This window comes from Blautia parvula (assembly GCF_020215665.1).
GTDB classification, from domain to species: domain Bacteria; phylum Bacillota; class Clostridia; order Lachnospirales; family Lachnospiraceae; genus Blautia; species Blautia celeris.
Window position 1 is genome coordinate 4,245,001 of record NZ_CP084061.1, and the last position, 115,343, is coordinate 4,360,343.

General features: G+C 42.0%; 106 protein-coding genes, 1 tRNA gene and 1 pseudogene (2 of these 108 only partly in view). 50 read left to right on the forward strand and 58 right to left on the reverse strand.

Features of this window, described 5'->3' with window-relative positions; genetic code table 11:
* The 7 genes from LC508_RS19680 to dnaA all read right to left on the reverse strand — a co-directional run.
* Positions 1–81, reverse strand: partial view of an LptM family lipoprotein gene (locus tag LC508_RS19680; RefSeq protein ID WP_033143166.1) — the 5' portion only. The gene continues 507 nt to the left of window position 1, outside the view; 81 of the gene's 588 nt are visible here — the first part of the coding sequence; it begins with the start codon at positions 79–81; its stop codon lies off the left edge, out of view.
* A gap of 1 nt (position 82) precedes the next feature.
* On the reverse strand, positions 83–2,587 hold the full coding sequence (gyrA, locus tag LC508_RS19685; protein ID WP_033143167.1) for a DNA gyrase subunit A: 2,505 nt from the start codon (positions 2,585–2,587) through the stop codon (positions 83–85).
* An 89-nt stretch (positions 2,588–2,676) separates the two neighbouring features.
* Entirely contained in the window at positions 2,677–4,605 is a 1,929-nt protein-coding gene (gyrB, locus tag LC508_RS19690; protein ID WP_033143168.1) for a DNA topoisomerase (ATP-hydrolyzing) subunit B, read from the reverse strand.
* 50 nt (positions 4,606–4,655) lie between these two features.
* Entirely contained in the window at positions 4,656–5,735 is a 1,080-nt protein-coding gene (gene recF / locus LC508_RS19695; protein WP_033143169.1) for a DNA replication/repair protein RecF, read from the reverse strand.
* Positions 5,736–5,772: 37 nt separating this feature from the next.
* Positions 5,773–5,982: an RNA-binding S4 domain-containing protein gene (locus LC508_RS19700; protein ID WP_033143170.1), complete on the reverse strand. Its 210-nt coding sequence runs from the start codon at positions 5,980–5,982 to the stop codon at positions 5,773–5,775.
* Positions 5,983–6,014: 32 nt separating this feature from the next.
* Positions 6,015–7,127, reverse strand: coding sequence for a DNA polymerase III subunit beta (gene dnaN / locus LC508_RS19705; protein ID WP_033143171.1), 1,113 nt, complete (start codon positions 7,125–7,127; stop codon positions 6,015–6,017).
* A 286-nt stretch (positions 7,128–7,413) separates the two neighbouring features.
* Positions 7,414–8,769: a chromosomal replication initiator protein DnaA gene (gene dnaA, locus LC508_RS19710; RefSeq protein WP_033143172.1), complete on the reverse strand. Its 1,356-nt coding sequence runs from the start codon at positions 8,767–8,769 to the stop codon at positions 7,414–7,416.
* A 717-nt stretch (positions 8,770–9,486) separates the two neighbouring features.
* Between dnaA and rpmH the strand changes: the two genes are divergently transcribed.
* The 10 genes from rpmH to LC508_RS19760 all read left to right on the forward strand — a co-directional run bounded on the left by rpmH (position 9,487) and on the right by LC508_RS19760 (position 19,441).
* Positions 9,487–9,621: a 50S ribosomal protein L34 gene (gene rpmH, locus LC508_RS19715; RefSeq protein ID WP_033143174.1), complete on the forward strand. Its 135-nt coding sequence runs from the start codon at positions 9,487–9,489 to the stop codon at positions 9,619–9,621.
* Positions 9,622–9,672: 51 nt separating this feature from the next.
* Complete coding sequence (gene rnpA / locus LC508_RS19720) at positions 9,673–10,035, forward strand: ribonuclease P protein component (RefSeq protein WP_103733160.1); 363 nt, start codon at positions 9,673–9,675, stop codon at positions 10,033–10,035.
* Complete coding sequence (gene yidD, locus LC508_RS19725) at positions 10,016–10,225, forward strand: membrane protein insertion efficiency factor YidD (protein WP_081960513.1); 210 nt, start codon at positions 10,016–10,018, stop codon at positions 10,223–10,225. The genes rnpA and yidD overlap by 20 nt, the downstream gene beginning before the upstream one ends.
* A gap of 105 nt (positions 10,226–10,330) precedes the next feature.
* Entirely contained in the window at positions 10,331–11,602 is a 1,272-nt protein-coding gene (locus LC508_RS19730) for a YidC/Oxa1 family membrane protein insertase (protein ID WP_081960514.1), read from the forward strand.
* 18 nt (positions 11,603–11,620) lie between these two features.
* Positions 11,621–12,478: an RNA-binding cell elongation regulator Jag/EloR gene (gene jag, locus LC508_RS19735; protein WP_033143177.1), complete on the forward strand. Its 858-nt coding sequence runs from the start codon at positions 11,621–11,623 to the stop codon at positions 12,476–12,478.
* A gap of 147 nt (positions 12,479–12,625) precedes the next feature.
* A complete protein-coding gene (mnmE, locus tag LC508_RS19740; RefSeq protein WP_033143178.1) occupies positions 12,626–13,999 on the forward strand; it encodes a tRNA uridine-5-carboxymethylaminomethyl(34) synthesis GTPase MnmE in 1,374 nt (457 codons plus the stop codon).
* A 111-nt stretch (positions 14,000–14,110) separates the two neighbouring features.
* On the forward strand, positions 14,111–16,015 hold the full coding sequence (gene mnmG, locus LC508_RS19745) for a tRNA uridine-5-carboxymethylaminomethyl(34) synthesis enzyme MnmG (RefSeq protein ID WP_103732538.1): 1,905 nt from the start codon (positions 14,111–14,113) through the stop codon (positions 16,013–16,015).
* The gene (gene rsmG, locus LC508_RS19750) at positions 16,012–16,761 is read left to right on the forward strand and encodes a 16S rRNA (guanine(527)-N(7))-methyltransferase RsmG (protein ID WP_225305232.1); all 750 of its coding nucleotides are present in this window, start codon (positions 16,012–16,014) and stop codon (positions 16,759–16,761) included. The genes mnmG and rsmG overlap by 4 nt, the downstream gene beginning before the upstream one ends.
* A gap of 10 nt (positions 16,762–16,771) precedes the next feature.
* On the forward strand, positions 16,772–17,659 hold the full coding sequence (locus tag LC508_RS19755) for an AAA family ATPase (RefSeq protein WP_033143181.1): 888 nt from the start codon (positions 16,772–16,774) through the stop codon (positions 17,657–17,659).
* A gap of 27 nt (positions 17,660–17,686) precedes the next feature.
* Positions 17,687–19,441, forward strand: coding sequence for a cobaltochelatase CobT-related protein (locus tag LC508_RS19760; RefSeq protein ID WP_052099668.1), 1,755 nt, complete (start codon positions 17,687–17,689; stop codon positions 19,439–19,441).
* 136 nt (positions 19,442–19,577) lie between these two features.
* Here LC508_RS19760 and LC508_RS19765 read toward each other — a convergent pair whose 3' ends face one another.
* Together LC508_RS19765 and LC508_RS19770 are read right to left on the reverse strand one after the other, a co-directional pair.
* Complete coding sequence (locus LC508_RS19765; protein ID WP_225305233.1) at positions 19,578–20,126, reverse strand: hypothetical protein; 549 nt, start codon at positions 20,124–20,126, stop codon at positions 19,578–19,580.
* Positions 20,127–20,152: 26 nt separating this feature from the next.
* The gene (locus LC508_RS19770) at positions 20,153–20,509 is read right to left on the reverse strand and encodes an MGMT family protein (protein ID WP_103733326.1); all 357 of its coding nucleotides are present in this window, start codon (positions 20,507–20,509) and stop codon (positions 20,153–20,155) included.
* 259 nt (positions 20,510–20,768) lie between these two features.
* On the opposite strand from LC508_RS19770, the gene LC508_RS19775 reads away from it, so the two are divergent.
* The 4 genes from LC508_RS19775 to LC508_RS19790 are packed head-to-tail and all read left to right on the forward strand — an operon-like array spanning position 20,769 to position 25,671.
* Positions 20,769–21,731 (forward strand): ABC transporter ATP-binding protein, encoded by a 963-nt coding sequence (locus tag LC508_RS19775; protein WP_033143184.1) that lies wholly within the window; start codon positions 20,769–20,771, stop codon positions 21,729–21,731.
* The gene (locus tag LC508_RS19780) at positions 21,715–22,578 is read left to right on the forward strand and encodes an ABC transporter permease subunit (protein WP_033143185.1); all 864 of its coding nucleotides are present in this window, start codon (positions 21,715–21,717) and stop codon (positions 22,576–22,578) included. Before LC508_RS19775 ends, LC508_RS19780 begins: the two co-directional genes overlap by 17 nt.
* A gap of 33 nt (positions 22,579–22,611) precedes the next feature.
* Positions 22,612–24,111, forward strand: a complete 1,500-nt coding sequence (locus LC508_RS19785; protein ID WP_225305234.1) for a GldG family protein — start codon at positions 22,612–22,614, stop codon at positions 24,109–24,111.
* On the forward strand, positions 24,112–25,671 hold the full coding sequence (locus LC508_RS19790) for a DUF4340 domain-containing protein (RefSeq protein ID WP_118594144.1): 1,560 nt from the start codon (positions 24,112–24,114) through the stop codon (positions 25,669–25,671).
* A gap of 114 nt (positions 25,672–25,785) precedes the next feature.
* On the opposite strand, the gene LC508_RS19795 is transcribed toward LC508_RS19790, so the two are convergent.
* Entirely contained in the window at positions 25,786–26,742 is a 957-nt protein-coding gene (locus LC508_RS19795) for an alpha/beta fold hydrolase (RefSeq protein ID WP_054352636.1), read from the reverse strand.
* 1,036 nt (positions 26,743–27,778) lie between these two features.
* On the opposite strand from LC508_RS19795, the gene LC508_RS19800 reads away from it, so the two are divergent.
* From LC508_RS19800 to LC508_RS19865, 14 genes are all read left to right on the forward strand, one after another.
* Positions 27,779–28,555, forward strand: a complete 777-nt coding sequence (locus LC508_RS19800) for a ParA family protein (RefSeq protein ID WP_033143188.1) — start codon at positions 27,779–27,781, stop codon at positions 28,553–28,555.
* A complete protein-coding gene (locus tag LC508_RS19805) occupies positions 28,546–29,469 on the forward strand; it encodes a ParB/RepB/Spo0J family partition protein (RefSeq protein WP_033143189.1) in 924 nt (307 codons plus the stop codon). Before LC508_RS19800 ends, LC508_RS19805 begins: the two co-directional genes overlap by 10 nt.
* A 23-nt stretch (positions 29,470–29,492) precedes the next feature.
* Entirely contained in the window at positions 29,493–30,020 is a 528-nt protein-coding gene (locus tag LC508_RS19810) for a DUF4446 family protein (protein ID WP_033143190.1), read from the forward strand.
* A 94-nt stretch (positions 30,021–30,114) separates the two neighbouring features.
* Positions 30,115–31,392 (forward strand): serine--tRNA ligase, encoded by a 1,278-nt coding sequence (gene serS, locus LC508_RS19815; protein WP_033143191.1) that lies wholly within the window; start codon positions 30,115–30,117, stop codon positions 31,390–31,392.
* Between the two features lie 50 nt (positions 31,393–31,442).
* Positions 31,443–32,318, forward strand: a complete 876-nt coding sequence (locus tag LC508_RS19820; RefSeq protein ID WP_033143192.1) for a DUF3881 family protein — start codon at positions 31,443–31,445, stop codon at positions 32,316–32,318.
* A gap of 219 nt (positions 32,319–32,537) precedes the next feature.
* Positions 32,538–37,163 carry an EAL domain-containing protein gene (locus tag LC508_RS19825; protein WP_033143193.1) on the forward strand — a complete coding sequence of 1,542 codons (4,626 nt, stop codon included), beginning with the start codon at positions 32,538–32,540 and terminating at the stop codon, positions 37,161–37,163.
* A 79-nt stretch (positions 37,164–37,242) separates the two neighbouring features.
* On the forward strand, positions 37,243–39,012 hold the full coding sequence (locus LC508_RS19830) for a sensor histidine kinase (protein WP_033143194.1): 1,770 nt from the start codon (positions 37,243–37,245) through the stop codon (positions 39,010–39,012).
* Positions 38,984–39,703 carry a response regulator transcription factor gene (locus LC508_RS19835; RefSeq protein WP_158587360.1) on the forward strand — a complete coding sequence of 240 codons (720 nt, stop codon included), beginning with the start codon at positions 38,984–38,986 and terminating at the stop codon, positions 39,701–39,703. Before LC508_RS19830 ends, LC508_RS19835 begins: the two co-directional genes overlap by 29 nt.
* Before the next feature lie 103 nt (positions 39,704–39,806).
* The gene (locus tag LC508_RS19840; protein WP_033143195.1) at positions 39,807–41,129 is read left to right on the forward strand and encodes an ABC transporter substrate-binding protein; all 1,323 of its coding nucleotides are present in this window, start codon (positions 39,807–39,809) and stop codon (positions 41,127–41,129) included.
* 60 nt (positions 41,130–41,189) lie between these two features.
* Positions 41,190–42,095 carry a carbohydrate ABC transporter permease gene (locus LC508_RS19845; protein ID WP_033143196.1) on the forward strand — a complete coding sequence of 302 codons (906 nt, stop codon included), beginning with the start codon at positions 41,190–41,192 and terminating at the stop codon, positions 42,093–42,095.
* Positions 42,082–42,924, forward strand: a complete 843-nt coding sequence (locus LC508_RS19850; RefSeq protein WP_103731403.1) for a carbohydrate ABC transporter permease — start codon at positions 42,082–42,084, stop codon at positions 42,922–42,924. The genes LC508_RS19845 and LC508_RS19850 overlap by 14 nt, the downstream gene beginning before the upstream one ends.
* A gap of 4 nt (positions 42,925–42,928) precedes the next feature.
* Positions 42,929–43,582, forward strand: coding sequence for a GDSL-type esterase/lipase family protein (locus LC508_RS19855; protein WP_103731402.1), 654 nt, complete (start codon positions 42,929–42,931; stop codon positions 43,580–43,582).
* 31 nt (positions 43,583–43,613) lie between these two features.
* Positions 43,614–44,900 (forward strand): extracellular solute-binding protein, encoded by a 1,287-nt coding sequence (locus LC508_RS19860; protein ID WP_103731401.1) that lies wholly within the window; start codon positions 43,614–43,616, stop codon positions 44,898–44,900.
* A 478-nt stretch (positions 44,901–45,378) separates the two neighbouring features.
* Positions 45,379–46,665, forward strand: coding sequence for a helix-turn-helix domain-containing protein (locus LC508_RS19865; RefSeq protein WP_103731405.1), 1,287 nt, complete (start codon positions 45,379–45,381; stop codon positions 46,663–46,665).
* 652 nt (positions 46,666–47,317) lie between these two features.
* Here LC508_RS19865 and LC508_RS19870 read toward each other — a convergent pair.
* The 9 genes from LC508_RS19870 to LC508_RS19910 form a co-directional block, all read right to left on the reverse strand.
* Positions 47,318–47,758 (reverse strand): DUF4869 domain-containing protein, encoded by a 441-nt coding sequence (locus LC508_RS19870; RefSeq protein ID WP_009247014.1) that lies wholly within the window; start codon positions 47,756–47,758, stop codon positions 47,318–47,320.
* Positions 47,759–47,799: 41 nt separating this feature from the next.
* Positions 47,800–48,258: a Fis family transcriptional regulator gene (locus tag LC508_RS19875; protein ID WP_008977274.1), complete on the reverse strand. Its 459-nt coding sequence runs from the start codon at positions 48,256–48,258 to the stop codon at positions 47,800–47,802.
* 15 nt (positions 48,259–48,273) lie between these two features.
* A complete protein-coding gene (locus tag LC508_RS19880; protein ID WP_008977275.1) occupies positions 48,274–48,711 on the reverse strand; it encodes a DUF4869 domain-containing protein in 438 nt (145 codons plus the stop codon).
* A 123-nt stretch (positions 48,712–48,834) separates the two neighbouring features.
* Positions 48,835–50,085, reverse strand: a complete 1,251-nt coding sequence (locus LC508_RS19885) for a Fic family protein (protein WP_008977276.1) — start codon at positions 50,083–50,085, stop codon at positions 48,835–48,837.
* Positions 50,085–51,476, reverse strand: coding sequence for a site-specific integrase (locus LC508_RS19890; RefSeq protein WP_039925177.1), 1,392 nt, complete (start codon positions 51,474–51,476; stop codon positions 50,085–50,087). The genes LC508_RS19885 and LC508_RS19890 overlap by 1 nt, the downstream gene beginning before the upstream one ends.
* Position 51,477: 1 nt before the next feature.
* Positions 51,478–52,437, reverse strand: a complete 960-nt coding sequence (locus LC508_RS19895; protein WP_009247017.1) for a helix-turn-helix domain-containing protein — start codon at positions 52,435–52,437, stop codon at positions 51,478–51,480.
* 100 nt (positions 52,438–52,537) lie between these two features.
* Entirely contained in the window at positions 52,538–52,714 is a 177-nt protein-coding gene (locus LC508_RS19900) for a helix-turn-helix domain-containing protein (protein WP_009247018.1), read from the reverse strand.
* Positions 52,715–52,814: 100 nt separating this feature from the next.
* Positions 52,815–53,087 carry a hypothetical protein gene (locus LC508_RS19905; protein ID WP_009247019.1) on the reverse strand — a complete coding sequence of 91 codons (273 nt, stop codon included), beginning with the start codon at positions 53,085–53,087 and terminating at the stop codon, positions 52,815–52,817.
* Positions 53,088–53,117: 30 nt separating this feature from the next.
* Complete coding sequence (locus LC508_RS19910; RefSeq protein WP_009247020.1) at positions 53,118–53,528, reverse strand: peptide deformylase; 411 nt, start codon at positions 53,526–53,528, stop codon at positions 53,118–53,120.
* Positions 53,529–53,902: 374 nt separating this feature from the next.
* Here LC508_RS19910 and LC508_RS19915 point away from each other — a divergent pair, with 374 nt between their 5' ends.
* The 6 genes from LC508_RS19915 to LC508_RS19940 all read left to right on the forward strand — a co-directional run bounded on the left by LC508_RS19915 (position 53,903) and on the right by LC508_RS19940 (position 57,630).
* On the forward strand, positions 53,903–54,295 hold the full coding sequence (locus LC508_RS19915) for a plasmid mobilization protein (RefSeq protein ID WP_016439442.1): 393 nt from the start codon (positions 53,903–53,905) through the stop codon (positions 54,293–54,295).
* Positions 54,267–55,814, forward strand: coding sequence for a relaxase/mobilization nuclease domain-containing protein (locus LC508_RS19920; RefSeq protein WP_016439441.1), 1,548 nt, complete (start codon positions 54,267–54,269; stop codon positions 55,812–55,814). The genes LC508_RS19915 and LC508_RS19920 overlap by 29 nt, the downstream gene beginning before the upstream one ends.
* Before the next feature lie 27 nt (positions 55,815–55,841).
* Positions 55,842–56,168, forward strand: a complete 327-nt coding sequence (locus LC508_RS19925) for a hypothetical protein (protein ID WP_004606466.1) — start codon at positions 55,842–55,844, stop codon at positions 56,166–56,168.
* Positions 56,155–56,934: an FAD-dependent thymidylate synthase gene (locus tag LC508_RS19930; RefSeq protein ID WP_009247023.1), complete on the forward strand. Its 780-nt coding sequence runs from the start codon at positions 56,155–56,157 to the stop codon at positions 56,932–56,934. Before LC508_RS19925 ends, LC508_RS19930 begins: the two co-directional genes overlap by 14 nt.
* The gene (locus tag LC508_RS19935) at positions 56,924–57,337 is read left to right on the forward strand and encodes a dUTP diphosphatase (RefSeq protein ID WP_009247024.1); all 414 of its coding nucleotides are present in this window, start codon (positions 56,924–56,926) and stop codon (positions 57,335–57,337) included. Before LC508_RS19930 ends, LC508_RS19935 begins: the two co-directional genes overlap by 11 nt.
* An 83-nt stretch (positions 57,338–57,420) precedes the next feature.
* Positions 57,421–57,630 (forward strand): helix-turn-helix domain-containing protein, encoded by a 210-nt coding sequence (locus LC508_RS19940; RefSeq protein WP_009247025.1) that lies wholly within the window; start codon positions 57,421–57,423, stop codon positions 57,628–57,630.
* A 104-nt stretch (positions 57,631–57,734) separates the two neighbouring features.
* On the opposite strand, the gene LC508_RS19945 is transcribed toward LC508_RS19940, so the two are convergent.
* Complete coding sequence (locus LC508_RS19945) at positions 57,735–57,911, reverse strand: hypothetical protein (RefSeq protein WP_008976817.1); 177 nt, start codon at positions 57,909–57,911, stop codon at positions 57,735–57,737.
* A 182-nt stretch (positions 57,912–58,093) separates the two neighbouring features.
* Between LC508_RS19945 and LC508_RS19950 the strand changes: the two genes are divergently transcribed.
* The 4 genes from LC508_RS19950 to LC508_RS19965 all read left to right on the forward strand — a co-directional run bounded on the left by LC508_RS19950 (position 58,094) and on the right by LC508_RS19965 (position 63,232).
* Positions 58,094–58,444 carry a TnpV protein gene (locus LC508_RS19950; protein WP_039930742.1) on the forward strand — a complete coding sequence of 117 codons (351 nt, stop codon included), beginning with the start codon at positions 58,094–58,096 and terminating at the stop codon, positions 58,442–58,444.
* Positions 58,445–58,810: 366 nt separating this feature from the next.
* A complete protein-coding gene (tet(O), locus tag LC508_RS19955) occupies positions 58,811–60,730 on the forward strand; it encodes a tetracycline resistance ribosomal protection protein Tet(O) (protein WP_000691758.1) in 1,920 nt (639 codons plus the stop codon).
* 50 nt (positions 60,731–60,780) lie between these two features.
* Positions 60,781–62,001 (forward strand): tetracycline efflux MFS transporter Tet(40), encoded by a 1,221-nt coding sequence (gene tet(40) / locus LC508_RS19960; RefSeq protein WP_009247026.1) that lies wholly within the window; start codon positions 60,781–60,783, stop codon positions 61,999–62,001.
* Positions 62,002–62,659: 658 nt separating this feature from the next.
* Positions 62,660–63,232: a hypothetical protein gene (locus tag LC508_RS19965; protein ID WP_002801799.1), complete on the forward strand. Its 573-nt coding sequence runs from the start codon at positions 62,660–62,662 to the stop codon at positions 63,230–63,232.
* Between the two features lie 294 nt (positions 63,233–63,526).
* On the opposite strand, the gene LC508_RS19970 is transcribed toward LC508_RS19965, so the two are convergent.
* Together LC508_RS19970 and LC508_RS19975 are read right to left on the reverse strand one after the other, a co-directional pair.
* The gene (locus LC508_RS19970; RefSeq protein ID WP_225305402.1) at positions 63,527–64,678 is read right to left on the reverse strand and encodes an IS91 family transposase; all 1,152 of its coding nucleotides are present in this window, start codon (positions 64,676–64,678) and stop codon (positions 63,527–63,529) included.
* A complete protein-coding gene (locus tag LC508_RS19975; RefSeq protein WP_225305235.1) occupies positions 64,671–65,522 on the reverse strand; it encodes a tyrosine-type recombinase/integrase in 852 nt (283 codons plus the stop codon). The genes LC508_RS19970 and LC508_RS19975 overlap by 8 nt, the downstream gene beginning before the upstream one ends.
* A 287-nt stretch (positions 65,523–65,809) precedes the next feature.
* On the opposite strand from LC508_RS19975, the gene LC508_RS19980 reads away from it, so the two are divergent.
* A complete protein-coding gene (locus LC508_RS19980) occupies positions 65,810–66,232 on the forward strand; it encodes a hypothetical protein (protein WP_002801797.1) in 423 nt (140 codons plus the stop codon).
* Positions 66,233–66,264: 32 nt separating this feature from the next.
* On the opposite strand, the gene LC508_RS19985 is transcribed toward LC508_RS19980, so the two are convergent.
* The 4 genes from LC508_RS19985 to LC508_RS20000 form a co-directional block, all read right to left on the reverse strand.
* Entirely contained in the window at positions 66,265–66,498 is a 234-nt protein-coding gene (locus tag LC508_RS19985) for a PF20097 family protein (protein WP_009247027.1), read from the reverse strand.
* Positions 66,499–66,526: 28 nt separating this feature from the next.
* Entirely contained in the window at positions 66,527–66,769 is a 243-nt protein-coding gene (locus LC508_RS28635; protein ID WP_009247028.1) for a hypothetical protein, read from the reverse strand.
* Positions 66,770–66,790: 21 nt separating this feature from the next.
* On the reverse strand, positions 66,791–67,162 hold the full coding sequence (locus LC508_RS19995; RefSeq protein ID WP_009247029.1) for a DUF2500 domain-containing protein: 372 nt from the start codon (positions 67,160–67,162) through the stop codon (positions 66,791–66,793).
* Positions 67,163–67,366: 204 nt separating this feature from the next.
* A complete protein-coding gene (locus tag LC508_RS20000; RefSeq protein ID WP_009247030.1) occupies positions 67,367–68,020 on the reverse strand; it encodes a Spy0128 family protein in 654 nt (217 codons plus the stop codon).
* Positions 68,021–69,226: 1,206 nt separating this feature from the next.
* On the opposite strand from LC508_RS20000, the gene LC508_RS20005 reads away from it, so the two are divergent.
* Entirely contained in the window at positions 69,227–70,447 is a 1,221-nt protein-coding gene (locus LC508_RS20005) for an MFS transporter (RefSeq protein WP_002584949.1), read from the forward strand.
* Positions 70,448–70,527: 80 nt separating this feature from the next.
* Here LC508_RS20005 and LC508_RS20010 read toward each other — a convergent pair.
* Positions 70,528–70,863, reverse strand: a pseudogene (locus LC508_RS20010) (helix-turn-helix domain-containing protein); the annotation flags it as partial.
* Between the two features lie 61 nt (positions 70,864–70,924).
* On the opposite strand from LC508_RS20010, the gene LC508_RS20015 reads away from it, so the two are divergent.
* From LC508_RS20015 to LC508_RS20030, 4 genes are all read left to right on the forward strand, one after another.
* Positions 70,925–71,869 carry a M protein trans-acting positive regulator PRD domain-containing protein gene (locus LC508_RS20015; protein ID WP_009247031.1) on the forward strand — a complete coding sequence of 315 codons (945 nt, stop codon included), beginning with the start codon at positions 70,925–70,927 and terminating at the stop codon, positions 71,867–71,869.
* A 76-nt stretch (positions 71,870–71,945) separates the two neighbouring features.
* Entirely contained in the window at positions 71,946–72,164 is a 219-nt protein-coding gene (locus LC508_RS20020) for a hypothetical protein (RefSeq protein ID WP_009247032.1), read from the forward strand.
* 32 nt (positions 72,165–72,196) lie between these two features.
* Positions 72,197–72,430 carry a hypothetical protein gene (locus LC508_RS20025; protein ID WP_009247033.1) on the forward strand — a complete coding sequence of 78 codons (234 nt, stop codon included), beginning with the start codon at positions 72,197–72,199 and terminating at the stop codon, positions 72,428–72,430.
* 87 nt (positions 72,431–72,517) lie between these two features.
* Entirely contained in the window at positions 72,518–72,835 is a 318-nt protein-coding gene (locus LC508_RS20030; RefSeq protein ID WP_009247034.1) for a hypothetical protein, read from the forward strand.
* Positions 72,836–73,092: 257 nt separating this feature from the next.
* Here LC508_RS20030 and LC508_RS20035 read toward each other — a convergent pair whose 3' ends face one another.
* From LC508_RS20035 to LC508_RS20135, 21 genes are all read right to left on the reverse strand, one after another.
* Complete coding sequence (locus tag LC508_RS20035) at positions 73,093–73,383, reverse strand: hypothetical protein (RefSeq protein WP_009263222.1); 291 nt, start codon at positions 73,381–73,383, stop codon at positions 73,093–73,095.
* A gap of 5 nt (positions 73,384–73,388) precedes the next feature.
* Positions 73,389–74,264, reverse strand: coding sequence for a DUF4316 domain-containing protein (locus tag LC508_RS20040; protein WP_009263223.1), 876 nt, complete (start codon positions 74,262–74,264; stop codon positions 73,389–73,391).
* Positions 74,254–74,514, reverse strand: coding sequence for a transposon-transfer assisting family protein (locus LC508_RS20045; protein ID WP_009263224.1), 261 nt, complete (start codon positions 74,512–74,514; stop codon positions 74,254–74,256). The genes LC508_RS20040 and LC508_RS20045 overlap by 11 nt, the downstream gene beginning before the upstream one ends.
* On the reverse strand, positions 74,511–76,460 hold the full coding sequence (locus tag LC508_RS20050; RefSeq protein WP_009263225.1) for a YodL domain-containing protein: 1,950 nt from the start codon (positions 76,458–76,460) through the stop codon (positions 74,511–74,513). The genes LC508_RS20045 and LC508_RS20050 overlap by 4 nt, the downstream gene beginning before the upstream one ends.
* 89 nt (positions 76,461–76,549) lie before the next feature.
* Positions 76,550–77,605: a DUF5688 family protein gene (locus LC508_RS20055; RefSeq protein WP_009263226.1), complete on the reverse strand. Its 1,056-nt coding sequence runs from the start codon at positions 77,603–77,605 to the stop codon at positions 76,550–76,552.
* 12 nt (positions 77,606–77,617) lie between these two features.
* Positions 77,618–79,729: a DNA topoisomerase 3 gene (locus tag LC508_RS20060; RefSeq protein ID WP_118393224.1), complete on the reverse strand. Its 2,112-nt coding sequence runs from the start codon at positions 79,727–79,729 to the stop codon at positions 77,618–77,620.
* A gap of 75 nt (positions 79,730–79,804) precedes the next feature.
* Positions 79,805–80,524, reverse strand: coding sequence for a DUF4366 domain-containing protein (locus LC508_RS20065; protein ID WP_016439434.1), 720 nt, complete (start codon positions 80,522–80,524; stop codon positions 79,805–79,807).
* A complete protein-coding gene (locus LC508_RS20070; RefSeq protein ID WP_016439433.1) occupies positions 80,499–80,807 on the reverse strand; it encodes a DUF4315 family protein in 309 nt (102 codons plus the stop codon). Before LC508_RS20070 ends, LC508_RS20065 begins: the two co-directional genes overlap by 26 nt.
* 19 nt (positions 80,808–80,826) lie before the next feature.
* Positions 80,827–83,094, reverse strand: a complete 2,268-nt coding sequence (locus LC508_RS20075) for a C40 family peptidase (RefSeq protein ID WP_035102951.1) — start codon at positions 83,092–83,094, stop codon at positions 80,827–80,829.
* 1 nt (position 83,095) lies between these two features.
* Positions 83,096–85,513: a VirB4-like conjugal transfer ATPase, CD1110 family gene (locus LC508_RS20080; RefSeq protein WP_118393225.1), complete on the reverse strand. Its 2,418-nt coding sequence runs from the start codon at positions 85,511–85,513 to the stop codon at positions 83,096–83,098.
* The gene (locus tag LC508_RS20085) at positions 85,482–85,886 is read right to left on the reverse strand and encodes a PrgI family protein (protein ID WP_016439430.1); all 405 of its coding nucleotides are present in this window, start codon (positions 85,884–85,886) and stop codon (positions 85,482–85,484) included. The genes LC508_RS20080 and LC508_RS20085 overlap by 32 nt, the downstream gene beginning before the upstream one ends.
* Positions 85,887–85,907: 21 nt before the next feature.
* Positions 85,908–86,780 carry a VirB6/TrbL-like conjugal transfer protein, CD1112 family gene (locus LC508_RS20090; RefSeq protein WP_009268902.1) on the reverse strand — a complete coding sequence of 291 codons (873 nt, stop codon included), beginning with the start codon at positions 86,778–86,780 and terminating at the stop codon, positions 85,908–85,910.
* A 19-nt stretch (positions 86,781–86,799) separates the two neighbouring features.
* Complete coding sequence (locus LC508_RS20095) at positions 86,800–87,015, reverse strand: Maff2 family mobile element protein (RefSeq protein ID WP_009268903.1); 216 nt, start codon at positions 87,013–87,015, stop codon at positions 86,800–86,802.
* Positions 87,016–87,260: 245 nt separating this feature from the next.
* A complete protein-coding gene (locus LC508_RS20100) occupies positions 87,261–89,078 on the reverse strand; it encodes a VirD4-like conjugal transfer protein, CD1115 family (protein WP_016439429.1) in 1,818 nt (605 codons plus the stop codon).
* Positions 89,075–89,638 carry a PcfB family protein gene (locus LC508_RS20105; protein ID WP_009268907.1) on the reverse strand — a complete coding sequence of 188 codons (564 nt, stop codon included), beginning with the start codon at positions 89,636–89,638 and terminating at the stop codon, positions 89,075–89,077. The genes LC508_RS20100 and LC508_RS20105 overlap by 4 nt, the downstream gene beginning before the upstream one ends.
* Positions 89,639–89,830 (reverse strand): hypothetical protein, encoded by a 192-nt coding sequence (locus tag LC508_RS20110; protein WP_009268908.1) that lies wholly within the window; start codon positions 89,828–89,830, stop codon positions 89,639–89,641.
* A gap of 69 nt (positions 89,831–89,899) precedes the next feature.
* The gene (locus LC508_RS20115) at positions 89,900–95,125 is read right to left on the reverse strand and encodes a SpaA isopeptide-forming pilin-related protein (protein WP_225305236.1); all 5,226 of its coding nucleotides are present in this window, start codon (positions 95,123–95,125) and stop codon (positions 89,900–89,902) included.
* 459 nt (positions 95,126–95,584) lie between these two features.
* The gene (locus LC508_RS20120) at positions 95,585–96,205 is read right to left on the reverse strand and encodes a sigma-70 family RNA polymerase sigma factor (RefSeq protein ID WP_016439427.1); all 621 of its coding nucleotides are present in this window, start codon (positions 96,203–96,205) and stop codon (positions 95,585–95,587) included.
* A gap of 444 nt (positions 96,206–96,649) precedes the next feature.
* Complete coding sequence (locus LC508_RS20125) at positions 96,650–96,886, reverse strand: hypothetical protein (protein ID WP_009268912.1); 237 nt, start codon at positions 96,884–96,886, stop codon at positions 96,650–96,652.
* A 229-nt stretch (positions 96,887–97,115) separates the two neighbouring features.
* Complete coding sequence (locus tag LC508_RS20130) at positions 97,116–97,469, reverse strand: hypothetical protein (protein ID WP_225305237.1); 354 nt, start codon at positions 97,467–97,469, stop codon at positions 97,116–97,118.
* Positions 97,470–97,543: 74 nt separating this feature from the next.
* On the reverse strand, positions 97,544–98,815 hold the full coding sequence (locus tag LC508_RS20135) for a Y-family DNA polymerase (RefSeq protein WP_009268914.1): 1,272 nt from the start codon (positions 98,813–98,815) through the stop codon (positions 97,544–97,546).
* A 305-nt stretch (positions 98,816–99,120) separates the two neighbouring features.
* Here LC508_RS20135 and LC508_RS20140 point away from each other — a divergent pair, with 305 nt between their 5' ends.
* Positions 99,121–99,531 (forward strand): helix-turn-helix domain-containing protein, encoded by a 411-nt coding sequence (locus LC508_RS20140; protein WP_009268915.1) that lies wholly within the window; start codon positions 99,121–99,123, stop codon positions 99,529–99,531.
* Positions 99,532–99,613: 82 nt separating this feature from the next.
* Positions 99,614–100,138 (forward strand): ImmA/IrrE family metallo-endopeptidase, encoded by a 525-nt coding sequence (locus LC508_RS20145; RefSeq protein ID WP_225305238.1) that lies wholly within the window; start codon positions 99,614–99,616, stop codon positions 100,136–100,138.
* Positions 100,139–100,197: 59 nt separating this feature from the next.
* Here LC508_RS20145 and LC508_RS20150 read toward each other — a convergent pair whose 3' ends face one another.
* Positions 100,198–100,359 carry an Arc family DNA-binding protein gene (locus tag LC508_RS20150; protein WP_009263236.1) on the reverse strand — a complete coding sequence of 54 codons (162 nt, stop codon included), beginning with the start codon at positions 100,357–100,359 and terminating at the stop codon, positions 100,198–100,200.
* A gap of 132 nt (positions 100,360–100,491) precedes the next feature.
* Between LC508_RS20150 and LC508_RS20155 the strand changes: the two genes are divergently transcribed.
* Together LC508_RS20155 and LC508_RS20160 are read left to right on the forward strand one after the other, a co-directional pair.
* Complete coding sequence (locus LC508_RS20155) at positions 100,492–101,208, forward strand: hypothetical protein (RefSeq protein WP_016439425.1); 717 nt, start codon at positions 100,492–100,494, stop codon at positions 101,206–101,208.
* 53 nt (positions 101,209–101,261) lie between these two features.
* Entirely contained in the window at positions 101,262–101,789 is a 528-nt protein-coding gene (locus LC508_RS20160; RefSeq protein WP_009268917.1) for a DUF3592 domain-containing protein, read from the forward strand.
* Positions 101,790–101,916: 127 nt separating this feature from the next.
* Here LC508_RS20160 and LC508_RS20165 read toward each other — a convergent pair whose 3' ends face one another.
* The 6 genes from LC508_RS20165 to LC508_RS20190 all read right to left on the reverse strand — a co-directional run bounded on the left by LC508_RS20165 (position 101,917) and on the right by LC508_RS20190 (position 106,366).
* Positions 101,917–102,213: a hypothetical protein gene (locus LC508_RS20165; protein WP_009268918.1), complete on the reverse strand. Its 297-nt coding sequence runs from the start codon at positions 102,211–102,213 to the stop codon at positions 101,917–101,919.
* Between the two features lie 14 nt (positions 102,214–102,227).
* Positions 102,228–103,226, reverse strand: coding sequence for a DUF6017 domain-containing protein (locus LC508_RS20170; RefSeq protein WP_016439424.1), 999 nt, complete (start codon positions 103,224–103,226; stop codon positions 102,228–102,230).
* A gap of 90 nt (positions 103,227–103,316) precedes the next feature.
* The gene (locus LC508_RS20175; protein WP_009268921.1) at positions 103,317–104,222 is read right to left on the reverse strand and encodes a ParB/RepB/Spo0J family partition protein; all 906 of its coding nucleotides are present in this window, start codon (positions 104,220–104,222) and stop codon (positions 103,317–103,319) included.
* Positions 104,212–104,997, reverse strand: coding sequence for a ParA family protein (locus LC508_RS20180; RefSeq protein ID WP_009268922.1), 786 nt, complete (start codon positions 104,995–104,997; stop codon positions 104,212–104,214). Before LC508_RS20180 ends, LC508_RS20175 begins: the two co-directional genes overlap by 11 nt.
* Before the next feature lie 15 nt (positions 104,998–105,012).
* Entirely contained in the window at positions 105,013–105,888 is an 876-nt protein-coding gene (locus LC508_RS20185) for a ParB/RepB/Spo0J family partition protein (RefSeq protein WP_009268923.1), read from the reverse strand.
* Between the two features lie 406 nt (positions 105,889–106,294).
* A tRNA-Arg gene (locus LC508_RS20190) sits at positions 106,295–106,366 on the reverse strand.
* A gap of 531 nt (positions 106,367–106,897) precedes the next feature.
* Here LC508_RS20190 and LC508_RS20195 point away from each other — a divergent pair.
* Positions 106,898–109,240 carry an InlB B-repeat-containing protein gene (locus tag LC508_RS20195; protein ID WP_103731561.1) on the forward strand — a complete coding sequence of 781 codons (2,343 nt, stop codon included), beginning with the start codon at positions 106,898–106,900 and terminating at the stop codon, positions 109,238–109,240.
* A gap of 70 nt (positions 109,241–109,310) precedes the next feature.
* Here LC508_RS20195 and LC508_RS20200 read toward each other — a convergent pair whose 3' ends face one another.
* The 3 genes from LC508_RS20200 to LC508_RS20210 all read right to left on the reverse strand — a co-directional run bounded on the left by LC508_RS20200 (position 109,311) and on the right by LC508_RS20210 (position 114,804).
* On the reverse strand, positions 109,311–111,062 hold the full coding sequence (locus LC508_RS20200) for an ammonium transporter (RefSeq protein WP_033143937.1): 1,752 nt from the start codon (positions 111,060–111,062) through the stop codon (positions 109,311–109,313).
* 214 nt (positions 111,063–111,276) lie between these two features.
* Positions 111,277–112,692 carry an amidophosphoribosyltransferase gene (gene purF / locus LC508_RS20205; protein WP_033143936.1) on the reverse strand — a complete coding sequence of 472 codons (1,416 nt, stop codon included), beginning with the start codon at positions 112,690–112,692 and terminating at the stop codon, positions 111,277–111,279.
* Positions 112,693–112,704: 12 nt separating this feature from the next.
* Positions 112,705–114,804 carry a glutamine synthetase III family protein gene (locus LC508_RS20210; protein WP_103731562.1) on the reverse strand — a complete coding sequence of 700 codons (2,100 nt, stop codon included), beginning with the start codon at positions 114,802–114,804 and terminating at the stop codon, positions 112,705–112,707.
* 500 nt (positions 114,805–115,304) lie between these two features.
* Between LC508_RS20210 and LC508_RS20215 the strand changes: the two genes are divergently transcribed.
* Positions 115,305–115,343, forward strand: partial view of an Rpn family recombination-promoting nuclease/putative transposase gene (locus LC508_RS20215; RefSeq protein WP_225305239.1) — the 5' end (the start) only. 963 nt of this gene lie beyond the right edge of the window; 39 of the gene's 1,002 nt are visible here — the first part of the coding sequence; it begins with the start codon at positions 115,305–115,307; the stop codon falls past the right edge of the window.

The window sequence follows — 115,343 nt, forward strand, 5'->3', positions numbered from 1 at the left end:
TACCTTAACGCCGCATCCGCTCAAAGAAAACATAAGCACAATCACCAGAATGCAACATAGAAGCCCTTTTAATCTACGCATTTTACTCTCCTTGGTTCTCTTCTGTCTGGGAATCTGCCTCTGCGGACTCCACGCTTTCACTTTCTTCCTTTTCTCTCACCTTTGCAATGCTGGCAACCGTCACTCCCTCGTTCAGGTCCATAAGCTTCACTCCGGATGTAATTCGTCCCAGAATAGAAATTGTACTGCACTCCAGACGGATCACAATTCCCTCTGTGGTTATCAAAAGAATATCATTTTCCTCATTGACTGCTTTTACTCCGATCACATTACCTGTCTTCTCTGTGATCTTATAGCATTTTACACCTTTTCCGCCTCTGTTCTGGCAGGTAAATTCGCCTACAGAGGTTCTCTTGCCCATACCATGCTCAGAGACGATCAGCAGATAATCCCCCTGACAGTTGAGCTGCATGCCAATGACCTCATCCTCCTCAAGCAGATTGATACCGCGCACACCCATGGATACACGTCCGGTACTTCTTACATCTGTCTCGTGGAAACGGATACACTGGCCGAATTTTGTTATAAGGATAATATCCTTCTTGTTGTCCGTAAATTTTACTTCAATCAGCTCATCGTCCTCGCGGAGGGCAATAGCCGCAAGACCTGTCTTACGCACATTACTGTAATCTTCAATCGGCGTTTTCTTTACAAGGCCGTTTTTCGTTGCCATAAACAGATAATTTCCCTGTTTAAATTCATTGATGGGGATTACCGCTGAAATCTTTTCCTCCGGCTGCAGAGAAAGCAGGTTGATAATGGCAGTACCCCTGGCTGTCCTGCTGGCTTCCGGAATCTCATATGCTTTCATACGGTAAACACGCCCCATGTTGGTAAAGAACATGAGGAAATGGTGGGTAGTGGTCATCAAAAGCTCCTCAATGTAGTCGTCATCAATGGTGCTCATGCCCTTGATTCCCTTACCGCCTCTGTTCTGGCTGCGGAAATTATCAACAGTCATTCGCTTGATATATCCTAATTTTGTCATGGCAATAACTGTGTTTTCCTTTGGAATCAGGTCTTCCATGGAAATATCAAATTCATCGTATCCGATCGAGGTCCTTCTGTCATCCCCGTATTTATCAGATATGCCCAGAATCTCCTCACGGATCACACGAAGCAGAAGGTTTCTGTCCGCAAGAATAGCCTTTAACTCCCGGATTTTTTTAACCAGCTCATTATACTCGCCCTGAAGACGGTCTCTTTCCAGACCTGTCAGTGCACGCAGCCTCATGTCTACAATCGCCTGGGCCTGGGCATCTGAGAAGCCGAATGCCTCCATAAGGGAATCCTTTGCCTCCTGTGTGGTCTTCGATGCACGGATGATACGGATAACCTCGTCAATATGTTCCAGGGCTTTTAACAGACCCTCCAAGATATGTGCACGTTCCTGTGCTTTGTTCAGGTCATACTGTGTCCTTCTGGTCACAACCTCTTCCTGGTGGCGCAGATAATGCTTAAGCATTTCCAGAAGGTTCATGACCTTAGGCTCATTGTTCACCAGTGCCAGCATGATAACGCCGAATGTATCCTGAAGCTGTGTGTGCTTGTAAAGCTGGTTCAGGATAACATTGGCATTGGCATCCCTTCTCAGCTCAATACAGATACGCATGCCTTCCCTGTTGGAATGGTCGTTAATGGCCGTAATTCCGTCTATTTTCTTATCCCTTACAAGTTCTGCCATCTTCTCAATCAAACGCGCTTTATTGACCATATAGGGCAGTTCTGTGACAATGATCTGGCTCTTGCCGTTGGGCAGTGTCTCAATATCTGTGATAGCCCGCACTTTGACCTTTCCGCGGCCTGTGCGGTAAGCCTCCTCGATTCCCCTTGTACCCAGGATCATGGCTCCGGTTGGAAAATCAGGCCCTTTTATAATGGACAGGATTTCCTCCAGCTCGGTTTCCCTGTCTTCTTCAATAATATTGTCAATGATTCTTACAACAGCAGAAATAACCTCCCTCAGATTGTGGGGCGGTATATTGGTAGCCATACCAACAGCAATACCTGATGTACCGTTCACCAGAAGATTGGGGTATCTGGACGGCAGAACCAGGGGCTCTTTCTCTGTCTCGTCAAAGTTCGGAGCAAAATCAACTGTGTTTTTATTGATGTCCGCCAGCATTTCCATGGAAATCTTGCTCAGGCGGGCCTCTGTATACCTCATGGCAGCGGCACCGTCACCATCCACAGAACCAAAGTTTCCGTGGCCGTCTACCAGAGGATATCTGGTGGACCAGTCCTGTGCCATGTTAACCAGTGCCCCGTAAATGGAGCTGTCACCGTGGGGATGGTATTTACCCATAGTATCACCCACGATACGGGCACATTTTCTGTGTGGTTTGTCCGGACCGTTGTTCAATTCTATCATGGAGTACAGAATTCTTCTCTGTACCGGCTTCAGACCGTCCCTTACATCAGGCAGTGCCCTGGATGCAATAACACTCATGGCATACTCAATGTAGGACTCCTCCATCTTTTTCTGTAAGTCCACTTCCTGGACTTTATCAAAAATATTATCTTCCATTTAGCTTCTCCTTAACTCCGCTTCCGTCGTCCGTTCCCTCATTCTGCAGCAAAACAGATCATCGCTGTCTGCCCGGCTGACTCATGGGATCAAATATCGAGATTCTTAACATATTTTGCATTCTCTTCTATGAATTCACGCCTGGGCTCAACTTTGTCTCCCATAAGTGTGGTGAATGTCAGATCTATTTCAGATGACGCCTCATCGTCCATGGTGACTCTTAAAAGAATCCTGCGTTCCGGATCCATGGTGGTCTCCCAGAGCTGTTCTGCGTCCATCTCTCCCAGACCTTTGTAACGCTGGATCCTGTTGTTGCCGTCACGTCCGATCTCATTCAGTATCTCATCCTGTTCCTTCTCGGAATAGGCATAGAAAACTTTTTTATTCTTCTCAATTTTAAACAGCGGCGGTTTTGCCAGGTATACATGTCCCTGTTTTATAAGCTCCGGCATAAAACGGTATAAAAACGTTAAGAGAAGGGTGGCAATATGGGCACCATCCACATCGGCATCGGTCATAATGATGATCTTATTGTAACGAAGCTTACTGATATCAAAATCTTCGTGAATGCCGGTTCCGAAGGCAGTGATCATGGCTTTAATCTCGGCATTCGCGTATATTTTATCAAGTCTTGCCTTCTCCACATTCAGAATTTTACCTCTCAGCGGAAGAATGGCCTGTGTTGCACGGCTTCTGGCAGTCTTGGCGGAACCACCGGCGGAATCTCCCTCTACGATGTATATCTCACATTTGGAAGGATCTTTGTCCATACAGTCAGCCAGTTTGCCCGGAAGGGACATTCCCTCCAGCGCAGACTTTCTCCTTGTCAGTTCTCTGGCTTTTCTGGCAGCATCTCTTGCACGCTGGGAAAGCACGGATTTCTCAATGATCGTCTTTGCAACAGCCGGATTCTGCTCCAGGAAAATTTCAAGCTGGCCGCTCACAACATTGTCCACTGCTCCCCTGGCCTCACTGTTTCCCAGTTTCTGTTTTGTCTGCCCCTCAAACTGCGGGTCCTCTATCTTAACACTGATAATGGCTGTCAGTCCTTCACGGATATCCTCTCCTGAAAGATTTGACTCACTCTCTTTTAAGATTTTATTCTTTCTTGCATATTCATTAAAGGTCTTGGTGAGGGCATTTCTAAATCCCACAATATGGGTTCCACCCTCAGGCGTTGTGATATTATTTACGAAACCATAAGTATTTTCTGTATAGGAATCGTTGTGCTGCATGGCAACTTCCACCACCACGCCGTCCTTTGTCCCCTCAAAGTAAAGAATATCTTCATAGAGTGCGGAATTACTTCTGTTCAGGTACTGCACGAACTCCTTGATACCGCCCTCATAGTGGAAAATGACTTCCTTTGGTTCCTCATCTCTCTTGTCCACAGCAATGATCTTCAGTCCTTTTGTCAGGAAGGCCATTTCACGGAACCGGTGTTTGAGCGTACTGAAGTCAAACACAGTCTCTTCAAATATTTGGGGGTCAGGAAGGAAGGTCACCATGGTTCCCCTCTTATCCGGATCACAGTCACCGATCACTTTTAATTTATAAATAGTTTTTCCACGCTCATAGCGCTGACGGTATACTTTTCCTTCATGAAAAATGGTGACCTCCAGCCATGTGGAGAGGGCATTCACAACAGATGCGCCAACACCGTGAAGACCGCCGGATACCTTATATCCCCCGCCGCCGAATTTACCGCCGGCATGCAGAATCGTAAAAACAACCTCAACCGCCGGAATGCCGGCTTTGTGGTTAATTCCTACCGGAATACCGCGGCCATTGTCTATAACCGTGATAGAATTATCCTCGTTTATAGATACTTCTATGGTATCGCAATAACCGGCCAGCGCTTCATCTACCGCATTATCTACAATCTCATACACCAGATGGTGCAGACCTCTGGCGGAGGTACTGCCGATATACATACCAGGCCTTTTTCTTACAGCCTCCAGTCCCTCAAGTATCTGAATCTGATCTGCTCCATACTCTGTTTTAATCTCTGTGCTCATGCATTTCCTCCTGTTTACCGGCAATGCTCACCGGTTTTCCACTGGTCGTCTCAGGGGGCAACTGTCCCCTCCACCACTTTAAACAATTTATTGATTTCAAATCTTTTATTGACAAAATCATCCAAACCTGTACAGGTTATCATAGTCTGCACATTCCGGATACTGTCCAGCAGGTAATTCTGCCTGCCTGCATCCAGTTCTGACAGAACATCATCCAGAAGAAGGATCGGAACATCCTTTATTTTCTTCTCCACCAGATAAATCTCTGATAATTTCAGGGATAGGGCGGCTGTGCGCTGCTGTCCCTGTGAACCAAACTTACGGATATCAATGTCATTTATTCTAACACATAAATCATCCCTGTGTGGTCCGGATGAAGTATTTCTGAATTTAAAATCTTTTTCCCGGTTTTTCCCCAGCTGTTCGTAGAACTCACCGCTCTTTACATTCGGCTCATAAACCAGTTCAATCTTTTCTTTTCCGCCTGTTATGCTGCTATGTATCCCTCCGATAATATCGTTTATATCACGGATAAATTCATGACGGCTTTCAATGATGGATCTTCCGTAACGTACCAGCTGTTCATCCCACACATCCAGAGTGGCCGCCAGACCGCTTTGAAATCCAATGTCCTTCAGCAGCTTGTTCCTCTGATTCAGAACATGGTTATAACTGGATAAATCAGATAAATACACCTTATTAAGTTGACATAACTCGGAATCAATAAATCTTCTTCTCTCACCGGGACCGTTCTTGATAATATTCAGATCCTCGGGTGAGAAAAATACAATGTTGACAATTCCGAACAGCTCACTGGCCCTTCGGATGGGAATACCGTCAATGGCTATGCCTTTGGCTTTATTCTTTTTCAGATGCATATCTATTTTATGGGATATGCCGTCCTTGTTCACAAACATTCTGATATGGGATTCATCCTGTTCAAACCGGATCATCTCCCTGTCTTTGCTGCCTCGGTGTGATTTCGTGGTACCGCACAGGTATACAGCTTCCAGAATATTCGTCTTGCCCTGGGCGTTGTCTCCATAGAGAATATTCGTTCCCTTGTCAAACTGCAGGGACAAAAGATTGTAATTCCTGTAATTTTTCAGTTCTATAGACTCAATATACATGTAAACACCTGTTGTTGGGATTATAGGATTAGTAAAATTATTTTACTATCTTGATTTCCTGTCCGTCATAAGTTACCAGATCCCCGTCGTAAAGTTTACGTCCTCTTCTGGTATCGGTCTCACCATTGACTTTTACGAGACCGTCCTGAATGACATATTTGGCTTCAACCCCGTCTTCCACAAGATTTGCGGCTTTCAGGGCCTGGCCTAACTTAATAAATTCATCTTTTAATTTGATTATTTCCATTTTTTCTCTCCTAACGGCTTTCAAACCCGTTTTTATCTGCTGACAGCGTTAAAGTTTACAGGAAGGATCAGATAAATATACTGCTCCTCGTCATCCCTGATAAAGCAGGGTGCCTTCGGATTCATGAGATAAATGCTGACTTCCTCGTCATCAATGACTTTCAGTGCATCTATCAAAAACTTGGGATTGAAACCGATGAGAATATCTTTTCCCTCTTTTTCAATATCAATGTCCTCTTTCATGGAACCGATCTGGGAATCAATGCGCAGCTCCATGGAGCCATCCTCAATGTGGATGATAATTGGTTTTTTATCTCCCTCTTTCACAAGAAGGGTTGCCCTGTCGATACAATCCAGAAATTCTCTTTTATTAATTTTAACTTTTGTCTCATAATCACTGGACAGCATCTGGTCAATCTTAAAGTAATCTCCCTCGATGAGACGGGATACTACCTTGGTATTATCAAATTCAAACAAGATATGGTTCTCTGCGAGATAGATATCCACCATATCTTCCATTTCACCGGATAAAATCTTACTGATCTCATTCAGTGTCTTACCGGGAACCACTACTTTTTTATCTGCGCACTCCTCCTTCAAGGCAATTTTTCTGATGGAGATCCGGTGTCCGTCAAGAGAAACAACTCTCAGCATATTGTTTTCAATCTGGAAAAGTTCACCTGTCATCAGTTTATTGTTCTCGTTGGCTGCAATGGAGAAAATAGTCTGTCTGATAATTTCTTTTAAAGTAAACTGTGAAATCCGTACACAGTCATTTTTTTCAATAAACGGAAGATAAGAAAAATCTTCTCCTGATTTTCCCGGAATATTGAACTTGGCTTTTTCACAAGTAATCAGTGTGTTCAGTTTTTCATCTGTTGTAATGGTAACATTATTATCCGGGAGCTTTCTGACAATCTCGGAAAATATCTTGGCATCCAGTGCGATGATGCCTTTTTCTTCTATAGTACCGTCGACGATTGTTTCGATTCCCAGTTCCATATCATTGGATGTGAATTTTATCTCGTTTGCAGATGCGTCAATGAGAATACATTCCAGAATGGGCATGGTTGTTTTTCCCGGTACGGCTTTCATGGCAATATTTACACTTTTTAATAGTTCTGATTTTGGACAAATTAATTTCATGATGTGTATAACTTCCTTTCTGTGCAAAAGTGGCTTTATCTATAAAATATTTAAAAGAAATCCGCAGTCGTAGCCTTAGGGGATGTGAATTTGTGAATAACCCTCGAAACCCGCATAAACTGCGGCTTTCACCGTATGGATAACTTTGTGGGTTAACGTTGAAGTTCAAGTGAATAAGCTGTTGATAAATGAGGCGCCCAAAACCGGGGTTCACGTTATCAACACTTATCCACATGAAAGTCACTGCTTATTCACCTAAGGTTGTGGATAGTGTATACCTTAAAGATTACTTGGCGGGATTTATCTTTTTCTTCAATATATCTATGATTTCTCTGGTGGCGTCGTTTTCCTCCACTTCCCGCTCTATTTTATTTATGCCGCTCATGATGGTCGTATGGTCACGTCCGCCCAGGCTGTCACCGATGATCTTCAGCGTAGTCTCTGTCATGTGGCGGCACAGGTACATGACAATCTGTCTTGGATATGCTATTTTTGAACTCCTTTTGTTTCCGGTCAGGTCTGAAGGAGTGAGATCAAAGTGTTCTGCTACTATATTAATAATGAGTTCCGGTGTTATAGTTCTCTTCTGGTTTGGGGATATGATATCTTTCAATACTTTTTCTGCCAGAGCCAGATTGATCTCCCGGTTCTCCAGGTTTGCATATGCCATGATCTTGTTCAGAGAACCTTCAAGTTCACGGATATTTGACTTTACATTCTGTGCGATATACTCGATGACCTGGTCGTCAATCTGGTATCCGTCCAGCTCCTCCTTCTTTCGGAGGATAGCCATTCGGGTTTCAAAATCAGGTGAGGAGATATCCACGATCAATCCCCACTCAAACCTGGAACGAAGCCGGTCCTCCAGGATTTCCATATCTTTCGGAGGCTTATCTGAGGAGATAATAATTTGCTTTTTAGCTCCGTGCAGGGCGTTGAAAGTGTGGAAAAATTCTTCCTGGGTGGATTCCTTTCCTATAATAAACTGTATATCATCGATCAGCAGTACATCTATGTTCCGGTATTTTTCCCGAAACTTGGACATAGTTGAATTATTGCCGTTACGGATGGATTCAATCAGTTCATTGGTAAAATATTCACTGGTCACATACAAAACCTTGGACTGCGGTCTCTTCTGCAGCACAAAATGTGCGATGGAGTGCATCAGATGGGTCTTTCCAAGACCAACACCTCCATATATAAAGAGGGGATTATACACTTCTCCCGGGGATTCTGCAACGGCGACGGAAGCTGCGTGTGCCAGTTTGTTATTGCTTCCGACTACAAACGTGTCAAAAGTGTATTTTGGATTTAAGTTGGCTTTTTCAATACTTTCATTTACTGCAGCGGAAGATACGGGGGTATCCGCCGTTTCCGGCGGCACGTCATCCGGTAAGATCAAAGCAATTTCATAGTCTTCTCCCACGGTCTCTGTAATTGCCACTTTTAATGGAAGAAGATATTTGTTGGCAATATAGTTAATACCGATCTGCCCTGTGGGGACAATGATGGTTACGGTGTCCCCCTCCACTTTGTGGACTGTCAGGGATTTCAGCCAGGTATTAAAAGAGACATCAGATAACTGATGCTCCGTTTTTATCATATTTAATATGTCTGTCCATTTTTCCTGTATTAAATGCATTTTGAATTCTCCCGATATGAAATAATTATTTCAATCCACATTTTGAGTTAAAAAGTCAACTCAAAATGAAATCTTCCTCTTTGTACAAGCACACAACAATAGAAAGTACGCGTCTGCGGACTTTCTATTGCAAAAAAACGTATTATTATCTATATATTATAATAAAATAGAATTTTTAGCAATGAAAAAATATTTCTAAACAGAAATCCACAAGGTTATGTTAATAATGTGGATAAAACCGTGTGGAAAATGAGGATTGTAAAGTTAAAAACATTGTGGAAAAAGAGAGATGTGAGAAATGTGTATAACTTTATTTACATCTTCCACATGGCGAAAATATGGATAAATCAAGGCTTTTTTGTCGAAAAGGGCAAAAAAGCGTGGGGAAAACGAAAAAGTTATCCACAAGTTATCCACAATTTGTGGATAACGTTACGTAAACCAGAAATGTGTGAATAACTGTGGGGATAATCATTTCAGGGATATGGTCCAGGGAATACTTTCCACAGGTCAGTATTTTGGAATGTGGAAAACGTGTGAATACACGGATTTCAGCCTATTTTCGTGATAAATATATTTAAATAAAAAAATAAAATATATCTTGACGAATCAGGGGTTTACGAATATAATTGAAATGATGTTTTCTATCATGCATAATCATAGGAATACTATCTGAAACAATAGATAGATATTTGGTTTAAAGGAGGTGCCTGGAATATGAAAATGACATTTCAGCCAAAAAAGAGAAGCAGATCCAAAGTTCATGGATTCAGAGCAAGAATGAGCAGTAAGGCCGGAAGAAAAGTTTTAGCTGCAAGAAGATTAAAAGGAAGAAAAAGATTATCAGCTTAAGACCGCAGATATGTGGTCTTTTCTTCTCTTCTTTTCATTAAAGGATGGTTTATGAAGTATTCGGAATCGTTAAAGAAAAACAGAGATTTTCAACTGGTTTATAAAAAGGGAACATCATTTGCAAATCGTTACTTAGTTATGTATGTGTTAAAAAACCAGTTGGACAGAAACAGAATTGGTATATCCGTAAGTAAAAAGGTAGGCAACAGTGTTGTGAGACATCATTTGACCAGGCTTCTCAGAGAAAGCTACCGATTAAACGAAGAAAAATTCAGGTGCGGATATGATATTGTTGTAGTAGTCAGGGTAAATGGAAAGGATCAGGGATTCAATTCCATGGAGAGTGCGCTTTTGCACTTAGGTAAGTTAACAAAGACCATAAGAAGTGAAGAGAATGAAGACAGTATTGATTAAGATGATTCGGCTTTATCAGAAATATTTATCCCCGTTAAAGAGAACCCGTTGTCCCTATATACCCACGTGTTCTCAGTATGGATTAGAAGCAATTGAGAAGTATGGTGCAGTAAAAGGTAGTTTATTGGCTTGCTGGAGAATATTAAGGTGTAATCCATTTTCAAAAGGCGGATACGATCCGGTACCATAATTGTTGTTTTATCTTGTTAGGAGATAATTATGCACCGCCGTTTTCTTAAAAGGCGGAATGCTTGAGAGATGAAGGTGACAAACCGGCTATAAGGAGGAAAATATTTTGGTTGCGTTGCTAACAAAGAGTACAATGCCGATTGTAAAATGGGTCGCTGAAGTAATGGGCTGGCTGATGAACGGCATTTACAGTATCGGGGTCACAAACCTGGGCCTCTGCATTATTTTATTTACGATTATTATTTATATGTTCATGACGCCTCTGCAGATCAAACAGCAGAAGTTCTCTAAGATGAATGCAGTCATGTCCCCGGAATTACAGAAAATAAACAAGAAATATAAAGGCAAAAAAGACCAGAACTCACAGATGAAGATGCAGGAAGAGACCATGGCCGTATATGAAAAGTACGGTGTATCTCCTACAGGAAGCTGTCTGCAGATGGTTATTCAGATGCCTATCTTCTTCGCTCTGTACCAGGTTATCATCAAGATGCCGGGATACATCGGAGGAATTAAGCACATGTTCGATTCCGCAGTTGTTAAAATCACAAATGTTGACGGATATGTGGGAATCATCACGGAATTTATTAAAGAGCATGGTATCAGAAGTTATAGCTGGCCCACAAATGGCAAGGGTGTAAATGATAACCATGTCATTGACTTTTTATACAGTCTGTCCCCCTCCCAGTGGGCAGATCTTGGCGATGTGGACAAGTTCAGCGGTTTTGCGCAGACCTTGAGTGACACTGCGGGTAAAATCCATCCCATGCAGAATTTCCTGGGTCTGAACATAGCGGACACACCGCTTTCCCTGATCAAGACAGGATGGAGTGAGCACACGTATCTTCTGATCGTTGCTGCGATCATGATTCCGCTGTTGTCCTGGCTGACTCAGATGCTGAACTTAAAATTAATGCCCACAGCAGCAACAGATGACACAAACAGCCAGATGAATGCCACAATGAAGGGTATGAACACTTTCATGCCTCTGTTTTCCGCTTTTATCTGTTTCTCATTCCCTGTAGGTATTGGTATCTACTGGATCGCCGGTTCTGTGATCCGCTGTGTACAGCAGCTTGTCATCAACAGACATCTGGACAATATGAATATGGATGATTTCATTAAAAAGAACCAGGAAAAGATGGCTAAGAAGCGTGCAAAAGCAGGACTTCCGCCGCAGAAGATCACGCAGCAGGCCAAGATGAATGTAAGAAACATTGAGGAGCCGAAGAAGACAACAGCTGAGGACAGAAATGCTGCAGTTCAGAAATCTACCGAATATTACAAGAATGTGCAGAATGCAAAACCGGGAAGTTTAGCTTCAAAGGCAAACATGGTTGCTCAATTTGATCAGAAAAACAAATCTAAGAAGAAGTAGGGGTAAGGGGGAAGAAGCATGGAATTCAAAGAATTTTCTGCAAAAACTGTAGACGAAGCGATCACAAAAGCTTGTCTGGATTTTGAGACCTCCAGTGAAAATCTGGAGATTCAGGTTTTATTTGAAGGTAGTTCAGGATTTTTAGGATTCGGAGCCAAACCGGCCAGGATCAATGTTCGCAGAAAAGAAGTATCCTTACCAGAAGAACCAGTAATTGAAGAGGCTGTTCCGGTAAAAGAAGAGAGAAAAGAAGCACCAAAGGAAGAAAGAAAAGAAGCGAAAAAAGAGTTCAAGAGCGAGCCGAGAAGAGAGCCTAAGAGGGAGCCGAAAAAAGATGCCAGAAAGGCAGAGGCTTTCAAAGAGGATGTAAAACCGCAGCATGAAGAGCGGAAGGTCGTTGAGAGAACAGAAGAAGAGATCACAGCTGTCAAAGCAGACGCGGAGAAGTTCTTAAGCGGCGTGTTTAAAGCCATGGAGCTTGAAGTTGAGATCAAGATGGAATATAAGAGCGCGGAAGGCAACCTGGAAATTGAATTTTTAGGTGAGGACATGGGCATTCTTATAGGCAAGAGAGGACAGACTCTGGATTCTCTGCAGTATCTCACAAGCCTTGTTGTCAACAAGGGAAGACAGGGATATATCCGTGTGAAGCTGGATACTGAGGATTACAGAAACAGGAGAAAAGAGACTCTGGAAAATCTGGCAAAGAGCATTGCCTACAAAGTCAGAAAGACCAGAAAACCGGTTTCCCTGGAGCCGATGAATCCCTATGAGAGAAGAATCATCCACTCTGCATTACAGGGCAACCGCTACGTGGAGACTTACAGTGAGGGAAATGAACCTTACCGCCACGTGGTTGTAAAGCTGAAAAAATAATATATATTAAGTATGATTATTCTAGGTGAAAGCGTGAATAATGGAGAATAAATTTCTCTGCGCTTTCGCCTGGAATTTTTTTAATTTTGACTATAAATTTACGTTACCTGTGTTAATGTTGAAATAGAATCAGAGGAGTTGAAGAAAATGGCAGATACCATTGCAGCAATCGCCACAGCTATGACGGCATCGGGAATCGGAATCATCCGTATGAGCGGTCCCGAAAGCCGCGGGATAGTCCGGAAGGTTTACCGTTCCAAAGGCGGCAGAAAGCAGATTGACAAGGAACCGTCACACACCATTCACTATGGGTTTATCTATGACGGGGAGGAAGAGATTGATGAGGTGCTGGTCATGCTCATGGACGGCCCCAGAAGCTATACCGGTGAGGATACGGTGGAGATTGACTGCCACGGCGGTGTTCTGGCCATGAAACGGGTGCTGGAGACCGTGATAAAATACGGCGCCCGCCCTGCAGAGCCGGGGGAATTTACAAAAAGGGCGTTCCTAAACGGAAGGATAGACCTGTCCCAGGCTGAAGCAGTGATTGATGTGATCAATGCCAAAAATGAATATGCGCTGAAAAGTTCCCTGAACCAGTTAAAGGGGTCTGTGCAGAAGGTGATCCGGGAAATCAGGGAGAGGATTATCTATCACATTGCCTATATTGAGTCAGCCCTGGATGACCCGGAGCATATCAGTATAGACGGATACGGGGAGACCCTGGAAAGAGAAGTGGCTGTACAGAAATCCAGAATCGAGAGACTGCTGGAAACTGCCGGGGAAGGCAAGATGATGAAGGAGGGTATCAAGACCGTCATTGTGGGCAAACCAAATGCGGGAAAATCTTCACTTATGAACCTTCTTGTGGGAGAGGAGAGAGCCATTGTAACGGATATTGCGGGAACTACCAGGGATATTCTGGAGGAGACCATTGTCCTGCACGGCATTTCCCTCCGTATGATAGACACAGCCGGTATCAGGGATACAGAGGACCGTGTGGAACAGATCGGTGTGGGAAGAGCAAAAGAGTACGCAAAGGACGCGGACCTGATTCTCTACGTGGTGGATTCCTCTATCCCCCTGGATGAGAACGATGAGGAGATCATCTCCATGCTGGAAGATAAGAAGGCAGTCATTCTGCTGAATAAGACGGATCTGGATACAGTGGTCTCAGAGGAAAGCCTGAGGCTGAGGATGAACCATCCGGTGATACCTGTATCCGCCAAGGAGGAGCAGGGGATCGATGTGCTGGAGCAGCAGATCAAAGATATGTTCTTTGAAGGCGAGCTGTCCTTTAATGATGAGGTATATATTACAAATATCCGCCATAAGACGGCTTTGGAGGACGCTGTGAAAAGCCTGGAGCTTGTGGAAAACAGCATTGCCATGCAGATGCCTGAGGATTTCTTCTCCATTGACCTGATGAACGCATACGAGAGTCTGGGAACCATTATCGGGGAGTCTGTGGGGGAAGACCTGGTAAATGAGATATTTGCGAAGTTCTGCACAGGAAAATAAAAATACGGTAGTGTTATCCACAAAAATCATCATATTTTATCGAAAATGTGGATAACAGAGTTCAAATAGAAAAATCATGTGAATAGTTATTTCAGAAAGGAAGCCATTAGAATGAACAATCTGGTTGAGAATTACGATATTGCCATTGTGGGCGCGGGTCATGCCGGCTGTGAGGCTGCGCTTGCCTGTGCACGTCTGGGCCTTGAGACCATCATGTTCACAGTGAGCGTGGACAGTATTGCGCTGATGCCCTGCAATCCCAACATAGGCGGGAGTTCCAAGGGCCATCTGGTGAGAGAGATTGATGCCCTTGGCGGTGAGATGGGAAAAAATATTGACAAGACCTTTATCCAGTCAAAAATGCTCAATGTATCGAAGGGACCTGCCGTCCATTCCCTGCGCGCCCAGGCGGACAAGCAGGAGTATACCAGGAGTATGAGAAGGGTACTGGAGAACACGGAACATCTCACCATCAAACAGGCCGAGGTGACAGAAATCCTGGCGCAGGAGCATAAGGCAGCAGGTGTAAAGACGTATTCAGGAGCCGTGTATCAGACAAAGGCTGTGGTGCTCTGTACCGGAACGTATCTGAAAGCCCGTTGCATCTACGGTGATGTAAGCAGTTATACAGGCCCGAACGGTCTGCAGGCTGCTAATTACCTGACGGAATCCCTGAAGAATCTGGGTGTGGAGATGTACCGGTTTAAGACGGGAACACCTGCCAGGATTGATAAGAGAAGTATTGACTTCTCCAAAATGGAAGAACAGTTCGGGGATGAGAGGGTGGTTCCCTTCTCCTTTTCCACGGATCCGGAGGATGTACAGATAGATCAGGCATCCTGCTGGCTTACTTATACCAATGAAAAGACGCATGAGATCATCAGGAACAACCTGGACCGCTCCCCTCTGTATTCCGGCATGATCGAGGGAACAGGGCCGAGATACTGCCCGTCTATTGAGGATAAAGTGGTAAAATTCGCGGATAAGAACAGACATCAGGTATTCCTGGAGCCGGAAGGGCTGTATACCAATGAAATGTATGTGGGCGGCATGTCCAGCTCCCTGCCGGAGGATGTGCAGTATGAGATGTATCACTCCGTACCCGGACTTGAGAATGCAAAGATTGTAAGGAATGCCTATGCCATAGAATACGACTGTATCAATGCAAGACAGCTTTATCCAACGCTTGAGTTCAAGGAGATAAAAGGGCTTTTCTCAGGCGGACAGTTTAACGGAAGTTCCGGTTATGAGGAGGCAGCAGCCCAGGGGCTTGTGGCAGGGATCAATGCGGCCATGGAGGTGCTGGGACGGGAAATGCTCATACTGGACCGGTCCGAATCCTACATCGGCGTTCTGATCGATGACCTGGTGACTAAGGAAAACCATGAACCTTACAGAATGATGACAAGCCGAGCGGAATACCGCCTGCTCCTCAGACAGGACAACGCGGACCTGCGCCTCAGGGAAAAAGGGTATCAGGTGGGTCTGGTGAGTGAGGAAGAGTATCAGTATGTACTCTGGAAGAAACAGAAGATAGAGGAGGAGGCAGCTCGTGTGGAGAATACCTTTGTGGGTGCTTCAAAGGAAGTGCAGGAACTTCTGGAATCTTACGGAAGTACACTGCTGAAAAACGGTTCCTCTCTGGCAGAGCTGATCAGGCGTCCGGAACTTTCCTACAAAATTCTGGCGCCGCTGGATAAAAAAAGGCCGAAACTTCCTGAGGATGTGGCAGAACAGGTAAACATTAACATCAAGTATGACGGTTATATCCGCAGGCAGTTAAAACAGGTGGAACAGTTTAAGAAACTGGAGACAAAACGTCTGCCTGAGGACCTGGATTATGAGGAAATAAGCGGATTGAGGATAGAGGCAAAGCAGAAGTTAAAGGAATACAGGCCGGTATCTATGGGACAGGCGTCCAGGATCGCGGGTGTATCCCCGGCGGATATATCGGTACTGCTTGTATATATGGAATCTTACAGAAGAAACGGAATTCATAAGGAGGCGGATGCATGAGTGAAGTGACAAATCAGGAACAGAAGGCATACTGCCTGGATATACTGGAGAATGGCTGCGGGGAATTGGGGCTGACCTTAACAGAGGAACAGAAGCAGCAGTTTGTGCGCTACTACGAGATGCTGGTGGAATGGAACAAGGTCATGAATCTGACGGGAATTACGGAGTTCGAGGAAGTTTTGACAAAACATTTTGTGGACAGTCTCTCTATTGTAAAAGCCCTGGATATGGAGAATATAAAATCCTGCATTGATGTGGGAACCGGAGCGGGATTCCCGGGGATTCCCCTTAAAATTGTATTTCCCCACCTTCAGGTGACACTTCTGGATTCCCTGAATAAACGTCTTAAATTTTTGGATGCCGTCATAGAAGACCTGGGGCTTGAGAGCATCTACACCGTGCACGGACGTGCAGAGGACGGGGCCAGAAGGCCGGAGCTCAGGGAACAGTATGATCTCAGTGTTACCAGGGCAGTGGCAAGGCTATGTACCATCAGTGAGTATTGCATGCCTTATGTAAAGGAAGGCGGCTTCTTTGTAGCTTATAAGTCAGGCAGAGTGAAAGAGGAACTTATGGAGGGGAAGAAAGCAGTATCCGTACTGGGAGGAAAGCTGGAGAAGACAGAAGAATTTCTCCTTCCGGGAACAGATATGGAGCGTTCCCTTGTAGTGATTCAGAAGGCAAAGCCTACACCGAAGAAATATCCGCGCAAAGCGGGAACTCCGGCGAAGGAGCCTATTTTGTGAGGTGAGCAGAATGGAATTGAAAGAAAGCCTGAAAAAGAGAGTAGAACTGTTTAAGAAAGAAAATCCTGTTGCTGACAAGGTAAAGGACAGGATCACTGCACCTTCCATGCCGTTTTTCGGGGAGGAAATTTTAGAGAAAGCAGTGACAGCCATTCTGGAGGGGGAGAATATCCTTCTCTGCGGAGACAAGGCCACGGGAAAGAATGTACTTGCCGAGAATCTGGCATGGATTTTCGGAAGGCCGCTTTACAATGTATCTTTCCATGTGAATACGGACAGCAGCACTTTGATCGGCACAGATACCTTTGTGGGCAATGAGGTAAAGCTTCGGAAAGGGCCTATTTACCAGTGCGCCAGATACGGGGGATTCGGAATCCTGGATGAGATCAATATGGCAAAGAATGATGCAGTGTCCGTCCTTCATGCAACGCTTGACTACAGGCGGGTCATTGATGTACCGGGATATGACAAGATAGATCTGGACCCGGCTACGCGGTTTATTGCTACCATGAATTATGGGTATGCGGGGACTAAGGAGTTAAATGAGGCCCTGGTCTCCAGGTTCATGGTGATCAATATGCCGTCCATGACGGAAGACAGGCTCATGGGAATCTTAAAGAGCGCGTTTCCTGATGTGAAGGACGGGGCACTTGAACAGTTCTCAGGACTTTTCCTGGATCTGCAGCTCAAGGCAAAAAACGGAGAGATTTCAACCAAAGCGGTGGATATGCGTGGACTGATTGGGGCATTGAAGCTGATAAAAGGCGGTTTAAACCCGGTTGATGCCATTGATATGGGAATCACGGATAAATGTTTCGACGCGTTTGAGAGAGAGCTGATTGCTGATATCGTCATGACCCGGATACCTGAGGAGTGGACCAGCAGCGATGTATTTTAAACAGACGCATATGGGGAGATGTATTGTATGGAAAACGAAGATAGATGGGAAGCAGAGGCAAACCGTCTGGATATCCAGAACAGGATCAGGAATCTCATGTGGACGGTCAGCCAGGATTATGAACTGGACATTGAGGTGGATCCGGAGGCCTGGCAGAAGTCAAAATACATTGCCTTTTATGATGCTGTCCGGCATGGAGGATTTGCCAGGTATTTCAGCGTTGAAGAGTATGAGTCTTACATAACGAAAAAGGTCTATGCCGGATGGGAACCGTCTGTGCTCCTTGCACTGGGAAGATTGTGTATTGACTGCGCTGTGTATAAAAAGCTGGAAAAGGAGCGGCGCGGCGTGGCGTCCATACGGCGCAGAGCCATGCGGGATACGCTGGAAAAGGACAGCATGAGGCTTACGCATACGGATTGGGGTAATATAGAAGCATGCTATCTGCGGTATATGCTGGATAAAACGGAGGCGGATGAGAGAAACCAGAGACTGATAGAGCTTATCTGTACGCTGGAAGACGCAGAGGATACTTCACAGATTGTAAATTGTCTCGGTGCTGTATATGAGGGGGCATATGCCAAGGGATTTACGAAGAAGTTCAAGGGCCTCAGCGAGGAACTCAGGGATTCTGAGGAGAACAGTAAAGAGTATACGGATAAAGAGAATCTGGAGGAGGAATCCGAGGAGAGTGAGGATGAGCATAAGGTAAATCTTTTTACCGATGAACTGATGGAGGAGGAAGATCTGCTGAACCGGCACAAGGCAAATGTGATCGTGCTGGACGAGGAATCTTCCGCCCGCCTGGATGAGTATGTAGAGCTTAATTATGGAAGGAGCTATCTGTCTGTCCAGGAACAGAAGCATCAGAACAGCCAGGTCTGCAGGGGCAGCCATGAGGGCTGTCGTCTGCATTTTACAGACGGGCTGCTGCACGGGGATCTGGAGGAGAGCGCCAAGGCTGAGTATGTAAAAAAGGTCAGAGATGATAATCTCAGGGTGCTGAATCTGAACCAGATGGTGACCAGACAGAATGTGCAGATGCTGGCAAATACACTGAAGCGGGCACTTCTTACCAGAAATGAGAGGGAAGTGGTGTCCAGTGAGTATGGGAGTATCTGTGCAAGAAAGTTGTGGAATCTGGGGAGGACAGACAACAGAAGGCTGTTTGAGCGCGAAATTATACGGGATAACACGGATTTCGCTGTGGAGATATTGATTGATGCAAGCGGCTCCCAACAGGGCAGACAGGCCCTTGTAGCGCTTCAGGGATATATTATCAGTGAGGCCCTGAGCATTGTGAGGATTCCGCAGAGGGTTATGGGATTCTGTACTTTTGGAGATTTTACTATTATGCAGAGATTCCGGGATTATGAGGATGACAGGGCCGCAAATGAGAGGATCTTTGAATTCTACGGTTCTGCCAATAACCGTGACGGGCTGGCTGTGAGAGCGGCGGCGGAAAGCCTGGAGAAACGGAAGGAAGAGAATAAGATTCTGATCGTACTCAGCGACGGAAGGCCAAATGATGTGATCGCAGGAAGCCTGAGGGGGAGTAAGAAGGAGGCTTATTGTACGGAATTTGCGGTGAAGGATACGGCTACAGAAGTGCGGAAGCTTAGGAATAAGAGGATTGCAGTGCTTGGAGTGTTTGCGGGGGAGGAGGAGGACCTGCAGGCAGAGAAGAAGATATTCGGGAGAGATTTTGCTTATATCCGGGATATTGGGAATTTTGCTAATGTTGTGGGACGGTATTTGAAGAGACAGCTTCTGGATGTTTAAAAGCGGCTGGCGGGGAATAGGGTTTGTTTCGTGCCCTGTCCTCCTGCCGAGCCTTCTTAAATCCGCGGAGGGGGATGTGGCAGCGGGAGGATAGAGCGCGGAGCGGAATGCGGCAGCAGGAGGCCGGTATTAGTGGTCAGAGAGTTGGTAAGGGGTGTTTTTTCAGGAAAGCCTGGGTGTTGGTAATGCCTTCCGTGAGGACGGACTGGTAGACATCCATGCTGGTGTATTTGTCATAGCGATAGAGACCTTGGGAGAGAAGGTCTTTTTTTATTGTTGTGATGGCTGTTTTCAGGGATGGAGTCTGGCGGCAGAGCGTGGTTATGTTGTCGCAGTAAGCTTCGGCTTTGGTAATGGTTTCCCGGTCAAAAAACCAAAGATCAAAGTTCCAGAGTTCATCCATGAATAGGGCGTGAAAGCCGTGGAACCAGACCGTTTTGCCCTCATCGTTGATTTCCTCGCGGGCTTCGTACCAGGTGGGGCGGAAGGTTGTCAGGATATAGAGTGTAAGTGAATGAAGTTTTTCAAGGGTCATGGAATCGTTTCGGATGTCAATGTCCAAATCGTTGTAAACCATCATATCCATACGGTAGCTGCCGATGGGGTGAGGTTCACCGTATTTTTTCAGTTCTTGGCAGAGCCCGGTTTCGTGGAGGAGTTTATCTGCTTTTTCTTTTATTGTCATAATTTTTCCTTTCATTTTTTCAGAATTCAAATGTTGTGGGCGGTGAAGTAGGCACGGAAGCGCATGGCGTCGTCCAGGGTGTGATGCCAGCCGTATTTTTTCAGATCAATGGTGTGCTCCGGTGTTACGGGGACGCCTTCTTTTTTCAGGAGGGATTCCTGAGTGTGGGGAAATGTAAAGGAGGCGGAACCTGAAAGATATCCTCTGTGGTTAACAACGCGGTGCGCAGGGATATCCGGGGAACTCAGTCTTTTGTTCAGGGCGTAGCCAACCTGGCGGGAATGGGTGGGCATGCCGCATAACAGGGCAATTTGGCCGTAGGTGGCAGCCCTGCCGCAGGGAATCTGCCTGCATACATATTCTACTCTTTTGTAAAAATCCATCTTGGTTCCTCTTCTGCAGTAAGTGTTTGTTTTCTTGAGCATACGATAATTTTTTTGAAAAGTCAATGCAGGCAGATGTGTGACAGATCTGTCGAATGATTGAGAAATTGTGCGAATGTTTGAAATTTAGAGTTTTGGATGAAAAAGGTCTGGTAATATTTCACAGAAAAATCACAGTCTTACCTAATTTTTATCACAATTAAAAAATAAAATTAGAAAGGTCAGATTATGGAAGCACAAGATTAAAGGAGGGAACATTTTGATTGAAGTAAGGAATCTTGTAAAAAAGTACGGAAATCATGTGGCAGTGGACCATCTGAACTTTACTGTGGAAAAAGGTAAAATTTACGGGTTTCTGGGACCAAATGGCGCCGGAAAGTCCACTACTATGAACATGATCACAGGATATATTGCGTCCACAGAGGGAGATATTCTGATTGACGGACATAATATCCTGGAGGAGCCTGAGAAGGCTAAAAAATGTATCGGCTATCTGCCCGAGCTGCCGCCTTTGTATCAGGATATGACAGTGATGGAATATTTGAAATTTGTGGCAGAGCTGAAATCCATTCCAAAGGCAGAAATAGAAAAGAACATATCCGAAGTTATGTCAACTACTAAACTGGAAGAAATGAAATACAGGCTGATCAAAAACCTGTCCAAAGGGTACAAGCAGAGAGTTGGCCTGGCACAGGCACTTTTGGGATATCCCGAAATTATCATTCTGGATGAACCCACAGTGGGGCTTGACCCAAAACAGATCATTGAGATTAGGGATTTGATCAAGAGTTTAGGTGAAAAACATACAGTTATCCTCAGTTCACATATCCTATCAGAGGTTAGTGCTGTATGTGATCATGTGCTCATTATTGATCGTGGCAGACTGGTTGCCAGCGATTCACCTGAAAATCTGAGTAAGGTTATGACAGGTGCAAATTCCCTTGAACTTACAGTAAAAGGACCGGAAGAGGAGATCAGAAAAGCGCTTGATATGGTGGACAATATAGAAGAACTTATCTATCATGAGTCCATGGTAAAAGACGCCTGTGATTTTACGGTCAAGATAGCCGGGGACCAGGACGTAAGGGAGAATATATTCTTTGCCCTGGCGGAAGCGAAATATCCTATCTTAAAGATGCAGTCAACGAATATGACATTAGAAGAAGTGTTCTTAAAGCTGACAGATAGCGGGGAGGAAAAAGAAGATGCTGGCGATATATAAGAAAGAAGTGAAGAGTTACCTTACATCCATGGTAGGTTATGTGTTTATGGCATTTATATTACTAATATTAGGTATTTATTTTACTGCATATAACCTGAACTATGCAACACCGGATTTCGGAGCAACTTTGAGTTCGGTTACATTTATATTTTTGATCATAACACCGGTACTGACAATGAGGATACTGGCAGAGGAGAAGAAAAATAAGACAGACCAGTTACTCTTTACTTCACCGGTGGCAGTTTGGAAAATTGTGCTGGGAAAATATCTGGGGATGGTCACGATCTATGTGATCCCTGTTATCATTGCTGCCTGCTATCCCCTTATTATGGGGAAATACGGTACGGTATCTTATCCTATGGCCTATACGGCTGTGATCGGCTTTTTCTTCCTGGGATGCGCCAACATAGCAGTGGGATTATTTTTATCCTCTGTCACAGAGAGTCAGGTTATTGCAGCTGTCCTTACATTCGGCGTTCTTTTCTGCAGTTATGTGATGAACGGAATTGAGTCCTTCTTCTCCCAGACAGCAGTGAGCTCTATGCTGGCTTTTGTGGTGATTGGGATTATAATTGCGTTCATTGTTTATCAGATGACAAGAGATGCGATCCTTACAGGCGTTGTGGGAGTTATATTGGTGGGAGTTACTGTGGTTCTGTATTTTGTAAAGTCTTCTCTTTTTGAAGGCGCCATACAAAAAGTATTGGATTTACTGGCGATCGCAAATCATTTTGATAACTTTGTTGGCGGTATACTGGATGTGACAGGAATCGTATATATGCTTTCCGTAATATGCATTTTTGTATTTCTGACAATTCAATCCATACAAAAACGGCGTTGGAGCTGATTTTGGAGGTCGAAGAAAGGAGAAAATGCAGACATGAAAGAAATAAAAAGTAATATTAATAAGAAAAAAATTAATATTAAAGATATTATTAGTAATAATAAAGAAAACAGACGAAAAAACAGGAAAAATCTGAAGCATGGAACATATAGTATGGGAGTAGTCGCGGTATTCGTGGCAATTCTGGTAGTAGTAAATCTGCTTATCCAGGAGCTTCCGTCAAAATACAGAGAAATAGACTTAAGTACACAAAAGATGTACAGTATCGGAGATCAGACAAAAAAACTGCTGAAGAATCTGGATAAAGATGTTACCTTATATTTTATAGCACAGAAAGGTTCTGAAAGCAGTGATATAGAAAAACTGCTGGAACGGTATGAGGAAAGCAGTGACCATGTAAAGGTAGAGCAGAAAGATCCTGCTGTTAATCCAAAGTTTACCTCACAGTATACAACAGAAGGAGTAAACAACAATAGTGTTATTGTAGTTTCCGGTGATAAAAGTAAAGTGGTTGATTATAACTCCATGTATGAGACCTCTGTGAATTACCAGACATATGCAAGCGAAGTGACCGGGTTTGACGGAGAGGGACAGCTTACTAGTGCGATCAACTATGTGACATCAGATAATATGCCTGTAATGTATACACTGGAAGGTCACGATGAGTCTTCTATGAGCGATTCACTGAAAGATATGATACAGAAGGCAAATATTGATATCCAATCTCTAAATCTTCTTACAATGGACGCTGTTCCGGAAGATGCGGACTGTTTGTTTATTTTTGCACCATCAAAGGATATTTCGGAGGATGAGGCAAAGAAGATTATTACTTACCTGGAAGACGGAGGAAAAGCACTGATTGTATCCAATTATACAGGGGAAGACATGCCTAATTTTGCCTCTGTTTTGGAAAATTACGGCGTGAAAACCGTTGACGGCATTATTCTTGAAGCAGATACAAACCATTATATTTCTCAGAACCCGTCATACCTGCTTCCTAATATAGAAAGCAATGATATTACCTCAAATCTCTCCTCCCAAAGCCGTTATATCCTTATGCCTTTGGCTCAGGGAATTGAGACAACAGATAATTATAGGGATACTTTGACAATTCAGAATATACTAACCACATCCGACAGTTCTTATTCCAAAGTAAATGTGGAAAATATGCAGACAATGGAGAAAGAAAGTGGAGACATTGACGGTCCATTCCATGTAGGTGTGGCAATCAGTGAAGATCTGGAGGATGATAAACAGACGCAGATTGTATATTATTCATCTGAGACACTGTTTAATGACAATATGAATACAATGGTATCCGGTGCAAACTTTGAATTGATTTCCGCATCTGTCAACTGGATGTGCTCAAACGAAGATGGCAGTACAATATCAATATCCAGTAAAAGTCTGGATACGTCGACCTTGACAATACCAGCAGCAGACGCCAGCTTCTGGAGTATATTTGTTATGGCTGTAGTACCGGCATTTTTGGTGATTTTAGGTGGTGGAATCTGGATGAAGAGGAGAAAACAGTAAATGAAGAAAAAAAATACAGCACTTATTGCAGGCATTATCATATTAGCTTTGCTGCTGGTATTTTATCTTGTTCTTCATAACAGCAGCAAAGAGGACAGTCAGGATACTGAGAAAACATCAGAAACGGCATTCGAGACAACTGTAGAAGATATCAGTGAAGCGGTATTCAAATCAGGTGAAAATGAATATAAATTTACAAAAAGTGATGACATATGGAAATACAACGGAGAAGAAAACTTTCCGCTGGATCAATCAGCATTTGAAGAAATTATCAGTAAATTTGAAAAAATAGCTGCTGACAGAGTGTTAGAAAAACCGGATAATATTTCGGAATATGGTTTGGATAATCCAACTGTTACTGTAAGTTTAAAAGATAAAGATGGAAAGGAACAGACGCTGCAATTTGGAGATACAAATTCAGTTACAAGCAGCAGCTATATGACGCTGAACAAAGATAATGAAAAAGTTTATATGGTTTCCTCCACAATTGTCACTTCGCTGCAGTTTGATATCAATGATCTGGCAGAAAAAGAAACATTTCCAAGTATTACAGACATAACAGGCGTCATAATGGAAAGAAATGGACAGACATTTTCAGTTTTCAAAGACAGCAGTTCCAGTACAGGCTGGACTGTAACGGGATGGGATGGTACAAAGAAAGATGCGGGCAGTTCACAGGTATCTGAATTTACTAACCCCATAACAAGTTTATCCTGGAGCAGTTTTATCAGTCAAAATACAGAAGATTTGAGTCAGTATGGACTTGATAACCCGACAATAATTACGATAAATTATCAGGTTACTGAAACAAAATCTACTGATAAAACGAAAGATGACAGTGCAGATACTGCGGATGGCAGCAATACTACAGACAATAAAAGTAAGGATGCTGAAGCTGAGAGTGATACCACAGAAGATACAGAGGAAAAAGTGACTGTCGATAAACAGGAAGTTTTATTAATAGGTAATAAAACAGAAGATAACAGTTATTATGCTAAGCTTCAGAGTCAGTCAGGGGTTTATACTTTAAGCAGTTCTACTGTTGACAATCTCCTGAATGCAGAAGTAAATCAATTCCTCAGTACTTATGTATCAGATTATATTTTTGCCGATCTGGATAAAGTCACTATTGAAAAAGATGGAAATACCTATGAATTTACTAAGAAAACTGAGGAAAAACAGGTAGAGAGTGACAGTGATAAAGAAAATACAGAGGATACAGATACAGAAGAAGAGGAAACAACAACGGTTACTACCTATTATATGAATGGCAAAGAAATAGAACTGTCTGATTTCTCTGAGTTTTACAGTCTTATAAGCGGTATGGAATGCCAGGAACGGTTAGACACGGTTCCTGATATGGAAAATCCACCTGAAATGACAGTACATTTCTACAAGGAAAATGGTGTGGATGTGACTACTGAGTATTATGCGTATGATTCCAGCTTTTATCTGGTAAAAGACAGCAAAGGAAATGCATCATTAGTAAACAAAATGAAAGTAAAAGAACTGACAGAGGCTTTTAATGCCTTTTTAGAAAAACAGAATAAGGAATCATAAAAACAAAAGTATACTTTACAATTGAGTTTATCACATATGAGTAAATAACCTAAAAAGAGTCCTGCAGCCGGAAATGCTGCAGAACTCTTTTTGTAAATGTTTCACGTGAAACATTTAATCAAGAAATATATTTAACTGTTCCATTAATTTATCGGGTGTCTCCATTTGCGGTAAGTGTTTGGCTCCTTTCAAACTAATTGCCTCAACAGCAGGATTACATTCTGTATACTGAGATATAATATCTTTGCTGTCCCTCTCTGCCTCACCTTCAATAATAAAAATACTCTGATCAATTGCCTTTAAAGCATGATTAATATTATTGTTTGTATACCGTCCTATTATGCTGGAAAGCAGATACCTTGAACTGCTCATCCCCTTATGGGCCGCTTCATAATAAGTATCCAGCCATTCTGCAGTCATATTAAAAGGATTATACAAATACTGCTCCGTAAACAGCAGTTGAATATTACTCTGACATGTAATCATATTATAAACCAAAGTTCCAAAAACAGGTATTTCCAAAAGGAACTTATACAGTTTACTCTTTTTATCAGGTATCTTATTCAAAGCATTAAGCGCTGGCGGATTGATCATGACGATCTTACCAAACAAATCTGTTTCATTATGGCAGGCCATCAAAGCAAAGGAGCCTGAATAACCGCTGGTGATAACATCCGTTCTCTCATGAATCACATTTTTAATAAAATCTGAAATAATCTGCACATATAAGTAGTTTGTATATGTGATTCTCTGCTTATCGGACCGTCCGCACCCCAGCAGATCAATGGTATAAACCGTATGGTTTTCAGCCAGCTTATCCACAATCTTATTCCACTCATAAGCTGAGCTATAAACCGTCAAATCATGCACCAACAAAACCGGCGTCCCAGTCCCAATCTTCTTATAATATATCTTCCCAAATCGCCAATTATAATAATTGTTAGCTGTGGACTTCAACATTTCCTTCAACACAGCAGTCCCAAATATAAGCCGATTAATCACATAAATAATACCCGTTGCAATGGAAAAAAGTATACTTGCCGTAATTATTTTATGCCTGGATTTCTTCATAAAACCGTCCACCTCCTGAAAAAGAATATACTAATATTATAAGACATTAAAGTGAATTATACAAGTTAAAATAATTTACAGTCCATAATCAAATAGATAGTCATACGACATAAAGATATATCTTATATTCACATATAGTGCACGTATTGCAGCATATAATAAACATTGTTATTATTAAAGCATACAAAAGGTATTTTAACTTTATTATCACAATCTGCATGATCTACTTTGCAGCATATCTTTCCCCAATTTGTTTAATACAGCCCACTCCACAAATCTTATCTGACAAAAATCTCCTACAAACCATAGTAGATAACTTATCGAAAGCAATTTTTAAACACAATTTCCTAACACATTCTATTTTATGAACGCGATTATTGCACAGACTGTCATATAAAGACTATGCGACATAAAACCTTGTATATTGTTTTAGATTAATTATTTAAAGTTAAATAATATATCTGATTTTTAAAAGAAACAAAAGCAATAGAAACAATAAATTAATAAATCCATAAAATCAGTTGCTGATTTTATGGATTTAATATAGTACAAAACCTTCATTATACATAGTTTAACAAAGCCACACTAAACAAGCCACAAATGCTTCTATAAATGTTTCACGTGAAACATTACAAGTATAATATCGATACAGAGAAAACCAGGATGGGAAGCAGGGGGAGGGCAGGTGTATGGGGAAAACGATGTCTAGTGGAGCGTTCGGGAGATCCACCTGCCCCAGACACTTAATGAGGAGGCCGTTGTCGACGAATTTAGTGACTGGGAGCAGGTTAGCTTCCGGACAAGCGAAACGCTTCGTTTTCCCCATACACCTGCCCTCCCCCTGCTTCCCATCCGTCCGCCTTCTACTCTATTTCCCCATATACAATATAACCAATAAAATACCAATAAAAAAATGTTTCACGTGAAACATTCTTATGGAAATACTCCACAATTAATGCTATAATAAACACGTATATCATAATCCAAAAAACACATCAAAAAACTTTTCCACACAGATGAAAAGAGGAGAGTATAATTGGGAAGAATTATAGCTATAGCAAACCAAAAAGGCGGCGTAGGCAAATCAACCACAGCCATTAATCTTTCCGCCTGCCTGGCAGAAATGAGCCAAAAAGTCCTCATTATAGATATCGACCCCCAGGGAAACACCACAAGCGGCGTAGGCGTAGAAAAAGAAAACTTAGACGCCACACTGTATGAACTGCTTCTCGGAGACTGCGATTTATCTGACTGCCTGATTGAAAACGTATTTGAAAACCTATCCATTATCCCGTCTAACGTCAACCTGGCCGGAGCCGAGATCGAACTGGTAGGAGTAGAAGACAGAGAATTTTTATTAAAGAATCATATTGACACCATAAAAGACAAATATGATTTCATCATTATGGATTGCCCTCCATCACTAAATATTTTGACAATCAATGCAATGACAACAGCAGATTCCGTTCTTGTACCCATTCAATGTGAATACTACGCATTGGAAGGACTGACACAGCTCATTCATACCATAGAATTAGTACAGGAACGTTTAAATCCTTCACTTGTTATTGAAGGTGTAGTGTTTACCATGTATGACGCCAGGACAAACCTTTCCCTGCAGGTTGTAGAGAACGTAAAGAGCAATCTGAATCAATCCATCTACAAAACTATTATACCGAGAAATGTCCGTCTTGCAGAGGCGCCCAGTTATGGTCTGCCCATTACACTATATGATAAAAAATCTGTGGGAGCAGAGAGTTACAAACTCCTGGCAGAGGAAGTATTACATAAGGGGGATGAAGAATGGCAGTAAGAAAAGGTGGTCTTGGAAAAGGACTGGATTCCATGATTCCGGATACCAGTGCTAAGGTAAAAAAGAAAATCCCTGGCCCAACACCTGCTGAGAATACAAAAGAAGTTGACATAAAAAATGAAAAATCCGTACAGATGATTAAAATGTCAATGATAGAACCAAACAGGGAGCAGCCCAGAAAACAGTTTGGGGAGGACGCACTGCTGGAACTTGCAGAGTCCATTAAACAGTTTGGCATACTGCAGCCGCTTCTGGTTCAGAAAAAGGGTGATTATTACGAAATCATCGCAGGTGAGCGGAGGTGGAGAGCCTCCAAACTGGCAGGTATCAAAGAAATTCCGGTTATCATAAAAGAATTCTCTGATCAGGAAGCAGTAGAAATTTCACTTATTGAGAATATTCAGAGAGAGGATCTGAACCCTATTGAGGAGGCTGTGGCATATAAACGGCTTATGGAAGAATTTCATTTGAAACAGGATGCCATTGCTGAGAGAGTGTCTAAAAGTCGTACTGCCGTAACTAATTCCATGCGTCTTTTAAAGCTGGATGACCGTGTACAGCAGATGCTTATTGATGAGATGATCACAACAGGTCATGCCAGGGCGCTTCTGGCAATAGAAGACTCTGAAATTCAGGTTATGGCAGCAACAAAGGTATTCGATGAAAAATTAAGTGTGAGGGAAACAGAAAAACTGGTAAAAGAGATCCTGAATCCCGCACCTGAGAAACAGGAAAAGCCGGTGGATGAAGCACAGAATCTGGTCTATCAGCAGTTGGAGGAAAAAATTAAACAGATTATTGGCTCTAAGGTGGCAATACACCGAAAGAACAATGATAAGGGGAAAATAGAAATTGAATATTACTCCAAGGATGAGCTGGAACGTATTATAGAACTACTGGAAACGATTAGATAAAATAAGGGAGTTGTGAACAACAGATGAGTAGTTTATTAGAAAGTCTTCAGTCTCACTCCGGAATATTGATGGTTTTACTGCTGGTCGTAGTGGTCATACTGCTGATCTGCGTATTTAACCTTTCATTGGGACTGAACCGGCTAAACAGGAAGTATACGCTGTTCATGAAGGGAAAAGATGGACAATCTCTTGAACGGCTTTTTAAAAGAAAATTCGATTTGATAGAAAAACTGGTGCGCTCCACAGATGACAATGGAGAAGAAATTGAGAAAATATGGAAAGTCATGGATAAATCCCTGAACAAATACGGTATTGTAAAATATGACGCCTTTGAAGACATGGGAGGCAAACTGAGTTTTGTGCTGGCCATGCTTGACAAAAATAATACCGGCTTTCTGCTCAATGCTATACACAGCAGAGAAAATTGCTTTCTCTATATTAAAGAGATCGTAAATGGGGAATCCTATGTAGTATTGAGTGAAGAAGAAGTGGAAGCTCTGAGACAGGCTGTGAATTTCGGTATTTTACAGGAGACAGAGTTAGATGACTGACCGTGGTCTGATAATTTGGCAGATTGAATTGTTGCCACAAATTATGTAAATAATCTTATGTAAACAAACTTGTGAAAACAAAAGGAGAACAGAGATGTTAGACATTAAATTTTTAAGAGAAAACCCGGAAATTGTAAAGCAGAATATTAAAAATAAATTTCAGGACAGCAAATTGCCGCTTGTAGATGAAGTGATCGAGCTGGACAAGAGAAACCGTGACATCAAGAAGGAAGTTGAGGCATTAAGGGCTGAAAGAAACAAAATCTCCAAGATGATAGGAGGGCTTATGAAGGAAGGCAGGAAAGAGGAGGCAGAGGAGGTAAAGAAAAAAGTTACAGCCAATGCTGAGACGGTAGAACGCCTGTCTGCAGAGGAAAGAGAAGTAGAGGAAAAGATCAGAACGATCATGATGACAATACCAAACATCATTGATCCGTCAGTGCCCATCGGAAAGGACGACACGGAGAATGTAGAGGTCCAGAAGTATGGCGAACCGGTGGTTCCTGAGTTTGAGATTCCCTATCACGCAGAAATTATGGAAAGCTTCAATGGACTTGATCTGGACAGCGCCAGAAAGGTAGCCGGAAACGGATTCTATTATCTTATGGGTGATATTGCAAGACTTCACTCTGCTGTTATTTCCTACGCAAGGGATTTTATGATAAACAGAGGATTTACCTACTGTGTACCTCCTTTCATGATCCGCAGCGATGTGGTGACAGGCGTTATGAGCTTTGCTGAGATGGATGCCATGATGTACAAGATCGAGGGTGAAGACCTGTATCTCATCGGAACCAGCGAGCATTCCATGATCGGTAAATTCATTGACACGATCATCCCCGAGGAGGAGCTGCCCAAGACTCTTACAAGCTATTCCCCGTGCTTCAGGAAAGAAAAGGGAGCACACGGGCTGGAAGAGCGCGGTGTATACCGTATCCATCAGTTTGAGAAGCAGGAAATGATCGTTGTCTGCAAACCGGAGGAAAGTAAAGAGTGGTTTGACAAATTGTGGCAGAACACCGTAGATTTATTCCGCTCCCTGGATATTCCGGTGCGTACACTGGAATGCTGCTCCGGAGACCTGGCGGATTTGAAGGTGAAATCCGTGGATGTGGAAGCGTGGTCACCGAGACAGAAAAAATATTTTGAGGTGGGAAGCTGTTCAAACCTGGGTGATGCACAGGCCAGAAGATTAAAAATCCGTATAAATGGGAAAGATGGCAAGTATCTGGCGCATACCTTGAACAATACAGTTGTTGCCCCGCCGAGAATGCTGATCGCATTTCTGGAAAATAACCTGCAGGCAGATGGCTCTGTAAGGATTCCGGAGGCTTTAAGACCTTATATGGGCGGTATGACAGAAATAAAGTAAATATTATGTAAACAAAGTTATGTAAACCTTAACCAGACGGAGGTACGTATTTGCACAGTTATTTGAAATCCATTGGTTTTTCCGGTATAAACGGAAAAAAAGAGGTGGACCGGATTCTTAAAGATGTAATCTTACATTATGATGAGAAGACAGTGATTGAAGACAGAAAAAATCATATGTTCGCGGAAATCTCTAAAACCTTTGGCTGTGATTTTGGAATAACGGTATGCGGAGAATATGATGAGAATAATGAGTTCCAGATGGAATATTATTTTCCGTATTTCCGCGGTACCGGGATTACTACCCAGGAGGACGTGGTAATCGAAAAGCATGCAGGAAAGGAATCTTACGCAGGCGCCTGTGATGACGTGAGAATTGGAGTGACCATTATATTTTATCTGCAGAATGCAGGGGAATATCTAACAGAGAGAAGCCATGGAAATTATTCCAGAGGCTCCTATGCCATAACCCTTGCGGCCCTGGCTAAGGAGGGAAAGATTCTTCTTCCTGTCACAAAGGATGAGAAACAGGAAAAAGAAGAGAAGGAAAATACCATCAACCGCAACCGTATGATCGCGGCTGCACGTAATGGCGATGAGGATGCCATGGAGAATCTGACCATGGAGGATATTGATATCTATTCCATGATCTCCGGCAGAATACCCAATGAAGATGTGTACTCTATTGTAGATACATATTTTATGCCGTACGGAATGGAATGTGACCTGTATAATGTCATGGGAGAAATACTTGACTGCTCCAGAGTCAGAAATGTCATGACAAACGAGGAAGTCTACGAACTCAGAATCTCATGCAATGACCTGGAAATTGATGTGTGTATCAACACAAATGATCTGATGGGAGAGCCTGAGGTGGGACGGCGCTTTAAAGGCGTTATCTGGCTTCAGGGGAGTATTCACTTCTGATTATATTTTTGCATATGTCGTGTTTTGTTGAGATACAGGGCAGAAAAGGGAATAAAGATTTAAGAAAAAGGTATCGGACGCTGTATTCCGGTATCTTTTTTTGTCTGTTAGATTTATTTTGGTTGAATTGCATAAAGGAGAGGCAAAAACATTGACGTTTATGTGAATTCAGCACTATAATGGATATATTGATGGTATTGTATGTGTGTTGGAGGGGCTATGGAAAAGCTATCGGTTAATAATAAAAGCAAAATATATATTATAGACAGTGATTACAGGATCGTCAGCTGCAATGATGCGCTGAAGGAGACTTTTCCCGAATTGGAGTGCGGGCAGATCTGTTATCAGATTCTGTGTAATGAGGATAAGCCCTGCGGGGAGTGTCCTCTTGCCCGGAAGGACGGGGATAATGCCATTTTCTATAATAAAAAGGTTAAGAAATGGGTGGAGGTTAATTCCGGAGCCATTGACTGGCCCGGCTCCGGTATCTGCAGCATGGTTCTGGCAAAGGAGATACATGAGGGCAATAAAAGCCTGTTTTTTAATCTTACCAACCTCACCGCATATGATGAATTGTACGAGCTGAATATTACACAAAATACATACAAAAAACTGTACCAAATGCAGGAAAAATATCCCCCTGTCCCCTCATCTGGCAGTCTTACACAGATGCTTCAGGATACAGGAGAGCGCCTGATCCATCCGGATGACAGGGAAGAATATTTCAGGTTCTGGAACCTGGATGATATTCTGACAAGGATGGCAAAGGATACAGCGGAAAATGCCGTGAGAAGCCAGTGCAGAAAAAAGATGCAGAATGGTGATTTCTGCTGGATTCTTCAGCTTGTTGTGCCGCTTAGGCATAGCGGGGACGGAGATCAGATCCTTATGTGCTTTATCCAGGATATCAATACCCAGAAGACAAAGCAGATGAAACAGGAGCACCAAAATCAACTGCAGGACAACGCTTATGACAGTCTGACCGGGCTTTACAGGAAGAATATCTTTTTCTCAAAAGCCGATGAATTTCTGAAGGCAGGCGGGGATCAGAGATACTGTCTGATGGCTGTTGATATAGAACACTTTAAGATTTTCAATGAATGGTATGGACAGGAGGCCGGTGACAGATTTCTTAAAATAGCAGGAGGATTTTTTAAAAGGACCCAGGAAAGCAACAAGGGAATCGCCGGTTATATGGGAGATGATGATTTTGTTATCATACTGCCTGATGACAGGGAAACGATTAAAAGTATACAGGATGAGATCTTGAACTACGTAAAGCAGTACGGAGGAAATGCCGGATTCCTTCCTGTATTCGGTATGTATGAGATAACAGATAAAAGCCTGCCTGTAAGCACCATGTATGACCGGGCATCCATTGCGCTGGCATCCGTAAAGGGAAATTATGCAAAACGTGTTTCCTGGTATGATGCGGCAATGATGCAGAAAATTGAGGAAAACCACTTACTTTTATCAGAAGTGCAGAGAGCACTGACAAACGGCGAGTTTGTATTTTATGGGCAGCCAAAATGTAATATGATGACAGGGAGGATCATAGGCCTGGAATCACTTGTCAGGTGGATTCATCCCGAGCGGGGCCTGGTTCCCCCGGATGAATTTATTCCGGTGCTGGAGAACAGCGGATTTATCGCAAAACTGGATATGTATGTCTGGGATATGGTATGCAGCAGCGTGAGAGGGTGGCTGGACAGGGGATACCGGGTGGTTCCCATATCTGTCAATGTGTCCAGAGTAGATATTTATACGGTTGATGTGGCGGAGTGTTTCTGCGGGCTGATAAAGAAGTACAGGCTGGACCCATCGCTGATAGAGATAGAGATTACGGAGAGTGCTTACGCGGAAAATTATAATATTATCAGAGCGGCTGTGGAGAACCTGCGGAAGTCAGGGTTTACGGTTCTCATGGATGACTTCGGAAGCGGATACTCCTCCCTCAATATGTTAAAGGATGTCAATGTGGACATTCTTAAAATAGACATGAAGTTCCTGGATATGAATGAGGAGAGCGCAGACAGAGGAATGGGTATACTGGAAGCCATAACGAGTATGGCACGGCTGATGGGAATCCGCGTGATCGCAGAAGGGGTTGAGACAAAGGAACAGGTGGATTTTCTCCTGGATATGGGATGTATCTATGCACAGGGGTATTATTTTTACAAACCAATGCCGGTAGAAGCCTTTGAAAAGCTTCTTGCAGATGAAAACAAAGTGGATTTCAGGGGAATCAAGGCCAGGGAGATTGAGAGGTTCCGTATAAAGGATATGTTCAGAGATAATGTGTTCAGTGAGACCATGATGAACAATATCCTGGGCGGAATAGCATTTTATGATGTTTACCGGAACGATGTAGAGCTTATACGCGTCAATGAACAATATTACAGGATCATGGAGACAGACCCTGTAGAGCTTGAGGAAAATAAAGTAAGGATCATCCAATACGTCTATGAGGATGACAGGCGGGAAATGCTGAGCATTTTCCAGAAAGCTTATGAAAAGTCAATAACAGGAGCGGAAGGCGAAGTCAGGCGTCTGAAAGGGAACGGTAAGACAATCTGGATGCATATTCATGTGTTTTTCCTGAAGGAACAGGATGGGCACAGATTTTATTACGGATCTGTCAGTGATGTCACCATGCAGAAGGAGAGGGAGGCCATGCTGGAATCTTCCCAGAGAGCACTTGCCGCTGTTCTCAATGTATCGGAAAACGATGCATCCTTTATGAAGCTGACAGAGGAGAACAGAAAGACAGCCGCCACTATATTTGCCCAGATGTCCCCGGGCGGCATGATCGGGGGATACTGCGAGGAGGGATTTCCTCTTTATTTTGCCAATTATGAGATGATCCGTCTGATGGGTTATGAAAGTTATGAGGAACTTAACGCGGCCATTAAAGGACAGGTGATCAATACCATTCATCCGGATGACAGGGAGCGGGTGGGCCATGATATTGGCGCGTATTATCCGGGTGCGGAGTACACTACAACATACCGTATGCCGAAAAAGGATGGTTCCTGGTTCTGGACCCTGGATAAGGGGAAAATAATCAGGGCGGAAGATGGAAGAATGGCTATTGTCAGTGCGTGTACGGATATCTCTGAGACCATGATGGTACAGCAGCAGCTTGCGGAGCGCAACGCCATGCTGCTGAGCCAGAACCAGGAGCTCAAGTTTCTGAATTATGACATGCCCGGCGGATATCACAGATGCGCGGACACACCGGAGTATGATTTCCTCTATATCAGTGACAAATTCCTGGAAATGCTGGGCTATACAAGGGCTGAGATACAGGAGCTGTTTCAGAACAAATTTATGCGGATGGTGCACCCGGATGACCGGCGCCTGGCTGAGGAAGGCGCTGAGTTACTGAGGCGTAATACCGTATCACATAATCTGGAATACAGGATCTTGGGAAAGCATGGGTATATATGGGTCATTGACCAGAGTAAATATATGAATTTTCACGGAACGTCATTTTTCCAGGGAGTTGTTGTGGATGTGACGGAGACCATGGAACTGAAAAATAAGATGCGGATGTTCATGGAGAATTTCTCAGATAATGTTGTACTTGTACATTATAAGAATGGGATATTCAGGTATGAGATACTGGGAGACGGACTTTTCCGGGAACTGGGATATACAAAGGAAGAGTATGAAAAACCATGGAAAACAGGACAGGAGCTGCAGTCTGTCAGGAGAGAACTGGAGGATGCCATCAAGTCAGGAAGGAACTACCAGGATACCATTGAGATCAAAATGCCGGATAACCTGAAGATATGGCTCAGTATGGACGGCAGGTTTATCAGCGGGGATGAGGAGGGCAGCGTCTATCTCTGCATTTACAGGGATGTGACCTCCATTAAGAAAAAGGAACATGAGCTGTGGCTGGTGAGAAAGGAAATTGAGAGTATCCTCCGTCTGGCGGATATCAACGGATGGGAGTGGGATTTCAGAAGAAATATGCTCACTCTGTCTGATATCCAGCATCTGAAGTCAGGGAAAAAGAAGGATACCTCCCGGCTGATAGGAAATTTTCCGCTTTGTTTTCTGGAAAAAGAACGGATGCCTGAAGCGTACAGGGAATCCTTCATAGACATATTAAAGAAATTATACAAAAATTATTTTGGGGCCGGTGTGGAATGTACATTTCCGCTGATAAAGGCAGATGGAAAGGCTGTATGGGTCAAGGCGGCAGGGGAGACTATCTGTGATAAGAACGGTATTCCCGTAAAAGCAGTGGGATATTATCTGGATGTCACAGAGCAGAAAAACCAGGAACTGCGTCTCACTAAAATTGCCGAGGCGGATGCCCTGACAGGATTGTTTAACCGTCAGACAGCAATACCCAGAATCAAAAGTTATCTGGCGGATATGGAGGGCGGGGAGGAAACCGCTGCGATCATCATGTTTGACCTGGATAACTTTAAACTGGCTAATGACGTATTCGGCCATGCATACGGCGATGAGATGATCTGCAAAAATGCCGGGAAGCTGAAAGGATTTTTCAGAAGCGATGACATACTCTGCCGGATCGGCGGAGATGAATTTCTTATATTCTGCAGGCGGATCAGGGACACGGATGTGCATGCAAAGCTTGAAAAAGTGATGGAGAGTATGGTCACTGTCCGCAGCGACGGGAAGCATGAGATCGTCTTCTCCGTATCCGCCGGCTATGTCATGATACCTGAACAGGGCATGGAGTTTGACGTGCTTTACAGGAAGGCTGATGTTGCGCTTTTCAATGCTAAGATGAACGGAAAGGGTTCCTTCAGAAAGTATGAAAGTGATATGAAGGAAATCAGATATGAACTGGCAAAGGATAAGTAGCTTTTGGTGAATGACAGGTATCGTGATGGTACCTGTCATTTTGGGCTGTGGAAGAGGATAGAGGGGATTGGAGGATTTTATGGGAAGAGGAAAGGGAAAGATCCTTGGGAAGGCGAGGATTTCTGTAAAACTGGCGTTTCTGTACATGTCGCTGCTTCTGGTATCCTGGAGTATTATTTTATTGATCTTTTACCGGGTCAGTGACAAAAATGCCACAGAGTCAGCGCAGGCACTCTCAGCCCAGACGCTGAACACGGTCAGTAAAAATATATCAACGCTGATAGACAATACGGCTTACTATTCCAGGATCATTTTGTCCAGCAGTGATATCACAGAGGCATTGGAGCTGAAGGATGGGAAGATGCAGAAGGAGAGTCTGCATCAGTTTACATCGCTTGTGGATACGGAGACCCATATTAACGGTATTTATATGTGGGATATGGAAAGTCATGGATGCAGTATAGATAAGAATCATGTCAGAACTCTCCGCACGGAAGATATCAGGGAGACAAACTGGTATGAGGAGGTCAGAGAACTGGCAGGTTCTTACTGTTTAAAGCTAAATGCTGACCGTGTTCTGACTCAAAGCAGCGCTGAGACTACGGTGTCTCTCATCCGGGTGATCAACAACCCCACGGATTACCATCCTGTTGGAATATTGATGATAAATATGGACCTGAATGCATTTGCAGACAGTTACGGGGGATTGGACAGCAAGAGTATACCGGTAATATATGTTCTGGATGATACAGGTAAGATCGTCACTTCCCAGTCGGATATGTCCCTGCCCAGTGTAAAGGAAGCATTGAAAAGTAAGAAAAACAATGACAGTCTTCTTCTTGCGCAGCAGGATATCGAAGGCAATAACTGGAAGGTACTGGCAGGTGTAAGGATTGAAAACGGATTGAAGCAGTCAGGGATCGGCGGGATCATTTTTGCCATGGCAATGATATTTTTGGCCCTGTTCTGCGGGATCGGATATTTTATCATGAAACGGTATGTGGCTGACCCGCTGGAACAGATGGCAGGTTCTATGAACCGCATGAGCGGAAGAAAGTTTGAGAAGATTAGGATGTGGGGAAACAGGTATAACACATTCGGGGAAATGGAGATTCTGGAGACTACATATAACAAGATGGTGGATGAGATAGATGCTTTGATCGAGAGAGTATATGAAGAGGAAAAAATAAAGAGAAGGGCAGAACTGAACGCGCTGCAGGAACAGATGAAGCCGCATTTTCTATATAATACAATTGACGCGATGGGATATCTTGCACTGAGCGGAAAGAATGAGGAGGTATATGATGCTCTGGAGGCTTTCGGCAGCTATTACAGGATACTGCTGAGCAAGGGAAGGGAAATGATCTCGGTCAGGGAAGAGGCAGAGATGGTGAAAGATTATCTGGAACTGCAGAAATTACGGTATGGTGATTCCCTGCACTATGTTCTCAATGTGGACCCGGAGATACAGGGGACTTTTATCTTAAAAATGGTGCTGCAGCCTCTTGTGGAGAATTCAGTAAATCATGGAATCCGTCCAAAAGAAACACCAGGTGTGGTGTATGTGGAGGGGACAGCGGAGGATGGATATCTGAAGTTCACCATAGAGGACGACGGTGTGGGAATGGATGAGGATAAGATCAAAGAGCTGAACAGAGAGAATATAAGCAGCAATGAGAAGAGTTTCGGGCTTCGGGGAACCATAGAGAGAATGAGAATATTCTATGAGTCAGATATAGATTATACAATTCAGAGCACAAAAGGAAAAGGGACAACTATTGTACTGAGGGTGCCTGTCTGTTATGAAGGAGATGAAGGTCATGATGAAAGTATTGCTTGTGGAGGATGAAGTGGGGACCAGAAACCTTCTCAGAATTATTGTGAACTGGGAAGAGTTTCATATGAAGATCATAGGGGAAGCCCAGAACGGCAGGGAGGCACTGTTCCGTATACAGGAGGAAATACCGGATTTGGTGGTTACGGATATTAAAATGCCCATTATGGACGGTATTGCGCTGGCGGAAGAGATCATGAAGAAATATCCGCAGGTTAAGGTGATCATTGTTACTGCCTATGATGATTTTAAGTACGCGCAGAAAGCACTCCGGGCCGGAGCTGTGGATTTTATCTTAAAGCCCTTAAAGCGGCAGGAGGTAAAGGAAGCCCTTGCAAGAGTGGGCAGGCAGATCGAGACAGTGGAGGAAGGGACAAAGGAGGTTATGGAACAGATAAGGGATTATCTGGAGGAGAATTATGCCCAGAGCAGTCTTTCCCTTTCCACAACGGCTGAGAGATTTTACCTGAACCCCAGTTATTTAAGCCGTACATTCAGAAAGAAGACAGGCATCCCATTCGTGGAATATCTCAATAAAGTGAGGATTGAACACGCATGTGATTATCTGAAATCAGGAAACTGGAAGGTGTATGAGATTGCAGAGAAAGTCGGCATTCCGAATCCTGACTACTTTGGCCGTTGCTTTCGGAAATATGTGGGGATGTCGGTTAATGATTATAAAAAAAGTAAAATATGTGCGGAATAGGGTAAAAATACTGGGTTCAGAGTGGCGGGGATTTTTTCTATACTGTAACCGTAGCAAGTGATAAGGCATGAAAAGCTATAGTATGTATCAGGAGGAAAAGAGAATGAGAAGGAAAATAGCAATGCTTTTATGCGCAAGTATGGCAATCGGCCTGCTGGCAGGCTGCGGCGGCAGTTCAGAGGAGAGTAAGGCCTCAGAGAGTAAAGAGGAAAAAGGCGCGGACACATCGGATAAGGATTCAGGGGAAAAGGTAAAGCTTACATTCTGGAAATCACCGCATTCGGACCGTGAGGATGACATATGGGCCGGTATGATCGAGGACTTCAACAAGGAAAATCCGGATATTGAAGTGGAATTTCTCAATGTTGCATGGGATTCTGTTGTGGAGAAGGAGACAGCGGCTTTCTCTGCAGGCAGCGGTCCGGACATCAGTTTCCAGACAGAGCAGTTCCCGCTGTATGCCAAGAATGGATATCTTCTGTCACTTGATGACTATGCGGACGAGAAAAAGTTATCAGGTTATCCGGAGTCGGCTTTGGAATACTGTTCTCATGACGGGAAACTTATGGGAATACCATTTGTTGCACTGAATTCGGTTATGTTCTACAACAAGGATATGTTTGAGGAAGCAGGAGTTACAAAGGTGCCGGAAACATGGGAAGAACTGAGAGAAGCAGCGAAAAAGCTTACCCAGGATAAAGATGGTGACGGCGAGACTGACCAATGGGGCATGATGTATGAGATGGATGACTACTGGCAGCCACTGTCCTACATTATCCAGGCCGGAGCTGATATGTGGAATAAAAACCTTACCAATATTGGATTTAATAATGAACAGGGTGTAGAGGGACTGACTTTCTTTGACCAGTTGTATCATGAGGATCAGGTAGTTCTTCCACTGGAAAAATATACGAATAAGGATGAGGAGCGGTCATATTTCTATAACGGACAGGTTGCCATGTTCCCACAGCAGATTCATTATACAAATATTATTAAAGAGGCTTCAGATATTAATCTGGGAGCATTTGCCCTTCCGGCAGGACCGGCCAGTGACGAGGAACATGCCAAATGGAATTTTGCCAACATTGGTATGCTGTCCATCTCCAGCCAGACAAAATATCCCGATGAAGCGTGGAAATTCGTTGAGTATATCACCAGACCGGAAGTTGAAAAGATATATCTGTCAGAAGTGGGATTTTTCTCCCCGCAGCTGGCTACCAATGACATGATGTATGAGGGAGACGAAATAATGGCTGTTGCCGCGGAAGGAATCAAGAAGCTCCAGGTCAGCCCTGCTTCTGATTACGCCAATGCAATGCTTCAGAATCTGAAGATCATGTATGAAAATGTTGCAAGAGGTGAGAAATCACCGGCGGATTCCATCCAGGCTATGTATGATTCTATGAAAGCAATCAGCGGAGAATAAGTTTTGGGACTGAGAGGGGCTTTTACAGGCCCCTTTGCTGTTTAGGAGAATGGTGTATTTATGAATAAGAGAAGAATTAAGGAATATGCTGTGTCCTATAGTTTTTTACTGCCATTTGCAGTTTTCTTTATCACATTTACAATTATACCTATAGGATACGTTTTTTATCTCAGCCTGCATGACGGTAACTTTCTGCAGGCACAATTTGACTGGGTGGGACTGAAGAACTTTAAGGATGTGCTGCAGACACCGGATTTCCAAAACGCTTTTAAGAACACGTTCATCTATATGCTGATCGAAGTGCCGGTGAGCCAGTTCCTGGGGATCTTTTTTGCCCTTTTGATCAAGAAAAAAACACGGTTTGGACATGTGTGCGAGGTCATCTATTTTCTTCCCATGCTGATCTCCATGGTTGTGGCCAGTGTTCTGATCTCCTATATTTTATCGAACAACGGACCTTTGAATATGTTATTCCAGGTGCTGGGCATGAAGCCCATAAGCTGGCTGAACGGGAGATTCAGTGCAAAGATGGCAGTTATGATACTGGAACTCTGGAAGGGCGGAACCTTCTTTGTCTTTGTGTATATGTCGGCAATGCGTTCTCTTCCCGCAGATTGCCTGGAGTCCTCCAGAATAGACGGGGCTAATGTAGTGCAGGAGACAATCTATGTGGTGCTGCCACTTATCAGAAATGCGATCATTCTGTGTGTGACCATGAATACGATCTGGCAGTTCCAGATATTTGAATCTGTGTATATGCTCACGAACGGAGGGCCTCTCGGTGCGACACAGACCGTGATATATGAGATTTACCAGTACAGTTTTAAATATTACAGAGTGGGATTCGGGGCAGCAGCTTCACTTGTATTTCTGCTTGTGATCCTGTTGATCTATGGTCTGGAGAATCTGTTATTGAGAGAAAAGGATAAAACCAGAAGAAGGGGGAAAAAGAATGAACAGATATAGGGTAAAGAAGAAAGTTTTTTCCTTTTTGAAGACATTTATGCTGTTTTTACTGGTGGTCATCATTGCATTTCCTTTCTGGCAGCTTATTGTATCCTCCATGCTGGATACCAATGCAATCATCAGTTATCCGCCGAAATTCTGGCCCAGCGGAGGCTCACTGGATAATTATACAGAAGTTTTGAAAATGCAGGGCGGGGCATATCTGCGCTGGATGCTGAACAGTGTATTTGTTGCAGGCAGCAATACGGTGCTGGTGGTACTGGTGGCATCCATGGCAGGATACGCATTTGCAAAAAGAAGGTTTCCCGGTTCCAAGGTACTGTTTAATGTGGTGGTCGCGACGCAGATCATTCCCAGTGTTACCACATTGATTCCTCTTTTTCTGATCGTTTCCAAGCTGGGATGGGTGAATACTTATAAATCTCTGGTATTTCCGGGGGTGGCAAGTGCTTTTGGAGTCTATATGATGACACAGTTTATGAAAGATATACCGGATTCATTAATAGAGGCAGCTAAGATAGATGGGTGCAGCAATTATGGGACATTTTTCAAGATTGTACTGCCTATAACAGTGCCGCAGTTAAGTCTTCTGGCAATCTTTAACTTTACGCAGCAGTGGGGAAGTCTGACATGGCCCCTTATCACTGTAAATGAAACTATGATGAAAACCCTTCCCCTGGGCATTGCGTCCATGAAGGATTTAAATGGTACACTGACAGGAACTATAATGGCAGCATCCATGATAAGTTTTATACCTCTGCTTATTGCATTTATTTTTGCAAGTGATAAATTTATAGAGGGAATGACATTAGGAGCTGTGAAAGGATAAGAAAATGAAACGTATATTGTGTTATGGTGATTCCAATACATGGGGACATAATCCTGAGCCTGACGGTGAAGATTTCAGGTATGGGGATGATGTGAGATGGACCGGGATTCTGCAGAAATGTCTGGAAGGCAGGGCGAAAATAATTGAGGAGGGCCTATGCGGACGTTCCATTATGTTTGATGACCCTACATCACCTGACAGGAATGGCAGAAAGTTTCTGGGCTGCAGCCTGCAGAGCCATCAGCCTTTGGATCTGGTGGTGTTCATGCTGGGGACAAATGATATCCGTCATATATTTACGCCCAGTGTTAAGGAGATAGCAGCAGGTATGGTGAATCTTGTTAAAATGGCCCGAAATCCGGATACATACTGGGTAGGAGAAAGACCGGAGGTCCTGGTGATCGTCCCGGCACCGGTGCGGGATGAGATTGCGTCATCTGATTTTTATGGTATGTACGATGAGGAATCTGTGAGTAAAAGTAAGGCTTTGTATGCCGCTTATGAGGCTGCTTTAAAGGGAATGGAGGGTGTCTGGCTGCTGGATGCCGGGAAGGTTGCGGAGATTTCCGTGAAGGATTGTATCCATCTGAGCAGAGAAGGACACAGAAATCTGGGAAGAGCCGCGGCAGAGTGCATTGAGGAGATATTAAAAATCTGAGTTTTATGAAGGACAGCATGGGTGATAGCAGATGGAAAAACGGCAGAGAATTATTTTATTGGGGTTTTTATTTCTTTTGGCAGCGATAACATTGCTCTGTTTTCGCGTTCTTCCAAAGTCCGAGGAGAAGAAAAGCGGTGAGGAAGAAGAAAGGATAGATCTGTGTCTGTGGTATCCATGGGAAAATGAGGGGGAGGCATATAAGAAATCCTTTCTGGAAGCTGTGGAGGAATTCAACAAAGCGCATGATACCGTACAGGTATTGGCGGAAGGTACGGAGATGGAGCTTTACAGAGAAAAGCTGCCGTCTGCCATTGCTTCCAATGATACACCGGATATTTACTTCTGCTTTGGAGACAGTTATCTGAAGGGGGCGGTCAGTTCGGGAAAACTGCTGAAGATGAATGAATATTTGTCTGAAGATATTAACAGCAGGATAGACGAGGAAGCGATGGAAGGTATGAATTATGAGGGCGGTATATATGGTCTGGGATTTTCTGAAAGTGTGGCTGTCCTTTTTGTCAACCGGGAGATGTTTGATGCATGCGGACTGCAGATTCCTTCGGATTGGGGCGAACTGGAGGAGGTATGCAGGGAGTTTATTGCCCGGGATATCACGCCTTTTGCCTGTTCGGGGGACACGGATACCGGTTTCAGGCTTTATCTGGAAAGTATATGTGTAAGTGAGGCCGGGAGTGATGTCTGTAAAAGGGTGCTGAGACAGGAAGGGACAAAGGAGGACATTTCCGCTTTCCTGAACGGTGTTGATAAGTTCTGTCTGCTCAGGGATATGGGGGCTTTTGGAAGTCCTTTATTTACAAGGAGCACGCAGGATGTGGAAAATGATTTCTATCTGAGCAGGATTCCCATGTATCTGGCAAAAAGTGATTTCGCCGGAAATGTCATGCAGGAAAACAGTCCACTGCATGGAAAATTATCCGCAGTTCCCTTTCCGGGTGTGTATACCGGCAGAGAAAGCCTTGGGGGGGTCAGTGATGCTTTTGTTGTGAATAAGGCTGCGGAGCATCCCGAGGTGACAGTTTGGGCACTGGAAGAAATACTGGAGAATTTTGCCGTGAAATTGTATGAGAGAGGAGCAGGGATTCCGGTATGGGATACAGGTAATGCATGTAAGCCGGAGGATGATGTCTGCCGGCAGATTGAAAATATGGCCGGATCAGCAGACAAAAGAATGCAGTATTGGGAATTTTATCTGGACAGACGCAGAGCAGAGGTTTTTATGAGAGGTTCAGAGGAGCTGGGCAGCGGAAACATATCCCCGGAACAGTTTGTCAGGGAACTGTGTGAGAAAGAGTGACGGTAATGATTTCATTGATCAGTAAAAAGGAGTGAGTATATGCACCTGCTGTCAAGGTCAGCGGTACGGACGGATGATGCAGGACAGATTTTACTCAGATACTTAGGTTCCTAATGTTTGCCGGGAGGATATTTTAGCTGCAGGAGAAAACAGAAGGCCGGTCGGGCGAGTATAGGACATTTATGCGGGATGTATTTGTTTTTCTTTCCATAAGAAGGTGTGTTTGTTATAATAGGTGTAAAAGCAGTCAACTAATGGTTGAATTTTGAAAAAATCTTAAAAATCAACCTACGGTTGCTTGTAAATGCACTCAAATTCCGGATATGCTGTTAGTATCTTAAAAACACGACGCGCCGTTTTATCAGATAATCTTCGTGTACAGATAACAGGCTGTGCACTGCAGCAGGAATTTACTTATAACTTGTAAACGCTGAACAGGAAAGTTGAATGGGTAAAAAATATGGATGAGAATACAAATATGAAAACAGCAAATATCCGTCTTCCGGAAGCATTTGGAGACAGGATTTCATTTTTAAGAAAACTTAAAGGACTTACACAGGCACAGCTTGCTGAGAAGCTGGGAATCTCCGCTCAGGCAGTAAGTAAATGGGAGAGCGGTCTCTCCTGCCCTGATATTATGATGCTGGTTCCCCTGGCAGATATATTTGGCGTCAGTACGGATATGCTGCTGGGCGGCGGTCAGCTTGCCGGAGGTGAAATGCCTTCGGGAGGGGAGCCAGAGGCAGAAAACTCGTTCCGGGGACAGAGCGTTGAGGAGGAGAAAAAATCTTCCGGTGAGGAACAGAATCAGATTCGACTGGAATGGCAGGCTGAGATGGAGTGGCAGATAGATCAGGCGACAGGTGATACGACGGAAGAGGAAGACGCAGCGCAGAGCCGGGTTAAGACAGAACATATAAACGAAGAGGGGGCAGGCCAGCCGCAGAGCCGGTCCGGACAGGGAAGTAAGACTGGAGCATCCGGTACGGATGGGTTCGGAACTCAGGAGAATGTAAAACCGGAGGCTGACCGGACCCAGGATAACGGGCCGCAGCAGGATAAGGCTGACAGAAGAAAATGGGAGGAGGACTGGAAGAACGGCACACTGGAAATCAGAAAAGTTTTCCGTGAGAATAATGTGATGATCCATTCTCTGAACATTGATATCGGAATGGCGGACGCTATCATTAAGGAGGGTGATGAGTTTGCCCTCGACCTGTCATGTTATCCAAACGGGGACTGCAGAGAAGAGGTAAGGGATGGAGTCTGGAAGATAAAAGACAGAGGGTATAGGGATCTGTTCCTGCTGAGTAACATTACCAATATTTTCTCGGAGCGGAAAATCATTATCATTATACCTAGAGGATATCATTTTAAAGATGTGAAGATAAAACTGGGTGCAGGAAAACTGGTGGGAAGAGGAATCCTGGCAGATGCCAGTACCCTGGATCTGGGGGCCGGTGAGATTGTGCTGGCAGATTATTACAGCGGTGCTGCCAAGATCAAATGCGGTATGGGTAAAATCATGCTGGAAGGCCAGATGCGGGGCAGATGTAAACTGGACTGCGGCATGGGAGAGATTGCGGCAAGCCTTGTGGCACCTTCGGAATACGGATACAGGGTGAAGGTAGGAATGGGAGATGTCAGAGTGGGTGATAATCAGTTTGGAGGCATGGGCGGTACTTATAAGGTAAATACCGGTGCTGAGAACTTCTTTGATATCAACTGCGGCATGGGAGCAGTAAAAGTTTTGTTTGAGGAATGAGGATTGAAAAGGGGCTTGTCTTGAGATATTCAAGATAAGCCCCTTTTGTACGTTCCTGAGGTGATTCGAACACCCGACCTACCGCTTAGGAGAGCGAATAGGTAGTGTCAATTCCAGACAAGAACTATCATTATAAGCCCTTTAAAGTCACGGCTTTTTTCTACTTCCGAGTCAAATCAAGTCAATTCCTGTACCCCACATATATGCCTTAGATAAGACCTGTTTATTAGCAGAATATTTGCATCAGCTAATACTTGGGGAATACCTTCGTGTCACCACCATTATGAAAAATATGGCTACCATCGTTCAAGCATTCGAGAATGATAAACAATATGAAATTGAATTGATTTCTACATATATAATACCGTACTTTAGACTGGTTGTCTACGGTGTTTTGACTACTGATAATGTAAATTTTTTATGCCAACATTTTTCCTTCTAAATAGGAACATCGCAAGTAATCCGGATTCGTATAATATACATTAGAATTAAAATCAGAAATTTCATCCGTAATAAATGATGAAAAAATATCATCTTTCTGTTTGTCCGTCATGAATAGATTCACGCTTTTCAAATGTAACTCCCATGATATATTACTTGTAGTGACATCCAAAACATTAGTAAAGTTATATTTTTCAGGCATTTACCTGATCTAAACATACTCTCCTGCAATATCAACATATTCCAACATATTATGAACAATATCACCTGTATTGAGAATTTCTATTTCAAAATCTTCTTCTCCAAAATCCATAATATGTCTTAAATTTATTGTCAAGTCTTTTGATTTACCTATAGAAAGAATCCATTTTGCACAATCATCTCCACATACAGACGCATTAAACACTTTTCCAGATTGGTCAAATGCCATCAGCATCAATGTCTTTACAGAACCTGACAGTTCTTTTGTGGAAATCGTTCCTAATACTGGACTTTGTATCAGATGAGAACTTATCACTTCTGACTTATCTACAGCTTTAATTATTCTGATTGATAATTCGTTTGTAATCCATTCATCCTCATATCGATTATCGAAATAAGTCGGAGGATGATAAATCGCATTCTCCATATTTCCTAAATATATTTTTAACATAGTGATCTCCTGCTACTTATAGTCCATGCATATTCTCCAAGCTACTCATTTGTCCCATATATCCGATATAATTCATGGTAACTTTGCTTCAATGTTCCATACTTCCCGGATGTCCGGATCCCATAAATTTCTTCCACACTATATGGTAAAGCTGGCAAGGATTCTCTCGTTACAATCACATAATAATTATCTGTTTTCTGAATTTCTCTAGCAAACTCCTCAGTCTTGATAAAATCATTTCCCTCATCAATAAATACGATACTGTCCGTAATCTCCGCCAGTTGTCCTTTCCACAAAGCACCTTCCAGCACATAACATTTCTTATCGCATGTCAAATCTACCGGACTTCCTGTTGGATTGTTCACATATTCCTGAATTATATCTACAAGAGTAGTTTTTCCCGTAGCGCTGTCCCCGCGAATGATCGTTAAATTTTTCCGAATTTCAAAATCATATTTTAAGCGTTTTGTTGATACAATAACTCTATGTTTCCCTCTCATCGTACCACCCCTCCATTAGACAAATTCTCCTGCAATCGGTACCAGTTCTTTCATAGAATGAACAATTTCATTAGTATTCAAAATACGAATTTCAAAAGGTTCCTTACCGAAATCCATCAGATGCCTCAGATTTACAGTCCTGTCTTCCGATTCTGCAATTTTAAGCAGCCATTTCGCACAGTTATCTCCACAGGTTGATACGTTGAAAATTTTATCTTTATTAAACTTAAAAAGGATTAACGTTTTTACTCCTCCGGATAACCCGGTTGGCGGAATCTTTCCTAAAACCGGACTATCTATTACTCCACTATCCAAAACTGTTGACTTATCTACATCTTGAATCATTTCTTTCACAAAAGGATCTACAATCCAACTATCTTCATAATCATATTTAAAATAAGCCGATGTATTATATACAGCTTCTTTCATATCACCATAATAAATATTCAGCATTAAAATCCCTTCCTTTTTTTCGTATATTGTGATTTTCATTAAGACTTTTCGGGCATTTACCTGATTTAAACATACTCTCCAGCAATATCAACATATTCCAACATATTATGAATAATATCACCTCTATTGGGGAAGGTTCTCATTTTCCATAGCATCTTTCCGTACATAGAACGTTCCCCTCCCTGAACCGCACTTTACAATTATCTCTTCTTTTGTAAGCTTATTCAATGCATTTAAAACAGCTGATCGACTACCAATCGGGCATGCTGCGATAACCTCCGCACCAGTAAATTTACCTATTTTTTCAGTTACATAATTTTTAACAACATCATATACCGTACTTCTATTTTTTTCTGACATCAATCCAACTCGCTCTTCAAATTCTTTGTAACAAGCGAGAATTACCTGAAGCATATACTTAATAAAAGGAGTTGGATCATTCTCTTCCTCGTGCCATCCATAATCAATTCGTTCCAATACATCGTAATACGCATCTTTGGTTTTTTCAATCTGCTTCTCTATACTGATATACTTTCCAACTTCATATCCATTTTGATACAGAAGCAATAAAGTCAGTAATCTGCTCATTCTTCCGTTTCCATCATTGAATGGATGGATACAAAGGAAGTCAGAAATAAATGTTGGAATTAAAATCAACGGATCAACCGTTTCCATTGCCAATGTTCTTCTATAACTTTCACAAATTGCCTCTATTGCCTGTTCCGTTTCATACGGTGACAACGGAATAAATCTTGTTACTACTGTTCCATCAGCCTTTGTCTCATTGATATAATTCTGTGTATTCTTAAATTGACCTCCATAGGAAAGACCTGCATGTTTTAACAAATCACGATGTAATTGTAAAATATATGCTGTTCTAATTGGTATGAAATCATGACTCTCATGAATGGTATTAAGTACATCACGATATCCAACAATTTCACTTTCATCTCGTGATTTAGGTGTTGTTTTCTCATTCATAAGCTGTTTAATACGTGTACTTGTTGTAACAATACCTTCTATTTTATTTGATGCCTCTGTACTCTGTACACGTGCAATTTCTATCAAACGCTCCAGTTCAACCGGCTTCTGCCTTGTAAATAATTCCTGACGCCCTTTACATTCATGAATTTTTGCAATATATGACACGACTTCTCCATCCCACAATCTATCTGCTAATTTCATATAATCAAACTTTCTCACCTCTACACCTACCTTCCTTAGGTTTATCATCCATTCCTTTGTTCTTTCGTCCATATTATACCCCATTTTGGATGAAACTTTCAATAGTTGGATAAAAACTGCTGTTTTATATTTTAACTTGCTGAAAATTCTGCACATCGAATTTTCCACTAAAATTTCACTATTTTTCATTACTTCATCGCCTTTGCCAACGAAGCCAATAGTGCTTTCATTTCCGGATTTGCCAATACTTTTGCAAGCAGCTCTGCATCCACATCATCCGGCACATCTACTGTCTGAGTTGTGGTTTCCTCTCGCATCTTTGGATCCAGGTTTTTCTTCTCATAGAACGCTTCCTCGAATAATTCTGCATTTCGTCTTCGATCCTCATCAATAATATGGGAATACACATCTGTTACCATATCCACTTGTGAATGCCCGGAATCCCCTTGAACCGCTTTGATATCTCCGCCATTCAGTTTTAATTTATATGTCACGCTGCTATGTCTCAAACTATGAAAGACAACCGGCGGAAGATTATATTCTTCGATCAGTTTATTTAATTGTCCCCGGATTGCTCCGGTACCAATGGGATTTCCAAATGTCGTTGCCATCACCAAATTATAATCTATATATTCCTCACCTAAGACTTCTTTTACTTCGTCCTGCTCCGCTTTCCACTCAACCAACATATTAGCAACGCTTTTGGGAAGAAATACCTTACGGATACTGCTTTCTGTTTTTGGTGTTTTTAAAATCTGAACAGTTTTGTTGGTTTTATGTTGCGAAGGAAATACCAGCAACACATCTTTCCCTTCCAGATTTTTCAGAGTTTCCTTTGTTACCCGTTGTGTTTCTTTATTGATATAAACGTATGCACGATTCTCTTCGATTGCTTCCGGAGAAATATCTACACAATCCCAGGTCAAACCAAGCACTTCCCCTAATCGTAGGGAACAGGAAAATGACAGATTGATTGCCAGCTTCAGCCGTTCGTCTTCACAGACATCCATTGCATACATCAAGGTTTCTGCTGTCCAGATTTCCCGTTTCTGTGATTTATGTTTCGGCACCGTTGCATAGGTGCACGGATTTTTTTCTATCATCTCCCATTTGATTGCCTGCTCAAAACAATTACGGAGCAGCTTGTGGATTTCTCTGACAGTACTCGCAGAAACAAATTCATTTTTCTTATTCCCCTTCACCGGATTTCCGACTGCTTTTGTCTGTAGCAATCCCTGATAATATTTTTCCATAAAGCGGGTGTTAATCTCCGAAAGTTTCACAGAGCCAACCATAGGCTCAATATAATTTCTGATCAGCCCTACATTCCCTTCATAAGTGGATAATGCCCATTTTTCTTTTCCATACAAAGAAACGTATTCCGTGAGCAGATCCGACAATGTATTGCACTTTCTCACAACAAGTGCGCCCATTTCCTGTTTATATTCGATTTCTCTTTTTCGCTTCTTTGCTTCTGCTTTTGTATCATATGTTTCCCACTTCTGTCTCCGTTTACCGGAATCATCCTTATAGTTATAGATCACATTAAATTTTCCGTTTCGTTCTCTGATCGATGCCATGCTAATTCCCTTTCCTTTCTTCCAACCAAGCTTCAAATTCATCTCTTTTTACTCTGGATATGTTTCCAATCTTCACTGCTGAAAATTTCCCATCATCCATCCATTTGTAAATCATCCCTCTACTGACCTTTGCAAGAAACGCTGCCTCATCAAATGTCAGATAACTCAGATTTCCATTCTTACTACGATCTCCGGTTTTGGCTAATTTCTTTCGCCTGTAATTTGCCAAACTAAAATTTTGTTCCATTGACAACTCTTCATAATCGTTGGCCGGATCCAATTTATAATGATCTTGTCCATCTAAAAATTTCTGAAAGCTCTCTTTTGTAATTCTTTTCTTCTCTGCAATTTCAATCGTTTCAAAAAAATGGCTGTATTTAGAATTCTTCAAAATCTCATATACCTGACGTCTTGGAATTCCCAGAAGCCTTGCCATTTCTGGCATGGTAATTGTTGCTCCTTCCAGCTCCTTGTCCTTTTCCCTGTCTTTCTGTGTGCGATATTTCGATTGCTTCTCATACCATTCCTGAAAAGATTTTTTCGGAATCCTGATCCAGTAATCAACAGTAACTGTTTTTATACCGTCACGTCTAATCAGATCATAAACCGTAGTTTCACTAATCCCCAACATCTTGGCAACTTCTGATATGGAATAAGACCATTTTTTTAGGTTTTTCCCCGGTTCTTCCCCGTTCACTTTATGATACTTCACCTGGTTTGCATACCATTTCTCAAAGCTCGCAATATTCACTCGCATCTGTCCTGCGATTTCTCTGCATTCAAAATAATTTTTCTGAACCAGCCAGTATCTGCCTGTCTTCTTTAGTCCCAAAAGATTTCCAATCTCTGGAACTGTCATCCAGGTTTTTTCCTTTGGAGGAAGTCGTTTGTATTTACTGTTCTCCTCTATTTCTGAAAGCACTTCTTCAAACGAAGTTTCTTCTATAACAACTTGATTCATCTGATCAACTCTCCTTTCTTTTCTGCATCATACATCATTTTCAAATAAAAAATTAGGATGTCGATTGCGACTTTTTCTCTCAACCAACATCCCAGATTTTTTACTCCGGCTGTTTATCAAGCCAGTCATCAAAACTCTTTTTTGAAATTCTATACTTTCCTCCATCCAACTGGATCCATCGGAACTCTTTTTTCTTTAATAATGCATAGACTGTCGGGCGGCTTACATCTAAAATTTCCTGAATCTCTTTTACGGTATAACATCTTTTTTCTGACATATAAAAAACCCTCTTTCTTCTTTCATACATATAGGAAGGAAAAAGATCCTTCTATATAACGAAAGGAAAAAGAGGATTTTTACAGGGTGACTAAAAAAATTTATAATCCATTTCTATAAATCTCATTTATAACAGCCTGCGACTGCTCCATTTCTTTTTTCTTTATGATTTCTTCCCGGTCACTTAGGATTGCAATCATTTCATCTATCACATCTTCCAATCTGGGCTCTGTGTAACGATACAAGTATCCCAACATCCTGGTCGCTGTATAATCTGTATTCAGATTCTTATAGGCTATTTCTGCACAAAGTTCTTTCGGATATCCTTTGGTAAGTAAAACCTTATATAATTCATCTGTTCTTTCCGTTCCCATAAAGTATCACTCCTGTAAATTTCTCTCGGCTTAAATCAGTATGCCCTCCAAATGATCCAGCTCATGCTGACAAATCTGTGCAGTCCAACCATCAAGTTTCAATTTCTGTTTCTTCCAATTCATATCCAGATATTCAACTTCTATCATCTGATATCTCGTTGTCTTACGCACTCCTGTAAGAGATAAGCATCCTTCTTCAGTTTCATAAGGTGATTCTTTTCTTACCAATACAGGATTAAACATTACCACATCTACGAATCCCATATTTACAATAATGACACTTTTTTTCACACCGATCATATTCGCTGCCATTCCAACACATCCCTCACGGTTCGCAGCTAACGTATCCATTAAATCTTTTCCAACTTGAAGATCGGCTTTTGTTGCCGGTTCAGATTTTTGTCCCAGAAAAAATATATCTTTCATAATTGGTTTTACCATTTTCTTCATACCTCTATTCTCAAAATCGTTTTTTTTGCTTTGTTCTGAATTGTAGTATAGCAGTTTTTTTACTTTTTTTCTATCTCACCCTGTATTTTCTGCCCTGAGCCTTTCGTTATATGAGAGGGTTAATCTTTCAAGAGCAAGATCCACCCGGGTAATACCGTATCCTCATTTTATGAGAACGGTCTTATCCCCGGGTTAGGTATCTTGATGGGGATTACGTTTCCCCATACCCTCGCTTTTGCATCAAAGATGCAGTCAGTATCCACAAAAATGGATACTGCACTAATTCTCTATCGGAAGGGACAGCCGATAAAAATTAGTGAACTGTAACACTATTCGATGTCACAGTTTAGAAAGGAAGGAGGAGTATGCCACCAAAAGAAAAATCAAAGGAATTGAAGCATCGAAACATAATCTGTCTGAAACTTACAGACATTGAATTGGAAATATTAAATCAGGCCGCAAGCTCTGTGGGAATCTCTCGTTCAGAATATCTACGAAGATTGTTCCTAAATAGACCAATTCAAATTCATTATGAAGTTGTCGCAGACATCAAAGTACTTCGGGAGCTGGTCGGGCAATACGGTAAAATCGGTTCCAATCTGAACCAGATCGCCAAGTATTTTAATACCGGTGGAACTCATTCCCAGGCTATGGAAAATGAAATCCATCAATGTATCTCCGACCTCTTCCTCTTGCGAAAAAAAGTGTTAGAAATGGCAGGTGATTTTCATGGCAATACTAAAACACATCAAAAGTAGAAATGCCAACTATTCAAATGCCATTGATTATCTGCTTTTCCAACATGATGAGAGCACTGGAAAAAAGATAAAAGATGAAATGGGGCGAAGTCTTTTAAGAGATGAGTTCTACATGGATGGTCTCAACTGTGATCCGATGTCTTTTGACAAGGAGTGTAGTCTGACAAATGCGAAATTTCATAAAAACAAAAAATCATCTGAAATCAAAAGTCATCACTATATCATCAGTTATGATCCTGCTGATGCTATTGAATGTGATCTGACGGGAGAAAAAGCACAGGCTCTATCTTTAGACCTTGCCAAAAAAATATTTCCGGGATATCAGGCTCTTATCGTGACACATACCGATGGTCACAATGGTTCCGGCAATATCCATACGCATATTGTGATCAACAGCGTCCGTAAGGAAGCTGTCAGAAGGCAACGTTACATGGATAAGCCCCATGAAGAAATTGCCGGATACAAACACCGATCCACAAATAAATTCCTGAATTATTTCAAAAAGGAAATTATGGATATGTGCATCCAGGAGGGACTTCATCAGGTTGATCTTCTCTCTCCGGCTGAAACAAAGATCACACAGGCTGAATATATGGCCCAAAAATCCGGGCAGAAAAAATTAGAAGAGACCAACAAAAAAATCATTGCAGATGGATTGAAACCAAATGCCACAATGTTTCAGACGCAGAAGCAGGAACTCCGAAATGCCATCGAAGAATGCAGCTCGCATTCTAAAAGCTTTCAAGAATTTCAATCTCTTCTTTTTGAAAAATATCAGATTTCCGTCATTGAAGAAAGAGGAAGATATCGTTATCTCCATCCGGATCGGAACAAACGGATTACAGAGAAGGCTTTGGGAACTCAATACGGCAAAGAACATTTAGAACAGCTCTTCTTACGAAAAGATCCGATAACCATTCTTTATGTCAGATCGCATTTACGGTTGGTAGTAGATCTTCAGAAAAATGTGAAAGCAATGCAAAGTCCCGGATATGCTCATCGGGTAAAAATATCCAATCTTCAAGAAATGGCAAATACCATTATCTATGTGCAAGAACATGGATACAATACCCAAATCGAATTAAAAAATGCCTTTTCCGAATCTCAAAAACAGTTAGATCAGGCAACAGATCAGCTAATGAAAATGAATGCAGATTTGAAAAACATCAACCGTCAGATCCATTACACCGGACAATATTTTTCACAGAAAGCAATCTATACCGAATTTTTAAAGGCGAAAAACAAAGGCAGATTCCGAAAGGAACACACCGCTGAAATTCAGGCATATGAAGAAGCCCGTGACTGGCTGAAATCTTTTTATCCCGATGGAAAGATGCTTCCTATCAAAACATTGAAGGAACAAAAAAACAGCTTGCAGGAACAGATCGACCAGCAAAAATCATCCATCCGATCTCTAAAGGATCTGACACAAGATTTAAGAACCGTAGACAAAAATGTGGAAGCAATTCTCCACAACCAGGTTCCGAAAAAGCAAAAGACACAGGAACCCGAATTATAAATCATTTTACGAAGGAGGAATTACAATATGACACAAAATGAATTTAATGTTGTCCTTGAACAACAATATCGAAAATGTGCCGATGTCCTGGCACACAAGAAGAAAGAATACACCGGAGACCGCATTGACCGCCTGAGTGCGTTTAAAATCGCTGCCTCATTACAGGGATGCACACCTAAGGCTGCTCTGGCCGGAATGATGTCGAAGCATGTCGTATCTCTCTATGACATGTGTTACTCTTCGCTGCTCCAATTTGACTTAGAACAATGGGATGAGAAGATCACAGACTGCATCAACTATCTCATTCTACTGAAAGCATTGATAAAGGAGGAACAAGCCTATGGATCACATTGAGACAAAGATTTTAAATAGTTATACCATTCAAGAAGCAGCTCAGAACATGGTATTCGCAGCAAGGCTTACCCAACAGGGGCATTCCATTCAAAACATGGATGATCTTATGGCTCTTTATCAGAAATCTTTTACAGATAAAACCGTAGATCGGATTGCCAGTCTTCCTCATCCAACCGTACAGAAATTTACGGTGATCACTGTTGCGATTGTGGGGGCAAGCAGACGTTTTCTTGCACAGATTACTCGTCATCAAAACGAAGTAAAATTCATGAGTGCATCTCTGCAATATAGCAACTATTCAGAAAAAGCTGCATTTACGATCCCATATGAAATCCTTTTTTCCGAACAGAGATACATTGATCTCTATCTGAAAAGCTGCTTATCGGATCTCAGATGTTATCAGGAATTGTGCTCTGTGGGATTTCATCATGATTCTGCAGGATATGCCCTCCCTCATGCTTTAAGAAATATTCTGATTATCTGCGCTACACCTTATGAGTGGAAACATATGATCAGTCAGCGAATCTGCAGGAGAAATACCGACGAAACAAGAATTGTAATGTTGGACATCTGGCAGAAATTATATGAATTTGATCCGGTGTTATTTTCACCGAAGCTGACCGGTCCTTTCTGCCAGAGGGGATGTTGTGAAGAAGGTGCTATGTCCTGTGGAATTCCTATCCCAAAAGAATGGTCTCCATTAGAAATAATGAGAGCAGATTATCCTCTGCTCGTAGAAGGGAGGGAAACTGTTTATGAAAATTAAATTGATCGACTTTGGGTTAGAGAAAGATCATTATCCTTTCCGACCTCATGAAAACGATGCCGGGGCCGATGTATATATGCCTTATGACTACACATTAAAACCAGGAGAGATTGCAAGAATCCCATTAGGATTTGGTCTCATGATTCCAGATGGATATGCCGGTTATGTTTTTCCAAGAAGCAGCATGGCAGCAAAAGGGTTGGTCTGCGAACTTCCGCCTATTGATTCCGGATATCGAGGAGAAATTCATGCCATCATCAGTAATGTTAGTTCAGAATCCCAAATACTCCGCAAAGATACCCGTGTAGGGCAACTGGTTATCACTCCGGTTCTAATCGCCGACTTTGTTCTGGATCTCGGAGAAGCAAGAGATATCGGGGCTTTTGGAAGTACCGGGGAATAAAGATCATAAAACCAGAGGTGCCGAATAATTTATGATTCGACACCTCACACACTCAAAATAACTTGCAGAAAGGAATAACTACTATGATTACATTTGGAAGAAAATTAAATCATTTGAGACAGAAAAATCATCTCACACAAAAAGAACTTGGTATCGCACTTGGCTTCCCCGAAGATTCTACTGATATCAGAATTACACAATATGAAGCAACTACAAGAAAGCCTCTCGATGAAATCCTTGTTAAATTGGATAAAATACTTGGAGTATTATCACTTTACGACAAAATTAACTAACCTTAACATTTGTTCCACTACCACTATAAATTTCTAATAATCCTAAGGTTAACTGCTTTGTGTGTAGATATAAAATTGTCAAACTGGAATTTTATTTTCGCTTACTACTCTATATCATCATCATGTTTATTAGTAAAAAGACTCCCAACAAACATTCCCACTCCCAGTCCTATAGCTAATCCTAATATAGTATGATTGAATACCACGCCTAATGCAGTTCCTACACCTACACCGATGCACATCCCATATATCATTCCATTATATTTATTAGTTTTTTTCATAACTGGTCTCCTTTGCAAATTCAAGATTTATTATTCTTTCCCATTCAATAGTTTATTTACTCTTTCAACCGGAAATCGGTCTTCAATGTCAATTATTTCAAAAAAATTTAGGGGCAATTCTTTTTCTCCAATCAGAGTAAGATATTCATTAACAGCTCTGCGATCAATCATTATTTGAGGAACTGGGCGGCAAATACGAAAGGCAAGGGGATTATTTGATACCGTGCTTAACTGTACCCGCCGAAGAAGAACAGGCAATAGGCATCTGGGGGCAACGGCATTTAGATTATCTAAAACAGTACCGTAAAGTTACATACACCAATCTTCTTACAAGCGGCAGGCTAAACGCCTACCTTGCCGACATCAACAGACAGGCACAGGAACGCTTTGAAAGGCTCATAGAGGGTATGAAACAGGCACAGGGCATAACGGAACAGCTACAGGCAGAAAACGCCTTAGAATGGACAGGATGCCTCAATAACATAAGGGCTTGTGCGAGGGAGATTGTGGAAAAGGAAATTATTTTTGCATAAACAGATGATTAGTGGCAGGGGGAAATCCTGCCGCTTTTTCTGCTTTAGTTTGTCAGCTTGACAAATAAAGGGTTAAGGAATATAATTAGATTCAGTATTATACAAGGAGTTAATAAATATGCGGCAAGGTATTCTTAAATAAACTGTCAATTTGATAGTGGGAACAAAAAGTAGCAGTCCCGTTTCACTTTTAATATGGGGCTTAGTTTTTTGTACCCAGTTTAAGAATACTTTTATCATGTAATTTTATATGCCCGAAAACATATAAGTGTTTTGGGGCTATTGGAGTTATTTACCCAGTGATAGGAGTATTTATCACTGGGTATTTTTATGCCCTTTTTTGGGTGTTGATAGGAGGAAAATCACATGAAAATAATTAACTTAGGCATTCTGGCTCACGTTGACGCAGGAAAGACAACATTAACGGAAAGTTTATTGTATACCAGTGGTGCAATTGCAGAACTAGGGAGCGTAGATGAAGGCACAACAAGGACAGATACAATGAATTTGGAGCGTCAAAGGGGAATCACTATCCAGACAGCAGTGACATCTTTTCAGTGGGAGGATGTAAAAGTCAACATTATAGATACGCCAGGCCATATGGATTTTTTGGCGGAAGTATACCGTTCTTTATCCGTATTAGACGGAGCAGTATTATTAGTTTCTGCAAAGGATGGCATACAGGCACAGACCCGTATACTGTTTCATGCACTACAGATAATGAAGATTCCGACAATTTTTTTCATCAATAAAATTGACCAAGAGGGGATTGATTTGCCAATGGTATATCGGGAAATGAAAGCAAAGCTTTCTTCGGAAATTATAGTGAAGCAAAAGGTTGGGCAGCATCCCCATATAAATGTAACGGACAATGACGATATGGAACAGTGGGATGCGGTAATTATGGGAAACGATGAACTATTAGAGAAATATATGTCAGGGAAACCGTTTAAAATGTCAGAACTGGAACAGGAAGAAAACAGGAGATTCCAAAACGGAACGTTATTTCCCGTTTATCACGGAAGCGCTAAAAACAATCTGGGGATTCGGCAGCTTATAGAAGTAATTGCCAGTAAATTTTATTCATCAACGCCTGAAGGTCAATCTGAACTATGCGGGCAGGTTTTTAAGATTGAATATTCAGAGAAAAGGCGGCGTTTTGTTTATGTGCGTATATATAGCGGAACATTGCATTTGAGGGATGTTATTAGAATATCTGAAAAAGAGAAAATAAAAATCACAGAGATGTGTGTTCCGACAAACGGTGAATTATATTCATCCGATACAGCCTGCTCTGGTGATATTGTAATTTTACCAAATGATGTTTTGCAGCTAAACAGTATTTTGGGGAACGAAATACTGTTGCCGCAGAGAAAATTTATTGAAAATCCTCTCCCTATGCTCCAAACAACGATTGCAGTAAAGAAATCTGAACAGCGGGAAATATTGCTTGGGGCACTTACAGAAATTTCAGATGGCGACCCTCTTTTAAAATATTATGTGGATACTACAACGCATGAGATTATACTTTCTTTTTTGGGGAATGTGCAGATGGAAGTCATTTGTGCCATCCTTGAGGAAAAATATCATGTGGAGGCAGAAATAAAAGAGCCTACTGTTATATATATGGAAAGACCGCTTAGAAAAGCAGAATATACCATCCACATAGAAGTCCCGCCAAATCCTTTCTGGGCTTCTGTCGGGTTGTCCATAGAGCCGCTCCCTATTGGAAGCGGAGTGCAGTATGAAAGCAGAGTTTCACTTGGATATTTAAATCAATCGTTCCAAAATGCGGTTATGGAGGGGGTTCTTTATGGCTGCGAGCAGGGGCTGTATGGATGGAAAGTGACAGACTGTAAAATCTGTTTTGAATATGGATTGTATTATAGTCCTGTAAGTACCCCCGCAGACTTTCGGCTGCTTTCCCCTATCGTATTGGAGCAGGCTTTAAAAAAAGCAGGGACAGAACTATTAGAGCCATATCTCCACTTTGAAATTTATGCACCGCAGGAATATCTCTCACGGGCGTATCATGATGCTCCAAGGTATTGTGCAGATATTGTAAGTACTCAGATAAAGAATGACGAGGTCATTCTGAAAGGAGAAATCCCTGCTAGATGTATTCAAGAATACAGGAACGATTTAACTTATTTCACAAATGGGCAGGGAGTCTGCTTGACAGAGTTAAAAGGATACCAGCCAGCTATTGGTAAATTTATTTGCCAACCCCGCCGCCCGAATAGCCGTATAGATAAGGTTCGGCATATGTTCCACAAGTTAGCTTAACAGCTTGCAAAAGTCATATAAAATGAGATTTGAAAGGAGAATGTAACTTCATGTTTGCTAAAAATTCAAAGGCATATTCTGTCTACCTGCTGTTCCGATTTGTCTGTTCCCTGGCGGTTTCTATGTCCACAGTGCTTTCCATCGTGTACCACCTGGAGGTGGTGCAGCTGGATGCTTTCCAGCTTGTCCTGGTAGGGACGGTTCTGGAGACCTCCTGCTTTCTGTTCGAGATACCCACCGGTGTGGTGGCGGATTTGTATAGCCGTCGGCGCTCGGTGCTGATTGGAATGTTCCTCTACGGCCTGGGCTTTCTGATGGAGGGTGCGCTACCGTGGTTCGCGCCGGTTCTGCTGGCCCAGGTTGTCTGGGGTTGCGGTGATACCTTCATCACCGGCGCTCTGGAGGCGTGGATTGCCTCGGAGGAAGAGGACAAACCCATAGACAAGGTGTTCCTGCGGGGCAGTCAAATGGGGCAAATCGGCGGCGTTCTGGGCGTGGTGCTGGGCACACTGCTGGGAAACATAAACCTGCAAATGCCTGTCATCTTGGGGGGCAGTTTGTGCTTGTTGTTGGGGCTGGTGTTGGTTCGCATCATGCCAGAAACCAACTTCTCCCCTGCTATTGAGGAACGGCAGGGCTTGCTTAAAGACTTTGTCTGCCTGTTCAAGCTCAACCTGGGCTTTGTGAAAGGCGCACCTGTGTTGCTGGCGCTCTTAGCAATCACACTATGCGGGGGACTTGCCAGTGAAGGCTTTGACCGGCTCTCCACCGCTCATTTTCTGGATGACACGGTAATACCCGTTATCGGGCCGCTGAACAGCGTCACTTGGTTCGGTGTTATCAGTCTTATCGGCAGCGGCTTAGGTATTCTGGCTTCTCAGTTGCTCATCGCCCGCATGGAGAAAAAAGGGACTGTCAGCCGAACCAGTGTGGTCATGTCCACCAGCGCCGGGTATATCCTGTGCCTGGTTCTCTTCGCGGTGGGGCGGAGCTTTTGGTTCATGTTGTTGGTGTTCCTGCTGGCGGGGCTTATGCGCACCATCAAGGAGCCTGTGCTGGCCGCCTGGATGAACGACCATGTGGATGAGAAAATGCGCGCCACAGTCTTTTCCACCAGCGGACAGCTGGACTCTTTCGGGCAGATCATCGGCGGGCCTATTGTGGGGCTGGTAGCCCAGCAGGTGTCCATACCCTGGGGGCTGGTCTGTACCGCTTTCCTGCTGTTGCCCGCGCTGTTCTTAGTGCCGGTGGCGGGAAAGAAGCGGGATTGATATGGCATAGTTAAGTTTACTGACGAGCGGGAGATTACTTCCGCTCGTCTTCATTTAGTAGCGCAAAATTTGAGGACTCTTTATTTCCTTATTCGGTATAGCGGAGGCGGCTGTCAATTCGACATAATTTTCTTGTGATACTTTACCGTACATGAGCATTTGTTTCGTATTTGAAAGAACAAACTCACCAAATAAAAAAAACGATATTCGGGTGGGTTATTTTGTTATACCCTAAATTACCCTCTGAGTAAGCACGACCTTAAAGACTTAAAGGAACGGTGCAACGAGCAGAGCTGGGAACAGGGCTTGCATGTGCCGGAGAAAGGAAAGACATTTGCTGGAGAAGTCCGGGAAGAAACGGTGGCATGGAGCAAAGACACCTACCAGCTTTTGAAACAGGCAGAGCAGGGAAAGGTCAAAAGCTATGTGCAGGATATTGCCCTTGCGGTGCTGGATTGTAAGGAAACAGCGACCAGCCGGGAAACCTTTATCCGGCTGATGAATGAAAGAGGGTACGGGGTGGACTGGCAGGACAGCCACAAGTACATCACATATACCGACTTAGCCAGGGAACAGGCAGGAGAAAAGGCTTGTAAAATCAGGGATAACAAGCTGGAAAAATACTACAATATGGATTTTGGAAAGGAGAGTATGGAGCATGAGTTTGAGAGAAATGCACGAACAGCAGAAGCAGAGCAGTCCAAGAGAGCAGCTTCAAGAGTTAAACCGACAGAGCCGGACAGAGCTGGAAAACAGTCTGCTCAAAGAAGCGTTGGCGATGTCGAGCGAGAACTGCGAGGAATTGATGAAGCAGTCAAATCAAGAACAAGTGAGGGCAGAGCAGAACAGGCAGAGAGACGCAGAGCAGAACAGGAAGCTCATCAGCGAGCTGAAGCAGAGCGTAGAGCTGCTGAAGAACAGCAACGAATTGCTTCAAGACGCTATATCGGGCGAGATTGGGAGCCTGAAAGATGAGGTTAAGGAAAACACCGTCCAAGAGGTTAGAAAGGCGTTACAGGCGAATATAGAGGCTATACAGAGGGCTACAAAGCTTCTTGAGAAGCAGTCTGATACACTTACGAGCGTGATGAAGCAGAAGATCCGGGAGCTTGAGGAAAGTAAGAACAGTTTTTTTAGATATGAGGGCTTGAAGTTGTACCTGTTTTGGGGCGGTATGGTCTGCAATATTTTAGTGTTTCTTATGCTGTTGTATGGTATGATTAGTAAGTAAAAAGAAATCGATAAATCCTTTAGGTTAGAATCGATGATGGGGTAAACGAAAAAGCAGTTTTGACATTCCAGTGAACTGCCCCTTCGTTTACACCATTTTCGATTTGACCTAATTGAACAAAGTGAGCGTCCGGGCAGCTACTGCCTATGGACTTTCAATCTTTTGCTCTTATCCATAATTATACAGGATCTCCTATGCAGATGCTACAGAAATCACGTGTTTTCAGATAAATAGGTACAACAATAAAACCTCAGGATTTTGAGGCTAAAAAAACATATAAATAGGAAATGGGCTTTAACGCCTTTGCGGTATTCGAAGCTGTGGTTTTCCAAGATGTCCACCGCAGGATTTACATACATGGATGTTTATCCCATATAGCTGTTTCAATATTTCCGGCATCTCCTTATCCCTGAGCTTTGAAAGATATTTTTTGCATCCGAGGAGATGCCGGCATAAAGTGAGTTTTTTGTGTTTGCTGCGGGAACATAGAAGTCCATAATGCCGGATCCTGACAAAACGTCTGGGTGGCACATGCATCAGAAAACGCCGTATAAATTCAATGCCGGAAATGGTCAGTTCCTTCCATTGTCCTTCTTTCCGGTAATCCTTAACGGAAAAAGTAACATTTTCATCATCCATATGGATGATGCGGTGATTGCTGATAGCGATCCTATGGGTATACTTTCCAAGGTAATCAATCACAGATTGTGCACCGTTAAAAGTTTTCTTACAGTAAGGAACCCATTCTGCGTCATAACAGGAATCTATAAGTTCTTTGAATTCATAATAATTACGGTATTTTTCTGCTGTTCCATGAAACTCAAGCTGATCTGTATTCCAGAGATTTTTCAGTTCATCCATATATTTCCCACGAAATACTTTGGAGATAGCCCATATAGGGAGAAAAAACTCCGTACCATTGTCTTTCCACTCATTTTTCGGTGTCAGGCCGCCGCCAAGCAGTATCGTATGGATATGGGGATGAAAATTCATTTCTGAGCCCCATGTATGCAGGATGCAGATATAACCAACAGAAGCCCCGAGGTGCTTTGGGTCGGCTGTCAGTTCCTGAATAGTAGCGGAAGCCGCATGATAGAGCGTGTCATATAACAGTTTCTGATTATTGTAAATGACTGGGTTCAGAATATCAGGGACTGTAAACACCAGATGGAAATATGGTGCATCAAGTACATCTTCCCTGCGGGCATCCATCCACATTTCCTTTGGGACTGCCTGACACATGGGACAACAGCGGTTACGACAGGAATTATAATGGATCTGGACAGCACCACAGTCTTCACATACACTGATATTTGCACCATAAGCTCCTGTTTTACAGTTCAAGATGTTCCGGGCAGTTTTTGACTGTTCCGGGGATGGAGAATATTTTTCAAGGTATGCTGTATAAAAATGTCGGAAAATATCCTGGACGGTGGGTTTATTCATGGTCAGCACCTTCTTTCCTGTCAAAAGGGCTTTGAATGCCCATGAGGGATTTGTTGCTGACATGAAGATAAACTTCCGTAGATTTCGGGTCACGGTGTCCAAGCAGCGCCTGAATATTCTGCCGTTCTACGCCCTGTTCCATCAGATGGGTTGCAAAGCTATGGCGGAGACAGTGAGGGGTTGCTGCCTTTGGAAGTTCTGCATCAGCTACTGCCCGTCGCATTACCTGTTCCAGAGTACTGACTGTTAGATAATTACCGGTAAATTTATTCGGAAACAGGATGCCACGGGGACGACCTTTCTCAAACCAGTATTGTGTAAGGATATCCAGACAACGTTTGGAGAGAATGGTATAACGGTCCATTCTATTCTTGGTATCCCGGACATGGATCTGCATATTTGAACGGGAGATATCGTCATAATGAAGATGGATCACTTCAGAAACTCTCATACCTGAGGAATACATGACTGCGAACATAGCCTTATATTTGATATCATCAACAGCATCTAACAGGCGGTCAATCTCAGAGGCAGTCAGTACAGTAGGAAGCTTATGTTCTAGGATCATACGTGGAACTGTGATGTCATCCCAAAGGATATGCAGGACATTTCGATAGAAAAAACGGATGGCAGAATTGTAAAGATTCAGAGTTGTGGCTTTCAGTCCTTCCTCTTTTTTCGCAAGCAAAAAAGCCCTGACATCCTGACAGGTAAGTTCTTTGGGATTCTTATTCTGATATTTCAGAAAGTAAGAAACATAGTTTTTATAGCAACTGATGGAACGTTCTTTGAGGTTACGGATTTTCCCGGCTTCCTCAAGCTGTTCTAAATATTTTTCATACATAATAAAATCCTCCATATAAAATCAGTAGTTATCAGAAACACTGCTTTATACGGAGGGGCATTGGGGTCATAAAACCGCTTGCCAACCAAGTGGAATGGTGGTATTCTTTTCATAGGCAGTGGAGAGGTCGATCCTGTTTGATTGTTATTTTGTGGTGATTTAACAATACTACTTTTAGGACTTGCTTTCCACTGTTTTGTTATAGAAAAAAGAAAATCGCTATGCCATAGCCTTGGCAGGCCATCGCGCAGCGATTTTGTTCAATTAGAATTTGACGGGGAGGTCTCATGAGGACAGAATATAAACACAATCCGCCCATTCCATATAGTCTGCATGATATGCGGGTCAAAAAGATTATAATTCAAGATAAAACAATAGTCCTTGAATTCGAGGACGGATATGAAAAACTTACAGAACCTTTTGAACAGGTCGAGGGAAACATCACAATCGAAGGTGTGGATTTTGATTGTACCTGCGTTATGTTGCAGAGCAAATGGGGAAACTATGGAAAATTCAACGGTGAGAAATTAGAACTGGAACGCTTTATAAAGAGATACAAAAACTATAGCTTTGAAATTGTAGATGAATTATACGGGTATAATCAAGTATTGTATTCTGGTTATTTATCTATCTTAGAAACAGAAGATTTAGTTCAAATGGACATTTCAATTTACTTTACGGGCAAAATTATTTACGATACAAAAGAGTAACAAATTCTAATTTTCAATTTTACAAGTTGGAATTATTCTTTACTATCCATCCACATTAAAACCTTCTTACAATTAGGACAATGCCATGCAGGACTTTCTATAACTGATGTTTTTAGGCTAATGCTTTTTTGCGTAAAAAAGCCTTTTATTCCAGTTTTCCAGTTTTTTTCTTCATCAGAAGTAAATTCGTACCAATGCCCACCACCTTGTCCTATACCTTGAACAGTTCCCTGTTCCATTTCCATTCCACAATCTAAACATTTCATATGCTACTTTCACCTCCACGTAAATTCTTTACATAAGTCTGCTTATCAGGTTATATGCTGTGACTACATAGACGAAAATTGCGATGCCTACAAATATCATAGCATCTTTCTTCGCACCCTTATCATAACACTCCTTTGCATTTGTCAAAAAAGTTAATCCCATAAATACAAACATAATCGGTAGTGTTATATTAGTAGAAACTATGTTCATCAGTCCCAGCGAGCCAAAAATGATAGTTAATACGCTAAATATTGCTTTCCATATACGCATACATAGTCCTCCTTTACAAATTCATATTCGTTCAAACGACAAATATCTCGTTCCTTGAAAAGTCAGCCTGCCAGTATCACCTTCTACAAGCATTCCATATTCTGTTCCAGAAACGCAAAGCTCTATTCTGTCTCCACTTTCCACCAAAAACGTCACATAATACGAAGTGCTGGTTGTAGTATGGAATCCGTGTGCACTGCTCAAATCACCTACATTTGCATGTTGATGATGCGTAATGTTTTCTCGCTTTGCAGCAACGACAACTGACACTGTTAATCTAGGTGACTGATTATTCTTATTCCATGTGATAATTCCTCTCACCAAAGAGAAAATAATGATACCAACCACAATAATAAACATGATTGGAAACATAACGTTTATCAATTCAAGCATCTCAAACGCCCTCCTCGTGTCACCAGATTTTTTGTTTTGGAAACTTCTAATTTTCAATTTTACAAGCTGGGATTTTATTATCGCTTACTACTCTATATCGTCATCATGTTTATTAGTAAAAAGACTCCCAACAAACATTCTCACTCCCAGTCTTACGTTTTACATAAGAAAGGTAGTCATACACCTATATGACTACCCTGACTACTAAGCTCTATTGTTCTCTTTCTGATTATTTCTCTTAAAATAACCTAACATTACGATCAGCATTAATGCAACTGAGGCAATCATTACATGCAATTTTATATCTGTGCTGTCCCCTGTTTGTACCTGTTCTGCCGGTTTTGATGGTTTTGAAGGTTTTGAAGGATTGTCAACCTTCTTATTATATGAATTGTAAAACATTAATTCTCCATACTTCTTACCATCATTTTTTTCTGCAATTACTTGTGGAACCAATTTCCCATTTTCTCCGTTTTTGATATAAACAGCTATAATATAAGAACTTCTATCATATGTATAATTTTCTTTATCCTTACTTGTTTGAACCAAATGATAACGGTATACTCCGCCATGCTGGAACTGCAATGAAATCATCTTTTCCGCATTATTACCATCAAGTACAAAAACATGTCTGTCGTTATCAGAATCTCCCGGCATAGGAATGCCTATGTCTAATGCACGAAATTCATAAGTTCCAGTAAGATCAATTCCTTTTTCATTGCTATTTTCTTCAAAATTTTGCTTAACTGTTAACGGAACCTCTACTACATTTGACGCAGCTAAAACTTTATCAGCAGGAAAACACAAGAAACCAAACAATAGAGCAGCTAACACAAGTATCTGTCTATTTTTCTTCATATTGCGGTTCTCCTTTTTCATCAGCAGTATTTTCTAAAATTCTTCCAATTAGAAGATGTCTGCCGTTTGTACTCTCTGAAGTACAAGTAGATAGCGTTACATATCTTTCATTATCATCAAAAGATGTTTTCTTCAAATATTTTGCGTGTTCTTTAGGTCAGTTTACAAGGAACTACACGCAGACCGTGAAACGGGCTGCTGACAACAAACGGCGCTATGCTCCCGGCTGGGTGCATAGCACCTGTTTGTTGCGGGGGTTTCCAAAGGGGGCAGCGCCCCATTTGGCACACGACTTTGCGGAGCAAAGTGTAGTGTGTTATACGCTCTGTCGGCGTTGCCCTGAAAATACCGTTGCCGCCGGGGAGGGCAAGGGCATTTGACGCGGCAGGAAAGCAGGGCTTTGTTTGGGGCTGGTAAGCCGGAAACAAAGGGCTGATTTCAGCAGCAGACAGGGCGTATTATGAAAGCCCCCGTCCCTCGTCCTCCGCCCCCGGCCTATGGGACAAAAAGTCCCAAAGCTCTGGACACCGTGACCAGATGTGTGGCCACACTCCGGGAAAAGTAGCAGGACGGCAGGAAACCGTCAAGGCTGAAATGAATGGGCTGACGCCCGGCCTTGACCGTTCCCCGCCGCCCCGCTGGATGGGTGGACAAGGTGGCCAATCCCTAAAAGTGTTTGGCCGCACTCGTTCATTTTGGGGCCTTTCTTCTCCCAAAATTGAAATGGGCGGGAAAGCCCTAAAATGGCTTTCCCGCCTTGATTACCCATTAGCAAAGACGGGCGAGACTGTCAACGGCGGCGCTGAAAGCGCCGTTCATCTTGACCGTTGACTGGCTCGCCTGGCTTTGCTACTGCCCGTAAGAGATGGAAAAACAAGATGGAAAACAAGGTTAAAAATGGTTGACAAGTCTATCGGATGTGTGTTATACTGTGCGACAGTTTGAGATTGGAAGGAGGCTTACGTGTGTTAATTTGTGTACGCTAATAAGCAATAAAAAGTAGAAGTACCTTTCCACATGATGGTGGGCTTTTTTTGCGTGCGTATGCAAAGGAACACGTAGGTTTGACACGAGCAGTCTTTGAACTGTATCGTGGTGTTTTTTCGTGCTTTGTTGTTATGCAGGCGTCTGCCCTCTCTGTGGGACAACGCCTGCTTTTTATTGCAGAAACAAAGGAACAATGCAATAAAAAAGGAGGTTCGCATTATGACCCAAAACAACAATTCATGGAGAAAAACTTATTTTACACTTCTTGCCGGACAAGCAATATCCTTTATTAGCAGCGGTATTTTGCAAATGGCCATTATCTTTTATTTGGTTGCGAAAACTAATTCTGCAATCATATTGACGGCGGCAACACTGATTGGATTTTTGCCGCAAGCCTGTTTAGGCCCGTTTGCAGGTGCTTTTGTTGACCGGCACAGCCGTAAAAGCGTAATGATTGGTGCGGATTTGATAATTGCCGCCGCTGGCGGTATTCTGGCGCTGGTGGCGTTTTACATGGAATTGCCCGTATGGTCTATTATGGTTGTCCTGTTAATCCGAAGTGCGGGAACTGCTTTTCATTCTCCAGCATTCAGCGCAGCAACACCTATGATTGTGCCAAAAGAGGAACTTACAAAATGCGCTGGTTACACGCAGACCATGCAAGCAGTAAGTGCGATTATCAGTCCAGCTGCCGCAGCGTTTTTATATGCTGTTTGGCCTCTTAATGCAATTATATTGTTAGATATTGTGGGTGCAATCCTTGCCTGTGTGACTGTTGCGATTTCGTCCATACCAACGCCTGAACTATGTCCAGAAACGAAAAGACAACAGTTTTTACAGGATATGAAAGAGGGGTATGTGGTATTAAAGCAAAACAGGGGCCTCTTTGCTCTGCTCTGGATTGGTGTAATTTATATGTTCTTTTATATGCCAATCAGTACGCTTTTTCCTCTCATCTGTATGTCATACTTCAAAGGAACACCGGCCCATGCCTCTGCCGCTGAAATTGCTTTTGCGGTTGGTATGCTGCTTGGCGGAGTCATTCTGAGCATTTGGGGCGGTTTTAAGAAACGGCGGTACACCATCGGTCTTTCCGTTCTCCTGATGGGCGTTAGCAATATGCTCTCCGGGCTTTTGCCGCCAGACGCATTTCTTGTCTTTGTTGTGTGCTGTACTGTTATGGGAATTTCCGCTCCATTTTACGGTGTGCAAAATGCGATTTTTCAAGAAACGGTCAAACCAGAATATCTGGGGAGAGTTTTTTCTCTACTGACAAGCGCCGCTTCCCTCGCCATGCCGTTTGGCCTTGTCATTTCCGGGCCTCTGGCGGAGCGGCTGGGAGTTGAGAAATGGTTTGTCATTTGCGGAATTGGCATTATCATCGTTGCGCTTGCCGTATTTTTACTACCCGGTTTGAGAGAGATTGACAATACGCAATAATCAACTGCACCTTTTTCTATTACTAAACAAAATGCCTGGATGGTGGTTCTGAAAAACCAGAACCGCCGTTCAGGCATTTTTTATCTTCGTCCTCTCTGCGGTTTTGGATTCTTCAGCAAGTCGGATTTTTCCGCAATCTTTTTCAGCCACTTCCGTTCTTCTACTGACAGCTTCCTAAAATTCAGCTTGAGCCGTTTGCAGATAAACGCCAAGTACGCTTGTTCCGTGTCGCTGTCCTGGCTGACGATTTCACCAGCAGTTTCCAGCATTTCTTTTAGCGGGTTATCCTCTGGGATGCTGAAAAAATCGTCCTTGTGTGTTTCCCGCAGAGCAAGGGCAATCCCGTTTATGTCCCGTTGTATCACATAGCGGCAAAACTCGTCCTCATCAATATGGGCGGTGATAAGCTGTCTTACAGACTCTGATTCAATCCAGATAGCAAGGGAGTTTATCATTTCAACCAACGATAAAATAGACATGAATTTTCTTGAATGTACTTCTGCGGAATACGGATACTTTGAATATCTATTGATTCTTGCATGGAAAAGAAAAAAATATCCTCTAACTTTTGAAAAATCAGAGGAACTGGAAAGCCTCAAGCAATTATTTGTTTTTCCTGAATTAAAAAAGTACTTACAAGAAAATCTTGAAAATAAATTGAATATTTCATTTTCTGATCGTGATTATGATTACATATTTTTAGTATATTGCTGTACCAACAGCTGTGTATTTGCTGATAAATGGAAACGGGAAGATATTGAACTGGTTCATAAGATTATTTTTGCAAATGGTAAAGTGAAACACTTAATCAAAAAATTTGAGAATAAATTTTGCTTAGATGTAACGCAGTCACATGCGTTTAAATCGTCAATCATATATTTTTACAAAAAATGTTTTTTCAATCTTCATTGTATCATTCCAGATAAACACTTTTATTTGGATTCCAAGAAGGATTCGTCGAAACTCATGGTTCGACAATGCGTATCAGAAATGATTGATACATGGAAAAAAGAAAACCATATTCCTTATCCTGTTGATGCAGGGCATTTGCAGTATTTATCTTTGCAAATATTTTCTATTGTTCAGCAGTTCATGAAACCGGTACAAATTTTCATTGTCTCTGATTTAACAGCTGAATTAGAGATTTTAAAATTGTATCTTGCACGAAAGTTTTCTCGCCATAGAATTACCATCAAGCCTGTTCTTCTAAATGCTCAGGATTTATCTTTTATGTCAGAATTAGATAATAGTGTCATCATAACAAAAAAAGTTTTTGCACATCTACTTTCGACAATGGGAATATCAAAAAATAATAGTATTGTACCTATTAATATTGAGGTAAACGAATTAGATAAACAAGCTATTGTAGATGCTTTAGTAAAGTGCGAAAAAAATATATTCAGACAATATGTCTTGAAATAAATAACTTGACAAAATATATGTTGTCTGATAATATCCGAGTTAGTTGCCATTAACTTTGACTATTGGAGGTATGTATATGAACAACTCTATAAAAAGTGGATTTTTAATTTTAAGTGGAACCATCGGTATTGTAGGAATAATAATAGCAGCTATGATTTCCCCTGCAACCTCATGGGTAACACCGCCTGGAAGAATGATAGTCAGCATATTGGATAACGGCTTACTAATTCCTTTTATTTTATTTCTTATACTTTTTTTATGGGGTATATATATGTTACTGAAAAAAGAAAAATAAAGCAAAAGTATATAAATTACGGAGGAGTGTATATGCATATTTTCAAAAAAATTTTTACTATATTAGCAATTATATTTGGTTCTCTTGGATTAATGAATATAGTATCTACTGACGTTGCATTGCCATTAATGTATTTTTTTATGGGATTAACACTCCTGACAACCGCAAAAGAATTTTATGATAAAAACAAAAAGAAAGATGCCATAATCTCGATAGTAGCTGCAATTTTGGTCTATACAGCTACGATTCTCAAAGTATTTGCCTAATCCTAATAAAGTAACTCTATTTCAGTTACAAAGGCAAATCTTCAAATTCAAGAATTTTTATGAGAAAACGGCATGGGAGGTTACAATATGGAAAAAATAAGAAAAAAATGGAGTAGCATGGATTTATTTGGTAAATGTTCCTATTTGTCAGTTGGCTTATTATTTTTTTTGATTCCATTTACAGGTTTAGTTTTGGAGTCATTAAACATATCTATTATAAAATTTGAGATTATTTTGGGAATATATGTACTGAGCATTATCTGTTCTATTCTAGCAAAAAAATGGAAATTAATAATAATTGCAACTGTTGGGGCATTACTGCTATGGGCAATCACAATAGGTATTGCAGAGATTTTATGGTATTATCTAAAGTCCTGGTTCGATATAGATATTTCATATCGTTAAAAACTAATCTATGCAAGAAAATATAAGAGAAATGTTAAGGTCGTTTCAAATTTTATGTAAACTAAAAACTGATATCAGATATATCATGAGTTACTTGGGCAGAGCCGATTTTTTGAGGTTCTGCCCTTGCTTGTATTATAATGTAGCTTCCAGACATATCAAGCTTTCTCTTTATAAGCCTTTATACTTTATCACAGAATACCTTTTGTTTTCAGTTTTCCTCATGGTCATGAGATATTTTTCGCTTAAATCGTGTTTTATGAACCTTTCGACTTCTCTTCACGTGCCATTTGAATTGTTTCTAATGCTTTCTGAATTCGTTCCTTTGCATAAGGAGGTCTTAAATTCAATGATAACCGTCCCTTTTGGATTATATAGGTTTCACTCCCTTCTTTTGTTGAGTTGCTTAGATAGCAGCATTCCGGATATCTCTCTGCAAAATTCTTTAGTCGTTTCTGTAATCCCTGATTAAATGTATAGACACTATAATATCGATCTTCTTCATTTGTCAGGATAATCGTTTCTTTCTCATACTTTGACAGTTTCATAGCATCTATCCTCTCCTCCTTTCCATATCCTGCTCCAAATATCTCGGTACCGGTTTTCCAGATTTCACAGCGATTGCAATCTGTTTTTCCCGTAATCTCTTGATCACCGACTCTCTTTTCTTTGGTTTCTTTTTTGAGGATTGTTCTGATCTTTGTGCCGGCTTTCTTTCCACTCTTTTCCCTTCTGCACTTTTCAGATTGTTTACCTGGCCGTCCACCATATTATAATTTCCTTCTGTTCCGGATTCCCAGCTTCTCTCATAAGTCCCATTCTCATAAAATTTCTGATAATGTTCCAGCCTGTCTTTATATGTTTGATGTTCCTGTTCCCTTTGTTCCGGTACTTTCATAATCTCATGGAGTTTCTGTTTGGTTTTTTCATCGAATCCATTCTGACATTCCTCCATGATCATCTTCCCATAACTGTCTAAGATGATATAGGCAACCTGCCTGTGATATTCCTGATGCTCCATGAGATAAAACTGTTTTCCATCAATGATGATATCATCCGTAGCCATCCAATTTCCCGGCTTTCCACTAATGCGATAATTTTCCGTATCCAACGTGACCAATGTACCTGACGGGTTTAATCGGATGAACCCTGATAAAAGCTGTGGATAGTCTTCATTGACATAATAACAATGGATTTCCCCATTCTGATTCAGTACAAGCACATCACTGACTTCACAAGACTCTTTCATACGTTTCCATAAAGCAATCGCACTCTCCCCCGGCAATAATGGTCTGAGATCTATCTGCCGGTAATATTCAATCCGTATCGCAAGTTTCCTGCTTACCGCTTCCTGATAGGAAAGATGCCAGAGGTCTCTCCCTTCCGAATTACGGTCTACTCGGTAAACTGCAAATTGATCATTCTTCATAAGCATCATCCTCCAGGTTATTCAGATAACGATTCAGATCCAGGGAATAATAATATTTATCTTCGATCATCTGTAACTTACTGATTGCAGAGGCAATCGTTTCCAGCAGATCGTCTTCCAATGGATCTTCTTTCGCTTCTTCTAATGCCTCTAAGGTATCCTTCAAAATATCTATCGTATCTTTTCTTGTGTTTTCGTGGAAAAGAGCCACAACCGTCAATTCATCTTCTTCAAATGTTACTTTACTCATAAGCTCATATCCTCCCTTCTTTTTTGAGATTTGGTTTTCTGTATCTCTCCTTTTTCTTCTTTTGGTCTGGTTTTCTCTACATTCAGTGGCTTTTCCTCGATATATTGTTCTACACGTTTCAGGGCTTCCTGCACCAACTTGTTCTCCCTGTAAAATGGTATGGAATCTAAGATCTCTCTTTGTGATCTTCCGGCAACCATCAGATCCATCATTCCGTCATAATCACCGCCTTCCTGCAGGTTAAAACCAACAGATTTGAGCCCATTCATTCGTTCTGCAGGTATCTTCTCATACGCTTCTAAAGCTTCCGGCAAAGTAAGATCATGATGAACTTCTCCTAATACCGGAAACTCTGAACATTCTGCCGCATAGAAACTGATACAACTCGTTTGCTCTAAGATATCCTTTTTCTGAATGTCACTTTCCATTCCGAGTATCTTTTTTCTCTCTTCTACAAAATCCGGAAGTTCCTGGAATCCAAAGCGATCCACAAAATATGCTTTCATATCCCCATTCTGATTCATGATCACAACATCACTGACAGACAGGGAGTGTGCCTTATAATCAGCCGGTGGATCATCATTAAAAATACTGTAAACTGCATTCATATCTTCATTTGGCAGATACAGGCTGGAATAAACACATCGATACTGATCAGCAGTTATCGTGATCCCTTTTTCCTGCAAGTCTTCCATCCCCACAAATAATTGATCTCTTCCTGTTCCATTTTCATCTAAATGATAGATTGAGAGCCTGCATTCTTTCCTTGTAAACATCATTTCTTCAAAACTATGTTCAAACCGTTCCGGATATATTACTCGCTCTACACGTTCTTTCTGGATTGGATCTCCTTTTTCTATGATAGCTTCTACCCATCGTTCCACTTCATTCCAGGATTTTGCAAATAAATGTCCCTGCATCCTATGGGTGCCATCCGGAATAAACTGCAGATGTTGAGAATTGCTTTCTTCTTTTGCAAAACGGTATCCGGCAGCTTCTACGGCAGCAATTAATTTCTCTTGTTTCTGTTCCAGCATCATTTCTATTTTTTCTGTCAGTTCATCGATCATTTCTCCTGCTGTCTTACGGATCACATCCATAGAGGCTTTCAGTTCTCTCATTTCTTTTCCACTGCTCCAACCTGCAATATACGGAAAACTGTATTCTGACGTATCCAGTTCAAAGGCAGAGCACACACAATACGCGACTGACTCTGCTTCCACTTCTTTTGTCAGCCGGTCCTTCTCGATGCCCTGGCTTTCCATGATCTCCTTGTCATGTAACCTTGCATGTGCGGTTTCATGGATTGCTGTTTTTAAAGTCTGGCTCTGGCTCATATCTTTTTTGATCACGATTTCTTTATCCAGGTTGTGATAATAACCGTTTGCAGATCCTTCGATCGCATCGAATCGTATCGGTACTGGTGAGATTTCCCGGATTGCTTGCAGGAATAAGTCAAAATCTTCTACTGCCGCTGTCAGGATTTCAGGAGCAAGTGTCTGGATCGGCTCTCCTGTGGTCTGTTCAATATCAAATACTGTAATCGCCTTGAAACAAGGAAGTGTGACCTCCACCTCTTCCGTCTTTGGTTTTCCATCCGGACCGATCACCGGTTTCTGATCCTGATCCAATACTGCCTGCTCCTTTTTCCTTTTGATCGGCGCCGGTGCGATAATGGTAATTCCCTTCTCCCCTTTTTTTACCTGTCTGCCCATAGACTGCCAGTTCCGATATCCTGTTACTAAGGTGGCATCCGGTCTTTGCATGGCGATCAACAGCGTATTATTAAAAGAATAATTATGGAATTTTGACATGGTTTTCAAATATTCCTGATACCGTTCACTGGTAAATAATTCTGCGACTCCTGTTTCCAGGTTTTGCATGATACTGTCCATATCTTTCCCCTGTATGGGAAGTAATTTAGTTTTTGTCAATTCTTCACTCATTCATTTCCTCTCTTTCTCTTTTAAAAAATCCCCCATACAGCCGTGTGTATGAGGGATTCCCATCTTATTGTTATACGGACTCTACACTTCTATAATTCCATAGCATGTTTCTTTGGTTTTGGATGCTCCATCTTCTGCTCTTTTCCGGTATGTTCATTTTTATCAAGCTTGGCTGCCTTTTCTTTCTGACGCTCTGCAAATTTATCTGCCCTTTCAAATACCCGGTCTTTCACATCATAATGATAGACATGATCGGAAAGTCGTTCTTCCGGAGCGACTTCATTTTCATTGATCGTCTGGACCATATCCTCCAGAACCCGGTAATCAAATGCTCCATTATCCGGAATGACTAATGTTTCATGAGTGGAAGAAGGCAGAATAAAAAAGTTTCCCTGAAAGCCTTCCCCGATCTGATCCATTACTTCCGGATAAAAAATCACACCTGCTCCACCTACTGTCTGTGAGTTCGTTACAATAAACATCGGATTCTCACTTCCCATTCCATTTGAGATAACTTCTGCAATACTCTGAACAGATTCATCTTTCAGAATTGTTTCTGGTCCCATTCCCATAAGCTGCTCGATCATACTTCCCATTACCATCACATGGATGGGTCTGACATTCGGACTGTTTTCCATAGCATCTGCATGAAGCTGTTCCTCACTGATCCCATAACGCTTTAAAATATCATTCGTGATCGTCGTAGAACCCACCCCAATATCATCAATGCGGATGGCAAGATGATAGGTAATTGCCAGATCTTCTCTCATCTGGTGAGGTACGTTCTGCAGCATTTCTTCATTTTTTTCTGCCGAAGATACGCGGATGAACAGCTTCTTCTTTGCATTCTCATATTCTGTAATGCTCTTCGGATTAAACTGCTCCGGTACATCAAGCACCAGTTCCGTAATGCTTCTCAAAATGCTTCCCATAGAAATCTCTGGATCTGACTGATACATTTTGTACAATTGATTCAGATTAAAAGTGGGAGCGATTACCTGATTTTCTTTTAAGACCGTAATTCCGAGATAATTCTCATTTAATTTCTTTACCTCTTCAATTCTTACCTGTGCATCTTCATATTCAATCGGAAGAAACTGTTTGATTCCTCCCTTTACTTCGTTAACAAATTGATTAAATTCCATATTTTATTCCTCCTATTTTCTCTTATTTTTCTTCATTGTTTTTCTTTTCGGGAAAGATAATGAAAATGTCACTCTCCCGTTTTCATCGGTTTCCATATGCAGATCTGCTTCAAAATACAGATCTTTCTTTCTGGAATACAGATCCTTCACATGAACACTTCCATTTTTCAGAAGCTCAGCAGTCATCCTGGCATCCATATCCTTTTCCATGCTCTGTAAATACTTGTTTTCTTTCCAGAGACAGAAATTACATTCACGGTTACCGCAATAGAAATTTTTCTTTCCTTCATAGACCAGGCCGCCACAGACCGGACAGGTTCCCAAGCTCTCTTTTTTCTGGAACCTTCGTGTCTCTTCTTCCGGAATGGAGTCACAATGATTCAGCATCATGGAAAGCAGTTTTTCGATACCTGTCATAAACTGTCCCGGAGCCATCTTTCCCTGCTCCATCTCTAACAGTTGGTTTTCCCATTCCGCTGTCATGGTGGCAGACTTCAAGAAATCCGGTAAGATATCGATCAATACTTTTCCGTCCTCTGTCGGAAGTATCTGTTTACCTTTTCGTACCGCATACTGGGAAGCGATCAGTTTTTCTATGATCCCTGCTCTTGTTGCCGGAGTGCCCAGCCCTTTCTTCTCGGTATCTTCCTCAAATTCTTTATTTCCAGCAGTCTCCATAGCTGCAAGCAGGGTATCCTCACTATACGGTTTCGGTGGTGCTGTAAAATGTTCCGTCTTCGCTGCGGATACGTTGTAAAACTTATGATCTGCTTCTACTTTTGGAATGCTGTCCTTCCCTGCATCCGCCGGGTTTTCTATAGCAAGTCCATCCTCATTCTTGAAGCATTCTTCAAAAAGTTTCCAACCGTTCTGCTTGACCACTTTCCCTTTTGCTTTAAAAATCTCATCCTGACATCGCACTTCCACCTCTGTCTCCATGAATACATGATCTTCTTCCATTGCTTCTACGGTATGTACTGCGATCAGGAATAAAATCTTCTGTTCCCATTCTCTTAACTTAGAAAAATCAAATTCTGCAAGTTCTACCGTAGGAATGATTGCATGATGATCTGATACTTTCTTGTCATTCAGCACCTTCTTTACATCCGGTGTTTTGGGCTGGTCAAACGGTCCCAGCAATTGATATTTCTCATGGATCTTACGGATCACTTGTTTCGCTGTTTCTTCCATATCACTTGTCAAATACTGGCTGTCTGTACGCGGATAAGTGATCAGCTTCTGCTCATACAGGCTCTGCGCCGCATTTAATGTTTGCTGAGCAGTCATTCCATAGATACGGTTCGCCTCTCTCTGTAGGCTTGTCAGGTCATACAGTTTCGGCGGTTTTACCGTCTTTTCCTTTGACTCCACCTTTTCCACAATCGCATCACTGCCCTGACAGGTTTTCCACACTCTTTCTGCTTCTTCCACATCGAAGATTTTCTTCTTCTCTGCGATCAGTCCATCACAATCCAAAACCACATTAAAATATTTTTCTTTTTTGAAACCTGAAATCTGCTTCTGTCTTTCGACAAGCATGGCAAGTGTCGGCGTCTGCACGCGTCCTACTGTCAGCTTTTTAAAATATTTTGTTGTGTAAGCTCTTGTCGCATTCATACCGACAAGCCAGTCTGCCTGTGCCCGGCAAACCGCTGCTTCTGCCAGATTATGATAGGTTTCTCCAGCTTTCAGATGTTCTATCCCTTCTAAGATCGAAGAACTTTCCAATGAACTGATCCATAATCTCTTGACCGGTTTTTTACTTCTGGACAGATCATATACATGCTTAAAGATAAGTTCTCCTTCCCGTCCGGCGTCACAGGCATTTACCACAAACTCGATATCTGGGCGGTTCAGCAGCTTTTTCAAAATATAGAACTGTTCTTTCTTATCTTTGGATACTGCCAGTTTCCATTCTTCTGGGATGATCGGAAGATCCTCATACAGCCATCTGGTGAACCTTTCATCATAAGAATCCGGTGGAACATATTCTGCAAGATGACCAAAACACCAACTGACAATGCAGCCCTTTCCTTCCAGATACCCTTCTTCTTTTTTTGATGCCCCGATCACTTCTGCAATCGCTTTGGACACGCTTGGTTTTTCTGCAATTACTAAATACATAACTTATTACCTCCTTCATATAACGAAAGGAAACGCCCCAAAAATACAGGGCGTTCCACTCATTTTTTTTATTTTTTATTCATTTTCTTCTTCCCGGTCTTCAAATTCATCCTCATTGATGATCTCCAATCCGTCACTTGTTTCCAGTCCTTCCTCTTCAAAATCCTCTTCTTCCTCTTTCTTTGGCTTATAGATCTTGAAGTAGTAATAAGCTGCAACTCCACCTAACGCAAGAATAAGGATCGCTGCCATTGCTCCCATATTCGCTTGTGGCATCTTCTCTTTTTCTGGCTTTGCTATCTCTTCTTTTTTATCGGTTTCTTCGGTTTTATTTTCATCGATGACTACCTGCGGAGTGGGTGTGACAGTTGCCGGCTCTTTTTCCTGATCCACAAATTCCTTCAGATCATTTTCATCTACCTGAGATAACAGATATACATTCTGGGAGGTAGAACTACGGTCAATCACAAGATAAAAGGTATTGTTATTCTTTGTTGTGATCGTAAGGAATTCTTTACTGGATCCATTCTGGATATCATCCTGGACTTCCCCATTTCCCGGTTCTGTAAAAGCATCTTCTTTCTTCTCTGTTTTATTATTTTCCGGCAGAACCCCCTCATCTGCCGGCTTTTCTGTTTCTTTATTCTGTACCGTCTCCGTCTGTGCCGCTTCTGTATTTGTCGTCTCTGCCGACGGATCCACATATGCAAAGGCTGTTGTGGATGCAGAAAAAAGCACCATAACGCCTAACAATACTCCTGCCACTTTCTTATTCAGTTTTTTCCATTTCACCATACGGATGTCCCTCCTCTTTCTTTTCTGTAAATACAAAGGAGCCTGTTCCTTCTTCCTCAGACTCCTGGCTGACCTGAAATTTTACGGTTCCTTCCTGGATTCCATTCAGAAGATCATGCAGGGCATGACTGTCTAATTTCATTCCACGGATGCTTTTGATCATCTCATTATCTTCTTCCTGTTTCAAAGCAGCATGAAGTCCTTTGAGATACTGCTGAAGATCAGCGATCTTCTGTTCTGTCTTATGGATCTCCTCCATATATTTCTTGATTTTTTTATTCAAATCTTTCACTCTCCTTTTCTTATGGCAATCTGCCAAAACACATAAAATGTTGCTGCCAGTATGCTGTACCGATATTGGAATAATGGATCGGATCCCCACAATGGATCATCATGTTATTTCCCACATAGATACCCACATGGCTTGCTCCTGGCGTACTGTACGTTCCCTGGAAAAAGATCAGATCCCCCGGTTTTGCATCTCCCGGAGAAACAAACGTACAACTGTTTCGCAATCCCTCTGCGGTCTGCCTTCCCAGATTCCATCCGTTTCCACAATGATTGATCACATAGGATACAAATCCGGAGCAGTCAAATCCAGAAGGAGAATATCCTCCCCATACATACGGGACTCCCAGATATTTCTCAGCTTCCCGGATCATCCGGGCAAATTCTTCATCTTGTAATGCTTCCGGCGGTATCTCATAACTCATTCCGTCCGAACCGGAGCCTGTGGAGATATTTCCTATATCCCACAAGTAATTTCTGTTGCCATAGGTGGTGTTCAAAGCATTATATAAGATCATCTGTTCTTCATTCAGATTTGCTCTTGCGACTGCATCAAATCCCGTATTCCCTAAGGTAACATACAAGATCTTCTTCGTTGTCGTATTCGTTACTGTCACTTCATTGCTTCCGTTACTATCCGCAATAAACGCTTCCCAGGTCTTATGACCATGTGCGGATGCTGCACTATGATTATCATAGTAAACGTCGAACTGCACTCCATATCTTGCAAAGGCTCCCGTATCCTCTACGGTATATTCCACGCCATTCATCACAATCTTTGTTCCCATCGGAACAAATGGATCAGAAGCATCTACCGCGATCGTATGGTTTGCGGTTGGATAAACGCCACTCGCTGTAGGACCGCCTGACCATTGTCCACAACAGATGGAACAATTACAGTAACCGCTGGTAACTACGTTCCCTAAGGATTCCCCTACCCGTACTGTCTTCGTTTCTGTTACGGTTTCTGTTTTGCTTTCCGTATCCAAGCTGTACTGTGCTTCAAATAAAGCCTGTAATTCATCCTTGATATCTTCAAATTTCCAATCCCCATATTTTGCTGTCAGATAGGAGATCAGATGATAGGGATTATGAGCGATCTCGCCTACGTTGTACTGGTATTCATCATAGTCCGGATGAGTGGCTTCCATCTCATTGATCTGCTGGTTCAAAGCCGTTTCCAAAGAAACATAGTAGTTCTCAGCCGCATAGATATCTTCATCCGTTCCCGGATATGTGGTGATCTCGATCACAGAGCCGCCCCCTTGTATGGAAGCGCTGCAGCTTCCCAAAGATACTGCCACGATCAGAAATAAGAGCACAAAAATACCGGCGCCGAAAAATACAGCCCGATTCCGCTTCACAATCTCTTTTAATGCGATCTTCGCTTTCACGGTTATATTCTCAACACCGGCAACAGTTGCCGCCCCACCTGCACTGCCTGCAGTTTTTCCTGTTCTGGCAGCCCGATAGGCATCCTTATATCGTTTTCTCTGGAAAAAGCGGTTCAGAACCCTTTTCTTCTCTTCCGACCTTTTGACCGTTTCCTCCGCCCCTGCTTTTCCCATGCTGTCACTCATACCAAATTTTAACTTTTCTCCGGTTTCATCCAGATGATATCCTCTCCGGTTTGCCTTTACATCTGCACGCTGGCTCCGAAGCTGTGCATAGCGCAGACCTCTTACCGCTGTTTCGGTTCCTCTTTCTGCAAACTGAACCGTTTCCGTTGCAACATCCTGTTCCTCTTCTTCTGAATCCGATACCCCTTTTGAAATTGCATCTCTTACCGCATACCTTCCAATGGTTCTGCCCGGTTTCATCCCCGGTCCTTTTACCATCTGATTTTCCTCATCATCAAAGGATAACCTTCCGGATTTTGCCTGCTCTTTTCTCATCTGTTTCTGGATCTGCTTTTTCCGGATCTTTTTCTTCTGTCCGGTCAAGGAGTCATCTTCCGGTATCTGCGCATGTTCCCGAAACTTTTTCTTGTATTGGGGAGATTTTTCAGATACGTTTTTCTCCCCAGCTCCCTCTCCGTCTAACACAGATTCTTCTAAAATAGGTTCCTCAGATATTGCTTCTTTTCGCAAAGAGGAGTTTCGGATCTGCTTTTTTTGCAGATTCCGTTCCTCGCTTTGTCCATCTGACAGCTTGTCTTTCTTCTTTTCCCGGTCAAAAACAAAGTCCTGTTTCATTTCCAGCGGTCTGCCTCGGCTTTTATGGCTGATATCTTTTACAGAACCATCTGCCAGATTTTCTTCCGTCAGACCGTCTCTTGTCATTTTACTGACAACTTTCTCTCTTCCTTTCAGTTCTTTCCCTGCCAAGACTTCCGCCTCCTTCCTTTTCTCTTTGTTCCACTTCTTCCGGCTTTGTTGTCATGAGAGAATATAACTTCAGGGACTTATCAAATTTATCCTTAAACGGAATGATCGTTGTCCCATAAAAGAGAAGCCCTTCCCCTTCCCCGGAATTCGTAACATAAGACAACTGATACGGTGAGATATTTAATTGTTTCGCCAGGATCTGACGATCACCTGCAGCCTGGTTTAACATCAAAATAAAATCACTGTTTTCAAAAATATTTTCAATTTCCCGGCTGGAAAGGAGATCCTTTATATTCTGCGTGATTCCAGTTGGGATTCCGCCCCACTTCCGAAACCTCTTGAAGATCTCTACCGAATAAGATGCCGTCTGCTCTTCTTTTAGAAGAAGATGGAATTCATCGATATAGTACCAGGTAGATTTTACGCCACGGTTGATCGTCACCCGGTTCCACACCTGATCCTGTATGATGAGCATTCCAAGTTTTTTTAACTGCTTTCCGAGCTCCTTGATATCAAAGCAGACAATCCTGTTATTCAGCTCTACATTCGTCTGGTGATTGAACACCTTCAAAGATCCGTTGACATAGATTTCCAGAGCTGTGGCAATCCTCTGTGCCTGTGGTTCTTTCTGTTTGCGGAGACAGTCATACAGATCTCCAAGAGTCGGCATATTTTCCGGTTTCGGATCAGAAAAATAGTTCTGATATACAAGGGGAAGGCATCGGTCAATAACAGACTTTTCTTCTGCTTCAATTCCGTCCCGGCTTCCCATGATCAATTCGCAAAGGGATAAAATAAAGTCAGATTTTACTCCCAACGGATTATCATCCTCAGAATAATTCATATTGATATCCATCGGATTGATATAATCCTTACTGTTTGGGGAAATATGGATGACCTGTCCTCCCAAAGCATGAACCAATGGATAATACTCACCTTCCGGATCTCCAATGATAATGTCATCCTTAGTTGTGAAAAATACATTCGTCATTTCCCTTTTTGCCGCAAAAGATTTTCCCGATCCCGGTGTACCAAGAATCAGACCATTTGGATTTTTCGACTTCTTCCTGTCTACCATGATCAGATTATTGCTGGTAGCATTCAATCCATAATACAAAGAATCGCCGCCCATGAATAATTCCTGTGTGGTAAATGGTACGAAAATCGCTGTACTGGTCGTTGTCAACGCTCTCTTGATTGGAATATGATTTACACCAAGCGGAAGACTGCTCATAAGTCCTTCTTCCTGCTGATAGTCCAGACGCTTTAACATACAATTATATTTCTGTGCGATACCGGCTGTTTGAAAGATCGCATTTTCCAATTCCTGCTTGCTTTTTGCGGTATTTAAAAAGAGCGCTGTTACAAGGAACATACGCTCATTTCGTGACTGCAGATCTTCCAAAAGCCGTTTTGCTTCCCCTCCATAGGTATTCAGATCCGACGGAATGATATCCATATCGTACCCTGCTCTTACTGCTTTTTTCTGCTCTTCAATTTTCATTCTATTGATATCCGTTACTTTACTTTTTACCAGCTTGATCGCTTTCATCTGATCCACAGACTGAATATGAAGATTTACAATCAAGTCCTTATCAATATCCAAAAACTCTGCCAGCATCTTATCCGTCAACTCCGGAGCAAGGATCTGTAAATAAGAAACCGCCCCCATCGTATTTCCCATCTGGAAGGTTTTCCCATCCTTAAACACAAAACTGGTAGGTGCGATATAATCTTTTGTGTTTAACCCCGTTTTAATCATAGATCCATAATCAAACTGGAATTCCACTGTAGAATCCGGATTAAACGTTTCATACAGAATCCGCAGTCGCTCCTCTCCATTCAGAGGATATGCCATCACACCAAGGATCTTAAAGTTATTTAAAATATCAGACTCAATACGCTCCAGCTTTGGTTTTGCTTCCCGGATATTTTCCGCTTCAATAGAAAAAGTGATGTATTTCGTTTTCACCAAACCATTGTTTCCTCTTGCAAGCTGTTTTTTCAGCATGTTGGCATATTCCATACGGATATCATCATAAGCATCTCCCTGTGGACTGATCTTGATCACCTGCTCGAATTCCTTCATGCTGCTCTTGTGATTGATAAAACTGAGCTGAAAATGGATGCTGCTGTCAAAATAATTTAGGAAATCACACCAGTTTTCAAAGATTGCATTCTTATCTTCATTCTGTGCTAACTGATAGTTGATATCGTAAAACCGGATACATTTGGAATAGACATTTCCCTGCACCCTGCAAATACCATCCCTCCCCATTTCTTTGTAGGCAATGGTCTGTTGAACGGTAAGTTTCTTTACATCTTTCTTTCCATTCGTCTTTTTATTTGCGGTCTTTTTTCTTTTTCTTACCACCGCTTTCTCCCCCTTTCCTTTCTTCCTTTCTCATCGTTTTCTGATCTTCTCCATCCGGATCTGATTCATAATAGTTTTCAGTTTCATATTTTCTGACAGCTGGCCGGATAAATTTCACCCGGATCACATGCATCAATACGTCTTCCAGATGCATTCCATCTTTCTCATACATGGCAAACAAAAAGGCCGGCAGCATCATAAGTACCATAAGGACTGCAGCATTATTGATTCCAAGAGCATTTCTAAAGAGAAAATAGCAGGGAATTCCCATAGCTGCTCCAATACCAATACAGATCAGCTGTCTTTTTGTAAGATTAAATGCCACTTTATTCTTTACTTTCGTTAAATCTTTCGGCACACTCACATACGCCATGTGTTTCACTTCCTTTCTTTTCTAATGTGCATTAAAGATCGACTTACTGAGTGATCCTGTCTTGAACAGACTGAAACATAAGATCACCGTATATGCCATCACACCAAATAATGAAGAACTCAGATTATCTGAAAACTGGATGCCTGCCACTAATACTGCGTAAATAGCAACACATACCATCATCAGAAATGCCTGGAATGCCAGGGCAAAGAGTCCTCTGAAATAATTCGTTCCGATCTGTCCCCACTCTCTGTTGCTCATCGTTGCGAATGGGATCGGTGCAACTGAGGTATAAAGGTAAATTTCTATCATACGGACATACAAGATAACCGTAATGAGTACAGACATAATCTTCATACAGAAACTTACGATCAAAGTTTCCAATGCCAATATCACAAGTTCTCCAATCTCCATGCTTTCCAATGTAGCTGATAAATCTGTGATCGCAGAGCTGATATCAATGGATGTGTCTCCGGAAACCAGCCCTGCCGCCGAGTTTACGACGCTTTGTCCTACATCAAAGACTGCCATCGTAATGGTAAATGTATTGCTTACCAGATAAACGGCGATCCACATTTTCACAAAATATTTAAAGAACATCCATGTATCAATATCATGCATGTTATTACGTTCTGTCAGCATGGAAATCAATTCATAACACAATACAAAAGTTATGATGATGCCTGCAATCGGCATGATGACCGAATTCGACAATCCTTCGATCATACTAAAGATACTGCCATTCCATCCTTGTGGTGTCTGTCCAACCTGGCCCGCAATCTCACTTGTCTTCTGATTGACATCCGTAAACATACGGTCCAGGTTAGAACTGATCATACCTGTTAGAAGTTCCCTCATCCATTCCTCAATCGCATCAAAAATTTGACTGAACATGGATCTCTACTCCTTTCCTTTAACCAAATAATCCACTCAAAAGCGGAATTAACTGTGTACCGATCAGGATCACACCACCGCCACTCATAAGCTGCTTAATTCCCTGTGATTTTGCACCAGGATTATCATTACCGTAACCTTCCATCAGGTTGATGACTCCCCAGACACCAAGACCTGCACCAATCGCTACGACTAATGTCTGTAAGATTGTAATTGCACTTCCGAAAAATCCCATATTCTTTTCTGAATAAACGCTGCTTCTATGGTCTGTCAGCGTTTCCTCTCTCCTTTCCCTATTATTCAGACCTCTTTTTTTACCTGTTTTCTTTGCAAGGTGATCTTATTTTCATCTTCACTTTCTTCTCCTTTCTGCCTGATCATCAGGACTTTTTCTTAAAAAAACGCAAAAAAGAGCACATAGATGGATATCTACATGCACTAACGCTTTTTATTCTGTTTTCATATATTCTTCGTGCTTTTCTATGATATATTCTGTTCTGCTTCTTTCACATCCTCTTCTGTTACATTTACTTCATACACCTCAAATTCTGTATCCTGTGAAAATACCAGCTTATGCTCCAGATATTTTTCCACATCAAAAGCATTTCTTTCATCTTCATCCGCAAGTTCCTTATATCTCTTATGCTTTGTGATATCATATTTGTTACTGAGAAATGGCCGTACGCCCCGAAGCTGTAAGATACATTTATTTCCATCCATTACAGCCAGTTCATCCCGGCTCATCAATTCTTTCCCTGTCTTCTGATAATTCAAACCATAGGACTGGCTTGTCCCTCTGGTATCAGAGGTATTGTAAAGATCGATGGTCTCTTTTCCCAGCGTTTCCGATATCTCCTTTAACGTGGAGCTTTCTTTTCCTCCAAGAAATAATACGGTATCGCAATTCCCTGTGATAGTTTCAGCAGCATCCTTATAAATGGTTTTTAACTGGCTCTGCGACTGTAAAATAATAGAGGCGGAGATTTCACGGCTTCGGATCGTTGCGATCAGTTTATCAAATTTGGGGATCTGGCCGATATTACTGAACTCATCCAGCAGTAATCGCACATGGTACGGAAGTCTTCCACCATGCTCATCATCTGCTTTATCACAGAGCAGATTAAAAAGCTGTGTGTACATGATCGCCACCACAAAATTGAATGTATCATCGGTATCACTGATAATCACGAACATTGCTGTCTTCTGATCCCCGATCATATCCAGCTCCATTTCATCATAAGACATGATCTCCCGAAGTTCCTGGATATCAAAAGGAGCAAGTCTGGCGCCGCAGGAAATAAGGATCGACTTCGCTGTTTTTCCGGCAGCCAGCTTATATTTTCGATATTGTCTGACTGCAAAGTGTTCCGGATTATCCGCCTCCAATTCTTCAAACAGTTCATCAACCGCATTCTTAAATTCTTCATCTTCTTCTCTCGTTTCACTGGCATTGATGAATTCCAAAAGAGTAGAAAAGTTCTGTTCTTCTTCCGGCGCTTCATACCAAATATAACCGATCAGAGCAGAATACAGAAGGCGTTCCGCTTTCACCCAGAAATCTTCCGTAGATTTTTCTCCTTCCCCCTTCGTATTTGCGATAATGGTATTCACAAGTTTGAGGATATCTTTTTCACTACGGATGTAATGGAATGGATTGTAGTGCATCGACTTTTTGAAATTGATCGTATTCAGCACCTTGATCCGATAGCCTCCATTTACTAGCATCTTTCCACATTCTACAATGATCGTCCCCTTTGGATCTGTCACCACATAGGATACATGATCTGTCATTTGCATAAGTTGAGGCTTTACATAAAACCTTGTTTTTCCAGAACCTGATCCTCCGATCACAATCACATTCTTGTTTCTGGCATATTTAGGAGCTTTCGGTCTGCTATTCATCGTAAGCCGTTCTGTTTCGGTCAGAATAATATTGTTCTCAAATACCGGATCTTCAAATGGTTCGATATCTTTCCGATTTCCCCACCGGGCTGATCCATACTCCTCTCCATGCCGGAACTTCTTTGCATTCTTCGCTTTATAATACAAGACGATTCTAAAAATAAGTGCTACGATCACACCTCCCAGCAAATCTTGTAGATAAAAGCTCGGAAACCAGTTGGCAAATGCCAATGGAAAATTCATCAGCATCACACAGATTTTTTCAATCATACTACGTCCCATACAATGACGATAAAGCCAAAAGCATTTATCTGCAAGATAGAAGATGATCAGATACGGAATGCTTAATATCACCACTCTCTTCATCTGGATATTCTGCATCTTTTCCCGGATCATCGTTCCTGTCCTCTGACTTTCTGTCTTGTTTTTACTCTCTGACGTTGTTTTGCTTTTCTCTCCTTTGTCTTCTGTAGTTTCTTTCGGACAGAAGGTTTTTTCTTTTTAGACTGATCCATCTCTATACCTGCATATTCTTTAAAAGCAGCCGTCATCACATCCACATCTTTCGATTTAAAAAATACCAGATACAACGGCGGTTCCACACGGGAATCCTTTTTCAGACTATAATCAATCCCATATTTTCGGGCTACCCGGTCAAAAGACTTGATATTTTGATCTGTGATCTGGATATTCGTAAGCTGCGCTCCCTGTGCGATCAGTTGCTTTATCGTCTGCTTTCCATGAGGCTTTTTCATCTCCTGTCGTTTTCTTTCTTTTTCTCTGCCCTTTTCCTGTGCTTTTCCTGTTTTGACAGCCTGTTTTACCTGTACCCGTTTCTGTTTCTGTCTGCTCATTCCATCCAGAAATTTTCTCATAGATGCCTTTAACACACCGGTACTCATCCGGGTTGTCTGGACACACAGAGCTATGATTTTTTCATTCACTTCATCCTGCAATTAACCACTTCCTTTCTTTCCTTGATCCTTTGTGGGAAGCAAATAATAGCACTGCTTCTCAATGCATCCCTTTTTTCTTCCTTCCCACCAATAACAATATTTACAAGACCAGGGTTTTTCTTCACTGTATTTTCTCCCCGGCATTGCTGCATTTGGTTCCACGATCAGGTTCTTATCTCTTCTCCTGTCCATCCTCATGTTCCTCCTTACAAAAAAGCGTTCACAGATTCCCTCAGGTTTCCATGAACGCTTTCCCTTACATTATTTCTTCTTTATTTTTCTTCCAAGGACTACCACTCCACTTAAGCTCATTCCAAGCACGATCAGCCATAAAAGCAAATTGGAGTTATCCCCAGTCTTAGGTGCATCTTTCGACGGTTTTCCACCTTCCGGAGTGCTTTCCTTTGGTTTTTCCTCATCAACCATAACAACCTTCTGCACTTCGGCGGTATCTTTTACTTCAAATACCACATCCTTTGCAATCAGATATCCTTCCGGTGCTGTCTCTTCTCGGAGCGTATATGTTCCGATTGGAAGCATCTCTATATAATGTGCCTCTTCTGTTGAAGTCCAACTTTCAATCACATTTCCTTCTTCATCCAAGATGGTCAGTTTTGCACCTGAAAGTTCCTTTCCTGCAATATCCTGTTTCGAGATCAATACCTTTGTCACATCATCTTTCATCTCCTGTTTCTGGATTTCTGCAGTATTTTCTACTGTAAAGGTAATGCTCTCTGCAGTTACATATCCATCTGCCGGTTTTGTCTCTGTCATCGTATAGGATTTTCCAACTGTCAGCTCTTTGATCACATGAGCTTTCTCTGTAGATACCCACTCATCGATTACATTTCCGTCTTCATCTGTCACCTTCAGATGTGCCCCCGGAAGTTCTTTTCCTGTGGTAAGGTCTGTTTTCGTAAGTTCTACCGTTGTCGGCTCATTTTCAAAAACAAACTCATAGGAAACCTCGGCTTCTTCTGGTTTTCCATACTCAAAAGAGAATTCCTTTTCTTCTTTCGATGTCACAAAACCATCCGGAGCATAGATTTCTTTTACGATATAAGTTCCATCTACTGGAAGATCTGCTTTGAAAAGGATCTGTCCATTTTCATCCGTTGTTTTCTGCTCGATCAGCGTTCCGGCTTCCATCAGGACTTTTCCATCTCTGCTTTTGATCTCTTCTTTTGTAAATAACCCGAAGATCGCACCTTCCAGCATACGGTCTGTATCCTTTGCTTTTTTAAGGACAGTTACTTTTATCTTCTGGCGGTTGTTCTGCCATTCTTCATCAAAAGTAACCACTGGCGTATCCTGATCGCGATAGGTCAGATCCACAAATCTAGGCTCTCCATCCAGTACAAAACCATGTGCCGTTTTCACTTCCTTCACATAATATTTTCCTACCGGAAGGTCTTCCATTTTTGCGATTCCCTTTTCATCGGTTGTGATCGTGCCTACCAGCTCATCTTTCTTATAATGGTTTGCGCTTACACCATCCGCAGCCTTGATATCTTCTGCAGCATAGACTTCAAAAGTGACTTCACTTAAGTTTCCTGTGATATATTCAAAGAAATGTTCTACCGTTCCTTTCACATTATCCAAAAGGGTGATCTTCTCTAAAAATTCTCCCTTTTTGTTGATGATCAAAAGTCCTTTTGGTACTTCATCCTTCATTTCCACTTTCTGTACTTCGGCAGTATCTTTGACCGTAAATGTCACATCCGTTGCTTTCAGATAACCATATGGAGCAAATTCTTCATGAAGGGTATAGGTTTCTCCGACAACCAGACGCTTGATCACATGTGGCTTATCCTTTTCAGATGTCCATTCATCGATAACATTTCCATCTTTATCCATGACCTTCAATCTTGCACCCTCCAGCTCTACGCCTGTAGTCAGATCAGACTTTGTGAATTCTGCTGTAGTTGGTTCATTTTTCTTTACAGTCTGTAAGAAAACAAGCTTTGTCTCCTGTCCCTGATACTCTGCAACAAATTCCAGCACCTCATCCGAAGAAACAAAACCTTCCGGCGCTTTTAATTCTTTTACATAGTATTCTCCAAATGGAAGATCCAGGGTGCATGTTGCCATACCGTTCTCATCGGATGTCATTTCCTGTAATAAGGTATCTGCTTTCACAAGAACTTTTCCATTTGCCTGGATATCTTTCTTGTTATAGATGCCAAACAAAGCTCCGGATAATACCTGCCCGTTTTCTATATCCTGTTTTTCTACGGAAATTGATACCTTCTGTCTGTCATTTCCTACCATTGCTTCTGCTTCAACGACTGGTGTTTCCTGATCCTGATATGTTAATGCAACCGTTACCGGTTCTGGATTTAATACAAATCCTTCCGGTGCCTTAGTTTCCACTACATAGTATCTTCCAAGAGGAAGATCCTTTGCTACAGCTTTTCCACTCTCTCCCGTTGTGATCGTTGCCACGAGCGTATCTTTTGCATAAAGTACGATACGGTTTCCATCTGCATCTTTCTGATGATCCGGAGTACAGATATCTTCTGCAGCTCTTACTTCAAATTCTGCTCCGGAAAGATACTGTTCCTCATAGATAAAGTCATTCTCAAAACCAGAAAGCATCTCACCTTTCTTATACACAATAAGATTTCCCTTTACCGGCTGATCTTCATAGGAAACTTCAATGATCACATCTCCACTTACTCCATCTACTTCATAGGCAGTATCCGAATCCACGGTGATCTCTACATAGTTTTTGTTGACAACATATCCATCCGGTGCTGTCACTTCTTCAATACGATAGTGCCCGATCTCTAAGTGTTTCGGTAAGATCAGGTATCCCTGGCTGTCCGTAAAGAAAGATTTATGGACTGTGACCGTAGGATAGGTTGTTACCTGTTCCACATATTTCTTATGATCCAGATCATAAATTTTAAATTCTGTACCGGCTACTAACACCGGTTTCTTTGTTTCATCATCTTTTTTGATGATCTTTAACTTTGCAGAAAACTCTTTATCCAGCAGTACCTTCCAAACCTGCGGTTTATCCGGATTGTTTTCACGGATGGTAATCTCAAAATCCTCTACCGGTTTATAATTATGAGGTGTGGTTGTTTCTCGTACAATATACGTTCCGTATGGAAGCGGAATACTGCACGCATACCCTTTCTCATCTGTGAACATTTCCGTTTTACCATCTGCTGTAAGGATGACTGGCTCTGCATGGGAGAAATCATAACTTCCATTTTCTTTTTTCTCCAGGCTGCTCTTTAAGTAAGCGCTGAAGCCTGCACCTTTTAACAGCTCTGCATCCGTTTCTCCATTGTTCGCAGCTTTTATGATCTGGAACGGCTGTTTCATAACAAGTTCTGTTGATTTCACAGTACGTTCTATCGTTGGAACTGTGCCACCTTCATAAGAACATTCCACATCATGCTCTGTCTCGTCTAACAGATATCCTTCCGGTGCCTGGATCTCTTTTACAAAATATTTTCCAAGATACAGGTCTTTAACCACCGCATCTCCCTTCTGATCTACTTTTAAGGTAGATACAAGATCACCGGCTTTATGGACAATTCCTGTTGTTCCATCTGGATGTACAATGTTTTCTCTCGCATAGAGGCCATACACCGCACCTTCTAAAGTCGCATCTCCTTGTGGATTTGCTCCTGTTTGTGCATCTTCTTTGATCAGATGGATCTTTGCATAAGTACGTTCATTCAGAACATTCTTTGTACTTGTTTTACCGATATTGACATCTACTGGATAAACAGTTGGATCTACCTGATAATTTGCCGGTGGCTGGATCTCTTTTACATACACAACATCCTGTATTTTTTCAATCGTTACTTTAGAACCGCCCTTGCTATCTGTTGCTGGCATCTGCGTGATCAGATCTGAACACTCCTTATCACGGTAAACACCATAAATGGCTCCTGCCAGATGGTTTCCGGTGTCTTTATCATTTTTTACAATCGCAATTTCCGCCTGCTTTGTCCATGTAACATTCAGGCTTACTTTATTTGTTGTTTCCACACCTTCTCCAAAAATAAAGGCAAGATCCTGGGTACTGGAATTCGTTGTCAGCTTATACGCAGAATAATCTTTTTCCAGGCCGCCTGCCATGGTTGTAGCAAATACTTCTGCAGTATCACTTGCCTGTGTAAGCGGTGCAGAAAGGTAAAACTTTGTGCCACCTTGGATCGTTACCTTTGCTCCCGGTGCGCTTGTACTTCCTGTACTTACGTTGTGAAAACGCACTCCGGATGGAAGGCTGATCGTCACACTCTGCTGTCCTGCCGCATGGAATGTGATTTCCTTTGTACGCTGTGTATTTCCTTCTACATAAGCCTTTACATTGGCATCGGAAAATGACATAGACACATCCGGTATCTCAGGCTTCTTTACACAATAATTGTAAATATCCATTGCTAGTTCCTGTCCTGTTGCATTGGTTCCATAGAACGCATCACTACTGCCATAAGCATAAGCCGCCGCCATATGGACAAGAATAAATCTCTTTCCTGCTGAAAAATCACTGTGCTTGTTCGCAAAATAACTTTCTGCACCTGCCGCATCGGTACCGTAATAACATACCTTTGCAAGAGCCTGATTGTCAGCCAGCTTTGTGATTGTATAAGTGCCGGATTCTGGTCCCGGTTTTGCCGGCTGGATACAATAAGCCGTTGCTCTTACACTTCCATAAGAAATATAATACGGCTCTGTAAGATATGTTCCAAGCCCGTAGTCTGCATATCGGTATATTGGACCTTTTTCAATAGTTACCTGCTGAGATCCTACACCTGCAGTTCTAGCCATCGCTTTGATTGTAGTAATCTCACCTGGTTCCATTCCATTAAAATCAACACCTTGTTCTACTGCCTGTTCCATTACATCATGTAATGCTAATCCCGATCCTTCATCAAAGGTATCCTGCTCTGTCATCTGTTCTACCAAAGCATCAAAAGCAGCATTTCCTTCTGATACATCCGGTGTCTCTATTGGGATTTCTGACGGCTTCTCTGAATCCTCCTTATCTTCTTCCGTCTCTTTTGTTTCGGATTGCTCTGCATCTGCTGAAGGACTTTCACTCTCTTTTTCTATTTCCTTTACGACTACATTTCTGCTGATCTGATAATTCGGATGTTCCTGATTGACCGTTTCTACATAATAAACAGTTTTATAGGTATCTGCGTGGGATGTTGTAAAATCCTCTCCCTGCTCATTCTTTGCTTCCTCAAAAGTAATCTTTACCTTTGCTGAATCCTTGATCTCTAACCCTGTAAAATCTGTTTTCACGTCAAAACTTGTTCCCACTTCCACTTGATGATCCTTTGCCAAAACAATTTCATCTTCATCTAGCTGGCTTTGTACCTCTTCCAAAAGAGGCAGTTTTCTTTCTTTCGGAAGCTCCGCAGCATAACTGTTGATTGGTGATAACACCGTAGATAAAAGAGTGACCGCTGTCAGCAATCCGGATACAACCCGCTTTGCTTTTTGTTTCACTTTCATGTTCTTAAATCCTTCCTTTCTTCTGAATCTTATTTATCCGTTATACTTGTTCATCGTTTTCCATCATTCTTTCCTGAAAATAATCCCCTCCTTTCCTAGTCTTGTGCTATTTGGGACAGTCAGCACTTTGCTGAGATAACAGCACAAATATATGGCGGTATCTGCCTTTTCAAACAAACACCGCCATATGATTTCTACTGTCATCCTCATTTTGATTCAGACAATTATTTTTTATTTAAGATTTAAGCGTTTTCCTGTTCTCTTCCCCGGATCCGTTCCTGTTTTAGAGTCCATATCTCCAAAACGTTTTCTCTGTCAGGACACGCACAATGCACATTCAAGGCAGGTATCACTCCGGGCAGGCTATTCTCTTTTCAAGGTACATGAAGTGTTTCTTAGAAACGTCTTCATATAACGAAAGGAAAATGGCCTATTTTACAGGGTGCTTTTTAATTTTTTTTATTTTTTTTCTGCATCTGCATGTTTTTTCATGACAGAAAGTGCTCTTTGCAGCATTTCACAAACACTCTGCTGTCTGATTCCAAGATAGTCCGCAATCTTCTCTTGATTCATTTCTTCAAAGTAAAATAACTGGATGATTTCTTTCTGTCTGGCAGTCAGACAACCTAAGAAATCGCGGACCACCTCTTTTTCAATATACTGGTCGAGAAGATCTGAAGCTGGATCTAGCAGTAAGATCCTGTCATCCGCATAATCGCTATACGAAACGAGTCTATGGTTTGATGCCACTTTAGCCTGATTTATTTCCATACGATCCGTTGCTTCCATTAACAGACGAATGTACCAGTTTTCGTTGTCAAAAAATTCTTCGTTCATAATGCTTCGATCTTCCTTCACATCCATGTATTGATAATCTTTACAGGAATGGAGTGGAAAGATGGTTTTCTTTCCGTTTTCCCTGTATAACACATACCCATTTGCGTAAACGGTAATATCACATTCCCCACTCAGAATTTCCTTTACTACAATCTCTTCTTTTTCTAACGCCTTTTCAGAAGGGACTCTCTTTGTCATACCTGCCACTTTTACTACTTTCTTTAATTCTTTTAATGTCAACATATGGACCACCTTTCTGCCTTACGGCTACGGGTGATCCATGAACTCTATAAAAAACTCATCACAATTAGCCACGAACTCACCCGTTTTTTTTGAACGGGAGCCCGCAGCTCCTATGTAATTACCTCCTTCGGCTATATCATACAAAACTCCGTATCATCTCTGATTTTTGCACACGAAACTTTGCCCTCTATATATCGAAAGGAAAAAGCCCTGTTTTACAGGTTAAAAACTCAACTTTTTTTTAAATTTTTGAGAAAACAAAAAAAGCCGGCAAAACAAATGCTTCCACAGACACAGAATGAAATATCATCCTGCATTGTATCTGCAAATGTTTTGCCGGGCTCTTCATGATTCCAGTCAGGTTCAGCTCCTTGACAAACTCTTGCTATCAGGTGCAGCCTTGATGGTTCCAGCCAAATCCACCGCTTATCCTGACAGATCATTTTATTTAGTTTCCTTTCGGGAATTCATCACTTTTTGAGAATATACCCGCATTCTTTCTTTCAGTTTTTCGTCTTTGATGTGCAAAGGCCGTACTGAAACAATATCATCTTTTACTAAAATCTCCAAAGTGCTTCTACATTTCTTACATTCTACTTCTGAATCGCAATGTGCGCTTTTTTCAATAAATGCTCCGCATACAGAGCAATGTACATGCCATCTGATAGCATCTGATCCCATAGGCTTCCTCCTTTAAGCAATAATAAAAAATTCCATTTTATTACTCAACGGATCAAAGGGAAATCAAATCCGCCTTATGAGCATCATGTTGTCCATTCCGTAAGTGCCAAAGCTGCACGAACAGCATGATCATCAAATCCCAGACCTGCTTTGTTGATCTGGCGCATCCATCCTTATTCTCTCCGGATTCCCACTCACCCAGAATCCTAAGAATTTCTGCCGATTGTATTTAACAAGGTAATTCCAATTCTTCAAATATATCTCCGGATAACTCACAAAGATCCGGGATCAAAATGATCGTATCATCAATCCGTAAATGAATCGATGGATCAAAAAATTCAACGGTTCCGCAAATCGTATGATACTGGCCTGCCGGTTTCATTTCCCGGCTTTCTTTAAAATAAGTTGCCTGTATCTTCATTCCAACAGAAACCATCTGTAGCTTCCTATCCAATCCGCATTTTTGTTCTTCGGATAACATCTTCCTTTGTTCATAAAGTATTTCCTGTTTCCGTACGATCTCTTCAAATCCCCGAAGTGCTGCAAAAGGGGCAAATTGTTTCGCTCTGTGCTGCACATCCATAGGGTATCTCTTGGAAACCGGTCTTGGAACATATAAATATTTCTGATACGCCTCTGCCAGCATATTTTCACCTCCTATGCACGATGTCCTCCAACCTGATTGTTCCTCTCTCGATAGGTGGAGCATTCCAACAGATTGGATCCCCGCATGATCGCATTTTTTCCATAACGCTTTTTCACCTGTAATACGGCTTCCTGCAGATGTCTTTCCTTTTCTGCTTTTATGGAATCCTGAAAAAGAGTATATTGCTGATATCCTTCCGGCTTTATCTTATTTGCAATAATTTCTATTCGTCTGATTCCGGTATATGGATCTGCGATTTTTCGATAAAGTGCTTCTACTGTATCGATTATTTCCCTGGAGCGATTGGTACAATCCGGAAACCTTACGGTTCCTTTCGATGACTCCCTCTCAAAACGATGATCGTAAGCGATCCACAAGGTTACAGAATTCGTTACCAGCCCCTTTTCCACCAGATCCAGAACCAATACATCTGTCATTTCTCTTACAACAACAGCAGCTTCTTCAATTGTATAATTTCTCATCAATACCTGTCCATTGGAAAGACTATGCTCTTCTGTATGATAATTCTTGATATCACTCATTTTACAGGATTCACAGCCCCAGGCATGATCGATCAATAGTTCTGCATCGATCCCAAACATTTTATACAGCCAGTCTTCCGATTGAATAGAGGCAAGTGCGATATCCCCCATCGTTTGGATTCCATATCCGGCTAATTTTCTCTCTGTTCTGGAACCAATGCGCCAGAAATCACTCAATGGTTTATGTCCCCATAACTGTTCCCGGTAAGAGATCTCATCCAGCATTCCGATATGATCCTCTATATGTTTTGCCACAATATCCATTGCGATCTTTGCAAGATACAGATTGGTTCCGATTCCTGCTGTTGCTGTAATTCCGGTTTCTTCCATGACCGCATCCATCAGTTTTTGTGCCATTTCCTTCGCTGTAAGGTGATACAGGGAAAGGTATCTTGTGACATCCATAAAGCACTCATCCACACTGTAAACATGGATATCCTCTTTTGCCATATAGTTTAAATAAATCCCATAGATCCTTGCCGAATACTCCATATAGAGCTGCATCCTCGGCTTTGCTACAATATATTCGATATGATCCGGTATCTCATGGATCCTGCAACGATTTCGGATCCCCAGCTTTTTCATAGCCGGCGTGATGGCAAGGCAAATGGTGGATACCGATCGGTCCGGATCTGCAACAACCAGATTGGTAGTAAACGGATCCAGTCCTCTTTCCACACACTCAACAGAAGCATAAAAAGATTTCAGATCAATACAGAGGAATGTTTCCTTCTGTTTCAAATCAATCACCTCCCATAAGTTGCCTATCTTTCTCTTTCCCATAAGCAATCAGATCTCATCCCAACTCGTTTTCACACGATAGAGATCGTGCCAAAACAGGCAATTTTCAGTAAATCCATTGACAAAAAAGGAAATATCATTTATATTATAGGCAAGTAGTTGCCGTTCTGTTGTGATTCACATTATAGGCAATCATTCGCCTCTTGTCAAGAGGCAACTTGTTGATTATGGGAAATTTATTTCCTATACCGTTTCAGCATCATACACAGGGATCCTGAAACGCCAATTAGAAAGTAGGTATTTTTATGACATTCGGTGAAAAAGTGAAAAATTTAAGAAAGAACAAAGGACTCAGCCAAACCCAATTAGCCGATGCTGTCGGTGTCTCCCTTCGGACTGTTCGGGGATGGGAAATTGAAGGCCGTTACCCAAAGAAGCACGATCTTTACCAGAAACTTGCAGACATTTTAAGCTGTGATATCTCCTATCTCATGACAGAAGAAGAGACTTTTATCACAGAAGCATCTGAACAATTTGGAAACCGCGGAGCAAAACAGGCTCAGCAGATCTTAGAACAAGCCGCTGCAATGTTCGCCGGCGGGGAACTTTCTGATGAAGACAAAACGGCCTTTATGGATGAAATCCAGTCTTTATATCTGGATTCCAAGAGACGTGCAAAGAAATTTACACCAAAGAAATATTTAGATGCCAAATAGATGGGGTGATTATGGGACAGCCTATAGGATATAGTTTTATTGTCAGAAGTACATTACCACTTCTGTTTGATTCATACACGAGGTGATATATTTGGGGAATTCATATATTTACAACAAAGTAGAAAAACTTGTAAAAAAGTTCAAGACCAGGGATCCTTTTGAAATACTGGAAGAAATGAATGTGATCGTTGGAGAAACAGACCGCTACGAAAAATTAAAAGGATACTGTTTCATGAGCTGCCAAACCATTTATGTTATGGTAAGCAGTTTTCTCTCTGAGGAAGAGAAAAAGATTGTTGCCGCCCACGAACTCGGTCACATCATTCTGCATCGTTCTCAGCTCAAAATGGCGCCAATGAAAGATGATGTCTTATATAACATGAGGGATAATACGGAATACGAAGCGAACCTTTTCGCTGCAGATCTTATCCTGGATGATAAAGAAATCGCAGACCTGTCAAAGAACGAAGACCTGAACTATTTCGGGCTCTGTAGCTGCTTAAACTCCAGTCCGGAACTCATGAGCTTCAAGTTATACAGTCTGATCAAGCGTGGTCAGAACTACAATATGCCGTTGGAAATACAGAGCAACTTCCTGGCCAAATAAAATTTGCCCGTTCCATACAACTGAACGGGCTTTTCTTATATCCATATATGAAGATTCTTTTATTTCAGTTCGCCATGCTTATTTTCAAATTCCATGATCGCCTGACGTATTAAATATAACACTTCTCCATTGATTGAACGCCCTTCAAATTCTGCCAGGCTTTTCAGTTTTTTATGCGTTTCAGCATCAATCCGTAATCCTAAATGCTTCTCTTTCTCCATGATTATTCTCTCCATCTCTATAAGTACATATTAAGTTCATATTTCAAGTTCATTTTAAGTACAAATAATGGTAGAATGTTTTAAACGGACTTATTTTAAGTACACTATATTTTTTCACGGAGGAATTCGATTATGCATGAAAAAAGAAAAAAATATTATCATATCAGGAAAGATTTATTCTGGTGCACCATCCTATTAGCTGTATCCTTTCTCATCGGTTATGCTATCCATCAACATCACGGTATTTTTCTAACACATTCCCTGAAAGCAGACGCCCCAAAAGAACGGATAGAAATAACCTTTGACGATCTGCAATCAAGCCTGAATGATATCTCTACATGCTATTTATGTGGAAGCTCTGATTATAGTATGATGGACTATTATCGAAAATTTGATACGGTTGGACTGATTTCTCTTAATGATTGGCACGTCTTAGATTTCCAACTGAAAGCATATGATGAAAGCGGAAATGAAATATTAAATAAGACCAGTTCAAATATGCTTTTTGGAAACACAGGCGAAATCACCTATTCCTCTCATGGAGATGTTTCCAGAGGAATGGCTGAGATAGATATCACGTTACCGGAAAACTATAAATTGAACAAAAGAAATCTAACGGATCATCTCTGCCAAAGTTGCCTTGATAAAGTTGCTGCTTCTTTAGAATATTGGAAATATGAAGATGAAAAGAAAGAACCGATCCCGCTGTGTTTGGTCGATTTTAAAACTCTTGATATTTATTCTTTACAGGATTATTACCGATCCGTTTTCATCCGAGATTATTATGTAGAAATGGGCTTTGAAGAAATTTCTGTAGAAGTAAAAACTTTTTATCTGCCGAAGAGATAATAATTATGATATACTGAAAAAAATGACAAATAAGAATTTGAGGTGATGAAACTATGTCTGAAATACAAATTGCATGGTTAGAATTGATGACAGTTGGAGGTCTTGGTGTAATATTAGTTCTGCTAGGAGTTACTTTCAATATCATTGTAAAAAGACAAAATAAATTGTGTACAAAAAAGACAGACGGTATTATTAAACAATATGGGTTTCCTGGAAATGGAAGAGTGTACCCAATCGTTGAGTACTTTGTGAATGGAACTTGTTATAAAGCAAAGAAAAAATTTCGAGGAATTAAAACAACGCAACTATCAGGAGTACCTGTACCGATGAAACCAGAAGTCTATGAAGATGAAAAAGGATGGCTACATGTAAAAACTGGAGCTATTGCAAATTTGCATCAACTTGCGGAGCAGTTGTGGCCTATCAACAGTAAGATGACAGTTTATTATAATCCAAACAATCCTAAAAAGTGTTATATTGATAGACCAATTTCAAAAAGATTTACTTCCATGATGTTTATCATAATGGGGACAGTAACAATACTCTTGAGTGTACTGGTATTCTTTTTGATGCAGTTATAAATTGCAAAAGATAATTGCTAATCAGACAAATCCCAGTTTGGACTTTTCTTATAGAGCCTTTCCATGAAGGAGAGGCTCTTTTCATCTGAAATTACTAAGATGACTATTTCAACTATCATCATCTTTTTTAACCTAAAATCAATGCACATATTCTTTCTCTAAATAAGTCCATTACAGCATCTATAAATTCTCCGGCAAATACAATAAACTTCAAAACACCGCCCATACAAGCTAAAAAAGCTGCCTGTATCCAGTCTTGATAACAGAGCACTGTTCCTATAAACAAAACTACAATTCCAAATCCCAATATCTTTTTTGCGATTGCCACCATATGTACTAGTAGTTTCACTCCGACACCTATGATTGAAACAATAAACCACAATGGAATCAATAACACTTTTCCTGACACTTTTAAAATCCCCATATCCATCCTCCTCGCTATCTTGCCAGCCATGGCATATCATGATTTACTTCTGCCCGGTAATACCCACTTATCGTTGAAGGAGCATTGAACAATGCTGCAAGTAAATATTTCTTGATATTCTTGATTTTACTCGTATTTCCTTCCAGACAATGCAGCACATACTCTACATGCGAATAATCCAGCTTCATGAATTTTCCTCTTACCAAAGCTCCTGAATACCAGTTGCTTGCAATCAATACTCTATCACTCCTACACATGACAGTCTCTACAATCAGATCCACTATTTCATCAATCTGATTTTTGTCATGAGGATGACTCACAAGTAGGGCATCATACTCCAGGTTTTCTTTGATCAGAGATTGATACGCATGTAATGTTTCCATCTCATCCTCTTCGGATCCTATCCCATCTGCAGATACGATAGGATTAGATTTATTCTCACTAAGATTAGTATTGTTAATATTAGTATTATTAGAGTTTGAAATGTAAACTTCTTGAAGTTTATTTTCGGGACTTCTTGAAGTTTGTTTTTGGGACTTCTTGAAGTTTGAAATGTAAACTTCTTCTGTCTCTTCTTCCTCTACTGAAGTTTGATTTGTAAACTTCACCATCTTTGGTTTTTCTTTTTTCTGTTCCTCACATTCCTCCTGAATAAATGATTTTACATAGATGATCGTAACCTTTCCAAATCCCTGCCTACGTTTTTCAATCAAACCTATCCCTTTTTCATCATCCAGCTCCTGAAGAGATTTCACCGCTTTATTTCTGCCACAATTCAATAATTCCATGATATCTTCAATGGAAAAATAGATATATGCCCGATTTTCTTCATCAAACCACTGATTCTTAATAGATAAAGACATTCTGTCCAACATCAAACCGTATAAGATCTTCGCATCACTGGAAAGATCCTTGAAACAGTCATTGGTAAATAAAGCTTTGGGTATTCTGTAAAAACTAAACTGGTCTGCTTCTGTTCCATAAAAATATTTAAAATTCATTTTTTTATCCATGTATCTTCCTCCCTTCCTTTCTCTCATAGAAGTCCTTTTTTTAAACTTCTGTATCTCTTCTTTCTTCGGGTTGTCTTATTTTGACAACCCTTATTTCTGTTCTCTTTTCCATTGTTCCAGTAATGTCTCAATCACCTTTTCCATATCCGTTTCCGAATAGTCTTCCGGAAAATATTTTGTAAGCTTCTTTCCTGATAACACCACTTTTCGTTCCGGTGCTTTTACCACTATACAACTATTAAAAATTGAGATCATAAATCCCTGGTTCACTGGTCCTTCTTCCAACTGTTTTCTCAAAGCTGTAATCTGCTTTGGTTTAATAAATCCTGTATCCCGGATATACTCATAAATCCATTTCTGCATTTCCTTATCAATGTAGGAAATATCAACGGCAATGGTAAAATTCAATTTCTTTGCATCTACCATATCTAATAATTCCGGGATTAATTCTGTAAGTCGAATGTAACGCTGAACATTACGAGCACTCTCTCCTACTTGTTCCCCTAACTCTTCTCTTGATTTCTTACCCAACTTGTGGCCATTATGACCACAAGTTAAATCAGCTCTTTTTCCCTGTCTCTTCATCGCATCCAGTTTCATCTTATAAGCAAATGCTTTTTCACTCGGAAGTAACTCTTCTCGTTGAATATTGGCATCTACCATGGCGATTACTGCATCATCATCTGACAGCTCTCTGACAATTGCAGGAATTGTTTCCAAGCCAGCTCTAATAGCCGCGTACATTCTTCGATGACCTGATATCATCTCATATCCATCTTCACCATCGGATCGTAACAAAACTGGTGTCAGTATCCCTTTTGCCTTTACACTCTCCACCAAGTCTGTCATCTTTTCGTCATCCAATACCTTAAATGGATGATCCTTAAAAGCATGAATTTTACTGATATCAATCTCCATTGCCGATTCTTCATTGACTACTCCCAGCAATTCATCAATGCTTGTCAATTTGATTTTTTCTGCGCTTCTACTTTTCATTTTCCAAAACCTCCTGTGTCAGATTTTCATAAGCCATAGATACTTTTCCCTTTGGACAATGACAATAAATACTTTTTCCTTCCGCACTTGCTTCAGCTACCTTAACTGATAGTGGAATGACATTTTCAAAGATAGAAATCTTAGATCCATAAGTTTCTCTCACTCTGGAAGCAATATCTTTGGCGTAATTAGTACGAAAATCCACCATTGTCAAAAGAATTCCCTGTATCGTCAGCTTTCGGTTCAATCTCTTCTTTACCATAGAAATAGTCCTGATCAACTGTTGAAGTCCTTTAACCGGCAGATATGCAGCTTGTACAGGTATCAAAACCGTATCAGAAGCTACTAAAGCATTGATGGTCATCATTCCCAAGCTCGGCATACAATCAATCAAAATATAATCGTATCGTGATCGCATCGTATCAATATATTCCTTCATGATCAGCTCCCTGCTCATTACATTACTCATAGTTACTTCCAAGGCTGATAACTCAATATTGGCCGGTAGGAGATCCACTTGTTCCTCATGATGTAAAATGCCTTCTTCCTCAGCAATTTCCTCGTCATTGATAATATTCATCATAATAGTTGCAAGAGTTGTTCCAATATCATCCGGTTCTACATATCCAAGACTTGCAGTTAAGCTTCCCTGTGGATCCGCATCGATCAATAACACTTTTTTTCCTTGTCTTACCAACCCAACTCCAAGATTTAAAGTCGTTGTACTTTTTGCAACTCCGCCTTTCTGGTTTACTACTGAAATAACTTTACACATACTGTTTTCCTCCATTTATTTCTCCCAATTTTCATTCTGCCAGATTTTCAATAATGCTATAATTTCTCGTTTCATCATTGCCGGTGTATATCTGCTTGGAAAATATTTGTGAAGCTGCTCATTCGTAAAGGCAACTCTCGTAATCTCACCTTTTTTTATCTCACTCATAATTTCCTGCATCTTCTCTAATGTAAGTTGGTTTTCTTTGCTCAATTTTCTAATCCGCTGTGCCTGTGATAAAGACGGAACAGCCTGAGCATAATCCATTGCTTCTAATAGTTGTTTTTGTTCTTCTTCTTTTAATGCTGAAATTTCAACTGCCGGATTAAAAGATATCAATTCATCATCTAATTTCTGTAAGAACTCAGGTATTAGTTTCGTCAATGAAATATATCTTTGTACCTGCTTTGGACTATCTCCACATTCTTCACTGATAATCTCTACTGTTCTCTTTCTTTTTGTTTTGTGGTCAATTTGACCTTTTTTCCTACCTGATTTTCTTTTCAGCACATCATTTTTCATTTTGTAAGCAAAAGCCTTTTCACTGAAACTGATTTTTTCTCTGTGCAGGTTAGAATCCACCATATTCAAAATAGATTCATCTTCTGTCATCACACGGATAATTACTGGTACTTTTCGATACCCCAGTAACTCAGCTGCATGTTTTCTTCTGTGACCGGATATAATCTCATAGACTCCATCTGGCACAGGCCTGACAATCAATGGATTGAGAATTCCGTACTTCTCAATACTTTCTTTTAGCAAATGCATCTCTTTATCATCTTTCACTTGAAAAGGATGATTTTTAAAAGAACAGAGTCTTTCAATCTCAATTTCAATAATCTTCTCATCTTCATTCTTCGGAATAAATTCTTTCGTTACTTCCGTCATCATTTCCTCCTTCTTCGGTCAGACAAAAAAAGCCCGTCTGGATCCGATTATTTTTGAAATCAGTTCCAAACGAGCATCTCGTTTTCTATTAGCTATAGCTAATATATTTCTCTATTGTTTCAGCTAATATATGTTTGCAAATTATATTCTGCAAAGAATTTTTCCTTTGATCTACTGTATTTTACATTCCTAAATCAATGGTGACAACAGATACTTCCCCAAATGTTAGCAATATCTCTGATACAGTCTATTTGCAAAACTCTATTTTTTATTAGCTGCCAGCTAACAATTATTTCATTGTATTAGCTGAAAATCATCCTCAAAGCAATAAAATCATGCATTTTTTTTATCAAAAAAGCGCCCCATTATTTGCATTTCTGCTAATAATCGAACGCTTTTGACTGGCCGTCTCGTATAGGAATCGAACCTATAATTTAGTCTTAGGAGGACCATGTTATATCCATTTAACTAACGAGACAAAATGCCATTTTCCCTTGAAAACACGCGATTTTCCGGCTTTTTGGTAATGGCAACCTTTATTTAATTATCAGCTTTTTTCAAGCTGTTAATTACTATTATTTTTCATGTTGGTGACATCAAAGCACTCACCTATTAGGGTAACACCTTCGTGTCAATTTTTACTCTTCTTAACTAGATTTGAACCCAAAAGTTTTTTCAGGAAGTGATAACCTTGGTTCCTCCTTAGGAGGCGGTCGCTCTATCCAGCTGAGCTACAGAAACATAATATTTATGATATTTCCTTACGACCCTCTAATTTTATACTACCCAAAAGAAAAAGTCAAGATAGCATCCCTGTTTTTTTCTGGTTTCTTACGAAGATTTATAAAAATTACTGCCAGATATTGAACAGGATATTTGGGGAATATCGACAAAGTTTTCTTAAAGTTTATTAATATACTATTCATTGCAACGACGATTTGCTATAATAGTAATATAGAAAAGGAGTGGTTATTCACAGGCAGATAATGAATGAAAGAGGTGAAAGATTATGAAGCGTAAAGTGAAAAGAATGCTGGCGATGTTTCTTACTTTTATCATGGTATTTTCCATGGCAACCGTTTATGTTTCCGCAGCGGAAGAGGGGACGGGCAAGAGCACAGAGGCAGCAGGAAAACCGGAACTGTCCAAGAAGACGGCGGACAGCGTGACCCTGAAGACAAAAGAGGGGTATGTATACGGCATTCAGGAAAATGGAAGCACATGGAAATGGGCAGAAGATAAACAGTATGATAAGACGGCAAAGACAGTTTCATTTACAGGACTGAAGGCTGAGACGGAGTATGTATTTGCCCAGAAGACAAAAGATGCAGAGACAGTACAGGATGCAGATCAGCTGAAAGTAAAAACAGAAGCTGCAGCAATACAGGCGGAGACTCCAAAGCAGGAAGAGGTAAAGAATGAAACTCCAAAAGTTGAGGAAACGCCAAAGACAGATGATACAGATAAAAATGCAGAAACTAATAAACCGCAGGATGACAGTTTAAACACTGAAGTTCAAAAACCTGAGGGAACAGATCAGACGAATACCGGTGTAGAAGGCAATAAAGTAAATGTGCCGGACGGGACGGAAAAACCAGACGAGACACAGAAACCGGATGATACCAACAAACCGGATGGCAGTGGTGATGTAAACCCACCGACAGATATGGGAAATACGCTGGATGAAACGCCGGCCATAGATAATAACACGGCAGTAAATCCACCATCTGACAGCCTCGATCCACCAAAAACAGACGGGGATAAAAAGGAAGAGCCGAAGGGAGATACCTCTAAGAGCCACCAACAGCAGAATAATGCCTTGGTAAATAAAGACAATGAGATACACAATTCGACAAATACCAATACTGACAAGAATACGCCGCAAAAAGCGGATACACCAGAGAAACCTCTTGTTGAAAAAGTGACAGACACAAGTGTTGTGCTGAAACCTGGCAGTGACGCCGACAAGTATACTTACAGTTATAAGCTGGCATTAAAGGACAGCAAGGCAAAAGCAGTGGAGCTGACCAATGATACCGGTGAGTTCAAGGACCTGAAGCCTGACACAGATTATCTGGCTTATGTTATGATCAAGGGTAACGATAAAGCTGATAAACCATATTCTGACAGTGACTGGAGTGTAGCAGCAGAGGTACACACATTAAAGGCAGCGGCAGATAAGCCGAAAGCAGCTCCGAAGCTTGCGGAAAAGACAGACACAACGATTAAACTTGATACCTCCACAGCAGACCTGGAATACGGCGTATATCTGGACAGCGGCGATATCAGTTGGAACAGTACAGGCGAATTCAAGGGACTGACAGCAGGCAAAGAATATAAGTTTGTTACACGTGTCAAATTTGACAAAGACAAACAGATGGAAAGCCCTGTCAGCGATGTTCTGAAAGTTACGACCAAAAAGGCAGCAGCAGCGGCTCCTGAAGCTCCGGTCTGCATCGGAAGGACAGAAAACAGCATTACCCTCAGAGCCGTAAACGGTCAGGAATATGCAGTGCTTGAAAACGGAAATCCTGTAAAATGGCAGGACAGCGAAGTTTTCAGCGGATTAAAACCAAACACAAGATATTCTTTTGTGACAAGAGTAAAATATAACCCCGATGAGGCAATGGAGAGCAAGGTGAGCAGCAGCTCATCCGCAAAGACAATTATCACATTCGAGGGTTCCAGCGTGACGGGCATCGAAGTAAACGGCGTCTATGACAAAAATGCTGTTGTAAATATTGCAGCAAACGGAAACGGCATGGACAATCAGAAACCGGAATCACAGGATACCAGATGGGTTCCTGAGAGCTGGAAATGGGGTGCTTCTGCAAAGGGTACCTGGAAAAAATCTCCGTATACCGCGAAGTTGACATTGAATAAAGCAGGAAAAATGGAACTTCAGGTAGTGTTCCAGTTGGAAGAGTATACAGAAAAAGGCTGGACAGATATGACTGTTGAGAAGAAGACCATTACAGTTCCTTTCAGCGTAAAAGAACAGTATACGATCACTGCATCCGCAGGTTCCAATGGTAAGATTTCTCCTTCCGGCAGCGTTAAAGTTATGGAAGGCAATGACGCGACATTCACCATCACTCCAAACAAGGGATACCAGATTTCCCAGGTTACTGTGGATGGCAAGGCTGTTACCGTGAAAAACAGCAAGTACACATTTGAGGATGTGAGCGCAAACCACAAGATTTCCGTAACATTTAAGAAACTGACCAAGACAGTTCCGAAGACGGGAGATACCATGAACATGGCAGGCTATCTGATGCTGGCAGTTCTCTCCGCAGGCGCTGTGTTTGCAGTAGTGGTTTCTGCTAAGAGAAAGAAAATGAACCGCAGATAATGAACAACAGGTACACGCAATAGTCCCGCCGGATGCTGTCCGGCGGGACTATTTTGTGGAAAGTTATATTTTACTCCTCAGGTGAAGTGTCCTGAAGTGCCAGGAAACCTTCCTCTCCTGTACGGATTTTAACTACATTTTCTATATCATATATGAATACCTTGCCGTCTCCAATCTGCCCGGTATGAAGAATCGTTTTTGCAGTATCAATCACTTTCTGGACAGGAACAAGACTGACGACAATCTCTATCTTGACTTTTGGAAGAAGATTCATATCCATCTCAACACCCCTGTAATAGGTGGTGGAGCCTTTCTGGATTCCGCAGCCCAGTACGTTGGTGATAGTAATACCAGTCACTCCGATTTCATTCATGGCGTGCATAAAGTCTTCCAGCTTGCTGCGTCTTGTGATAATGACCACTTTTGTGAGTTTGTGTACTGTGGTTCCTTCTTTTGGAAATTCCCCTGGTACTTCAGCAGGGGCCTGCGTGGCAGAGGAGCCTTCTGATGCCGGGGTGTATTTTTTGGCTGTGCCCATGACGCTTGGAACTGTGCCCATGGAATCCTGTGTTACAAAGTCAGCGTAGCTGCTGGTAAGTCCGTGTTCCCTGATATCCAGTCCCGCAATCTCCTCATCAGCGGATACGCGGAGGCCGACGGTGTGTTTGATTGCCTGGAAAATAACAATCATAGTCACAACAACCCAGGCTGCAGTTGCAAGGAAGCCGATGAACTGTACACCTAACTGATGGAAACCGCCGCCAACTAAAAGTCCTTTGGCTTGCGTGCCTGCACCGTCTGAGAAAAGGCCCACGCAGAGGGTTCCCAGTGCACCGCACATACCGTGAACGCCGACAGCGCCCACAGGGTCATCAATTTTACAGATTTTATCAATAAATTCAATACCGAATACAACCACGAATCCGGCCAGAATGCCAATGACAGCAGCGGATGTGGGGGAAACGGTGTCACAGCCTGCCGTGATGGCTACAAGTCCTGCCAGCGTACCATTCAGTGACATGGAAACATCCGGTTTTTTATACATGATCCATGTAATGCACATGACTGTAACGGTCGCCACAGCAGCGGCAAGGTTGGTTGTGACAAATATTTTTCCGGCAGAGACAATGGCATCGCCCTCCATAGATACCGTGGAGGCACCGTTGAATCCAAACCAGCAGAACCAGAGAATAAAGACACCTAAGGCGCCTACAGTCAGATTGTGGCCCGGGATAGCTTTTGATTTGCCGCTTTTTGAGTATTTGCCAATACGGGGGCCAAGAATTTTGGCACCTACAAGGGCAGCAATTCCGCCTACCATATGAACCGCGCAGGAACCTGCAAAGTCATGGAATCCCATCTGTGCCAGCCAGCCGCCGCCCCAGATCCAATGACCGGAGATGGGGTATACCACCAAGCTGATGAGAAGGCTGTAAATGCAGTAAGATGAAAATTTGGTCCTCTCAGCCATGGCACCTGAGACAATGGTTGCGGAGGTTGCACAGAAAACAGTCTGAAAGATCAGGAATGCCCAGAACGGAACACCGTCCGGAAGCATGGCTGTGCCGTAATTGGATTCAGAGGCAATGCCTGCCACGGAACCGAAAAAGCCGCTGCGGGAGCCGAACATAATACCAAAGCCCACCAGCCAGAAGGCAGGGGTACCGATACAGAAATCCATCAGGTTTTTCATAATAATATTGCCGGCGTTTTTGGCCCGTGTAAAACCGGTCTCCACCATGGCAAAGCCTGCCTGCATAAAGAAGACCAGTGCGGCGCCTAAAAGTACCCAGATCGTGTTTACAGATGAAAAATCACTCATAAAAATATCTCCTTCCTTTTTCAAGTTTTTACATTTTCCTTCCCAGAATAAAAACAAAAAAGGTGCGTATTTAAGAGTTATGGGAGACTCTGAAAATACGCACCTTTGCATAAAGAAAAATGTGATATATGTAATCGGAAAATGACGGCCACGGGAAATGACCGCGCATCTCCGCAATTACTGTTGATAACAGCAGGAAACAGGTATAGATTATCTATTGTTTGTTGTCTGCTGTATGGCCTGTGATATCCATGGGATAATGGCTGTCAAAGCAGGCTTTGCACAGAGGCAGTTTTCCCACCATGGACTGCAGGTCCCGTGGGTTCATATAACCCAGGGAATCGGCACCGATCATGGCGCAGATCTCATTAGCTGTGTGGGAAGAAGCAATTAACTGTTTGTTGGATGGAATATCTGTTCCAAAGTAACAAGGATACAGAAACGGTGGAGAGCTGACACGAACATGAACGCTTTTTGCTCCGGCTTTTTTCAGCATACGGATGAGGTTCGCTATGGTTGTGCCGCGGACGATGGAGTCGTCAACAAGGATAATACGTTTATCCCGCACAACAGGTTCTAAAACATTTAATTTCAGCCGGACGCTTGATTCACGCTCTTTTTGTGTCGGTTTGATGAAGGTTCTTCCCACATAGCTGTTTTTATAAAAGGCTAATGCAAATGGAATCCCTGACGCTTCCGAATAGCCTTTAGCTGCCGGAATCCCGGAATCCGGGACGCCGGTCACAAGGTCTGCATCTGCAGGATATGCCGCCGCAAGGGCTGCGCCTGCACGGATGCGGGCATCATAGATATTGACGCCGTCCAGGGTACTGTCCAGCCGCGCAAAATAGATGTACTCAAAAATGCAGTGTGCATGAGTCTCCTGGCATAGCTGGCAGTTGGAGGTAATGCCATCCGCCGTGATGGTGAGAATCTCACCCGGACGGATATCACGGATAAATTCTGCGCCGATTGCAGAGAGGGCGCAGCTCTCGGAAGCAATGATATAAGATGAATCACGTTTGCCAAGGCAGAGCGGCTTCAGGCCAAGAGGGTCACGGACGCCTATCAGCTTTCTGGGGCTGGCAATGACCAGTCCATAGGCTCCGCGTATTTTTTTTGCCGTATGCAGAATTGCCTCTTCTACATTGTGAGTGCGGACTCTTTCCCTGGCGATGCAGTAAGCGATGACTTCCGAATCCGTGGTTGTATGGAATATTGCTCCGGTTTGTTCCAGTTCACATCTGAGGTCCTGAGTGTTCACCAGATTCCCGTTATGGGCCAGAGCAAGTGTTCCCTTAATGTAATTCAATACCAGAGGCTGCGCGTTTGAAAGAGTGGCAGCCCCTGTGGTGGAATAACGGACGTGGCCGATACCCAGATTACCGTGAAGCTTCTCGAGGATATCATCCTTAAAGACTTCACTTACCAGCCCCATTCCTTTGTGAGTATTCATGTTGCCTTTGGGACCTTTGGTATCACAAACAGCGATGCCGCAGGATTCCTGGCCCCGGTGCTGCAGAGAGCAGAGGCCGTAGTAAATGGATGACGCAGCATCCTCACCGTTTGGATTAAAGATGCCAAATACACCGCAGGCTTCTTTTATTTCCATATCTGACTGTAATTCCATGGGGCTGTCTCCTTAGACGTAAAATAACAGATGGTCATAGGTCGGATATGGAAGTATTTCATCAGGAATTTTTATTTCTGCTTCATTTGCAGCGTTCTTCAGCTCTTCCATTACAGGAAGAACTTCAGTGAGGAACAGGTCAGCCTGCTTCTGCATATCCACTGTAGATTCAGCTTTGGCGGTTGCCTCTTTTAAGGTGGTTACACCGGCTGCAATACGGTTGGAGATTTCAGTCAGGTTTGACACCAGGGCTTCCTCAGATGTAGTGGAGAGTTCCGCAAGCAGAGCTTTTTTATCGGATACCTGTTTGGCAGCAGCAGCGGCGTAGCGGTTGACTGCCGGGAGAAAATCTTTTATGAGCATTTCCTGCATGGTTTTGGATTCGATGGCAACGGTTTTGGAATAGGTCTCCAGAAGAATCTCATAGCGGGAGAAAATCTCCTCCCTGGTAAATACACCGTGTTTGATAAACAAATCCAGATTTTTATCGGCAATAAAGCGGGGAAGGGCTTCAGGTGTAGAAACCAGGTTGTAAAGTCCTCTGGATTCTGCCTCTTTTACCCAATCTTCTGTGTAGCCGTTACCGTTGAAAATAACTTTTTTATGCTTTTTGACTGCGCGTTTGATCAGTTCATGGACGGCATGCTCCATTTCCTCCGGCGCAGTGTCTTTCAGTTCATTGTAGAACTGGGACAGAGCCTCTGCCACAGCGGTGTTCAGAACCATATTGGGATTTGCCACAGACGCGGCGGAGCCCAGCATACGAAATTCAAATTTGTTGCCCGTGAAGGCAAAAGGCGAGGTGCGGTTTCTGTCTGTAGTGTCCTTGGTAAAGTGAGGCAGTACATGTGCACCGGTTTCCAACTGTACGGGATGGGCCTTTCCGAAGTAAGCGTCCTCCTCAATAGATTTCAGTACACTTTCCAGCTCATCGCCGATGAAGATGGAGACGATGGCAGGAGGTGCTTCGTTGCCGCCGAGACGATGGTCATTGCCGGCGCTGGCAGCAGATACACGCATAAGGTCTGCGTAGTCATCCACTGCTTTGATCACAGCCATAAGAAATACCAGGAATTGAATGTTTTCGGCAGGAGTTTTGCCCGGGTCCAGCAGGTTGATACCTGTGTTGGTTGACATGGACCAGTTGTTGTGCTTGCCGCTTCCGTTGATGCCGTCGAAGGGTTTTTCATGGAGAAGGCAGACAAGGCCGTGCTTCTCCGCTGTTTTTTTCATGATTTCCATGGTGAGCTGGTTGTGGTCAACCGCCACGTTGGCAGTATCGAAAACAGGGGCCAGTTCGTGCTGGGCAGGAGCCACTTCGTTGTGTTTTGTCTTGGCCGGAATGCCCAGTTTCCATAGTTCCTCATCCAGTTCATGCATGTAGGCGGCAATTCTCGGTTTCAGAGCACCAAAGTAGTGGTCCTCCATTTCCTGGCCTTTGGGGGCAGGGGCACCGAACAGTGTTCTGCCTGTAAAGATGAGATCCCGTCTTTTTTCGTAAAGCTCTTTAGGGACAAGGAAGTATTCCTGTTCCGGTCCTACCGTGGTGGAGACACTGGTTATTTCCTTGTTGCCAAGGAGATGGAGCATTTTAACGGCTTCTTTATTCAACGCTTCCATGGAGCGGAGCAGGGGCGTTTTTTTATCCAGTGCTTCTCCGCTGAAGGAACAAAATGCTGTTGGTATGTAAAGTGTGTTATCTTTGATAAAAGCTGGCGATGTAGGGTCCCAGTTTGTGTAACCTCTTGCTTCAAATGTGGCACGCAGGCCGCCTGAGGGGAAACTGGACGCATCGGGTTCTCCTTTTACCAGTTCTTTGCCGGAAAATTCCATGATGACTTCACCGCTTCCATTGGGTGATATGAAGCTGTCGTGTTTTTCAGCGGTATAGCCGGTCATGGGCTGGAACCAGTGGGTAAAGTGTGTGGCGCCGTTTTCTACGGCCCATTCTTTCATGGCTACAGCTACGGAATTGGCTACGTCCAGTTCCAGGTGGGTTCCATTTTGAATGGTTTTGTGAAGGGCTTTGTATACGTCCTTCGGGAGTTTGTTGCGCATCACTTTGTCGCTGAAAACCAGGCTTCCATATAGTGTGGGAATATCTTTTGGCATATTCACAGCACTCCTTTCGAGATTTATTTTGGGGTATAAATGAGCAAACAAAAAGGGCGCCTTGGATGGGGAATCCAAAGCGCCTTTGCTTTATGGTGAGTAGTATTGCATGGAAAATGGGAAATGTCAAGGGGTATTTGAAAAAAATATGCAGAACGGACGTCACCCGGGCGTGGGAGATGCCCATGCCCGGGTAACTGAGCGTTGGAAGGCGGAAGGAAAATTTTTGTGGATTTTTATGGGATTGACAGAGTGGGGGGAGGAAGGTATAATCGGTTTATCTGGAGAGCATTTCATTTAATCTGCGGCAGGTCTGCCGAAAAATCCAGAAAGTATAAAATTGTATATTGTCGGACGAAAGAGAAAAACGGCAGAAACTGCAGTGTGATGCAAAGTAAAAGTTGATATAAACTGTGTTTTAGTTTATATTATTGGTATAGGATACAGATATCCTGTGGTCTGGTGGTCTGCCTTTTACTTTTTGTCCGGGGAGGAGGTCTATGAAAGGAATTGTACTGACAGCCATGGATGACGAGATC

Coding starts and splice junctions, on each gene's coding strand:
- LC508_RS20015 (WP_009247031.1), top strand. CDS start 70,925: ATGAATTTTCTTGAATGTACTTCTGCGGAATACGGATACTTTGAATAT.
- LC508_RS19830 (WP_033143194.1), top strand. CDS start 37,243: ATGGGAAGAGGAAAGGGAAAGATCCTTGGGAAGGCGAGGATTTCTGTA.
- LC508_RS19920 (WP_016439441.1), top strand. CDS start 54,267: ATGGCAATACTAAAACACATCAAAAGTAGAAATGCCAACTATTCAAAT.
- LC508_RS19845 (WP_033143196.1), top strand. CDS start 41,190: ATGAATAAGAGAAGAATTAAGGAATATGCTGTGTCCTATAGTTTTTTA.
- LC508_RS19700 (WP_033143170.1), bottom strand. CDS start 5,982: ATGGAAATAATCAAATTAAAAGATGAATTTATTAAGTTAGGCCAGGCC.
- LC508_RS20065 (WP_016439434.1), bottom strand. CDS start 80,524: ATGGTGAAATGGAAAAAACTGAATAAGAAAGTGGCAGGAGTATTGTTA.
- LC508_RS28635 (WP_009247028.1), bottom strand. CDS start 66,769: ATGCGTATATGGAAAGCAATATTTAGCGTATTAACTATCATTTTTGGC.
- LC508_RS19770 (WP_103733326.1), bottom strand. CDS start 20,509: ATGGATTTTTACAAAAGAGTAGAATATGTATGCAGGCAGATTCCCTGC.
- LC508_RS20095 (WP_009268903.1), bottom strand. CDS start 87,015: ATGGGATTTTTCGGAAGTGCAATTACAATCTTACAGACATTAGTCGTA.
- gyrB (WP_033143168.1), bottom strand. CDS start 4,605: ATGAGCACAGAGATTAAAACAGAGTATGGAGCAGATCAGATTCAGATA.
- LC508_RS19860 (WP_103731401.1), top strand. CDS start 43,614: ATGGAAAAACGGCAGAGAATTATTTTATTGGGGTTTTTATTTCTTTTG.
- rpmH (WP_033143174.1), top strand. CDS start 9,487: ATGAAAATGACATTTCAGCCAAAAAAGAGAAGCAGATCCAAAGTTCAT.
- gyrA (WP_033143167.1), bottom strand. CDS start 2,587: ATGGAAGATAATATTTTTGATAAAGTCCAGGAAGTGGACTTACAGAAA.
- LC508_RS20020 (WP_009247032.1), top strand. CDS start 71,946: ATGAACAACTCTATAAAAAGTGGATTTTTAATTTTAAGTGGAACCATC.
- LC508_RS19995 (WP_009247029.1), bottom strand. CDS start 67,162: ATGCTTGAATTGATAAACGTTATGTTTCCAATCATGTTTATTATTGTG.
- LC508_RS19805 (WP_033143189.1), top strand. CDS start 28,546: ATGGCAGTAAGAAAAGGTGGTCTTGGAAAAGGACTGGATTCCATGATT.
- LC508_RS19850 (WP_103731403.1), top strand. CDS start 42,082: ATGAACAGATATAGGGTAAAGAAGAAAGTTTTTTCCTTTTTGAAGACA.
- LC508_RS19790 (WP_118594144.1), top strand. CDS start 24,112: ATGAAGAAAAAAAATACAGCACTTATTGCAGGCATTATCATATTAGCT.
- LC508_RS19890 (WP_039925177.1), bottom strand. CDS start 51,476: ATGGCATCGATCAGAGAACGAAACGGAAAATTTAATGTGATCTATAAC.
- LC508_RS19915 (WP_016439442.1), top strand. CDS start 53,903: ATGCCACCAAAAGAAAAATCAAAGGAATTGAAGCATCGAAACATAATC.
- LC508_RS19930 (WP_009247023.1), top strand. CDS start 56,155: ATGGATCACATTGAGACAAAGATTTTAAATAGTTATACCATTCAAGAA.
- serS (WP_033143191.1), top strand. CDS start 30,115: ATGTTAGACATTAAATTTTTAAGAGAAAACCCGGAAATTGTAAAGCAG.
- LC508_RS20175 (WP_009268921.1), bottom strand. CDS start 104,222: ATGAAAAGTAGAAGCGCAGAAAAAATCAAATTGACAAGCATTGATGAA.
- LC508_RS20120 (WP_016439427.1), bottom strand. CDS start 96,205: ATGTTGACATTAAAAGAATTAAAGAAAGTAGTAAAAGTGGCAGGTATG.
- LC508_RS20160 (WP_009268917.1), top strand. CDS start 101,262: ATGTCTGAAATACAAATTGCATGGTTAGAATTGATGACAGTTGGAGGT.
- LC508_RS19855 (WP_103731402.1), top strand. CDS start 42,929: ATGAAACGTATATTGTGTTATGGTGATTCCAATACATGGGGACATAAT.
- LC508_RS20055 (WP_009263226.1), bottom strand. CDS start 77,605: ATGGAATTTAATCAATTTGTTAACGAAGTAAAGGGAGGAATCAAACAG.
- LC508_RS20035 (WP_009263222.1), bottom strand. CDS start 73,383: ATGAAACTGTCAAAGTATGAGAAAGAAACGATTATCCTGACAAATGAA.
- LC508_RS20130 (WP_225305237.1), bottom strand. CDS start 97,469: ATGGATGTGCAGCACAGAGCGAAACAATTTGCCCCTTTTGCAGCACTT.
- LC508_RS20030 (WP_009247034.1), top strand. CDS start 72,518: ATGGAAAAAATAAGAAAAAAATGGAGTAGCATGGATTTATTTGGTAAA.
- LC508_RS20140 (WP_009268915.1), top strand. CDS start 99,121: ATGACATTCGGTGAAAAAGTGAAAAATTTAAGAAAGAACAAAGGACTC.
- LC508_RS20000 (WP_009247030.1), bottom strand. CDS start 68,020: ATGAAGAAAAATAGACAGATACTTGTGTTAGCTGCTCTATTGTTTGGT.
- LC508_RS20005 (WP_002584949.1), top strand. CDS start 69,227: ATGACCCAAAACAACAATTCATGGAGAAAAACTTATTTTACACTTCTT.
- LC508_RS20090 (WP_009268902.1), bottom strand. CDS start 86,780: ATGTTCAGTCAAATTTTTGATGCGATTGAGGAATGGATGAGGGAACTT.
- LC508_RS20185 (WP_009268923.1), bottom strand. CDS start 105,888: ATGACGGAAGTAACGAAAGAATTTATTCCGAAGAATGAAGATGAGAAG.
- dnaN (WP_033143171.1), bottom strand. CDS start 7,127: ATGAAATTAATTTGTCCAAAATCAGAACTATTAAAAAGTGTAAATATT.
- recF (WP_033143169.1), bottom strand. CDS start 5,735: ATGTATATTGAGTCTATAGAACTGAAAAATTACAGGAATTACAATCTT.
- LC508_RS20050 (WP_009263225.1), bottom strand. CDS start 76,460: ATGAGTGAAGAATTGACAAAAACTAAATTACTTCCCATACAGGGGAAA.
- LC508_RS19795 (WP_054352636.1), bottom strand. CDS start 26,742: ATGAAGAAATCCAGGCATAAAATAATTACGGCAAGTATACTTTTTTCC.
- LC508_RS19940 (WP_009247025.1), top strand. CDS start 57,421: ATGATTACATTTGGAAGAAAATTAAATCATTTGAGACAGAAAAATCAT.
- LC508_RS20100 (WP_016439429.1), bottom strand. CDS start 89,078: ATGATCCGGGAAAAGATGCAGAATATCCAGATGAAGAGAGTGGTGATA.
- LC508_RS20210 (WP_103731562.1), bottom strand. CDS start 114,804: ATGCCAAAAGATATTCCCACACTATATGGAAGCCTGGTTTTCAGCGAC.
- rnpA (WP_103733160.1), top strand. CDS start 9,673: ATGAAGTATTCGGAATCGTTAAAGAAAAACAGAGATTTTCAACTGGTT.
- LC508_RS19965 (WP_002801799.1), top strand. CDS start 62,660: ATGAGTTTGAGAGAAATGCACGAACAGCAGAAGCAGAGCAGTCCAAGA.
- LC508_RS19910 (WP_009247020.1), bottom strand. CDS start 53,528: ATGGTAAAACCAATTATGAAAGATATATTTTTTCTGGGACAAAAATCT.
- mnmE (WP_033143178.1), top strand. CDS start 12,626: ATGGCAGATACCATTGCAGCAATCGCCACAGCTATGACGGCATCGGGA.
- LC508_RS20180 (WP_009268922.1), bottom strand. CDS start 104,997: ATGTGTAAAGTTATTTCAGTAGTAAACCAGAAAGGCGGAGTTGCAAAA.
- LC508_RS19870 (WP_009247014.1), bottom strand. CDS start 47,758: ATGTTAAAAATATATTTAGGAAATATGGAGAATGCGATTTATCATCCT.
- LC508_RS19810 (WP_033143190.1), top strand. CDS start 29,493: ATGAGTAGTTTATTAGAAAGTCTTCAGTCTCACTCCGGAATATTGATG.
- LC508_RS20165 (WP_009268918.1), bottom strand. CDS start 102,213: ATGGGGATTTTAAAAGTGTCAGGAAAAGTGTTATTGATTCCATTGTGG.
- LC508_RS20155 (WP_016439425.1), top strand. CDS start 100,492: ATGCATGAAAAAAGAAAAAAATATTATCATATCAGGAAAGATTTATTC.
- LC508_RS20115 (WP_225305236.1), bottom strand. CDS start 95,125: ATGAAAGTGAAACAAAAAGCAAAGCGGGTTGTATCCGGATTGCTGACA.
- LC508_RS19785 (WP_225305234.1), top strand. CDS start 22,612: ATGAAAGAAATAAAAAGTAATATTAATAAGAAAAAAATTAATATTAAA.
- LC508_RS20075 (WP_035102951.1), bottom strand. CDS start 83,094: ATGACAAGAGACGGTCTGACGGAAGAAAATCTGGCAGATGGTTCTGTA.
- LC508_RS20060 (WP_118393224.1), bottom strand. CDS start 79,729: ATGTATTTAGTAATTGCAGAAAAACCAAGCGTGTCCAAAGCGATTGCA.
- dnaA (WP_033143172.1), bottom strand. CDS start 8,769: ATGCATTTAATACAGGAAAAATGGACAGACATATTAAATATGATAAAA.
- LC508_RS19780 (WP_033143185.1), top strand. CDS start 21,715: ATGCTGGCGATATATAAGAAAGAAGTGAAGAGTTACCTTACATCCATG.
- LC508_RS19880 (WP_008977275.1), bottom strand. CDS start 48,711: ATGCTGAATATTTATTATGGTGATATGAAAGAAGCTGTATATAATACA.
- rsmG (WP_225305232.1), top strand. CDS start 16,012: ATGAGTGAAGTGACAAATCAGGAACAGAAGGCATACTGCCTGGATATA.
- yidD (WP_081960513.1), top strand. CDS start 10,016: ATGAAGACAGTATTGATTAAGATGATTCGGCTTTATCAGAAATATTTA.
- LC508_RS19765 (WP_225305233.1), bottom strand. CDS start 20,126: ATGACAATAAAAGAAAAAGCAGATAAACTCCTCCACGAAACCGGGCTC.
- LC508_RS19945 (WP_008976817.1), bottom strand. CDS start 57,911: ATGAAAAAAACTAATAAATATAATGGAATGATATATGGGATGTGCATC.
- LC508_RS19825 (WP_033143193.1), top strand. CDS start 32,538: ATGGAAAAGCTATCGGTTAATAATAAAAGCAAAATATATATTATAGAC.
- purF (WP_033143936.1), bottom strand. CDS start 112,692: ATGGAATTACAGTCAGATATGGAAATAAAAGAAGCCTGCGGTGTATTT.
- LC508_RS19925 (WP_004606466.1), top strand. CDS start 55,842: ATGACACAAAATGAATTTAATGTTGTCCTTGAACAACAATATCGAAAA.
- LC508_RS19885 (WP_008977276.1), bottom strand. CDS start 50,085: ATGAAAAATAGTGAAATTTTAGTGGAAAATTCGATGTGCAGAATTTTC.
- LC508_RS19755 (WP_033143181.1), top strand. CDS start 16,772: ATGGAATTGAAAGAAAGCCTGAAAAAGAGAGTAGAACTGTTTAAGAAA.
- LC508_RS20045 (WP_009263224.1), bottom strand. CDS start 74,514: ATGAGTAAAGTAACATTTGAAGAAGATGAATTGACGGTTGTGGCTCTT.
- LC508_RS20085 (WP_016439430.1), bottom strand. CDS start 85,886: ATGGCGTATGTGAGTGTGCCGAAAGATTTAACGAAAGTAAAGAATAAA.
- LC508_RS19935 (WP_009247024.1), top strand. CDS start 56,924: ATGAAAATTAAATTGATCGACTTTGGGTTAGAGAAAGATCATTATCCT.
- LC508_RS19900 (WP_009247018.1), bottom strand. CDS start 52,714: ATGTCAGAAAAAAGATGTTATACCGTAAAAGAGATTCAGGAAATTTTA.
- jag (WP_033143177.1), top strand. CDS start 11,621: ATGGAATTCAAAGAATTTTCTGCAAAAACTGTAGACGAAGCGATCACA.
- LC508_RS19970 (WP_225305402.1), bottom strand. CDS start 64,678: ATGAATAAACCCACCGTCCAGGATATTTTCCGACATTTTTATACAGCA.
- LC508_RS20200 (WP_033143937.1), bottom strand. CDS start 111,062: ATGAGTGATTTTTCATCTGTAAACACGATCTGGGTACTTTTAGGCGCC.
- LC508_RS20025 (WP_009247033.1), top strand. CDS start 72,197: ATGCATATTTTCAAAAAAATTTTTACTATATTAGCAATTATATTTGGT.
- LC508_RS20150 (WP_009263236.1), bottom strand. CDS start 100,359: ATGGAGAAAGAGAAGCATTTAGGATTACGGATTGATGCTGAAACGCAT.
- LC508_RS20195 (WP_103731561.1), top strand. CDS start 106,898: ATGAAGCGTAAAGTGAAAAGAATGCTGGCGATGTTTCTTACTTTTATC.
- LC508_RS19840 (WP_033143195.1), top strand. CDS start 39,807: ATGAGAAGGAAAATAGCAATGCTTTTATGCGCAAGTATGGCAATCGGC.
- LC508_RS20170 (WP_016439424.1), bottom strand. CDS start 103,226: ATGGATAAAAAAATGAATTTTAAATATTTTTATGGAACAGAAGCAGAC.
- LC508_RS19895 (WP_009247017.1), bottom strand. CDS start 52,437: ATGAATCAAGTTGTTATAGAAGAAACTTCGTTTGAAGAAGTGCTTTCA.
- LC508_RS19975 (WP_225305235.1), bottom strand. CDS start 65,522: ATGTATGAAAAATATTTAGAACAGCTTGAGGAAGCCGGGAAAATCCGT.
- LC508_RS19865 (WP_103731405.1), top strand. CDS start 45,379: ATGAAAACAGCAAATATCCGTCTTCCGGAAGCATTTGGAGACAGGATT.
- LC508_RS19835 (WP_158587360.1), top strand. CDS start 38,984: ATGATGAAAGTATTGCTTGTGGAGGATGAAGTGGGGACCAGAAACCTT.
- LC508_RS20110 (WP_009268908.1), bottom strand. CDS start 89,830: ATGGACAGGAGAAGAGATAAGAACCTGATCGTGGAACCAAATGCAGCA.
- LC508_RS19905 (WP_009247019.1), bottom strand. CDS start 53,087: ATGGGAACGGAAAGAACAGATGAATTATATAAGGTTTTACTTACCAAA.
- LC508_RS20040 (WP_009263223.1), bottom strand. CDS start 74,264: ATGAAGAATGATCAATTTGCAGTTTACCGAGTAGACCGTAATTCGGAA.
- LC508_RS19875 (WP_008977274.1), bottom strand. CDS start 48,258: ATGAGAGGGAAACATAGAGTTATTGTATCAACAAAACGCTTAAAATAT.
- LC508_RS19985 (WP_009247027.1), bottom strand. CDS start 66,498: ATGAAATGTTTAGATTGTGGAATGGAAATGGAACAGGGAACTGTTCAA.
- LC508_RS20125 (WP_009268912.1), bottom strand. CDS start 96,886: ATGGGATCAGATGCTATCAGATGGCATGTACATTGCTCTGTATGCGGA.
- mnmG (WP_103732538.1), top strand. CDS start 14,111: ATGAACAATCTGGTTGAGAATTACGATATTGCCATTGTGGGCGCGGGT.
- LC508_RS19980 (WP_002801797.1), top strand. CDS start 65,810: ATGAGGACAGAATATAAACACAATCCGCCCATTCCATATAGTCTGCAT.
- LC508_RS19760 (WP_052099668.1), top strand. CDS start 17,687: ATGGAAAACGAAGATAGATGGGAAGCAGAGGCAAACCGTCTGGATATC.